General features: G+C 71.9%; 88 protein-coding genes, 1 tRNA gene and 1 pseudogene (2 of these 90 cut by a window edge). 52 read left to right on the top strand and 38 right to left on the bottom strand.

Features of this window, described 5'->3' with window-relative positions; genetic code table 11:
* Positions 1 to 1,536, bottom strand: the 5' portion of a protein-coding gene (locus tag ACFVT2_RS07105; protein ID WP_390013109.1) for a beta-galactosidase. It extends 291 nt beyond the left edge of the window; the window shows 1,536 of its 1,827 coding nt (coding positions 1–1,536); the start codon lies at positions 1,534 to 1,536; its stop codon lies beyond the left edge, outside the window.
* A gap of 228 nt (positions 1,537 to 1,764) precedes the next feature.
* Here ACFVT2_RS07105 and ACFVT2_RS07100 point away from each other — a divergent pair, with 228 nt between their 5' ends.
* The 4 genes from ACFVT2_RS07100 to ACFVT2_RS07085 all read left to right on the top strand — a co-directional run bounded on the left by ACFVT2_RS07100 (position 1,765) and on the right by ACFVT2_RS07085 (position 8,593).
* Positions 1,765 to 2,640, top strand: coding sequence for a helix-turn-helix domain-containing protein (locus ACFVT2_RS07100; protein WP_390013217.1), 876 nt, complete (start codon positions 1,765 to 1,767; stop codon positions 2,638 to 2,640).
* Positions 2,641 to 2,915: 275 nt separating this feature from the next.
* Positions 2,916 to 5,453 (top strand): aminopeptidase N, encoded by a 2,538-nt coding sequence (gene pepN / locus ACFVT2_RS07095; RefSeq protein WP_390013107.1) that lies wholly within the window; start codon positions 2,916 to 2,918, stop codon positions 5,451 to 5,453.
* Between the two features lie 264 nt (positions 5,454 to 5,717).
* Complete coding sequence (locus ACFVT2_RS07090; protein ID WP_390013105.1) at positions 5,718 to 7,160, top strand: pyridoxal phosphate-dependent decarboxylase family protein; 1,443 nt, start codon at positions 5,718 to 5,720, stop codon at positions 7,158 to 7,160.
* Positions 7,157 to 8,593 (top strand): lysine N(6)-hydroxylase/L-ornithine N(5)-oxygenase family protein, encoded by a 1,437-nt coding sequence (locus tag ACFVT2_RS07085; protein ID WP_390013103.1) that lies wholly within the window; start codon positions 7,157 to 7,159, stop codon positions 8,591 to 8,593. Before ACFVT2_RS07090 ends, ACFVT2_RS07085 begins: the two co-directional genes overlap by 4 nt.
* 87 nt (positions 8,594 to 8,680) lie before the next feature.
* On the opposite strand, the gene ACFVT2_RS07080 is transcribed toward ACFVT2_RS07085, so the two are convergent.
* The gene (locus ACFVT2_RS07080; protein ID WP_390013101.1) at positions 8,681 to 10,501 is read right to left on the bottom strand and encodes a bifunctional metallophosphatase/5'-nucleotidase; all 1,821 of its coding nucleotides are present in this window, start codon (positions 10,499 to 10,501) and stop codon (positions 8,681 to 8,683) included.
* Positions 10,502 to 10,713: 212 nt separating this feature from the next.
* Here ACFVT2_RS07080 and ACFVT2_RS07075 point away from each other — a divergent pair, with 212 nt between their 5' ends.
* Positions 10,714 to 11,409: an SIMPL domain-containing protein gene (locus ACFVT2_RS07075; protein ID WP_390013099.1), complete on the top strand. Its 696-nt coding sequence runs from the start codon at positions 10,714 to 10,716 to the stop codon at positions 11,407 to 11,409.
* Between the two features lie 145 nt (positions 11,410 to 11,554).
* Positions 11,555 to 12,991, top strand: a complete 1,437-nt coding sequence (gene pyk, locus ACFVT2_RS07070) for a pyruvate kinase (RefSeq protein WP_390013097.1) — start codon at positions 11,555 to 11,557, stop codon at positions 12,989 to 12,991.
* 50 nt (positions 12,992 to 13,041) lie between these two features.
* Here the strand turns inward: pyk and ACFVT2_RS07065 are convergent, their stop codons facing one another.
* Together ACFVT2_RS07065 and ACFVT2_RS07060 are read right to left on the bottom strand one after the other, a co-directional pair.
* On the bottom strand, positions 13,042 to 13,830 hold the full coding sequence (locus ACFVT2_RS07065; RefSeq protein WP_390013095.1) for a helix-turn-helix domain-containing protein: 789 nt from the start codon (positions 13,828 to 13,830) through the stop codon (positions 13,042 to 13,044).
* Between the two features lie 85 nt (positions 13,831 to 13,915).
* Positions 13,916 to 13,998: transfer RNA gene (locus ACFVT2_RS07060), tRNA-Leu, on the bottom strand.
* Positions 13,999 to 14,088: 90 nt separating this feature from the next.
* On the opposite strand from ACFVT2_RS07060, the gene ACFVT2_RS07055 reads away from it, so the two are divergent.
* Positions 14,089 to 14,778: an ANTAR domain-containing response regulator gene (locus ACFVT2_RS07055; RefSeq protein WP_390013093.1), complete on the top strand. Its 690-nt coding sequence runs from the start codon at positions 14,089 to 14,091 to the stop codon at positions 14,776 to 14,778.
* Positions 14,779 to 14,899: 121 nt separating this feature from the next.
* Here the strand turns inward: ACFVT2_RS07055 and ACFVT2_RS07050 are convergent, their stop codons facing one another.
* From ACFVT2_RS07050 to ACFVT2_RS07020, 7 genes are all read right to left on the bottom strand, one after another.
* The gene (locus tag ACFVT2_RS07050) at positions 14,900 to 15,616 is read right to left on the bottom strand and encodes an ABC transporter ATP-binding protein (RefSeq protein ID WP_390013091.1); all 717 of its coding nucleotides are present in this window, start codon (positions 15,614 to 15,616) and stop codon (positions 14,900 to 14,902) included.
* Positions 15,613 to 16,473: an ABC transporter ATP-binding protein gene (locus ACFVT2_RS07045; protein ID WP_390013089.1), complete on the bottom strand. Its 861-nt coding sequence runs from the start codon at positions 16,471 to 16,473 to the stop codon at positions 15,613 to 15,615. The genes ACFVT2_RS07050 and ACFVT2_RS07045 overlap by 4 nt, the downstream gene beginning before the upstream one ends.
* 5 nt (positions 16,474 to 16,478) lie before the next feature.
* Positions 16,479 to 18,302: a branched-chain amino acid ABC transporter permease gene (locus ACFVT2_RS07040; protein ID WP_390013087.1), complete on the bottom strand. Its 1,824-nt coding sequence runs from the start codon at positions 18,300 to 18,302 to the stop codon at positions 16,479 to 16,481.
* Positions 18,303 to 18,307: 5 nt separating this feature from the next.
* Positions 18,308 to 19,237 (bottom strand): branched-chain amino acid ABC transporter permease, encoded by a 930-nt coding sequence (locus ACFVT2_RS07035; protein ID WP_390013085.1) that lies wholly within the window; start codon positions 19,235 to 19,237, stop codon positions 18,308 to 18,310.
* Positions 19,238 to 19,350: 113 nt separating this feature from the next.
* Positions 19,351 to 20,571 (bottom strand): branched-chain amino acid ABC transporter substrate-binding protein, encoded by a 1,221-nt coding sequence (locus ACFVT2_RS07030; protein WP_390013215.1) that lies wholly within the window; start codon positions 20,569 to 20,571, stop codon positions 19,351 to 19,353.
* A 472-nt stretch (positions 20,572 to 21,043) separates the two neighbouring features.
* Positions 21,044 to 21,517: a PaaI family thioesterase gene (locus ACFVT2_RS07025; RefSeq protein ID WP_390013083.1), complete on the bottom strand. Its 474-nt coding sequence runs from the start codon at positions 21,515 to 21,517 to the stop codon at positions 21,044 to 21,046.
* Positions 21,518 to 21,656: 139 nt separating this feature from the next.
* Entirely contained in the window at positions 21,657 to 23,942 is a 2,286-nt protein-coding gene (locus ACFVT2_RS07020) for an FdhF/YdeP family oxidoreductase (protein WP_390013081.1), read from the bottom strand.
* Positions 23,943 to 24,190: 248 nt separating this feature from the next.
* Between ACFVT2_RS07020 and polA the strand changes: the two genes are divergently transcribed.
* Entirely contained in the window at positions 24,191 to 26,905 is a 2,715-nt protein-coding gene (gene polA, locus ACFVT2_RS07015; protein WP_390013079.1) for a DNA polymerase I, read from the top strand.
* A 58-nt stretch (positions 26,906 to 26,963) separates the two neighbouring features.
* On the opposite strand, the gene ACFVT2_RS07010 is transcribed toward polA, so the two are convergent.
* Positions 26,964 to 27,854: a DUF4184 family protein gene (locus ACFVT2_RS07010; RefSeq protein ID WP_390013077.1), complete on the bottom strand. Its 891-nt coding sequence runs from the start codon at positions 27,852 to 27,854 to the stop codon at positions 26,964 to 26,966.
* A gap of 180 nt (positions 27,855 to 28,034) precedes the next feature.
* Between ACFVT2_RS07010 and ACFVT2_RS07005 the strand changes: the two genes are divergently transcribed.
* From ACFVT2_RS07005 to ACFVT2_RS06995, 3 genes are all read left to right on the top strand, one after another.
* Positions 28,035 to 29,885 (top strand): lytic transglycosylase, encoded by a 1,851-nt coding sequence (locus ACFVT2_RS07005; RefSeq protein WP_390013075.1) that lies wholly within the window; start codon positions 28,035 to 28,037, stop codon positions 29,883 to 29,885.
* Positions 29,886 to 30,044: 159 nt separating this feature from the next.
* Positions 30,045 to 30,179 carry an SPW_0924 family protein gene (locus tag ACFVT2_RS07000; protein WP_390013073.1) on the top strand — a complete coding sequence of 45 codons (135 nt, stop codon included), beginning with the start codon at positions 30,045 to 30,047 and terminating at the stop codon, positions 30,177 to 30,179.
* Between the two features lie 72 nt (positions 30,180 to 30,251).
* Positions 30,252 to 31,247, top strand: coding sequence for a DUF3068 domain-containing protein (locus tag ACFVT2_RS06995; protein ID WP_390013071.1), 996 nt, complete (start codon positions 30,252 to 30,254; stop codon positions 31,245 to 31,247).
* A 144-nt stretch (positions 31,248 to 31,391) separates the two neighbouring features.
* On the opposite strand, the gene hrpB is transcribed toward ACFVT2_RS06995, so the two are convergent.
* A complete protein-coding gene (gene hrpB / locus ACFVT2_RS06990) occupies positions 31,392 to 33,995 on the bottom strand; it encodes an ATP-dependent helicase HrpB (RefSeq protein ID WP_390013069.1) in 2,604 nt (867 codons plus the stop codon).
* 67 nt (positions 33,996 to 34,062) lie between these two features.
* A complete protein-coding gene (locus tag ACFVT2_RS06985) occupies positions 34,063 to 34,896 on the bottom strand; it encodes a class I SAM-dependent methyltransferase (RefSeq protein ID WP_390013067.1) in 834 nt (277 codons plus the stop codon).
* A 374-nt stretch (positions 34,897 to 35,270) separates the two neighbouring features.
* Between ACFVT2_RS06985 and rpsA the strand changes: the two genes are divergently transcribed.
* Positions 35,271 to 36,785 (top strand): 30S ribosomal protein S1, encoded by a 1,515-nt coding sequence (rpsA, locus tag ACFVT2_RS06980; protein WP_390013065.1) that lies wholly within the window; start codon positions 35,271 to 35,273, stop codon positions 36,783 to 36,785.
* A 157-nt stretch (positions 36,786 to 36,942) separates the two neighbouring features.
* On the opposite strand, the pseudogene ACFVT2_RS06975 reads toward rpsA, so the two are convergent.
* Positions 36,943 to 37,942, bottom strand: a pseudogene (locus tag ACFVT2_RS06975) (right-handed parallel beta-helix repeat-containing protein).
* A gap of 453 nt (positions 37,943 to 38,395) precedes the next feature.
* Here ACFVT2_RS06975 and ACFVT2_RS06970 point away from each other — a divergent pair.
* From ACFVT2_RS06970 to ACFVT2_RS06955, 4 genes are all read left to right on the top strand, one after another.
* The gene (locus ACFVT2_RS06970) at positions 38,396 to 39,343 is read left to right on the top strand and encodes a PAC2 family protein (RefSeq protein WP_390013063.1); all 948 of its coding nucleotides are present in this window, start codon (positions 38,396 to 38,398) and stop codon (positions 39,341 to 39,343) included.
* A gap of 281 nt (positions 39,344 to 39,624) precedes the next feature.
* Entirely contained in the window at positions 39,625 to 40,215 is a 591-nt protein-coding gene (gene coaE, locus ACFVT2_RS06965; RefSeq protein WP_390013061.1) for a dephospho-CoA kinase, read from the top strand.
* Between the two features lie 23 nt (positions 40,216 to 40,238).
* Complete coding sequence (locus ACFVT2_RS06960) at positions 40,239 to 40,685, top strand: cupin domain-containing protein (RefSeq protein WP_390013059.1); 447 nt, start codon at positions 40,239 to 40,241, stop codon at positions 40,683 to 40,685.
* A gap of 207 nt (positions 40,686 to 40,892) precedes the next feature.
* Positions 40,893 to 41,303 carry a tetratricopeptide repeat protein gene (locus tag ACFVT2_RS06955; RefSeq protein ID WP_390013057.1) on the top strand — a complete coding sequence of 137 codons (411 nt, stop codon included), beginning with the start codon at positions 40,893 to 40,895 and terminating at the stop codon, positions 41,301 to 41,303.
* A gap of 45 nt (positions 41,304 to 41,348) precedes the next feature.
* On the opposite strand, the gene ACFVT2_RS06950 is transcribed toward ACFVT2_RS06955, so the two are convergent.
* Both ACFVT2_RS06950 and ACFVT2_RS06945 read right to left on the bottom strand, forming a co-directional pair.
* Entirely contained in the window at positions 41,349 to 41,654 is a 306-nt protein-coding gene (locus tag ACFVT2_RS06950) for a DUF6343 family protein (protein ID WP_390013055.1), read from the bottom strand.
* A gap of 162 nt (positions 41,655 to 41,816) precedes the next feature.
* Entirely contained in the window at positions 41,817 to 43,367 is a 1,551-nt protein-coding gene (locus tag ACFVT2_RS06945) for a UvrD-helicase domain-containing protein (protein WP_390013053.1), read from the bottom strand.
* A 649-nt stretch (positions 43,368 to 44,016) separates the two neighbouring features.
* Between ACFVT2_RS06945 and ACFVT2_RS06940 the strand changes: the two genes are divergently transcribed.
* From ACFVT2_RS06940 to ACFVT2_RS06930, 3 genes are read left to right on the top strand one after another with little or no spacing between them, the layout of a single operon-like run.
* Positions 44,017 to 46,935 (top strand): DEAD/DEAH box helicase, encoded by a 2,919-nt coding sequence (locus ACFVT2_RS06940; protein ID WP_390013051.1) that lies wholly within the window; start codon positions 44,017 to 44,019, stop codon positions 46,933 to 46,935.
* Positions 46,932 to 48,611, top strand: coding sequence for an SWIM zinc finger family protein (locus ACFVT2_RS06935; RefSeq protein ID WP_390013049.1), 1,680 nt, complete (start codon positions 46,932 to 46,934; stop codon positions 48,609 to 48,611). The genes ACFVT2_RS06940 and ACFVT2_RS06935 overlap by 4 nt, the downstream gene beginning before the upstream one ends.
* Positions 48,608 to 50,566: a helicase-associated domain-containing protein gene (locus ACFVT2_RS06930; protein ID WP_390013047.1), complete on the top strand. Its 1,959-nt coding sequence runs from the start codon at positions 48,608 to 48,610 to the stop codon at positions 50,564 to 50,566. Before ACFVT2_RS06935 ends, ACFVT2_RS06930 begins: the two co-directional genes overlap by 4 nt.
* A 45-nt stretch (positions 50,567 to 50,611) precedes the next feature.
* Here the strand turns inward: ACFVT2_RS06930 and ACFVT2_RS06925 are convergent, their stop codons facing one another.
* Positions 50,612 to 51,688 carry an RNA ligase (ATP) gene (locus tag ACFVT2_RS06925; RefSeq protein ID WP_390013045.1) on the bottom strand — a complete coding sequence of 359 codons (1,077 nt, stop codon included), beginning with the start codon at positions 51,686 to 51,688 and terminating at the stop codon, positions 50,612 to 50,614.
* Positions 51,689 to 51,961: 273 nt separating this feature from the next.
* Between ACFVT2_RS06925 and ACFVT2_RS06920 the strand changes: the two genes are divergently transcribed.
* Entirely contained in the window at positions 51,962 to 54,193 is a 2,232-nt protein-coding gene (locus tag ACFVT2_RS06920; RefSeq protein WP_390013043.1) for an NB-ARC domain-containing protein, read from the top strand.
* A 110-nt stretch (positions 54,194 to 54,303) separates the two neighbouring features.
* Here ACFVT2_RS06920 and ACFVT2_RS06915 read toward each other — a convergent pair whose 3' ends face one another.
* A complete protein-coding gene (locus ACFVT2_RS06915) occupies positions 54,304 to 56,193 on the bottom strand; it encodes a CDP-glycerol glycerophosphotransferase family protein (protein ID WP_390013041.1) in 1,890 nt (629 codons plus the stop codon).
* A gap of 313 nt (positions 56,194 to 56,506) precedes the next feature.
* Positions 56,507 to 58,135, bottom strand: a complete 1,629-nt coding sequence (locus tag ACFVT2_RS06910) for an FAD-dependent oxidoreductase (RefSeq protein WP_390013039.1) — start codon at positions 58,133 to 58,135, stop codon at positions 56,507 to 56,509.
* A gap of 723 nt (positions 58,136 to 58,858) precedes the next feature.
* Between ACFVT2_RS06910 and ACFVT2_RS06905 the strand changes: the two genes are divergently transcribed.
* The 5 genes from ACFVT2_RS06905 (at position 58,859) to ACFVT2_RS06885 (ending at position 62,753) form a co-directional block, all read left to right on the top strand.
* On the top strand, positions 58,859 to 59,800 hold the full coding sequence (locus ACFVT2_RS06905; RefSeq protein ID WP_390013037.1) for a zinc-binding alcohol dehydrogenase family protein: 942 nt from the start codon (positions 58,859 to 58,861) through the stop codon (positions 59,798 to 59,800).
* 87 nt (positions 59,801 to 59,887) lie between these two features.
* Positions 59,888 to 60,769, top strand: coding sequence for an IclR family transcriptional regulator C-terminal domain-containing protein (locus tag ACFVT2_RS06900; RefSeq protein ID WP_390013035.1), 882 nt, complete (start codon positions 59,888 to 59,890; stop codon positions 60,767 to 60,769).
* Between the two features lie 106 nt (positions 60,770 to 60,875).
* Entirely contained in the window at positions 60,876 to 61,328 is a 453-nt protein-coding gene (locus ACFVT2_RS06895; RefSeq protein WP_390013033.1) for a hypothetical protein, read from the top strand.
* A gap of 41 nt (positions 61,329 to 61,369) precedes the next feature.
* Positions 61,370 to 62,011, top strand: coding sequence for a uridine kinase (locus ACFVT2_RS06890; RefSeq protein ID WP_390013031.1), 642 nt, complete (start codon positions 61,370 to 61,372; stop codon positions 62,009 to 62,011).
* 280 nt (positions 62,012 to 62,291) lie between these two features.
* Entirely contained in the window at positions 62,292 to 62,753 is a 462-nt protein-coding gene (locus tag ACFVT2_RS06885; protein WP_390013029.1) for a type II toxin-antitoxin system PemK/MazF family toxin, read from the top strand.
* 53 nt (positions 62,754 to 62,806) lie between these two features.
* On the opposite strand, the gene ACFVT2_RS06880 is transcribed toward ACFVT2_RS06885, so the two are convergent.
* The 3 genes from ACFVT2_RS06880 to ACFVT2_RS06870 form a co-directional block, all read right to left on the bottom strand.
* Positions 62,807 to 63,349 carry a DUF1697 domain-containing protein gene (locus ACFVT2_RS06880; protein WP_390013027.1) on the bottom strand — a complete coding sequence of 181 codons (543 nt, stop codon included), beginning with the start codon at positions 63,347 to 63,349 and terminating at the stop codon, positions 62,807 to 62,809.
* 120 nt (positions 63,350 to 63,469) lie between these two features.
* Entirely contained in the window at positions 63,470 to 64,069 is a 600-nt protein-coding gene (locus ACFVT2_RS06875) for a methylated-DNA--[protein]-cysteine S-methyltransferase (RefSeq protein ID WP_390013025.1), read from the bottom strand.
* A gap of 88 nt (positions 64,070 to 64,157) precedes the next feature.
* Positions 64,158 to 65,039, bottom strand: a complete 882-nt coding sequence (locus ACFVT2_RS06870; RefSeq protein ID WP_390013023.1) for a glycerophosphodiester phosphodiesterase — start codon at positions 65,037 to 65,039, stop codon at positions 64,158 to 64,160.
* Between the two features lie 498 nt (positions 65,040 to 65,537).
* Between ACFVT2_RS06870 and uvrB the strand changes: the two genes are divergently transcribed.
* From uvrB to ACFVT2_RS06850, 4 genes are all read left to right on the top strand, one after another.
* Positions 65,538 to 67,697 (top strand): excinuclease ABC subunit UvrB, encoded by a 2,160-nt coding sequence (gene uvrB, locus ACFVT2_RS06865; protein ID WP_390013021.1) that lies wholly within the window; start codon positions 65,538 to 65,540, stop codon positions 67,695 to 67,697.
* Between the two features lie 174 nt (positions 67,698 to 67,871).
* Complete coding sequence (locus ACFVT2_RS06860) at positions 67,872 to 68,450, top strand: TerD family protein (RefSeq protein WP_390013019.1); 579 nt, start codon at positions 67,872 to 67,874, stop codon at positions 68,448 to 68,450.
* A gap of 63 nt (positions 68,451 to 68,513) precedes the next feature.
* Complete coding sequence (locus tag ACFVT2_RS06855) at positions 68,514 to 70,523, top strand: TerD family protein (protein ID WP_390013017.1); 2,010 nt, start codon at positions 68,514 to 68,516, stop codon at positions 70,521 to 70,523.
* 161 nt (positions 70,524 to 70,684) lie between these two features.
* On the top strand, positions 70,685 to 71,686 hold the full coding sequence (locus ACFVT2_RS06850) for a TerC family protein (protein ID WP_390013015.1): 1,002 nt from the start codon (positions 70,685 to 70,687) through the stop codon (positions 71,684 to 71,686).
* A gap of 72 nt (positions 71,687 to 71,758) precedes the next feature.
* Here ACFVT2_RS06850 and ACFVT2_RS06845 read toward each other — a convergent pair whose 3' ends face one another.
* The 3 genes from ACFVT2_RS06845 to ACFVT2_RS06835 form a co-directional block, all read right to left on the bottom strand.
* Positions 71,759 to 72,415 (bottom strand): MBL fold metallo-hydrolase, encoded by a 657-nt coding sequence (locus ACFVT2_RS06845; RefSeq protein ID WP_390013013.1) that lies wholly within the window; start codon positions 72,413 to 72,415, stop codon positions 71,759 to 71,761.
* Between the two features lie 10 nt (positions 72,416 to 72,425).
* Positions 72,426 to 73,160: a maleylpyruvate isomerase family mycothiol-dependent enzyme gene (locus ACFVT2_RS06840; protein ID WP_390013011.1), complete on the bottom strand. Its 735-nt coding sequence runs from the start codon at positions 73,158 to 73,160 to the stop codon at positions 72,426 to 72,428.
* Between the two features lie 204 nt (positions 73,161 to 73,364).
* Complete coding sequence (locus ACFVT2_RS06835) at positions 73,365 to 74,918, bottom strand: FAD-dependent monooxygenase (RefSeq protein ID WP_390013009.1); 1,554 nt, start codon at positions 74,916 to 74,918, stop codon at positions 73,365 to 73,367.
* Positions 74,919 to 74,968: 50 nt separating this feature from the next.
* On the opposite strand from ACFVT2_RS06835, the gene ACFVT2_RS06830 reads away from it, so the two are divergent.
* From ACFVT2_RS06830 to ACFVT2_RS06820, 3 genes are all read left to right on the top strand, one after another.
* Entirely contained in the window at positions 74,969 to 75,712 is a 744-nt protein-coding gene (locus tag ACFVT2_RS06830) for a TetR/AcrR family transcriptional regulator (protein ID WP_390013007.1), read from the top strand.
* 273 nt (positions 75,713 to 75,985) lie between these two features.
* Complete coding sequence (uvrA, locus tag ACFVT2_RS06825) at positions 75,986 to 79,087, top strand: excinuclease ABC subunit UvrA (protein WP_390013005.1); 3,102 nt, start codon at positions 75,986 to 75,988, stop codon at positions 79,085 to 79,087.
* A gap of 60 nt (positions 79,088 to 79,147) precedes the next feature.
* Positions 79,148 to 79,369, top strand: a complete 222-nt coding sequence (locus ACFVT2_RS06820) for a hypothetical protein (RefSeq protein WP_390013227.1) — start codon at positions 79,148 to 79,150, stop codon at positions 79,367 to 79,369.
* A gap of 40 nt (positions 79,370 to 79,409) precedes the next feature.
* On the opposite strand, the gene ACFVT2_RS06815 is transcribed toward ACFVT2_RS06820, so the two are convergent.
* The 3 genes from ACFVT2_RS06815 to ACFVT2_RS06805 form a co-directional block, all read right to left on the bottom strand.
* On the bottom strand, positions 79,410 to 80,843 hold the full coding sequence (locus tag ACFVT2_RS06815) for an MFS transporter (RefSeq protein ID WP_390013003.1): 1,434 nt from the start codon (positions 80,841 to 80,843) through the stop codon (positions 79,410 to 79,412).
* A gap of 327 nt (positions 80,844 to 81,170) precedes the next feature.
* Complete coding sequence (locus tag ACFVT2_RS06810; RefSeq protein WP_390013001.1) at positions 81,171 to 82,136, bottom strand: carbohydrate kinase; 966 nt, start codon at positions 82,134 to 82,136, stop codon at positions 81,171 to 81,173.
* Between the two features lie 111 nt (positions 82,137 to 82,247).
* Positions 82,248 to 83,252, bottom strand: coding sequence for a LacI family DNA-binding transcriptional regulator (locus ACFVT2_RS06805; RefSeq protein WP_390012999.1), 1,005 nt, complete (start codon positions 83,250 to 83,252; stop codon positions 82,248 to 82,250).
* Between the two features lie 197 nt (positions 83,253 to 83,449).
* Here ACFVT2_RS06805 and ACFVT2_RS06800 point away from each other — a divergent pair, with 197 nt between their 5' ends.
* The 3 genes from ACFVT2_RS06800 to ACFVT2_RS06790 are packed head-to-tail and all read left to right on the top strand — an operon-like array spanning position 83,450 to position 86,315.
* A complete protein-coding gene (locus tag ACFVT2_RS06800) occupies positions 83,450 to 84,466 on the top strand; it encodes a zinc-dependent alcohol dehydrogenase family protein (RefSeq protein WP_390012997.1) in 1,017 nt (338 codons plus the stop codon).
* Positions 84,467 to 84,471: 5 nt separating this feature from the next.
* On the top strand, positions 84,472 to 85,887 hold the full coding sequence (locus ACFVT2_RS06795) for a sugar porter family MFS transporter (RefSeq protein WP_390012995.1): 1,416 nt from the start codon (positions 84,472 to 84,474) through the stop codon (positions 85,885 to 85,887).
* A 14-nt stretch (positions 85,888 to 85,901) separates the two neighbouring features.
* Positions 85,902 to 86,315 (top strand): Rieske (2Fe-2S) protein, encoded by a 414-nt coding sequence (locus ACFVT2_RS06790; RefSeq protein ID WP_390012993.1) that lies wholly within the window; start codon positions 85,902 to 85,904, stop codon positions 86,313 to 86,315.
* Between the two features lie 13 nt (positions 86,316 to 86,328).
* On the opposite strand, the gene ACFVT2_RS06785 is transcribed toward ACFVT2_RS06790, so the two are convergent.
* Positions 86,329 to 87,267 carry a hypothetical protein gene (locus ACFVT2_RS06785; protein ID WP_390012991.1) on the bottom strand — a complete coding sequence of 313 codons (939 nt, stop codon included), beginning with the start codon at positions 87,265 to 87,267 and terminating at the stop codon, positions 86,329 to 86,331.
* A gap of 261 nt (positions 87,268 to 87,528) precedes the next feature.
* Here ACFVT2_RS06785 and ACFVT2_RS06780 point away from each other — a divergent pair, with 261 nt between their 5' ends.
* From ACFVT2_RS06780 to pgi, 13 genes are all read left to right on the top strand, one after another.
* Entirely contained in the window at positions 87,529 to 88,161 is a 633-nt protein-coding gene (locus ACFVT2_RS06780; RefSeq protein WP_390012989.1) for a papain-like cysteine protease family protein, read from the top strand.
* A 4-nt stretch (positions 88,162 to 88,165) separates the two neighbouring features.
* A complete protein-coding gene (locus ACFVT2_RS06775) occupies positions 88,166 to 89,041 on the top strand; it encodes a hypothetical protein (protein ID WP_390012987.1) in 876 nt (291 codons plus the stop codon).
* Positions 89,042 to 89,169: 128 nt separating this feature from the next.
* Positions 89,170 to 91,257, top strand: coding sequence for an excinuclease ABC subunit UvrC (uvrC, locus tag ACFVT2_RS06770; protein ID WP_390012985.1), 2,088 nt, complete (start codon positions 89,170 to 89,172; stop codon positions 91,255 to 91,257).
* The gene (gene rapZ, locus ACFVT2_RS06765) at positions 91,254 to 92,207 is read left to right on the top strand and encodes an RNase adapter RapZ (RefSeq protein ID WP_390012983.1); all 954 of its coding nucleotides are present in this window, start codon (positions 91,254 to 91,256) and stop codon (positions 92,205 to 92,207) included. The genes uvrC and rapZ overlap by 4 nt, the downstream gene beginning before the upstream one ends.
* On the top strand, positions 92,204 to 93,265 hold the full coding sequence (yvcK, locus tag ACFVT2_RS06760) for a uridine diphosphate-N-acetylglucosamine-binding protein YvcK (RefSeq protein WP_390012981.1): 1,062 nt from the start codon (positions 92,204 to 92,206) through the stop codon (positions 93,263 to 93,265). The genes rapZ and yvcK overlap by 4 nt, the downstream gene beginning before the upstream one ends.
* Positions 93,256 to 94,245, top strand: coding sequence for a DNA-binding protein WhiA (whiA, locus tag ACFVT2_RS06755; protein WP_390012979.1), 990 nt, complete (start codon positions 93,256 to 93,258; stop codon positions 94,243 to 94,245). The genes yvcK and whiA overlap by 10 nt, the downstream gene beginning before the upstream one ends.
* A 252-nt stretch (positions 94,246 to 94,497) precedes the next feature.
* The gene (gap, locus tag ACFVT2_RS06750; RefSeq protein ID WP_390012977.1) at positions 94,498 to 95,502 is read left to right on the top strand and encodes a type I glyceraldehyde-3-phosphate dehydrogenase; all 1,005 of its coding nucleotides are present in this window, start codon (positions 94,498 to 94,500) and stop codon (positions 95,500 to 95,502) included.
* Between the two features lie 111 nt (positions 95,503 to 95,613).
* Positions 95,614 to 96,825 carry a phosphoglycerate kinase gene (locus ACFVT2_RS06745; RefSeq protein WP_390012975.1) on the top strand — a complete coding sequence of 404 codons (1,212 nt, stop codon included), beginning with the start codon at positions 95,614 to 95,616 and terminating at the stop codon, positions 96,823 to 96,825.
* 6 nt (positions 96,826 to 96,831) lie between these two features.
* Positions 96,832 to 97,608, top strand: coding sequence for a triose-phosphate isomerase (tpiA, locus tag ACFVT2_RS06740; RefSeq protein WP_390012974.1), 777 nt, complete (start codon positions 96,832 to 96,834; stop codon positions 97,606 to 97,608).
* Positions 97,609 to 97,749: 141 nt separating this feature from the next.
* On the top strand, positions 97,750 to 97,986 hold the full coding sequence (gene secG / locus ACFVT2_RS06735; RefSeq protein WP_390012972.1) for a preprotein translocase subunit SecG: 237 nt from the start codon (positions 97,750 to 97,752) through the stop codon (positions 97,984 to 97,986).
* Between the two features lie 152 nt (positions 97,987 to 98,138).
* Positions 98,139 to 98,474, top strand: coding sequence for an RNA polymerase-binding protein RbpA (locus ACFVT2_RS06730; RefSeq protein WP_016578660.1), 336 nt, complete (start codon positions 98,139 to 98,141; stop codon positions 98,472 to 98,474).
* A gap of 238 nt (positions 98,475 to 98,712) precedes the next feature.
* Positions 98,713 to 99,987: an MFS transporter gene (locus tag ACFVT2_RS06725; RefSeq protein ID WP_390012970.1), complete on the top strand. Its 1,275-nt coding sequence runs from the start codon at positions 98,713 to 98,715 to the stop codon at positions 99,985 to 99,987.
* Positions 99,988 to 100,044: 57 nt separating this feature from the next.
* Positions 100,045 to 101,697 (top strand): glucose-6-phosphate isomerase, encoded by a 1,653-nt coding sequence (gene pgi, locus ACFVT2_RS06720; protein WP_390013213.1) that lies wholly within the window; start codon positions 100,045 to 100,047, stop codon positions 101,695 to 101,697.
* Between the two features lie 88 nt (positions 101,698 to 101,785).
* Here the strand turns inward: pgi and pgl are convergent, their stop codons facing one another.
* The 5 genes from pgl to tkt are packed head-to-tail and all read right to left on the bottom strand — an operon-like array spanning position 101,786 to position 108,429.
* Complete coding sequence (gene pgl, locus ACFVT2_RS06715; protein WP_390012968.1) at positions 101,786 to 102,592, bottom strand: 6-phosphogluconolactonase; 807 nt, start codon at positions 102,590 to 102,592, stop codon at positions 101,786 to 101,788.
* Positions 102,589 to 103,638: a glucose-6-phosphate dehydrogenase assembly protein OpcA gene (opcA, locus tag ACFVT2_RS06710; RefSeq protein ID WP_390012966.1), complete on the bottom strand. Its 1,050-nt coding sequence runs from the start codon at positions 103,636 to 103,638 to the stop codon at positions 102,589 to 102,591. Before opcA ends, pgl begins: the two co-directional genes overlap by 4 nt.
* Positions 103,635 to 105,167 carry a glucose-6-phosphate dehydrogenase gene (gene zwf / locus ACFVT2_RS06705; RefSeq protein WP_390012964.1) on the bottom strand — a complete coding sequence of 511 codons (1,533 nt, stop codon included), beginning with the start codon at positions 105,165 to 105,167 and terminating at the stop codon, positions 103,635 to 103,637. The genes opcA and zwf overlap by 4 nt, the downstream gene beginning before the upstream one ends.
* A 4-nt stretch (positions 105,168 to 105,171) precedes the next feature.
* Positions 105,172 to 106,290 (bottom strand): transaldolase, encoded by a 1,119-nt coding sequence (gene tal, locus ACFVT2_RS06700; RefSeq protein ID WP_390012962.1) that lies wholly within the window; start codon positions 106,288 to 106,290, stop codon positions 105,172 to 105,174.
* Between the two features lie 36 nt (positions 106,291 to 106,326).
* Positions 106,327 to 108,429 (bottom strand): transketolase, encoded by a 2,103-nt coding sequence (gene tkt, locus ACFVT2_RS06695; RefSeq protein WP_390012960.1) that lies wholly within the window; start codon positions 108,427 to 108,429, stop codon positions 106,327 to 106,329.
* 518 nt (positions 108,430 to 108,947) lie between these two features.
* On the opposite strand from tkt, the gene ACFVT2_RS06690 reads away from it, so the two are divergent.
* From ACFVT2_RS06690 to ACFVT2_RS06680, 3 genes are all read left to right on the top strand, one after another.
* Positions 108,948 to 109,898, top strand: a complete 951-nt coding sequence (locus tag ACFVT2_RS06690) for a heme o synthase (protein ID WP_390012958.1) — start codon at positions 108,948 to 108,950, stop codon at positions 109,896 to 109,898.
* 45 nt (positions 109,899 to 109,943) lie between these two features.
* Complete coding sequence (locus ACFVT2_RS06685; protein ID WP_390012956.1) at positions 109,944 to 110,330, top strand: hypothetical protein; 387 nt, start codon at positions 109,944 to 109,946, stop codon at positions 110,328 to 110,330.
* Positions 110,331 to 110,458: 128 nt separating this feature from the next.
* Complete coding sequence (locus ACFVT2_RS06680) at positions 110,459 to 111,505, top strand: amidohydrolase (RefSeq protein ID WP_390012954.1); 1,047 nt, start codon at positions 110,459 to 110,461, stop codon at positions 111,503 to 111,505.
* On the opposite strand, the gene ACFVT2_RS06675 is transcribed toward ACFVT2_RS06680, so the two are convergent.
* The 3 genes from ACFVT2_RS06675 to ACFVT2_RS06665 all read right to left on the bottom strand — a co-directional run bounded on the left by ACFVT2_RS06675 (position 111,478) and on the right by ACFVT2_RS06665 (position 114,308).
* Complete coding sequence (locus ACFVT2_RS06675) at positions 111,478 to 112,473, bottom strand: heme A synthase (protein WP_390012952.1); 996 nt, start codon at positions 112,471 to 112,473, stop codon at positions 111,478 to 111,480. The two genes, ACFVT2_RS06680 and ACFVT2_RS06675, sit on opposite strands and share 28 nt — an antisense overlap.
* 102 nt (positions 112,474 to 112,575) lie before the next feature.
* Positions 112,576 to 113,349, bottom strand: coding sequence for an ABC transporter permease (locus ACFVT2_RS06670; RefSeq protein ID WP_390012950.1), 774 nt, complete (start codon positions 113,347 to 113,349; stop codon positions 112,576 to 112,578).
* Positions 113,346 to 114,308: an ABC transporter ATP-binding protein gene (locus tag ACFVT2_RS06665; RefSeq protein ID WP_390012948.1), complete on the bottom strand. Its 963-nt coding sequence runs from the start codon at positions 114,306 to 114,308 to the stop codon at positions 113,346 to 113,348. Before ACFVT2_RS06665 ends, ACFVT2_RS06670 begins: the two co-directional genes overlap by 4 nt.
* A 224-nt stretch (positions 114,309 to 114,532) precedes the next feature.
* Here ACFVT2_RS06665 and ACFVT2_RS06660 point away from each other — a divergent pair, with 224 nt between their 5' ends.
* On the top strand, positions 114,533 to 115,343 hold the 5' portion of the coding sequence (locus ACFVT2_RS06660) for a helix-turn-helix transcriptional regulator (protein ID WP_390012946.1). 8 nt of this gene lie beyond the right edge of the window; the window shows 811 of its 819 coding nt (coding positions 1–811); it begins with the start codon at positions 114,533 to 114,535; the stop codon falls past the right edge of the window.

Raw genomic sequence — 115,343 nt, 5'->3', positions numbered from 1 at the left:
CGCACCGAACGCCAGCCCGGCCACCGCCGCGGCCCCCGCCGGCCCCTCCAGCGCATCCAGCCGCAACCCCCGCGCCCGCACCCCGTGCAAGTACTGCCGCTCGTGCAACACCCCACCCGTGATCCCCTTCGCCTCCCCCAACCGCGGGCCGTAGTTGACCCGGCCCAGCGACTCCACCCACAACTCCACCTCCGCCGGCCCCGGCACCGCCCCCAGCACCGCGCCCGCCGTGCCCACCGTGCCTGCCGTATCCGCTTCGGATCCCTCCACCAGCACCGGCCCCCGCACCCCGTCCACCACCGTCACCGCCCGGTCCCGCAACCCCACGACCCGCAGCTCGTACGGCTGCCGCGGCCCCGGCACCGCCACCCGGTACCGGACCAGCCCCCGGTCCACCCCCATCTCCTCGAACGTCGGCGGCACCCCCGCGCACACCTCCGGATCCCCCAACACCTCCAGCACCGCGTCCAACGACAGCCACCCCGACAAAACCACCCCCACCGGCCCCGCCAACACCGGCTCCGGCTCCGGCAGTTCCGGCAACGGCCCCTCCGCGAACTCCGCCAGCACCTCCCGCATCCGCCAGAACTTCTCCGTCGGCCGCCCCTGCTCGTCCACCGGCGCCCCGTAGTCGTACGACGTCACCGTCGGCAGCAACGCCCCGTCCTGCAACGCACCCGCCCGGTTCGCCCCCGCCCAACCACCGAAACTCGTCCCGCCGTGCGCCATGTACACATTCACCGACGCACCGCACTCCAACACCTCGCGCAACGCCGCCGCCGCGTCCGCCGCCCCCCGCGGCTCCACCGCCTGCCCCCAATGCGCGAACCACCCGCACCAGAACTCCATGCACATCAACGGCCCCCGCCCCCGGTGCCGGCGCAGCGCCGCGAACGCCGCCCGCGCCCCCGCCCCGAAATTCACCGTCGCCAACACCCCCGGCACACTCCCACCGGTCAGCATGTGGTCCTCCGCCCCGTCCGACGTACACAGCGGCACGGTCACCCCCACCTCCCGCAACCGCCGCGCCAGATGGCCCAGATACTCCGCATCCGACCCGTACGACCCGTACTCGTTCTCCACCTGCACCAGCACCACCGGCCCACCCCGGTCGCACTGCCGCGCCACCACCTGCGGCAACAGCGCCTCCCACCAGCCGTCCACGGCCCGCAGGAACGCCCCGTCCCGGGTCCGCACCCGCCGCCCCAACGCCCCCGTCAACCACGACGGCAGCCCCCCGTTCTCCCACTCCGCGCAGATGTACGGCCCCGGCCGCACGATCGCCATCAGCCCCGCCGCCCCCACCGCGTCCAGGAACCGCCCCAACGCCCCGACGTCCCGCAGCTCACCCGGACGCGGCTCGTGCCAGTTCCACGGCACATACGTCTCCACGCAGTTCAGGCCCATCGCCCGCAGCATCGCCAGCCGGTGCCCCCACTGCGCCTCGTGCACCCGGAAGTAGTGCAGCGCCCCCGACAACAGCCGCACCGGCCGCCCGTCCGCCTCGAAGTCCCGCTCCCCAACGGCAAACCGCACGTCACGCCTCCCGGCTGGTCGTTCCCCCGCTCGTTCCCCGATCGCCCACACCCTCGCCCTCTGGCGGCCCACCGGTCCATGGACAAAGATCAAGGCTGTTTGGACGGTTCGCCCCGGACGGTGCGTCCCGAACCGTTCGACTCGGACCGGCGGTTCGGACTGCTCGGCGGTTCGACGCTTCGCGGGTGCGACGGAGCGGTGGCGCACGAGGACGGGAGGCCGGCCGGCATGTACCACACCTGGATGCGCTACTTCACCCCGAGCCCGGTCCACCATCGGCTCGGCCTGGTCTGCCTGGGCGTCGGCCTCCAACACGGCACCCTGCCGCCGGTCGGCCCGCGCACCCTCGACCACCACGTCGCCGTCGTCATCAGCGCCGGCCGCGGCTGGTGCACCACCCCCGACGGCCGCCGCCACACCGTCATCGCCCCCGCCCTGCTCTGGCTCCTGCCCGGCGTCCCCCACCACTACGGCGCCGACCCCGACACCGGCTGGGACGAACGCTTCGTCGACTTCACCGGCCCCGCCGCCGACACCTACACCGAACTCGGCTACATCGAGCCCCACCAGCCCCTCGTCCCGCTCGCCGACCCCGGGCCGGCCCGCGCCGCGATCGGCCGCATCGCCCGGGCCGCCCGCCGCGGCAACCCGCTCCTGGAGGTCGAGACCGCCGCCGCCGTCCACGAACTCCTCGTCGCGCTGCGCCGCGCCCGCGCCGACACCGACGCCGACGGCGAACCGGTCCTGGCGGCCCTCGCCCGCGACGCGTTCCTCCCGCTCTCGGTCGCCGAGCACGCCGCCCGGCACGGCATGACCCCCGCCGAACTCCGCACCGCGGTACGCCGCGGGGCGGGCTGCAGCCCCAAGGACTACCTCCTCGGCATCCGCCTCGGCCGCGCCAAGGAACTCCTCGTCGCCACCGAACTCCCCGTCGCCGCCGTCGCCCGCCGCGTCGGCTACGACGACCCCGCCTACTTCAGCCGCCTCTTCACCCGCCGCGTCGGCCTCGCCCCGGCCCGCTTCCGCGACCGCCAGGACCGCTGCGTACCCGGCGGATGGTCGACACAGGTACCGGACCCCGCGGACCCCCCGAGGGTGGACTAGGGCCGGTCGTCACATTCCCGTCGTCGCCCGAAGGGCGGCCTCGCGGCGTCTGGTGCGTGCTCTCGGCGTGCCGGGTGGAAGTCCTTGTACTGGACGTACTGGGGCTTTCGCCCGGTGCGGCGAGAGTGCGTGCCAGGCGTTGCGGGGCAGACGGGAATGTGACGACCGGCCCTAGGGCCGGCCCGGCGGACCATGGCCGGGTCCGCACCACACCCCGGCCCGCCCCGGCGGAATACCCCGCACCACCGGGACCACAACGTGGGAAGCTGCGACGCATGCCCGTATTGCAGCGCCCCGAAGCCGAGGCCCGTGCCCAGTTGCTCGACGTCCACCGGTACGAGATCGCCCTCGATCTCACGCACGGCGACGAGGAGTTCACCTCCCGCACCGTCATCCACTTCGCCGCCCGCGAACCGGGCGACACCTTCGTCGAGATCCGGCCCGCCGCGCTCCACGCCGCCACCCTCGACGGCCGCCCCCTGGACCCCGCCACCCTCGACGACAACCGCCTCCCCCTCACCGGCCTGACAGCCGGCCCCCACGAACTGCGCCTCGACGCCACCATGCGCTACTCCCGCACCGGCGAGGGCATGCACCGCTTCACCGACCCCGCCGACGGCGAGCACTACGTCTACACGCAGCTGTTCATGGACGACGTCCAACGCGTCTTCGGCGCCTTCGACCAGCCCGACCTCAAGGCCGCCTTCGAGCTGGCCGTCACCGCCCCACCGGCCTGGACCGTCCTCGCCAACGGCCGCACCGAACAACTCCCCGACGGCACCTGGCAGGCCGCCGCCACCCCCCGCATCAGCACCTACCTCGTCGCCGTCGCCGCCGGCCCCTGGCACTCCGTCCGCACCGAACACGCCGGCCTCCCCTTCGGCCTCCACTGCCGCCGCTCCCTCGCCCCCCACCTCGACGCCGACACCGAGGAACTCTTCGACCTCACCCGCCGCTGCTACGACCGCTACCACGAGATCTTCGAGGAGCCGTACCCCTTCGACTCCTACGACCAGGCATTCGTCCCCGAATTCAACGCCGGCGCCATGGAGAACCCCGGCCTGGTCACCTTCCGCGACGAATTCGTCTTCCGCTCCGCCGTCACCGACACCGAGCGGCAGACCCGCGGCATGGTCATCGCCCACGAGATGGCCCATATGTGGTTCGGCGACCTCGTCACCCTCCAGTGGTGGGACGACATCTGGCTGAACGAGTCCTTCGCCGAATACATGGGCTACCAGGTCCTGTCCGAGGCCACCCGCTACACCGACACCTGGACCGACTTCGCCATCGCCCGCAAGGGCTGGGGCTACGACGCCGACCAGCGCCCCTCCACCCACCCCGTCGCCCCCAGTCCCGAAGACGTCCCGGACACCGCCTCCGCACTCCTCAACTTCGACGGCATCTCCTACGCCAAGGGCGCCTCCGCCCTGCGCCAACTCGTCGCCTGGATGGGGGAGAAGGACTTCCTCGCCGGCATCAACGACCACTTCGCCCGGCACCGCTTCGGCAACGCCACCCTCGCCGACTTCATCGACTCCCTGGCCCGCGCCACCGACCGCGACGTCCACGCCTGGGCCGAACGCTGGCTGCGCACCACCGGCGTCGACACCCTCACCCCGACCGTCGCCGAGGACCACGACACCTGGCACCTCGACATCGCCCACACCGGCAGCCGCCCGCACCGCATCACCGTCGGCGCCTACGCCCCCGACCCGGACCACCCCGACCGGCTGAGCCTGCGCGACCGCTTCGACGTGGACGTCCCGGCGGACGGCCACCCCACCCGGCACACCTTCCCCCAGGCCGCCCCCGCCCTCGTCGTCCTCAACGACGGCGACCTCACCTACGCCAAGGTCCGCTTCGACGCCGCCTCCTGGGAGACCGCCGCCCGCGCACTGTCCGGGCTGCCCGACCCGCTGACCCGCGCGGTCGTCTGGAACGCCGCCCGCGACCTGGTCCGCGACGGCGAACTCACGCCCACCGCCTACCTGGACGCGGCCCGCGACCACCTCCCGCAGGAGACCGACCTCGCCATCGTCCAGGGCGTCCTGGCCTTCGCCCGCACCCAGATCGCCGACCGCTACCTCCCCCCGGAGGCCCGCCGCGATGCCCTGACCACCCTCACCGCCCTCAGCCGCGACATCCTGCGCCGCACCGAAGGCCCCGGCCACGGCCCCGAAGCCGGACTCCGGCTGACCGCCGTCCGCGCCGCCATCGACAGCGCCACCGGCCCCGAGGGCATCCAGGACTGGCTCGACGCCGGCAGCGTCTCCGGCGGCCCCGCCCTCGACCACGAACTGCGCTGGCGCATCCTCGCCCGGCTCGCCACACTCGGCGCCGCACCCCTCACCGCACTCCGCGACGCCATCGACGCCGAACTCGCCCGCGACCCGAGCGCCACCGGCCAAGAGGGCGCCGCCCGCTGCCGCGCCGCGCTCCCCGACCCGGCCGCCAAACAGGCCGCATGGGACGCCCTGTTCACCGCCGACGCGCAGTCCGAACTCTCCAACTACCTCTTCACCGCCACCGCCACCGGCTTCTGGGCCCCCGAACAGCAGGACCTGCTCCGCCCCTACGCCGCCCGCTACTTCGCCGAGGTCCCCGCCCTCGCCGCCCGCCGCGGAGCCGCCCTCGCCAAGGCCGCCGGCCGATACGCCTTCCCCGCCGTCCTCGTCGAGGAGGACACCCTCCGCCGCGGCGAGAACTGCCTGGCCGAAGGCGACCCGACGCCGGCCCTGCGACGCTCCCTCGACGACCAACTCGACGATCTGCGCCGGGCGTTGCGGGTGCGGACGGCCGCCGTGCGGTAGCGCGCCGGACGCAGCGCACGCGGGTGCCGTCGGGCGGAGGGAGACCGCCGGACGGCACCCGCGCCGCGTCCACGTCACCTTCCCGGCACCTGCTCTTCGACGGGACGCAAGACCGCAGGCAACCGAACACCTGCGGGACATCCATCCCACGAACGGGTGATCCCGGCGCAACGGGTGGATACCCGCCGTACCGGGCCAGTAACTTAGGGCGGCCTAAGACCCGGTGCCCCGTGCATCCAACTCCCGTTGAAGAAGAGCCCCTTGATGCCAGTCGCCCCTGCCGGCACCGCCCTCGCAGGCGGCACCGACGGCCCCCGCGCGCTCCGTCCGCTCCTTGACATCGTCCTCGACGCCCTCACCACCGGCGCCCAGGACCGTTCCGGCCCGCTCCCGCCCGGCGGCCCCTACGCCGTCGCCCGCACCGTACGCGACGCCTGCCTGCCCGTCCTCCCCGAGCAGGGCGCCGGCCCGCACACCGCCCTGCGCACCCTCGTCCACACCCTCGCCGCCGGTGCCGCCGACCCCGCGGACCCGCACTGCGCCGCCCACCTGCACTGCCCGCCGCTGGCCCTGGCCACCGCCGCCGACCTCGCCGCCGGCGCCCTCAACCCCTCGATGGACTCCTGGGACCAGGCCCCCGCCGCCTCCGAACTCGAACTCCTCACCACCCGCGCCCTCGCCGGCCTCGTCTACCCCGCGGCCACCGCACCCGACGCCCTGGTCACCACCGGCGGCACCGAATCCAACCAACTCGCCGTCCTCCTGGCCCGCGAGACAGCTTGTGCGGACACCCGCCCCCCGGACGCCACCGGCCCGCTCCGGATCGTCTGCGGCGCCAACGCCCACCACAGCATCCACCGCGCCGCCTGGCTCCTCGGCCTCCCCGAACCCCTCACCCTCCCCACCCCCGACGGCACCCTCGACCCCGCCACCGTCCACACCTGCCTCGCCGAACTCACCGGACGCACCGGCAGCACCGGAAGCGCCGGCAGGCTCTTGCTCGTCGCCACCGCCGGCACCACCGACGCCGGCGCCATCGACCCCCTCCCGGCCCTCGCCGACCTCGCCGACCAGCACGGCGCCCGCTTCCACATCGACGCCTCCTACGGCGGCCCGCTCCTCTTCAGCGACATCCACCAGCACGCCCTGGCCGGCCTCGCCCGCGCCCACACCGTCACCCTCGACCTGCACAAACTCGGCTGGCAACCGGTCGCCGCCGGCCTCCTCGCCGTCCCCGCCCCGGCCACCCTCACCCCGCTCGCCCACCAAGCCGACTACCTCAACGCCGACGACGACACCGAAGCCGGGCTCCCCGACCTCCTCGGCCGCTCCCTGCGCACCACCCGCCGTCCCGACATCCTCAAGATCGCCGTCACCCTCAAGGCCCTGGGGCGACAGGGCCTCGGCGACCTCGTCGACCGCACCCTGGCCGCCGTCCAGACCTTCGCCGACCTCATCGACGCCCACCCCCGCTACGAACTCCACTCCCGCCCCACCCTCACCACCCTCCTCTTCCGCCCCATCGGCGCCGACGACACCACCCTCGCCGCCATCCGCCGCTCCCTCCTCACCGAAGGCCACGCCGTCCTCGGCCGCGCCACCACCCCCACCGGCCTCTGGCTCAAAGCCACCCTCCTCAACCCCCACACCCAACCCGGAGACCTCACCAACCTCCTCAAACTCGTGGAAGGCCACACCCCGCGATGAACACCCCACCGCACAGCGAGCCCGGCACCGCCACCGACACCCCCGGCCCCGACGACCCCCTCGACCTCGCCGGCATCGGCATCGGCCCCTTCAACCTCTCCCTCGCCGCCCTCGCCCACCCCCTCACCCACCTGCGCACCGCCTTCTACGACCAGCACCCCGCCTTCCACTGGCACCCCGGCCTCCTCATCGACGGCGCCACCCTCCAAGTCCCCTTCCTCGCCGACCTCGTCACCCTCGCCGACCCCGCCAGCCCCTGGACCTTCCTCAACTACCTCAAAACCCACGAACGCCTCTTCCCCTTCTACTTCGCCGAGCGCTTCCACATCCACCGCGCCGAATACGACGCCTACTGCCGCTGGGTCAGCGAAAACCTCCCCTCCCTCCACTTCGGCCACCAGATCGACGCCGTCCGCTGGAACCACGAACGCAGCCTCTTCGAAGTCGACTTCACCCAGCTCGACGCCGACGGCGAAGCCGAAGCCCTCGGCCGCACCTACGCCCGCAACCTCGTCCTCGGCATCGGCACCGCCCCCCACATCCCCATCCCCCTACGCCCCCTCGCCGAGGCCCCCACCGTCCCCGTCATCCACGCCGCCGACTACCTCGACCACCGCGACCGCCTCCTCGCCGCCGACCACCTCACCGTCATCGGCGCCGGCCAATCAGGCGCGGAAGTCTTCCTCGACCAACTCCGCGCCCGCCCCGCCGGCCGCGAGAACCTCCACTGGCTCGCCCGCACCCCGGCCTTCGCGCCCATGGAATACAGCAAACTCGGCCTGGAACACTTCACCCCCGACTACACCCGCTACTTCCACGCCCTCCCCGAACGCGTCCGCGACGAGCTCCTCCCCGCCCAATGGCAGCTCTACAAGGGCATCGACCACGACACCCTCGCCGCCCTCCACGACGAGCTCTACCGCCGCACCCTCGACGGCGGCTGGCCCAGCGCCGTCCTCACCCCCGGCGTCCAGGTGCGCACCGCCGGCCGGGTCGGCACCACCAAGGTCGAACTCCACCTCGAACACGCCCAACAGGGCAGCCGCTCCCGCCTCACCACCGACGCCGTCGTCCTCGCCACCGGCTACCGCGAACGCCGCCTCGACACCCTGCTCGCCGCCCTCGACCCCTACCTCCGCCGCGACGCCTCCGAACGCCCCCGCATCGACGAACACCACCGCCTCGTCCTGGACCCCGCCATCACCGGCTCCCTCTACGTCCAGAACGCCGAACGCCACACCCACGGCGTCGGCACCCCCGACCTCGGCCTCGCCGCCTGGCGCAGCGCCACCATCCTCAACTCCCTCACCGGCAGCCCCGCCTACCCCCTCCCCAACCGCACCGCCTTCACCACCTTCGGCCTCAGCCACCCCCCGACCCGCCGCACCGGCACCGTCCCCCGCCAAGGCTCCACGCTCGTCCCGCGCCACTGAACGCCACCGCCCCTCCCACCCCGCCCGAACCCGGACCGGGGGAGAGGGGCGGCCCGCCGACGCGGCGGCGGCACGTCCCGAGGGGCCCTAGAACACCGGCACCCCGTCCCGCGTCAACTTCCAGTCCACCGAAGCGAACACCGCCGGATCGATCACCCCGCTCGCCTCCACCCACGCGATGATCAGATTCCGGATCTCCTCCGACGTCGACCACACCTGCTCCGCCGACGCCACATGCGGAAAACCACCACCGCCACTCGCCCGGTAGTTGTTCACCGCCAGCACGAACCGCGCCGCATCCGTCAACGGCTTCCCCTCGAACGTCAGCTTCCCGATCCGCTGACCCGCCGGCTTCGCAATATCGATCTCGTACGAGACCCCGCTCACCACGTCATAGTTGTAATCCGGCGTACCGTCCGCATTGGTGACCCGCGCCGGATCCACCGGACCACCCGGCGCCGTCTGCACGTAATACCGCGCCGAGAACTCCAGGTACTCCCGCAGCTGCTTACCCGTCAACACCCGTGCCTCCAACGTGTTGTCGAACGGATACAGCGCCGCCATCGACCGGATCGACACATCCCCCGCCGGCACCTTCGCCGTCCGCGAGAAACACGACGCCTGCGACAACACCGGCAACGCCGCGTGCGCCGACCCGGCAAGCGCCTTACGCACCGCCTCCGCCTGCACGAACGCGATGAAATCCAGAATCGCGGTGTCCTTCACCGGCGCCTCGGCCGCCGACATCTCCGCCTTCGACTTCCCGATCACCCGGTTCACATACGTCACGACCTTGGCGTGCGCCGCCCGCAGCATGTCCGTGATCTGCGGATCCTCCGCCACCGCATTCGAATTGAGCACCTTCGAGCCCACCGACGCCACCGCCCAACGACCCCGACGCCACTCCACCTCCACGTCGAAACACGTCAGCCGCTGCCCCCACTTCAGCGGCTCCGACAGCACCACCTCCCGGCCCGTCGCCTTGTTCACCACCCGCCGCTCCGGGATCTCCACATGCGCATGCCCCACCAGGATCGCGTCGATCCCCGGCACCTTCTCCGCCACCAACGCCGCCGCGTTCTCCACGTACGGCAACTGATCCCCGTACGACGACGTGCCGCTGGCCCCCGAATGCGCCGCCACGATCACCACGTCGGCACCCATCGACCGCAGCTTCGGCACCCATTTCGCGGCCTGTTCCTCCAGCCCAGGGAACGCCAACTTCCCCTGCACGTTCGCCTTGTCCCAGATCGCGATCCCCGGATTCGTCAGCCCCAGCACCGCCACCCGCACATCCCGCCCGCGCGGGGTCCGCAACCGCTTGATCACATACGGTCGGAACGCCGGCCGCAGCGTCTTCGCATCCACCGCGTTCGCACCCAGCAGCGGAAAACGGCAGCTCTCCTCGAACTTCCGCAGCACCGGAATCCCGTAATTGAATTCGTGATTCCCCAGCGCCGCCGCGTCATAGCCGATCGCATTCATCGCCCGCGCCATCGGATGCACCGGACCGTGCGGACCCGTGATCGGATCGACCTTCGCGTAGTAATACGCCAGCTGCGTCCCCTGAATGGTGTCACCCGCATCGATCAGCAGGGTGTTCTTCCGCCCCTTCTCCCGGCGGACGTCATGCACCAGCGTGGAAATCTTCGCCAGCCCCACATCATTGTGGTCCTTGTCGTCGAACTCGGCGTCGGTGGCGTAATCCCAGTTGAAGACGTTCCCGTGCAGATCCGTCGTCCCCATGACCGTGAACGCATAACGGTCCCGCCCCCGGCCCGTGCCACCCCCACCGCGCGTCGGGGCGGCCGGCGCCGCGGCCGCGGTCGGCGCGCCCGCCCCCGTGAGCACCACCCCCGCCCCCGCCACCACGGAACCACCCAGGAACTTCCTCCGGTCGAACGTCATCCCAACTCCCGCAAAGAAGACGGCACATGCCCTGCACCGCACGACGGACCCGGACGTCCGGCCCGGGGCAACGCGCGTAGATTCTGGCGCAGCCACCCCCCGAGCAACACCCCCCACAGGTTGCGATCCGATGACCAACCGCACCCCGCCCCCCTGTGCAACCCTGCAACTCCAGGCCCCCACACCCACCACCAGAAGGGCACCCGCCACCCATGACCGACCCCACCGCCGCCCTCCCCTACGGCACCCCCGACGCCCCCCGCCTCGCCGTCCGCGGCGAAGCCCGCCTCGAAATCGACCCCGAAATCGCCCGCATCACCATCACCGTCAGCGCCCGCGGCACCGACCGCACAACCGCCCTCACCGACCTCACCCGCCGCAACGAACACGCCCTCACCCTCGTCAAGAGCTACGGCGACGCCGTCGAAAAACTGGAGACCAGCAGCTTCACCCTCACCCCGCAACTCGCCGACAAGGGCCGCCACGAACGCGTCCGCGCCTACCACGGTCGCGTCACCCTCACCGCCACCCTCAACGACTTCACCGCCCTCGGCGAACTCACCACCCGCCTCGCCGACCTCGAACTCACCCGCGTCGACGGCCCCTGGTGGGCCCTCCGCCCCGACTCGCCCGCCCACCGCAGCGCCCGCACCCAAGCCGTCCACGAAGCCGTCCAACGCGCCCGTGAATACGCCGAAGCCCTCGGCGCCCACCTCGACGCCGTCCTCGAAATCGCCGACCTCGGCGCCGAAGGCCCACCCCAGCAACAGGGCTACGGTTTCGCGGCCCCCGGAGCCGCCCGCGGCGCCGGACTCGAATCCGCCCCCGCCCTCGACCTCGAACCCCGTCGCCAGACCGTCTACGCCAGCGTCAACGCACGCTTCACCATGACCCGTCCCGCACTGTGAGACCGCGCCGCGCGAAGCCGTAATTCTGCTCATCGGAGCGGCTTCGCGCCCATTCCATTACTTGTCAACAGCCTTTCACCTAGCGGTCGTTGAGCAGTCATGTCTCCACAGCTCCCTACCGCCGGGTAAGTCATAGGGTCGAAACATGCGCCGAGCAAAGATCGTCTGCACACTGGGACCCGCCACCGACTCGTACGAGCAGATCAAAGCCCTCGTCGACGCCGGAATGGACATCGCCCGCTTCAATCTCAGCCACGGCACCTACGCCGATCACGAAGCGCGGTTCGACCGGGTCCGCAAAGCGTCCGAAGAATCCCACCGCAGCGTCGGAATCCTCGCCGACCTTCAAGGCCCGAAGATCCGCCTCGGTCGATTCCGCGAAGGACCCGTACTCCTTGAACGCGACGACACCTTCACCATCACCGTCGAGGACGGCATCGAGGGCGACCGACACCTCTGCGGCACCACCTACCCCGGCCTCGCCGGCGACGTCACCCCCGGCGAACGCATCCTCGTCGACGACGGCAAGGTCACCCTCGAAGTGACCGCCATCGAAGGGCCTCGCGTCCACACCAAGGTCATCGAAGGCGGCATGGTCTCCGACCACAAGGGCCTCAACCTCCCCGGCGTCGCCGTCTCCGTCCCCGCCCTCTCCGCGAAGGACCGGGACGACCTCCGCTGGGCCCTGCGCTACGGCGCCGACATCATCGCCCTCTCCTTCGTCCGCAGCGGCCGCGACATCCAGGACGTCCACCGCATCATGCGCGAGGAGAGCCGCTACCTGCCCGTCATCGCCAAGGTCGAAAAGCCCCAGGCCGTCGACAACATCGACGACATCGTCGCCGCCTTCGACGGCATCATGGTCGCCCGCGGCGACCTCGGCGTCGAAATGCCCCTGGAGACCGTCCCGATCGTCCAGAAGCGCGCCGTCAAACTCGCCAAGCGCAACGCCAAGCCGGTCATCGTCGCCACCCAGATGCTCGACTCGATGATCGACAACTCCCGCCCGACCCGCGCCGAAGCCTCCGACGTCGCCAACGCCATCATCGACGGCACCGACGCCGTGATGCTCTCCGGCGAGACCAGCGTCGGCAAGTACCCCACCGAGACGGTCCGCACCATGAGCCGCATCGTCGAAGCCGCCGAGGAAGACATCCTCGCCAAGGGACTGCCGCCGCTGACCGAACGCAGCAAGCCCCGCACCCAGGGCGGCGCCGTCGCCCGCGCCGCCGCCGAAATGGGCGACTTCCTCGGCGCGAAGTTCCTCGTCGCCTTCACTCAGTCCGGCGACACCGTCCGTCGCCTCTCCCGCTACCGCTCACCCATCCCCCTCCTCGCCTTCACCCCCGACCCCGCGACCCGCTCCCAGCTCAACCTCACCTGGGGCGTGGAGACCTTCCTCGGCCCGACCGTCAACTCCACCGACGAGATGGTCGCCCAGGTCGACGAGCAACTGCTGAAGATCGGCCGCTGCCGCAAGGGCGACGTCGTCATCATCACCGCCGGCTCCCCGCCCGGGGTCCCCGGCTCCACCAACCTCGTCCGCGTCCACCACATCGGCGAGGACGACATCCAGAACTAGCTCCACCCGCACCCGAACCCGCTGGGCCGAGGAACTGACTGCCGTCCCTGTCAGTACTTCGGCCCGATGTGTTGGTCCATGAGAGCAACAGAGTCACGCTTGGCGACGGAGACGCTCTTCGCCGCCCGGGACTGACGGGTGTGCTTCCAGGCGACTTCGACCCTGTCCAGCGCGTCGGTGTAGAGCCGCAATATGTCGGCGGACGTGTTGGTGAAGAAGTACCTCGGGTACTCGTATCGCTTGCGCTCGCCGCCGACCGTCCGCGTCGTCCAGTTGGTGATCCGGCACCCGTCGGAGTGGACGAGCCCCCGGATGAACTGCCAGGGATGGTCGTCAACGATCCCTTGCTGCCACCCTTCGAGGGCGATCGGCCGCTCGTGCTTCTTGCCGGGGCCGTGCTGGGGGAACATGCACCATAAGTGCTTGGAGTAGACCTTCACGTTGTGGCAGCCCTTCTTGCTCACCCGGCATACCGAGTTGTCGGGGAAGACCGCCTGCATCGCGGTCTCGCAGTCGTCCATGAGCCCGGGCCAGTTGTCGTCGCACGTGATCATGAGACTCGGCACGCGGTGCCCCGAGTACTGGATGATGTGGCCGTCGCCGAGGTAGAGCGCCAGGAGGTAGGAGTAGGCCGCTTCGTCGAGCCTGCAGCCGTCGCAGCGAGGGCACCGGGGGTCATGGCGCCCCGGACACTCTCCGTGTTTGGCGCGATCCATATGTCGCCAATAGCCGATGGTGCCGAGAGGGACGCCCAGGGCGCGGGCGACGTCTGCGTTCTTCGCCCCCGCGCGGAGTCGGGCGACTGCCTGCTGGTGTACGTTCGTACCGTGAAATCGCATACCGTCACTGTGCGTGACGGAGCGTGCGGAAGGAATGATTCAGAGGGAATTTCACGAGAAGGTGAAATTCCGCTTGATGTGTGGGTGCCGGGTGCGGGATTCGAACCCGCAAGCCCTTTCGGGCAGATGTGTTTGAGACATCCGTGTATGCCATTCCACCAACCCGGCCGGCGGCACGAGACACCATACCGTGTGAGTAACGATGACCGCCTCTAGGTAGGCTGCAATAGCACCACCTGCCTGGAACGAGGAGTCCCCTTGAGTGCTGCCGAGCCCCAGCAGCCCGTCGCCGATGGCGACCAGTCGCACGTCCCGCCGCTGACCACGCGCGTCGTGATCGCCGAGGACGAGGCGCTCATCCGTCTCGACCTCAAGGAGATGCTGGAGGAGGAGGGCTACTCCGTTGTCGGCGAGGCCGGGGACGGCCAGAAAGCCGTGGAGCTGGCCCGGGAGCACCGCCCCGATCTGGTGATCCTGGACGTGAAGATGCCGATCCTGGACGGCATCTCGGCCGCCGAGAAGATCGCCGAGGAGAGCATCGCGCCGGTCTTGATGCTGACCGCGTTCTCGCAGCGCGAGCTGGTGGAGCGGGCCCGGGACGCGGGCGCCATGGCGTACCTCGTGAAGCCGTTCTCGAAGAGCGATGTCGTGCCGGCGATCGAGATGGCGGTAAGTCGGTTCACCGAGCTGCGGGCGCTGGAGAAGGAGGTCGTCGACCTCACCCAGCGGCTGGAGACGCGGAAGTTGGTGGACCGGGCGAAGAGCATTCTGCAGACGGAGTACGGGCTGTCGGAGCCGGCCGCGTTCCGGTGGATCCAGAAGACGTCGATGGACCGTCGGCTGTCGATGCACCAGGTGGCCGAGGCGGTCATCGAGGACGCGACGGAGCGTCAGCAGCAGAAGGGTCAGGCCAAGGAGCAGTCGAAGGAGCAGGGCAAGGACCAGTAGGTCCGGGGCCGGCGGGGTCGAGAGGCCCGGGCCGGTTCGTCGAGCGCCGGTGGTGCCCGTGTGGGGCGCCGCCGGCGCTTTGGTGTGTGCGGAGCGGCGCCGGCCGGGGGTGCGCGGGGGGTCAGTCCTCGCCGAGGTAGGTCTTGCGGACGGAGGTGTCGTGGAGGAGGTGCGCGCCGGTGCCGGAGAGGGCGATGCGGCCGGTTTCCATGACGTGGCCCTCGTCGGCGAGGGAGAGCGCGGCGTAGGCGTTCTGTTCGACGAGGAGGATGGTGGTGCCCTGGTCGCGGAGGGCGCGGATGGTGTCCGTGATGGTGCGCATCATGATCGGTGAGAGGCCCATGGAGGGTTCGTCGAGCATGAGGAGTTTGGGGCGGGACATCAGGGCGCGGCCCATGGCGAGCATTTGTTGTTCGCCGCCGGAGAGGGTCCCGGAGGGTTGGCGGCGGCGTTCGCCGAGGACCGGGAAGAGGTCGTAGACGCGTTGGATGTCGGCGGTGATGGCGGCGGCGTCCTTGCGGAGGAAGGCGCCGAGTTGGAGGTTCTCGGTGATGGTGAGGCGGGGGAAGAGGCGTCGGCCTTCGGGGGAGTGTGCCAGGCCGCGTTGGACGATCTTGTGGGCGGGGACGCCGTTGAGGGGGTGTCCGTCGAAGGTGATCTTTCCGGCGCGGGGGGTGAGGAGCCCGGAGAGGGTGCGCAGGGTGGTGGTCTTCCCGGCGCCGTTGGTGCCGATGAGGGTGACGACCTGGCCGGCCCGGACGGTGAAGGAGATGCCTTTGACGGCTTCGATCTTGCCGTAGGCGATGTGGAGGTCCTCGACTTCGAGCAGCGGGGTCATGGGGTGTCTCCGGTGGGGTCTCCGGTGGTGTCGGGGGTGGGGGCGGTGTCGTCGGTGGTGCCGAGGTAGGCGGCGATGACGCGTTCGTCGGCCTGGACGGCGTGGGGGGTGCCTTCGGTGAGTTTGCGGCCCTGGACGAGGACGGCGACGCGGTCGCAGAGGCCGAAGACGAAGCGCATGTCGTGCTCGATGACGAGGACGGCGGTGCCGTGGTCGCGGATGGCGTGGACGAGGTCCTGGGTGGCGCGGGTTTCCTGGGGGTTCATGCCGGCGGTGGGTTCGTCGAGGAGGAGAAGTCCGGGTTCGCTGGCGAGGGCGCGGGCGATTTCGAGCTTGCGTTGTTCGCCGTACGGGAGGTTGCGGGCGAGGTGGTCGCGTTTGGCGGCGAGTCCGGTGAAGTCGAGGAGTTCCGTGGCGCGTTGGGTGCTGTGGCGTTCGGCGCGGGTGAAGGCGGGGGTGCGGAGGAGGGCGGACCAGAGTCCTTCTTTGGTGCGGGTGTGGCGTCCTACGAGGACGTTTTCGAGGACGGTCATGTTGGCGAAGAGGCGGATGTTCTGGAAGGTGCGGGCGATGCCGGCTCGGGTGACGAGGTGGGGTTTGGGGGAGAGGCGGGTGCCTCGGTAGGTGACGGTGCCTTGGGTGGGGGTGTAGAGGCCGGTGAGGCAGTTGAAGAAGGTGGTTTTTCCGGCGCCGTTGGGGCCGATGAGGCCGACGATCTCGCCGGTGCGGACGGTGAGGTCGACGCGGTGGACGGCGGTGAGGCCGCCGAAGCGCATGGTGACGTCGGTGGCTTCGAGGAGGGGGCCGGTCGCGGGCGCCGGGGTGCGGGTGGCGGGTGTGGGTGTGGGTGTGGTCATGGGGGTCACGCCTTTGCCTGGGGGGCGCCGAGGGTGCCGGTGGGGTCGGTGAGGCTCCCCCGGGCTCCGGCCGGGGGGACTCCCATGCCGGGGGTGGTGTCGGGTCGGTCCGGGTCGTGGAATTCGAGTTGTTTGCGGCGGTCGGGGACGAGTCCTTCGGGGCGGAGGCGCATGAGGAGGACGAGGGCGATGCCGAAGAGGAGGAGTTGGTAGTCCTGGAGGAAGTCGAGTTTGGCGGGGATGAGGAAGAGGAGGGCGGCGCCGACGAGGGGTCCGCTGAGGGTGCCCATGCCGCCGAGGATGACGGCGGCGAGGAGGAAGGCGGAGTTGGGGGGTTGGGGGCCGGCGAATTGGAATTGTTCGGGGGTGGCGGTGGTTACTACGTGTGCATGGACGGTTCCGGCGAGTCCGGCGAGGGTGGCGCCGAGGGCGAAGGCGAGGAGTCGGAGGCGGAAGCTGTTGATGCCCATGGCGACAGCCGCGGTTTCGTCCTCGCGGATGGCGATCCAGGCGCGGCCGATGCGGGAGGCGGCGGCGCGTCGGAAGACGAGGACGACGAGGGCGGTGACGAGGATCATCAGCAGGTAGTAGTTGCCGTAGGTGGCGAGGGGGAGGCCGAGGATGCGGTGGGGTTCGCCGAAGTTGAAGCCGAGGATCTCCAGGTTGGGGATGTTGGGGATGCCCATGGCGCCGTTGGTGATGTCGGGGCCGGTGGTGCCGTTGAGGTTGAGCATGGCGATGCGGAAGATCTCGCCGAATCCGAGGGTGACGATGGCGAGGTAGTCGCCGCGGAGGCGGAGGGTGGGTGCGCCGATGAGGACGCCGAAGACGAGGGAGGCCGCGGCGCCGGTGAGGAGGGCTGCCCAGAAGGGGAAGTGGAGGCCGAGGGCGGATTCGGGGGAGCCGGAGACGAGGGCGGCGGCGTAGGCGCCGACGCCGAGGAAGGCGACGTAGCCGAGGTCGAGGAGTCCGGCGAGGCCGACGACGACGTTGAGGCCCAGGGCGACGGTGGCGAAGATCAGGATGTTGGCGCCGATGAGGGTGTATTGGTCGGTGTCCTGGGTGAAGGGGAAGGCCGCGGCGGCGAGGAAGGCGGTGCCGAGGGCGGTGCCGCGGTGCCGGTGGGTGAGGGCGGTGAGCCGGGCGAGGAGTCCGGCGCGGTGGAGGGCGGGGACGGCGAGGGCGACGAGGACGAGGTAGCCGATGAAGGGGGCGCCGTCGTCGGTGTCGATGCCGTAGGTGAAGGCGAGCAGGGCGGTGGCGGTGGCGGCGGCGATGGCCAGGTGCTCGGCCCAGGTGGGGAGGGGGCGGGCGGGGGGCCGTAGGGGGCTGGCGGTGAGGGCCGCGGTCAGGCGTTGTCGGGGGTTGGTGGGGGGTGGGTCGGTGGGCTGGTCGGGGGGGAGGGCGAGGGCGCCGAGGAGGGTGATCAGGGCGGTGGCGCCGGCGAGGTAGCCGCCGGGTTCGAGGTTGACCAGGCCGCCGAGGTGGATGGCGATGGCGGTGAGGGTGAAGGCGGTGGCGGCGAAGGTGCCGAGGGCGGCGAGGAGGGCGGGGGTGGTGCGGCCGGCGGGGGTGAGCCAGCGGAGTCCGGGGAGGCCGTGTGCGGAGGCGGTGAACAGGAGGGTGAGGAGGGCGCCGGTGAGGGTGACGAGTTGGAGGCCGGCGGGGGAGCCGTAGTAGGTGAGGTCGCCGGGGAAGTCGCTGGTCCAGGTCCAGGCGAGGCCGGTGGTGGCGGCGGTGGCGAGGGCGCCGGCCGCGGTGGTGAGGCGGGCGGTGCGGGCGGGGAGGGGGAGGAGGCCCGTGGGGGTGGCGGGGGGTGTGGTGGTCATCGGTATCACGCCCGATCCGCGACGCGTTCGCCCAGGAGGCCCTGGGGGCGCAGGAGGAGTACGAGGATGAGGAGGACGAAGGCCCAGACGTCTTTCCAGGCGCCGCCGCCGAATTGCTCCATGCCGGGGAGGTGTTCGACGTAGGCGGTGGCGAGGGCTTCGGCGATGCCGAGGACGATGCCGCCGAGCATGGCGCCGTAGATGTTGCCGATGCCGCCGAGGACGGCCGCGGTGAAGGCTTTGAGGCCCATGATGAAGCCCATGCGGAACTGGACCTCGCCGGTGCGCAGGCCGTAGGCGACGGCGGCGACGCCGGCGAAGGCGGCGCCGAGGGCGAAGGCGAGGACGATGATGCGGTCGGTGTTGATGCCCATGAGGCGGGCGGTGTCGGGGTCTTGGGCGGTGGCCTGCATGGCGCGGCCGGTGCGGGTGCGGGCGACGTAGAGGCCGAGGGCGGTCATGCACAGGGGGGCGGCGATGAGGACGAAGAGGTCGCCGCGCTGGACGGTGGCGCCGAGGATGTTGAGGGCGTGGCCTTTGAACTGCGGGAAGACGCGGGCTTGTTTGCCGTCGGGGTACCACTTCCAGATGGCTTGTTGGAGGGCGATGGACAGGCCGATGGCGGTGATGAGGGGGGCGAGGCGGGGGGCGCCGCGGAGCGGGCGGTAGGCGAAGCGTTCCGCGGCGATGGCGACGAGGACGGACACCGTGACGCCGCCGAGGAGCATGGCGGGCAGGGCGACGGCGAGGGCGGTGCCGGTGGGGAGGGCGAGGTAGACGGTGAGGGCGCCGAATCCGCCGACCATGAAGATCTCGCCGTGGGCGAAGTTGATGAGCTGGACGATGCCGTAGACCATCGTGTACCCGATCGCGATGAGGCCGTACATCGCGCCGAGGATGAGTCCGTTGGCCAGCTGTTGCGGCAGTTCGGTCACCGCAGGGCCTCCGTGGGTGGGAAGGTATGCGTTTCCGTGGTGCCGGGGGCCGCGCCGGGGCGGGGGGTGGGGCCGGGCGCGGCCCGGTGCGTCGGTGGGGCCGGTGCGGCCGGTCAGCTCTTGTCGAACTTCTTGAATTCCGCGCTGAAGCGGGAGACCCAGGCGTTCTTTTCGACCTGGTAGGCGGTGATCATGGTGTTGGTGGTGTCGCCGTATTTGTCGAAGGCGATGTGGCCGGTGACGCCGTCGAAGGTGACGGTGTTCATGGCGGTGGTGACTTTTGTGCGGGCGTCGTCGGGGAGTTTTCCGTTGTTGGCGGTGACGACTTTCTTGACGGCCTGGATGAGGGCCCAGGTGGCGTCGTAGGTGGAGCCGCCGTATGCCTCGTGAGGTTCTTTGAATCCGGCGGCCTGGTAGGCGGCGATGAACTTCTTGGCGGAGGCGAGTTGTTCGACGGGCTTGCCGACCGAGGAGGCGTAGTCGCCCTGGGCCTTCTTGTTGAGTTTGATGTAGTCGGCGCTGTACATGCCGTCGCCGCCCATGAGTGGGGCGGTGACGCCGCCGTCCTTGAGTTGTTGGCTGAGCGGGCCGGCGGCGGGGTATTCGCCGCCGTAGAAGACCATGTCGGGGGTGGCGGCCTTGACCTTGGAGACGATGGCCTTGAAGTCGCGGTCGTCGGGGCTGATGTGTTCGGTGCCGACGACGGTGCCGCCGAGTTTGGCGAGCTGGTCCTTGAAGGAGGAGGCCAGGCCGGTGCCGTAGGTCTTCTGGTCGTCGATGACGTAAGCCTTCTTGGCCTTCATCTTTTCCCAGGCGTACTGGCCGTCGAAGGCGCCCTGTACTTCGTCGGTGGTGGCGGTGCGGAAATAGGTGGGGAATTGGCGGGCGCGTCTGTTCTGTTTCCAGTCTTTGCCCTGGGTGAGGTCGGGGGTGGTGTTGGCGGGGGATATCAGGGTGACGCCGTTTTGCTGGGAGACCTGTTGCATGGACTGGGCGACGCCGGAGTTGAGCGGGCCGACGATGCCGAGGACGCTTTTGTCGCCGGCGAGTTTGGTGGCGTTCTGTTGGCCGACGTTGGGGAGTGCCTTGTCGTCGAGGGGTTCGAGCTTGAAGGTGACGTTCGTGACCTCGCCGGTTTTGTTGGCGGTGTCGACGGCGAGTTGGGCGGAGTTGCGGATGCCCAGGCCCAGGGCGGAGAGTTCGCCGGTGGTCGGGGCGTCGAGTCCGATGACGACGGTGGTTTTCCCGCCGTCGGAGTTGTTGTTGTCGCCGCGGGATCCGCAGGCGGTGAGAGTGAGGGCGCCGGTGGTGAGTGCGGTGGTGATGAGGAGCAAGGAACGGTGACGCACGATCAGTCCTTTCCTTGGCCACGGCCACGGCTGACGCCTGGCCGGTTTGCGCACCGGGCCGTACGGGGCGGTACAGGGCCGTGCTCGTGCGCGCCCGGCGGCGCAGTGACTGGCGGTGAACTCTAGGGCGCCCTTCGGCTGGCCGGAACTGACCCTGTCGAGCTTGTGACGCTCTTGTTATGACCTTCTATGAGCGTTTTGCCGTCACGCTCCTTACCGGGAGACGGACGTGGAGCGGAGGGTGAACTCGCACTTCTGGCTCCGAGTTGGTGGGGCGGCACCGCTGTGACACCCGGCGATCGGAGGCGGTAGCCGGGAGGAGGGTCTTCGGCCGGCCGGCCACACGGCGTGCGCGTTACGCAGCGTTACGGGAAGGCGAACGGCCCCGCCCCGGGGTCCGGGTGCGGGGCCGTGGCGGCCGGTGCCGAGGCGCCGGCCGGCTGGCTGGTATCCGACGTCAGGCGCGGTACATGCCGGGGTCGGCGTCGCGCAGCAGGCAGGTCAGACGGGCGGTGCAGACCCGCTTGCCGTCCTCGTCGGTGATGGTGATCTCGTAGGTGGTGGTGGACCGGCCGCGGTGAACGGGGGTGGCCACGCCGGTGACCAGTCCGGAGCGGACGCCGCGGTGGTGGGTGCAGTTGAGGTCGACGCCGACGGCCGCCTTGGTGGGGCCGCCGTGCAGCATCGCGCCTACGGAGCCGAGGGTCTCGGCCAGGACGGCGGAGGCGCCACCGTGCAGCAGTCCGTAGGGCTGGGTGTTGCCCTCGACGGGCATGGTGCCGACGACGCGTTCGGGGGCCGCCTCGGTGACCTGGACGCTCATCCGCTCGCCCAGGTGCCCGGCGGAGAACAGGGCGGGCAGGTCGACCCCGATGCCGGCCCACTGATCGAGGATCTCCTGCGGGAACGTGGTCGTGCTCTGCTCACCCATGGACTGCTCCGTTTCGCTCGCCCTTGAACGCGCCCTTGATCGTCGCGGATCTGGGCCTGTTCCTATCAGGTCGTGGGGAGGGCGCCCGCTGCGGGGTGCCCGTTGCCGGCCCGTGGTCGCGCACCGCGCGGGCCGGCGGTCAGCTCTCCCGTGCGGCCTCCAGCCGGACGACCACGGACTTCGAGGCCGGGGTGTTGCTGGTGTCGGCGGTGTGGTCCAGCGGTACCAGGACGTTGGTCTCGGGGTAGTAGGCGGCCGCGCAACCACGGGCGGTGGGGTAGTGCACCACCCGGAAGCCGGGGGCGCGCCGTTCGCTGCCGTCGGTCCACTCGCTGATCAGGTCGGCGTAGGCGCCGTCGGCGAAGCCGAGTTGATGGGCGTCGTCGGGGTGGACGAGGACGACGCGGCGGCCGTTCTTGATGCCGCGGTAGCGGTCGTCGAGGCCGTAGATGGTGGTGTTGTACTGGTCGTGGGAGCGCAGCGTCTGGAGGAGCAGCCGCCCTTCGGGGGCGGTGGGGTATTCCACGGGGGCGGCCGTGAAGTTGGCCTTCCCGGTGGCGGTGGGGAAGCTGCGGCTGTCCCGGGGGGCGTGGGGCAGGGCGAAGCCTCCGGGGCGGGCGACCTTGGCGTTGAAGTCCTCGAAGCCGGGGATGACGCGGGCGATCCGGTCGCGGATCGCGGCGTAGTCCGTCTCGAACCGCTCCCAGGGGGTGTTGCTGTCGGAGCCGAGGACGCGGCGGGCGAGGCGGGCGACGATGGCTGGTTCGGACAGGAGTTGGGGGCCGGCGGGCTCCAGGCGGCCGCGGGAGGCGTGCACCATGCCCATGGAGTCCTCGACGGTCACGAACTGGTCGCCGCTCGCCTGGCGGTCGCGTTCGGTGCGGCCCAGGGTCGGCAGGATCAGGGCGCGGGCGCCGGTGACCGCGTGGGAGCGGTTGAGCTTGGTGGAGACGTGCACGGTGAGGCGGGCGCGTCGGACGGCGGCTTCGGTGACGTCGGTGTCGGGTGTGGCGGCGACGAAGTTGCCGCCCATGGCGAAGAAGACCTTGGCCCGGCCGTCGCGCAGGGCGCGGATGGCGCGGACGACGTCGTAGCCGTGCTCGCGGGGCGGGGCGAAGCCGAACTCCTTCTCCAGTGCGTCGAGGAAGGCCGGTGCGGGCCGTTCGAAGATGCCCATGGTGCGGTCGCCCTGGACGTTGCTGTGGCCGCGTACGGGGCAGACGCCGGCTCCGGGGCGGCCGATGTTGCCGCGCAGCAAGAGGAGGTTGACGACCTCCTGGATGGTGGGCACGGAGTGCTTGTGCTGGGTCAGGCCCATCGCCCAGCACACGATGGTGCGCTCGGAGGCGAGGACCATGGCCAGGGCGCGCTCGATCTCGTCGTGGGTGAGTCCGGTGGCGCGCAGGGTGTCGTCGGCGTCCTCGCCGGCGCGGGCCAGGGCCGCGAACTCCTCGAAGCCGTGGGTGTGGTCGCGGATGAAGTCCTCGTCGAGGGCGCCGTCGGTCTGCAGGATGCGGCGGTTGAGGGCGCGGAAGAGGGCCTGGTCGCCGCCGATGCGCACCTGGAGGAAGAGGTCGGTGAGGGCGGTGCCGCCGCCGGCCAGGCCGCGCGGGGTCTGGGGGTTCTTGAACCGCTCCAGGCCGGCTTCGGGCAGCGGGTTGATCGAGATGATCTTGGCGCCGCCGGCCTTGGCCTTCTCCAGGGCGCCGAGCATCCGGGGGTGGTTGGTGCCCGGGTTCTGCCCGGCGACGATGATCAGGTCGGCCTTGTAGAGGTCCTCCAACAGGACGCTGCCCTTGCCGACGCCGAGGGTGCCGGTGAGTGCGGAGCCGGAGGACTCGTGGCACATGTTGGAGCAGTCGGGGAGGTTGTTGGTGCCGAACTCGCGGGCGAAGAGCTGGTAGAGGAAGGCGGCCTCGTTGCTCGTCCGGCCGGAGGTGTAGAAGACGGCCTCGTCGGGGGAGGCGAGGGCGGTGAGCTCTTCGGCGATGAGGTCGAAGGCGCGGTTCCAGGTGACCGGTTCGTAGTGGTCGGCGCCCTCGGGGAGGTACATGGGGTGGGTGAGGCGGCCCTGCTGGCCGAGCCAGTAGCCGCTGCGGGTGGCGAGGTCCTCGATCGAGTGGGCGGCGAAGAAGTCGGGGGTGACCCGCCGCAGGGTGGCTTCCTCGGCGACGGCCTTGGCGCCGTTCTCGCAGAATTCGGCGGCGTGCCGCTTGTCGTCCTCGGGCCAGGCGCAACCGGGGCAGTCGAAGCCGTTCTTCTGGTTGACCCGCAGCAGGGTGAGGGCGGTGCGGCGGACGCCCATCTGCTGCTGGGAGATCTTCAGCGCGTGGGCGATGGCCGGGATGCCGACCGCGGAGTGCTGGGGCGCGCCGACCTCGGGCGCGTCCTGGACGGGGTCCGACGCGGGCGGCTTGCCTGCCATGGCGCTCTCCCTCGGGTCGTGTGCCGGGGTCGGGCCGCCGGGTCGCGGCGGATCGTTGCCGTGCACATCTGCTTCGTGCGCCCTCGATCCTGTCATGGACGGGGAGGGGCGAGTAAGGGGACTGCGGGGCGGTGGGCGCGCCGCGGTGGTGGTCCGTCGGCGGTCCGCCGGCTCGGTGTCTCCCGTCGCGGCGGGGATTGTCAGTGGGGCGTGGCAGGATCGGGGGCGTGGCAGGAAAGGCAGTGAAGATGAGCGAAGCGACCGGCACCGAGGCGGCGGGCGGCCGTCCGCGCCTGCTCCTGATGGACGGGCATTCCATGGCGTACCGGGCGTTCTTCGCCCTGCCCGTGGAGAATTTCACCACCGCGACCGGGCAACCGACCAACGCGATCTACGGCTTCGCGTCGATGCTCGCGAACACCCTGCGTGACGAGGCGCCCACGCACTTCGCGGTGGCGTTCGACGTCTCCCGCAAGACGTGGCGCTCCGAGGAGTTCCCCGAGTACAAGGCGAACCGCTCCAAGACGCCCGACGAGTTCAAGGGCCAGGTCGAGCTGATCGGCGAGCTCCTCGACGCGATGCACGTCAAGCGCTTCGCGGTGGACGGCTTCGAGGCCGACGACGTCATCGCCACCCTGGCCACCCAGGCCACCGCCCAGGGCTTCGAGGTGGCGATCGTCACCGGCGACCGCGACTCCTTCCAGCTGGTCTCCGAGGACGTCACGGTCCTCTACCCCACCAAGGGCGTCTCCGAGCTGACGCGCTTCACCCCCGAGAAGGTCGCCGAGAAGTACGGCCTGACCCCTGCCCAGTACCCGGACTTCGCGGCCCTGCGCGGCGACCCGTCGGACAACCTCCCCGGCATCCCCGGCGTCGGTGAGAAGACCGCCACGAAGTGGATCAACCAGTTCGGTTCGTTCGCCGAGCTGGTGGAGCGCGTCGACGAGGTCAAGGGCAAGGCGGGGCAGAACCTCCGCGACCACCTGGAGTCGGTGCAGCTCAACCGCCGGCTGACCGAGATGGTCCGGGACGTCGAGCTGCCCTGCGGCCCCGCCGAGCTCAGCCGCGCGCCCTACGACCGCGAGGCCCTCAAGGTCTTCCTCAACGCCCTGGAGATCCGCAACCAGGGCCTGCGGGACCGCCTCCTGGCCGTGGACCCGGGCGCCGCCGAGTCCGACGAGACGGTCGAGCCGGCCGCCGGCATCGCGGTGGACGGCACCGTCCTCGGCACCGGCGAGCTCGCCCCGTGGCTGGTCGAGCATGGCACCGGACCGCTGGGCGTGGCCACCGTCGACGTGTGGACGCTGGGCAGCGGCAGCGTCGCCGAGGTGGCGCTGGCCACCGGGCAGGGTCCGGCCGCCTGGTTCGACCCGGCCCAGCTGGACGAGGCCGACGAGCGGGCCTTCGCCGCCTGGAGCGCCGATGCGGCCCGGCCCAAGGTGATGCACAACGCCAAGGGCCTGATGCGGGTCTTCGGCGAGCACGGCTGGCGCATCGACGGCGTCGCCATGGACACCGCACTCGCCGCCTATCTGGTCACGCCCGGCCGCCGCTCCTTCGCGCTGGACGCCCTCTCCATCGAGTACCTGGGCCGCGATCTCGCCCCGGCCGCCGCCGGCGACGGTCAGCTGGCGTTCGGCGCGGACGAGGAGGCCGAGGCGGAGGCCCTGATGGCGCAGGCCCGCACGGTCCTCGACCTCGGGACGGCGTTCGATACGAAGCTGGCCGAGGTCGGCGCCACCGATCTGCTGCGCGACGTCGAGCTGCCCACCAGCGAGCTGCTGGCCCGGATGGAGCGGGCCGGAATCGCCGCCGACCGCGGCTGGCTGGAGCGCATGGAGCAGCAGTTCGCGGGCGCCGTGCAGCAGGCCGTCAAGGAGGCGCACGCCGCGGCCGGCCACGAGTTCAACCTCGGCTCGCCCAAGCAGCTCCAGGAGGTCCTCTTCGGTGAGCTGGGCCTGCCCAAGACCAAGAAGACCAAGACCGGCTACACCACCGACGCAGACGCGCTGGCCTGGCTGGCCGCCCAGACCGACAACGAACTCCCGGTGATCATGCTCCGCCACCGGGAGCAGGCCAAGCTGCGGACCACGGTCGAGGGCCTGATCAAGACCATCGCCGCGGACGGCCGGATCCACACCACCTTCAACCAGACCGTCGCGGCCACCGGCCGGCTGTCCTCCACCGACCCCAATCTGCAGAACATCCCGGTGCGGACGGACGAGGGCCGGGCGATCCGCCGCGGCTTCGTCGTCGGCGCGGGCTTCGAGTCGCTGCTGACCGCCGACTACAGCCAGATCGAACTCCGGGTGATGGCCCACCTCTCCGAGGACGAGGGCCTGATCGAGGCGTTCGCCTCCGGCGAGGACCTGCACACCACCGTCGCCTCCCAGGTCTTCTCGGTCGCCAAGCACGACGTCGACCCGGAGATGCGCCGCAAGATCAAGGCGATGTCGTACGGCCTGGCCTACGGACTCTCCGCGTTCGGCCTCTCCCAGCAGCTGGGCATCCAGCCCGACGAGGCCCGCAAGCTGATGGACAACTTCTTCGAGCGGTTCGGTGGGGTGCGCGACTACCTCCAGCGCGTCGTCGAGGAGGCCCGCGCCACCGGCTACACCGAGACGATCCTGGGCCGCCGCCGCTATCTGCCCGACCTCAACAGCGACAACCGCCAGCGCCGCGAGATGGCCGAGCGGATGGCGCTGAACGCCCCGATCCAGGGCACCGCCGCCGACATCGTCAAGATCGCGATGCTGCGGGTCGACGCCGCGCTGCGCACGGCGGAGCTGACCTCCCGGATGCTGCTCCAGGTCCACGACGAAATCGTGGTCGAGGTGGCCCCCGGCGAGCGCGCCGCGGTCGAGGAAGTGGTCCGGAAGGAGATGGCCGCCGCCGTCGAACTCCGCGCCCCGCTCGATGTCTCGATCGGCTCCGGCAAGGACTGGGAGTCGGCGGCGCACTGACCGCCGCCCGGGGTGCGTACGGTGCTCGCGCCGTACGCACCCCGGCCCGTCCGCCCCGTCAGGTGGCTTCGGCCCCGGCGCCCGCCGGCCGCCCCGGCGCGGTCCCGTCCGCCGCGGCCCCGCTCCGGCGCGCCCGCCGGTCCAGCAGCCGGAAGGCCGCCGCACAGACCAGCAGCCCCGGTACGAGCCCGGCGCCCGCCCCGAAGAGCAGGTCCGGCAGGTAGTCGAACCACCCCACCGTCGCCCCGTGGACGGCGTACGCCCGCAGCGTGCGATACCCGGCGCCGAGCAGCACCCCCAGGACGACCGGGGCGGCGAGCAACAGCCGTAGCCGCACGGGCAGTTCGGGCACCGCCCGCCCGACCCCGCAGGCGCCCGGTGCGGGGCGCTCCCGCAGCGCCGCCCACAGGAACCACCCGGTCCCCGCCAGCGCCAGCGCCGAGGTCCCGTACTGCACGTACATGGCCAGCGGCCGGTCGCCCACCACCGTGTTGAGTACGGGGACCAGTCGGGTGCCCCAGCGGCCGGGATGGGTGAAGGCGTCCCAGACCACGTGGGACGCCGAGCCGAGCACCGCCGACACCACGAACCAGCCGGCCAGCGCGGCCCGTTCGCGGGGCGTCTGCGGCCGCCCCGGCCGCCCCTGGACGAACGCCCCCATCCGCTCCCGCCCGGCCCGCGGCAGCAGCGCCAGCAGCGGCGCGCGCACCAGCAGCCAGCCGCCGACCAACACCGCGGTGAGCAGCACGTCCACCGTCACCACGCCGGCCGGGGCGTGGGTGACCGTGCCGAACGCCATGCCGCCCGGAACCACGGTGTCCGCGTAGTACGTCACATCCGGTGCGAACGAACCGGCGACCAGTGCGGAGGCGACCAAGGGGCCGCGCGCCGCGCCGGTTCGACGGATGAGCGGCAGGACGGCGGCGGCATGGCTCAGGGTGAACGGCATCTGCCCCTCCTTGATCGATTCGGATCATTATGTGGCCGATGCGAGTGGTGGCTGTGCGGCCCGAGTTGTCGTAGTGTCGCCGGAGTTGAGGCGCTGGGGAGCGCCGTACGGCGTCACGCACGACACGCCAGGACCTGCGACAGGTGCGGGCGGTTGGTCGACATGGAGGGGACACCAGGTATGGCAGCCACATTCCGGCGGCGGCTCCAAAGGGGAACGGCCTCGACGGCCGTGGCAGCGGCGGCGCTGGCCGCGCTGACCGCCTCCCAGGCGCCCGGTGCCGCCGAGCGCCCGGTCGCCCGCGCCGACCGCAGCCCCGCACCGCCCGCCGGCACCCCCATCGACGGCGGCTCGCCGTATTACACCGACCTGCCACCCCTCAAGAGCCCCGTCCCACCGAACGGTTCCGGCCATCCCAGCGGCACCGGAAGTCCGACGCACGGCCCGTCCCAGGCAGGTATTCCGGCCACCGTCCTGGCCGCCTACAAGAAGGCCGAGGACCAACTCCGCGCGTCCGACCCCGGTTGCCGGCTGCCCTGGCAACTGCTCGCCGGGATCGGCGAGGTGGAGTCCGGCCACGCCCGGGGCGGCGCGGTCGACGCCGAGGGCACCACCCTGCAACCGATCCTCGGCCCCCAGCTCAACGGCCACGGCTTCGCCCTGATACCCGACACCGACCACGGCCGCTACGACGGCGACACCACGCATGACCGCGCCGTCGGCCCGATGCAGTTCATCCCCTCCACCTGGTCCCAAGGGGGTCCGCACGGCGCGGGCTGGGGCGCCGACGGCAACGGGGACGGCGTCAAGGATCCCAACAACGTCTTCGACGCCGCCCTCGCCGCCGGACGCTACCTCTGCGCCAACGGCCGCGACCTGTCCGTCCAGGCCGACCTGGACCGGGCCGTCCTCGGCTACAACGACTCCGGCGCGTACCTGCAACTGGTGCTGTCCTGGTACGCCTTCTACCGGAACGGCACGTTCGAGGTGCCGGACGGCAAGGGCGTGCTCCCCGTACAGCGCGGCGGCGGCACCGCCGGCACCCCTGGCGGCGCAGGGAAGGACGGCCGGGGCCGCGGCGGCACGAAGGGCACGCCCCCGGCCCCCGGTGGCACAGCCGGCCAGGAGAAGCCCAACGGGCCGGGCTCCCCGGGCGGTTCGCCCGGAGCCGGCGGCTCCACCGGGCCCACCCACGGAGACGGCACCCGTACCCCCACGCCGCCCACGAAGCCGGCCCCCGACCCGAAGCCCACCCCGACCCCCACGCCCACTCCGAAGCCGCCCACGAAGCCCGCCCCGCTCACCGCCCTCGAACCGGCCGGCGACAAGGACGGCAAGGACCTCACCGCCACCGCGGGCACCGACTTCGCCACCGCACCCCGGGTCCGCGCCAAGGACGCCGACGGCAAGCCGGTGGCCGGCGCCGGCGTCCGCTTCACCCTCACCGGCACCACCGGCACCCGCTTCCCCGGCGGTGCCACCGCGGTCACCGTCACCACCGACAAGGACGGCCTGGCCGCCGCCCCCACGCTGCACGCCGGCGACACGGCCGGCCCGTTCACCGTCCGGGCCACCGCCGACGGCCGCACCGTGCCCCCCGTCGACTTCACCGGCACCGTCACCGCCAAGCCCGCACCGAAGGCCGACGCGCTCGCCCGGACCTCCGACAAGGAGCTGACCACGAAGGCCGGCGGCGCTTACGCCGACGACGCCGTCCAGGTCAAGGCGACCTACCAGGGCAAGGCCGCGGCCGGGGTCGCGGTCACCGCCACCCTGATCACCGACGACCCGAAGAAGCCCGTCGAGAACGACCGGGGCCCCTACTTCAAGGACCCCAAGGCCACCGGCGCCGACAAGGACAAGCCGGTCCGCGCCCTCACCGGCCTCACCACCGACGCCGACGGCCTGCTCACCCTCCCGAAGATCTACACCGACACCCACGCGGGCACCTTCCGGCTCCGGCTGACCACCGCCGACGGCGCCGTGCTGACCGTCACCCTCACCGTCACGGCACCGGCCGCCGCCTCCTGACCGCCCGGCCCCCGGCCGCACCTCCACCGCTACCTTCACCGCCGTCCCGCCCGTTCGCCCGGGCGGGACGGCGGTGAAACGTGTTCTCATCTCGGCCGCCCGTTGCTACCGTGCCCCCGCCCTGACGCTGCATCAGTTCAGTTCTCCGGGAGGACGGCCATGCGCGCCCTGATAGCAGCCGCGATCGGCCTGGCCGCGGCGCTCGCCCTCATCTTCACCGTCACCGCGATCGGCGCCCCCAAGGGGCGTACCTCCCCCAAGCCACTGCTGACCACCGTCCCCGCACACCCCTGAGGGAGGGCCGCCACCGCCATGCGCCGAACCCCGCCCGGCACCGGGGCGCACCCGTCGAAGCAGCGGAGAGGGATGCGCCGCACCGCGAGCCTCGTCCTGCTCGGCCTCGCCGCCTTCTTCACCGCACTGTCCCCGTTGATGCGGTGGTACGCCTTCCCCCGCCTCGCCAAGATCCCGCCCAGCCAGTACCAGGACATGGTCCTGGAGGCCCGGCCCGCCACCCTCCTCGACTACGGCACCATGAAGGCCCGGCAGGTCCCCGAGGTCACCATCGTGCAGACCCTCAAGGGCAACGTCGCCGAGGCCGACCGGATCGAGCGCACCACCGGCCGCGACGTCGTGGTCTGGGACGCCCTCTCCTACGTGGCCGGCCCCGACGGCAAGATGGTCTCCGAGATCCCCGAGCGCTACATCTTCGACGCGCACTCCCAGGACCCCGTCCACGCCACCGGCGAGATGGTCGACGGCGACCCCGTCCGCCGGTCCGGCATCGAGTACAAGTGGCCGTTCCTCACCGAGAAGCGCGACTACGCCTACTTCGACCCGCAGACCCGCACCTCCGCCCCCATCCACTACAAGGGGACCCGCACCTACCGCGGCCTGGAGGTCTACTACTTCGAGCAGGCCATCCCGTGGACCAAGGTCCCGCTCCCCAAGAAGATGCCGGTCAAGGGCATCACCCCGGAGGCCGTCGAGAAGATGGGCACCACCCGCTGGTACTCCACCACGCGGATGTTCTGGGTCGACCCGGTCACCGGAGCCCCGGTCAACGGCGAGGAGATCCACAAGGAAGAACTGCGCGGCGGCCAACTGCTGCCCGGCGGCGGCAAGGTCACCGCCTTCGCCGGCCACGTGAAGATGCGCGCCGACTACGTCGACGCCACCGTTTCCCTGGTCAAGTCCCAGCGCACCCTCGTGCTGCTGCTCACCAGCTACCTCCCCTGGGGCTTCCTGGCCCTCGGCGCCGTACTCCTCGCCGTCAGCCTGCACCTCGAAGCCCGCGCCCGACGGCCCCGCCGCGACGCCGCGCCACCGGCGGCCGACGGCGTTGTCAGTGGCGGGCCGTAGCGTGGAGACATGACACCGACGAGCCGACCGCCCAGTCCCCGAACGACCTGCCCCGGAAGGGAGATGACGCGCCAGGACGCCCCCGGAAAGCGGGGCGCGCGGGGTCGTCCGCCCCGCGGCGGGACCGCCCCGCCCGGCGGGCTCTCACCCCCGCCGCAGCCGCGCCGTGGTGTGCCGGGTCGGTTCGGCCGTCGAAGGGTCCTCCGGCCAGGGATGCTTGGGGTAGCGGCCGCGCAACTCCGCGCGGACGGCCCGGTAGCCCTCCCGCCAGAAGGAGGCCAGGTCCGCCGTGACCGCCGCCGGCCGCCCCGCCGGGGAGAGCAGGTGCACCACCACGGGCACCCGCCCGCCAGCCAGCCGCGGCGACTCCCGCAGCCCGAACAACTCCTGCAACTTCACGGCCAGTACGGGCTGCTCACCGTCGTAGTCCACGCGCACCCGGGACCCGCTCGGCACCTCGATCCGCTCCGGCGCCAGCTCCTCGAAGCGCACCGCCTCACCGGTCGCCCACGGCAGCAGCCGGGTCAGTGCCTGCCCCGCGTCCACCCGCGCCAGATCGGCCCGCCGCCGCGCCCGCCCCAGCTCGGGCCCCAACCACTCCTCGACGCGCTCCAGCAGCGCCGCGTCCGACACCTCCGGCCACGGCGCGCCCACCTCCCGGTACAGGAACGCCATCCGCTGCCGCACCGCGATCGCCCCGGCGGTCCACCGCAGCAGCCCGAGCCCCTCCCGCCGCAGACCGTCGACGACCGCGTCCCGCAGCAGTGCGGGATCCGGTGCGGTCAGCGGCCGGGCCGTCAGCTCGATCGCGCCCAGCCGGGTCACCCGCCGGGCCACCACCTCCCCGTCTGCCCACCGCACCTCCTCCCCGGAGGAGTACAGCGCCGCGGCCGCGGCACGGGCGGTCTCCTCGTCGATCACCGCCGCGAGCCGGATCCGCGCGGACGCCGCCGTGACCGGCCGGTCCGCCACCGCGACCGCCAGCCACGCCGCGTCCCGCAGCCGCGACCCGTCCCCGGCCCGGCCCCCGGCCTCCGCCCCGACCAGATCGGCCCCGGTCCCGGACGCCATCAGGTAACTGCCTGCCCCGCGCGCCCGGGCCACCCGCTCCGGAAAGGCCAGCGCCGCGATCAGTCCGGCCACCGCGTCCTCGGAGGCGGGCCCTCCGGTCGCCGACCCCGGCCGCTCGCCGCCCTCCCGCTCGGGTTCCCCGGCCGCCGACGCCAGCCGCCGCGCCTCCTGCCGCCACCGCGCGGCGTAGGCATCGCCGCCCCGGCGCGCGGTGCGCCACGCGGCCGCCAGGTCGTCCCCGTAGGACCGCGGCGGCTCCTCGCTGAGCAGCGCCACCACCTCCGCGGCGCGCCGCACCCCGACCTCCGCCGCGCCGTCCACCAGCGCGCGGGCCAGCCGCGGGTGCAGCCCGAGCCGCGCCATCCGCACGCCCCGCCCGGTGGCCCGGCCCGCCGCGTCCACCGCGCCGATCGCCGCCAGCACCTCCTGGGCCGCGGCCAGCGCCCCGGCCGGCGGCGCGTCGAGCAGCGCCAGCCCGCTCGCGGCCGGATCACCCCAACAGGCCGCCTGGAGGGCGAACGCGGTCAGATCGGCGACCTTGATCTCCGGATCCGGGAAGCGCGGCAGCCGCCCGTCCTCCCCCTCGGCCCAGCAGCGGTAGACCGCACCGGGCCCCTGCCGCCCGGCCCGCCCGGCCCGCTGCCGCCCCGCCGCTCGCGAGGCCCGCACGGTCGCGAGTGCGCTGAGCCCGCGCGCATGGTCCCTCCGCGGCACCCGCGCCAGCCCGCTGTCCACGACGGTCCGCACTCCCGGCACGGTCAGACTGGACTCCGCCACGGAGGTCGCCAGGACGACCCGGCGGGCTCCGTCCCCGCCGGCCAGCACCGCGTCCTGCACCTCGGCCGGCGCCCGCCCGTGCACCTGCAGCACCTCGGCGTCCACCCCGCCCAGCTGCCCCGCGACCCGCGCGATCTCCCCGACCCCGGGCAGGAAACACAACACGTCGCCGGCCCGCTCGCGCAGCGCCCGCCGCACCACGGCGGCGACGTGCGCCAGCAGCGCCGGATCCACCCGCATCCCGTGCGCCGGCGCGACCGGCCGCGCCGGCGGCGCCCACACGACCTCCACCGGGTGCGAGACCCCCGCCGCCTCCACCACGGGAGCCGGCCCCCCGGCGCCGCCCAGCAGACGCGCCCACCCCTCCGCATCCGTCGTCGCGGAGGCGGCGAGCACCTGCAGCTCCGGCCGCAGCGTCGCCCGTACGTCCAGCAGGAAGGCCGCGCAGGTATCGGCGTCCAGATGCCGCTCGTGGCACTCGTCCAGCACCACGACGTCCACCCCGGCCAGCTCCGGATCGCGCTGCAGCCGTTGCAGCAGCACCCCGGTGGTCACCACTTCCACGTCCGTGCGGGGCCCGGCCCGCCGCTCCCCGCGCACCGTGAAGCCGACACGGTCGCCCACCCGCTCGCCGAGCAGCCACGCCATCCGCCGGGCCGCCGCACGGGCCGCGATCCGACGCGGCTCGGCGACCACCACCCGCCGTCGCGGCCCCGCGCCGGTCAGCCCGGCGAGCTCCAGCGGCACGAGAGTCGTCTTGCCGGTACCCGGCGGCGCGCACAGCACTGCGGCACCGACCGTGTCGAGGGCACTGCGCAGCGCGGGGAGCGCGCTGCGGACGGGCAGCTGGGCGAGGGCGGCAGCGGGCGTACCCACGGCCGGGGAAGGGGTGAGGCTCACCGCTCCAGTCTGCCGCCCGGTCCGCCAGCGCCGGCCGCCCGCCCCGGCGCGGGCGGACCGGGGATCGTTACGCCCCGTCCGCCGTGCACACGAAGATCGCCGTCCCCGGGATCAGATGCCCGCGCAGCGGCGACCAGCCACCCCACTCCTGGGTGTTCCAGTCCGGCCACTCCGGTTCGACGAGGTCCACCAGCCGGAAGCCGGCGGCCACCACGTCCCGCACCCGGTCACCCACAGTCCGGTGGTGCTCCACGTACACCGCCCGCCCGTTCTCGTCCTGCTCGACGTACGGCGTGCGGTCGAAGTACGACGCCGCCACCGAAAGGCCCTCCGGCCCGGGCTCGTCGGGGAACGCCCAGCGGATCGGGTGGGTCACCGAGAAGACGAACCGCCCGCCCGGCCGCAGCACCCGCCGGACCTCGCGCAGCACCTGCACCGGATCGGCGACGAACGGCAGCGCCCCGTAGGCGGAGCAGGCCAGGTCGAAGCTGCCATCGCGGAACGGCAGCGCACCCGCGTCCGCCTCCACCAGGTCGACCGGGCCGCCACTGTCGTCGCCGGCGATCCGCAGCGCGTGCTGGAGCTGTCGGTGGGAGAGGTCCAGAGCCACCGGAAGCGCCCCCTGCGCCGCCAGCCAGCGGGAACACTGCGCCGCCCCGGCCCCGATCTCCAGGATCCGCCGCCCCTTCAGCTCCGCGGTCGGCCCCAGTAGTGCGGCATCCGCTTCGTCGAGCCCTTCCGGGCCCCAGACGAACCGGTCGTCCCCGAGGAAGGAACCGTGCTCCCTTTGATAGTCGTCCGCATTGCGGTCCCACCAGCCGCGGCTGGCCCGGCTGCTCTCGGCGTCCGAGGCGGAACGGCGGGTCGCCTCCGGCTCGCTGTCCTTCGCGTATTGGCTCATCGCGCCCGTCGTCGTAGTCTTCGCTGTGCTTGTCGCAGCGGGGGACTGTGAGGCCGAATGGCCTCGCGGAACATCGCGTGCGCCGGTTATGGGGCCTTCTGTCCCGGGTGTGCGCCTTTCGCGCATTGACCCTGTCCGGCTGCCCCCGTATGCTACAAGTTGCGCTGCGGGCCTGCGCGCCTCGGACGGAGCAGGCCGCGCTCGCATCTGTATGAATGTCCCCTCGGTTTTGAGGCGTTTCGGGTTGCTCCGGCTTTTTGCGGGGCGTCCGGAGGATGCGCCTTAGACGCTGTCCGGTCTGATGCAGAGGCGATACGGGCTCTCGGCGTAGCAGTACCTACGACTTCAATGTCCGTACCGGAGCCCTTACCCACATGACGAGCAGCACCGAGACCACCGCCACCACCCCGCAGGTAGCGGTCAACGACATCGGTAACGAGGAAGCCTTCCTCGCCGCGATCGACGAGACGATCAAGTACTTCAACGACGGCGACATCGTCGACGGCGTCATCGTGAAGGTCGACCGGGACGAGGTCCTGCTCGACATCGGTTACAAGACCGAAGGCGTCATCCCGAGCCGCGAGCTCTCGATCAAGCACGACGTCGACCCGAACGAGGTCGTCAAGGTCGGCGACGAGATCGAGGCCCTGGTTCTCCAGAAGGAGGACAAGGAAGGCCGTCTGATCCTGTCCAAGAAGCGCGCTCAGTACGAGCGTGCCTGGGGCACGATCGAGAAGATCAAGGAAGAAGACGGCATCGTCACCGGTACCGTCATCGAGGTCGTCAAGGGTGGTCTCATCCTCGACATCGGCCTCCGTGGCTTCCTGCCGGCCTCCCTCGTCGAGATGCGCCGCGTCCGCGACCTCCAGCCCTACGTGGGCAAGGAGCTCGAGGCCAAGATCATCGAGCTGGACAAGAACCGCAACAACGTGGTCCTGTCCCGCCGTGCCTGGCTCGAGCAGACCCAGTCCGAGGTCCGCCAGACGTTCCTCACGACCCTCCAGAAGGGTCAGGTCCGCTCCGGCGTCGTTTCCTCGATCGTCAACTTCGGTGCCTTCGTGGACCTGGGTGGCGTCGACGGTCTCGTGCACGTCTCCGAGCTGTCCTGGAAGCACATCGACCACCCGTCCGAGGTTGTCGAGGTCGGCCAGGAAGTCACCGTCGAGGTCCTCGACGTGGACATGGACCGCGAGCGTGTCTCCCTGTCGCTGAAGGCGACGCAGGAAGACCCGTGGCAGCAGTTCGCCCGTACGCACCAGATCGGCCAGGTCGTCCCCGGCAAGGTCACGAAGCTGGTTCCGTTCGGTGCGTTCGTCCGCGTGGACGAGGGCATCGAGGGTCTGGTCCACATCTCCGAGCTGGCCGAGCGCCACGTGGAGATCCCGGAGCAGGTCGTCCAGGTCAACGACGAGATCTTCGTCAAGGTCATCGACATCGACCTCGAGCGTCGCCGCATCAGCCTCTCGCTGAAGCAGGCCAACGAGGCCTTCGGTGCCGACCCGTCGACGGTCGAGTTCGACCCGACCCTGTACGGCATGGCCGCGTCGTACGACGACCAGGGCAACTACATCTACCCCGAGGGCTTCGACCCCGAGACCAACGACTGGCTCGAGGGCTACGAGACCCAGCGCGAGGCCTGGGAGACCCAGTACGCCGAGGCGCAGCAGCGCTTCGAGCAGCACCAGGCCCAGGTCATCAAGTCCCGCGAGGCCGACGAGCAGGCTGCGGCCGAGGGTGCTGCCGCTCCGGCGGCCGGCGGCGGCCAGGGCGGCGGCGGCACCGTCTCCGGTGGCTCGTACTCCTCGGAGTCGGCGGACAACTCCGGCGCCCTGGCGTCGGACGAGGCTCTTGCCGCGCTCCGCGAGAAGCTGGCCGGCGGCCAGAGCTGAACGGTTCCACCGTCAGCGCTAGCCGGTTGAGGTAGCTGAAGACGCAAGGCCCGCTCCCTTCGGGGGGCGGGCCTTCGTCGTGTCGTGGGGCGGTTGCCAGTGGACCGGTCGGGGCGTGAGCCGGGGGCGTGCGCCAGGTGGTCCGCCGGGGTGCGCATCAGCCGACCGGGACTCCCGGGTTGGCGGTGCCCCGGCCGCCGGTGACCGTGTTGTCGCCCGCGATGCTGACCGGGCAGCTGTCTGCCTGGTAGTTGGTGATGTTGAAGGCGTAACGGCCCGCGCCGGTGGCCCCGCTGAGATCGGACCGGTTGCCGCGGAAGACCGCGCCAGAGCCCCAGCCCGGCTGCTGGGTGTGGGTCTCGTAACCGTTGTTCGTGGTGTGGACGCCGGTGTTGTTCTCGACGAGAACCTTGTTGCCCTTGATGTCGACCCATGAGTCGTCGAAGTTGGCGCCGGTCAGTCCGCTGCCGTCGAAGTTGTTCCCGATTATCTTGGTGCCGGTCGTCCCCTCCTTGATGTCGACGTTCTCGCCGCCGACGCCCGTGCCGATCGTGTTGTCCAGGATCTGCACGTTGTCGCTCTTGTCGTCCGTGCCGCCCGCGCTGCCCACGTAGAGGCCCTCGCCCATCCCCCTGCCGTCCTTGCCGGTGTCGCGGATGGTGGAGTTCCGGATGATCCCGTCCTTGCTGGACGTGCGGAAGTGCACGCCCTCCATGGTCAGGTCGTGGACGGTGACCGTATCGATCACTACGCCGTTGGCGGCGTCCATCACGATGCCCTTCTGGCCGCCGGTGACGGCGAGGCCCTGCCCGGTCCAGTACGACGCCCCGTCCAGGTGGAGGCCGTAGCCGCCGCTGGCAGTGAGCACGGTCTTGGGCGAGCCGGTGAGGGTGATGCGGGAAGCGGCGTTTCCGGCCGTGGAAGCGGAGAAGTTGCCGCGGTAGGTGCCGTCGGCGAGCTGGATGGTGTCGCCGGGGCGGGCGGCGGCGAGGGCGCTTTTGAGCTCTGTGCCGCGGTCGAGACGTTGACCACGCGGGCGGGGAGGTTGTCGAGGGGGTGGTAGCAGGGGTCGGGGTGGGCGCGCCATGAGCGGTGGTGGCGGTGGTGGCGGCCAGGAGGGCGGCGGCGGAGGGGGTGGTGAGGGGGCCGGTGCGCATTCAACTGCCTTTCCGTATATGAACGTTGGGCGGGGATGTGAATCGCTGGAGCGGTGGTGAAGCTAGAGGTACGGACCAAGGAGCGTCAGGGGATCGCACCGGAGTGGGGTGAGGTGCGGTGAACGGGCCGGCGGTGAGGTTGTGGTAACTGGCCTGGGGGATCTTGGGGTTCATTGATGTGAATGGTTGGAGTTGTGGGAGGGGGAGGGAGGGGGCGTGAGCGGTGGGTGGCGGTTTTGGCTGGGCTGGATGGGTCTCGGGTTGGTGGGGCTTGGGGGAGTGGTGCTGCTGGGCGGGGTGGTTTAGGAGCAGGCCCGGGAGGGGCTGGAGGTGGGGTCGGGTAGGCCGGGCTGGAGTGCTTGGCCGGGAATGCGAGGCCGGGAATGCCGGGCCGGGAATGCCGGGGGCCGTGCGGGACGTTCTTGCCTGTGGACACGAGGAGGAGCGGTCACTGTGTTGGATCCCCAGGGGTTGTACGAATGGGAGCCGAGCGGGCTCGCGGCGGTCGAGGCGATCACTGCCAGGGATTCCGCCGGCCTGGTGCTGCTGTACCACTTCGACGGCTACATCGACGCCGGTGAGACCGGCGATCAGATCGTGGAAAGGCTGTTGGACGGCCTGCCGCATCGGGTCGTGGCCCGCTTCGACCACGACCGGCTGGTGGACTATCGTGCGCGCCGCCCGCTGCTCACCTTCGAACGGCATCGCTGGACCGCGTACGAGATCCCGAGCATTGAATTGCATCTGGTCGAGGACGCCACCGGTGCGCCCTTCCTGCTGCTGTCCGGGCCCGAACCGGACGTGGAGTGGGAGCGGTTCGCGGCGGCGGTCCGGCAGATGGTGGAGCGGCTCGGCGTCCGGCTGTCGGTCAATTTCCATGGCATTCCGATGGGCGTCCCGCACACCCGGCCCGTGGGTCTCACGCCGCACGGCAACCGCACGGACCTGATGCCGGGGCACAGCAGCTTCTTCGACGAGGCCCAGGTGCCCGGCAGCGCCGAGTCCCTCATCGAATTCCGGCTGGCAGAGGCGGGCCACGACGTCCTGGGCGTGGCGGCGCACGTACCGCACTACATCGCCCGGTCCGCGTACCCGGACGCCGCGCTCACCGCTCTGGAGGCGGTGACGGCCGCCACCGGCCTGGTGCTGCCGAACGCCGCGCACGCACTGCGCACGGAGGCGCTGCGGACGCAGGAGGAGATCGAACGGCAGATCTCTGAGGGCGACGAGGAACTGGTCGCCCTGGTCAGCGGTCTTGAGCACCAGTACGACGCAGTGGCCGGGGCGGAGACCCGGGGCAACCTCGTCGCCGAACCGGTGGAACTCCCGTCGGCTGACGAGATCGGCCGCGAATTCGAACGCTTCCTGGCGGAGCGCGAGGCCGAGGGCGGCGGGGCGTGATCTGAGGCGGGGCGATGGGTGGGGGCTTGGAGGGGGCTGCCGGCCGCTAACTGCAGCCCTAGCGAAGCTAGTTAGCGGGCTGTCTGGGGGTTTGGTCACCTCCCGTCCCCTCTCGCCGGTGGGCCGTGCCCCGGACGGTGGGCCCGCTGTGAGACTCCGGGTCGGTGTGGTTGCGGGTCGGTTCGTCTTCGGACGGTGTGGCCCCGAACGGTGTGGCTCCGGTCGTGTTCGGGGCGGCGCCCGGGCGTCGTACCGCTGCACCGGCCGTATAGCGTGGGGTCATGGTGAAGGTGGGGCTGACCGGCGGGATCGGTGCCGGCAAGAGTGAAGTGTCGCGACTGCTGGCGTCGTACGGTGCGGTGATCGTGGACGCGGACAAGATCGCACGCGAGGTCGTCGAGCCGGGGACACCCGGACTCGCGGCGGTGGTCGAGGAATTCGGGGCGGACGTCCTCGCACCGGACGGCACCCTGGACCGGCCGAAGCTGGGCGCGCTGGTCTTCTCCGACCAGGAGAAGCTCAAAGCGCTCAACGCGATCGTGCACCCGCTCGTCGGCGCGCGGTCGGCTGAACTTGAGGGATCGGCCGGATCCGACGCCGTGGTGGTCCACGACGTGCCGCTGCTGACGGAGAACGGCCTGGCGTCGCTCTACGACCTGGTGGTGGTTGTCGACGCGGCACGGCAGACGCAACTGGACCGGCTGGTGCGGCTGCGAGGCATGTCGCAGGACGAGGCGGCACAGCGGATGGCGGCGCAGGCCAGCCGCGAGGAACGGCTGGCCATCGCCGATCTGGTGATCGACAACGATGGTCCGCTGGAGGCGCTGGAGCCCCAGGTCCGCGAGGTGTGGGAGCGCCTGCGGGGCGCCTGAGTTCGGGCGATAGCCTCACCGCCATGACAACCGCCGAGCTTGATCCACAGACCCCTGCCACCGGACCCGGAAGCACCGCCGGGGACACCGGCCCGGCCGCCGACTCCGCCGACGCTGCTCCCGGATCGTTCGTGGTGAACGTCCCCGGACTCGCGGACGCCGATCTGGAGCCGGAGCCGCTCGACCCCGAACAGGTCGTCGCCGGTGACCCGGTGGTGACCGGCAAGGTGCTGTGGGAATCACCGGACGGCCGCCAGATCCGGGGCATCTGGCAGATCACACCGGGTGTGGTGACCGACACCGAGGCGAACGAACTGTTCGTGGTCGTCAGCGGACGCGCCACCATCGAGGTCGAGGGCGGCCAGGTACTGGAGGTGGGGCCGGGCGACGCCTGCGTCCTGCGCGAGGGTGACCGCACGCGATGGACGGTGCACGAGACGTTGCGCAAGGCGTATCACATCAGCCTCTAGCGGCGGTGCATCGGCGTCAGCGTGAGGGGCTGACGTCGGTGCGGGACGCGCCACTGGTAGTTGGGCACCCGGCGGGACGAGACCGCCGGACCGGGAATGCGGCAATGGACCCGCGTGTTGACGACGTCGTTGTCGCACCGCACAGATCGCCGTACGGAGCATGGTCCTTGCTGACCTGCCCGACGACACCCGGAGAGGAGACGGCCCGTGCCCGAGCGCAGTCCCGAGACACACGTCATTGATTACCGTGCCGCGGAGCAACTGCTGTCCGCCCGTGATCCGCGCGGCGCGATCCGACTGCTGGATTCGGTCATCAGCGCGCACCCCGAGAACACCGCAGCGCGACTGTTGCGCGCCCGTGCCTTCTTTCTCTCCGCCCAACTCCGCCCCGCAGAGCTGGAGTTCCAGATCGTGCTGGAGCGCGAACCGGACAATGCCTTCGCCCACTTCGCCCTCGGCCGCACCCTGGAACGCGCCAGCCGTCCCGACGCGGCGCGGCGTCACTTCCGCCTGGCCGCAGCCCTCGAACCGCGCCCGGAATTCCTCGAAGCCGCCCGCTTCGCCCCGGACCGGGGCAACGGGGACCGCGCGGTCGGTCCGGATGACGCCGCCGGGTAACCACCGTCGATGAACGGGGCGTCCGCCGGCGGGTGACGGCAGCGGCTACGGTCTGGAGCCGCGCCGCCGCCCGGCGGTCCCACGTATCTCGTTGTGGCCCCGGTCGGGTTCGTAGGGCGGGATGTTCCTGCCGGGTTGGTAGTGCGGCCCTTGGTGGATATGCCGGATCACCATGGCCAGGTCGGTGGCGGCCACGGCGGCCAGGGCGGCACACGCGGCTGCCCACTGCGGCCGGCCGGCCATCACGAAGGCCACGGTGCCGGCGACGGCCCACAGCAGCCCCCACAGTGCCAACCCGCACCGCATTCGCAGCGGGCTGCGTGCGTGAAGAGGCTCATCACCCGAGCGCATCGCTCTCCATCTCCCACCTCCAGCATCCTCCTGATCGAGACGTCCGTCACGTGCCGTTTGCTCCGTCCTGGCGGACGCTTTTCTCGTTCCGTTCCTCCCTCTCCCATGGGTGATCCTCGTGGTGCGCCTTTCCCGCACGTGCGCTCTCTCGCGTTGCCGGCTTCACGTTGCAGGCTTCCGCAGGGTGGCGGGTGGGTTCATCGGTCGTCGTGGCTTCGGGACGTTGATTCCGGGGCGCGGATCGCCGGCCGGGTGGGTGTTGATCCATGACAGTCCACCGATGTCGAGCTGCGACCGGGCGCGGGTCACCGCGACATAGGCCAAGCGGGCCTCGTCGAGGTCGACCGGGCCGGGCAGCGGCGCGCCGTCCGCGTCGAGCTCGTCGAGATCATCAGGACCGGTGAAGTCGTCCGCGATGCGTACGCTCGACCACTCGCGGCCTTTGGCGCGGTGCGCCGTGGACACCGTGACCTGGGCGGACTCCTCGGGGGAGAGCTGGTCCAAGGCGCGTAGTACGGCGTCTGCGCCATGTTCGTCGAGGAGCTCCACCAGGGGCAGCAGATCGCGTCCGGCCGGGTCGAATTCCGCGTACTCGCGGAGCTCGGACCAGGTTCCGAAGAGCATCAGCTCGGGGTGCGCGGTGCGCCGTCCCGACGCGAGGTCGTGAGCGGCGCGGGCCAGTGCGCTCAGGGTTTCCCCGCCTCCGGCGAGCGCGACCCGCCGGCCTGTCTCCAGCTGGCGTATCACTTCGACCATGGCGCCCACGTTCGTCCGGCAGAGGATCGCCTCGGGCGTGGGGAGGCGGCACAACTCGGTCTCCCGATGGGGCGACCCGGTGAGGCGAATGGGGGCGCTGACGATCGTCAGCCAGCGGTTGGCCTCGGCGGCGAGGGCGGGGCCGAAGCGGAAGGACCGGGAGAGGCTGAGGTGGGTGCCGTCGAAGCCGGTCATCACATCGCGGGCGCCGCGCCAGCCGTAGATGGCCTGCGCGGAATCCCCGACCAGGACCAGCTGCGTGTGATCGCGCTGCGCGGTGAGGACCTGTTCGACGACGGGATTGGTGTCCTGCGCCTCGTCGAGGAGGAGGAAGTCCGCCGGGATGACGGGGGCGCTCAGTGCCCACATCTTGAGGTAGTGGTCGTGCTCGAAGCGGACCACGCCGCGGTCCGGATGCTGCAGATCGGCCCAGGCTTTGCGGGCGTACGGCAGGACGAGGCCGGCGAGTTGAGCGTGCAGCGGCTCGGACTCGGCACCGCGCAGCGGCGGGACGTGATGGTGGGCGATCTCCTTGTCGGCGGACTGGCAGAAGCGGGCGACGGTGCGCAGGACGGTGTAGGAGAGGGCTTTGTGGTTGACCTTGCGCGGGCCGATGCGTAAGTACATGCCGTCTTCGATCCCGAGGGCGGCGCCGGTGCGCCAGCCTGCCTGGCGGGGTGCGTTCAGTCGGGCTTGGTAGTGCCTGCCCACCGCGGTGTACGCGAGGGCGTGGGCGGTTCCGCAGGTCACCTCTGCGGGGAGGGTCCGGGCGGCGTGGCGTGCGACGGCGCGGTTGAACGCGACGTAGCGGCCGGTGCGGTGCTGCCGCCGCGCGGTGTGCGCAAGCATTGCCAGGGTCGTCGTCTTGCCGGTGCCGGCGCCGGCCTGGATCACGAGATGGGCGCCGGTCGGAAAGGCTTCGGCGGTGGCGGTCTGTTCGGGGGTCGGGATGTGCATGGGTGCTCCTCGCCGGGGTCGGAACTGTCGCTCGGGTGTCGTGATTCGCGGTGAGCGGTTCGTTGCAGCAAGTTCCCGCGCCGCGATTCAGTCACTGACTGTAATCGTTTTGGTGTGAGAGTGAGCGAGGTGCGCTCGGCCTGTGGATAACTTCGTCCGGATGCTTTTTCGGGCTGTTCGCGAGGTGCCGCCGGGGTTGGTTTGTGCTGGTCGGACGGGTGTTTCCGGATGGTGGCGGGGGCGCTGCGGCGCGGTGTGCGAGCTCCGCGGGCGGCTGTGCGCGGGCGGATTGTCAGTGGGGTCTGCTTTCCTCGACATCACGCAGAGCCGCGACGGCGGAAGCGGTGCGGAAGGCCGTGACGGATGGCGAGAGCGCGGACGGGAGGGAGGAAGGCGCAGTTACCGAGGAGTGGTCTCGACCGCTTGAGAGCGTCGCGGCCGCCGCAGAACGACGGGGGAGGACGACATGGCGACGACCGTAGACTCGCAGGTCGGGGAAGCAGCAGAACGTAACCGGGCGCGACGGGCCCGGCGGGCGCCGTTACCGGCGTGGATGGACCCGACGGCAGGGGATGGCATGGCGAGGTGGCAGGAGGCGTCGAGAGGGGCGCCCCGGCCGTCGGTCCCCCCTGCCGACAGGGCGCTCAGGATGGCTGAGACGGCTGACGGCGGAGTCGGCGACCTGGCTGCGACCGTCGCGGGGTGTGCCGCGGTCTTCCTGCCCGCCCGTACACCGCGGGCCGGGACGGTCGCCTTCTGGCAGCCGGACGGCGGACCGCTCCCCGACGCTGTGGGCGGGGGCGAGGGGGAGCCGGGTGGCGAGGTTACGCGGCTTGCCGTGGCCCGGCGCCACGGCAACGGGGCGCGGAGCCGTACGGTGCCCGCGTTGGTGCTCACCCTGCCCGAGGCCCTTCCGGTGCTGGTCCGGGCCCGGCGGGCGCCGGACGCCCATCCGGCCGCGGCCTGCTGGGGCGCGGCCACCCTGCACGCCCTGCACCTCGCCGCCCGCGGCAGACTCTTGCCCGGCCTGACCGGCGACGACGCCGACGCCTGGCGGGCCGGCCCGCTCGACCCGGACGACGTCGCCCATCTACGGGCCATCGCCGCCGCCATGCCCGGCGAGGCGTACGCCGTACCGCTCCCCGGCAGCCGACCGCTCCAACTGCCCGATCCCGTCGCTCTGGTGCGGCAGTTCGTGGATGCCGTCGTCGACACCCTTCCGCGTACTCCGGCCGCGGCGCTGGTGGCCGGGGCGCCGTTCGCCGCGACGGCGCCGCAGTACCTTCCGGCCGCCCGGGAGTGGGCGGCCGAGGTCGCAGCCGGCGTCGATGCCGGTGTGCGGCTCTCGCTCCGTCTCGACCTTGCCCCGCACCAGCTCTTCGACACCGCGGGAGAAGGAGAGGGCGCGACGACGGACGGGGGCCTGGAGGGCGAGGCCGGGGGAGGGCCGGCGCCGTACGCCGGTGTCACCGAGGAGCGCCGAGCGGCGGCGGCAGTCCTACAGGTCCACAGCCTCACCGACCCCACTCTGGTGGCTGACGCCCGCCAGCTGTGGGAGGGCGAGGCGCCCGACGCCTTCGGTCCGCGGTCCCACGCCGATACGCTCCTCGCGCTGCGCCGGGTCGCCCGTGTCTGGTCCCCGCTCGACCGCCTCCTGGAGCGCCCCGTACCCGACGTACTCCCGCTCAGCGAGGACGAGTTGTCCGAGCTGCTGGGGGAGGCCGCGCCGCGCCTCGGCGCCGCCGGGATGGCCGTCCACTGGCCCAGGGAGCTGAGCCGCGGCCTGACCACGACGGCGGTGCTGCGCCCCGCGCCGGGGTCGGCGGCGGACGGCTTCGGCTTCTTCGACGCCGGCGAACTGGCGCAGTTCCGCTGGCAGGTGGCCATGGACGGCGTACCGCTCAGTGAGGCGGAGATGGACATCCTTGCCGAGGCGCATCGCCCGGTGGTCCGGCTGCGTGACCAGTGGGTCCTGGTCGACCCCGCACTGGTCCGCAAGGCGCGCAAACGCGAACTGGGCTATGTGGACCCGGCCCGGGCGCTCGCCGCGACGCTCGACGGCACCACGGAGGTGGACGGCGAAGAGGTCGAGGTGGTGCCCCTGGGTGCGCTCGCCGCCCTGCGTGGTCGGCTCACCACCCGGGCACGCCCGCTGCCCCAGCCGCCCGGACTCCGCGCAACCCTGCGCGACTACCAACTGCGCGGTATGGCGTGGCTCGACACCATGGTCTCCATCGGGCTGGGCGGCTGCCTGGCCGACGACATGGGCCTGGGCAAGACCATCACCGTCATCGCGCTCCATCTCCACCGGCGGCCCACCGCCCCCGTCCTCGTCGTCTGCCCCACCTCCCTGCTCGGCAACTGGCAACGCGAGATCGAACGCTTCGCCCCCGGCACGCCCGTGCACCGCTTCCACGGGGCGGGCCGCAGCCTCGACGGTGTGGACAGCGGCTTCGTGCTCACGACCTACGGGACGATGCGCAGCAGCGCCGCCGAACTCGCCGGCCGCACCTGGGCGTGGGTCGTCGCCGACGAGGCGCAGCACGTGAAGAATCCGCGGTCCTCGACGGCCAGGGCGCTGCGCGGCATCAACGCCCCGGCGCGCATCGCCCTCACCGGCACGCCCGTCGAGAACAACCTGTCCGAGCTGTGGGCGCTGCTGGACTGGACGACCCCCGGGCTCCTCGGCTCGCTCAAGACGTTCCGTGCGCTGCACGCCCGGGAAGTCGAGGGCGGCGAGGACCCACGGGCGGCGGAACGGCTGGCCAGACTGGTGCGCCCGTTCATCCTGCGCCGCAAGAAGTCCGACCCGGGGATCGCGCCCGAACTCCCGCCCAAGACCGAGACGGACCACCCGGTTCCGCTCGGACGCGAGCAGGCCGCGTTGTATCAGGCCGTGGTGCGCGAGACCCTCGCGAGGATCGAGGGTGCCGAGGGCATGGCGCGGCGCGGCCTGGTGATGAAGCTGCTCACCGCCCTCAAGCAGATCTGCAACCATCCCGCGCAGTACCTCAAGGAGGCCGCCCCGGGGCTCGCCGCGCGTTCCGGGAAGCTCGAACTGCTCGACGAACTCCTGGCCACCATCCTCGCGGAGGGCGGCGCCACCCTGGTCTTCACGCAGTACGTCGGGATGGCGCGGCTGCTCGAACGCCATCTCGCGGGCCGGGGCATCCCCAGTCAACTCCTGCACGGCGGTACCCCGGTGGCCGAACGGGAGAAGATGGTCGATCACTTCCAGTCGGGCCGGACGCCGGTCTTCCTGCTGTCCTTGAAGGCGGCCGGCACCGGGTTGAACCTCACTCGCGCCGGACATGTCATCCACTACGACCGCTGGTGGAACCCCGCGGTGGAGGAGCAGGCCACCGACCGCGCCTACCGCATCGGTCAGACCCAGCCCGTCCAGGTCCACCGGCTGATCACCGAGGGCACCGTGGAGGACAACATCGCCCAACTCCTCGCCGCCAAAAGGGCCCTCGCCGACGCGGTGCTCTCCGGTGGCGAAAGCACGCTCACCGAGCTGACCGACGCCGAACTCGCCGATCTCGTCTCCTTGAGGAGGGCCGGATGAGCCTCGGACACCGGCGCCGTACCCCCACCTCGGGGCGCGCCGCCGCGGCGGACCGGCTGGTCCGCGCCGACCGTTCGCGTACGTTCCCGCCGCTGCCGGGCCCGGACGCAACGGACGGGGCGCGTGCGGAATCCTGGTGGGGCGATGCGTGGCTGGAAGCGCTGGAGAGCAGTGCCCTCGACGGCGCCCGCCTCGCCCGCGGCCGGGCGTACGCCCGCGACGGCCATGTCGACACGATCAACATCACCCCGGGCCGGGTGATCGCCACCGTACGGGGCAGCCGGCCCCGCCCATACAGCGCCGAGGTGCGCGTCAGGACGCTCACCGAGCAGGAGTGGGACACCCTCCTGAACGATGTCGCCGCCCACCCCGACCGGCTCACCGCGCTGTTGGCCAAGAAGCTGCCCCGTGCGCTGGCCGAGGGGGAGGTGTGTCTCCTCCCAGGGCCGGGAGATTTGGTGCCCCGGTGTTCCTGCCCGGACAGCGGCCGGCCCTGCAAGCACGCCGCCGCGCTCTGCTTCCAGGTGGCCCGGCTGCTCGACGCCGACCCCTTCGTCCTGTTGTTGCTCCGCGGCCGGGGCGAGCGGGAGCTCCTCGACGAGCTCGCGCGCCGCAATGCCGGCCACGGTGCGCGGGAAAGCCGGGGGCGGGCCGTAGCCGTGGCCACCACGGCACCCGGGAGCGGCGGGTCTGCCTCAGCCTCAGTATCCGCGTCCGCGTCCGCGTCCGCCTCGGCCTTGGCGTCCGAGTCCGTCTCCCCTTCGGCATCCGAGTCTTCCGCGGTATCGGAGTCCCTCCCGGTAGCCGGGCCGTCCTCCGCGCCCGGAACCGGTGACGTCTCCGCGTCCGGAACCGGTGACGTCTTCACGCCCGGGACCGGCGCAATCTCCGCGTATGGCGCCAGCGCCAGCTCCGCATCCGCGGACCGTTTCGCACTGCCCGGCTCGGTTCGGCCGCAGCTGGCTGCTGAGCGGGGTGGGGAGACCGTGCCCGCGGCGGTCGCAGCCCGTGGCGTCCTCGCCCGGGAGGCCCTCGCCGACCTGCCCCGGCCGCCGCTTCCGCCACCGGCGGTGGTGCCGCCACGGCCCGGTCAAGCGCAGGCGCTCCCGGACGCCGGCGGGCTGCCGTTCGAGGCCGCCACCCTCGAACTCGTCGCCGCCGACACCGCCGCCCGCGCCCACGCCTATCTGTCCGCCGCCGGGGCCTCGGGCGACATCGGCCCGGCCGGCCCCGGCCCGTTCGCGGCACTGCCCCCGTGGGAGGACACCGTCCGTCTGGCCGCGACCGCCCATCCCACGGCCGGCCTGACCGCCACCACCCGGGCGCTCTACCGCGACGTCGCGGCGGCGACCGGCCGTACCCCCACCGACATCGCACGTTCCGTCGCCGCCTGGCGGCAGGGCGGTCCCGAAGGGCTCGCCCTACTGGGAGACGCCTGGAATCCCCCGGCCGGCGACTTCGACCGGGCCCGCAGCGCCCTGTTGGCCGCCGGCCTACCGGCGCTGCGCCCACACCAGAATCACCTCACCGACGCCGGCCGAGGCATCCAGCTGCGCTTCGGTCGCGACAACCGCTGGTACCCGTACGAATCCGAGCCCGGCACCGATGACTGGTGGCCCACCGGCCCCGCGGACCCGGACCCCGTGGGTGCCCTGACCACTCTGTTGGCACGATGACTAACCTCAACGTCGTGGAAGGTCTCGACGCACTCACCCGCTCCCTCGCGCAGCGCACCCCCGAACAGCTCGCCGCACTCCTCACTCGCCACGCCGAGCCGCTCGCCCGCCGGCCCGCGCCCACCGAACTCCGCGGCCTGGCAAGCGCGTTGTGGTCGTACGAAACCCTCCACCACGTGGTGCTGCACCTCGATCACCCCCGATTGCAGGTGCTCGCCACCACCGCCCGTATCAGCCAGGAGCGGGCCGCCCGGGACGCGGCCGCGCCCGCCGCCCCGGCCCCGGGGGCCGACTACCAGTCCCTGATGGCCCACCGGCTGTCCTTCCCGCAGTTGGCCAGCGAACCGGTTCCGCCCGAGGACGTCCACGCCGCGCTCGGCGTCACCGCTCCCGGAGCCGCCCGGACCGTCGCCGAAGCCGCCCTGGACGCCCTCTGCGCCGACGGCCTCGCCGCAGTCACCGAGGGCGGCGCCGTTGTCGTCCCGCCGCGCATTCCGCAGCTCCTCGCCGCCCACGACCTCGGCCCGTTCGCGCCGCACGCCCCGGTGCCCGGCCCCGAGGGTGCCGCACCCGGCGGCGACCAGGCCGGTGCCGCCACCGTGCCCGCCCCGCGGACCTCGCCGTACGACGAATCCCAGGCCGCCGCGGCGCACCTGGCCAGCACGGTGGAGCGCCTGCTCGCCGCCCTGGCCACCGAGCCCGCCACGCTCCGCAAATCAGGCGGACTGACCGTCCGCGAGCTCAAGCGCCTGGCCAAGGCGGCCGGCACCACGGAAGCGCACACCCGACTCCTGCTCGATCTGACGCTGGCCGCCGGCCTGATCGCGCTGACCCGCAGCCCGTCGGGGATCACGGCGCTGCCCACCCATGCCTACGACGACTGGCTCGGCCGCCCGCCCGGCGCCCGCCTCGCTCCCGTAGTGGCCGCCTGGTACGCCCTCTGGGACGTCCCCACCCACACCCCGTTCGGCGAGACCCCGACCGCCCTGGTCCGCGGCCACGACCGGCACGCCCCCGCCCTCCGGCACGCGCTCCTCGCTGCTCTGGCCGACGTCCCACCGGGCGCGGGCTGGACGCCCCCGCCCCTGCCGCTCCCCGACTCGCCGGCGGACGCGGACGACCTCGGGCCCCTCCGGCGCCTGCTCCGGACGGCGGACTGGCACCGTCCGCTCGCCGTCACCGAGCAGCCGACGGCCGAGGAGCGCGCCGCCCACACCCTCCACGAGGCGGCCTACCTCGGCCTCACCGCCCACGGCACCCTCACTCCCCTCGGGCGGGCCCTGCTCGCCGAGCCTACGAACCTCGACGAGCCGCTCCGCGACTTGCTGCCGCCACCCGTCGAACAGGCCCATTTCCAGGCCGATCTGACCGCCGTCGTGCCCGGCCGCCCGGCTCCCGCCCTTGCCGGACTCCTCGCCTCCGCCGCCGACCGGGAGTCCGAGGGCCACGCCGTGACCTGGCGCTTCACCTCCGGCTCGGTCCGTCGTGCGCTGGACTCCGGCCACACCGCCGACACCCTCCGGGTCGCGCTCACCGCCGCCTCGGCCACCGGTACTGTGCCGCAGCCCCTCGGCTACCTCCTCCAGGACACCGCCCGCGCCCACGGCCGGATGCGGGTCGTGCCCGCCGCCTGCTGCATCCGCTCCGACGACCAGGCCCTGGTCGCCGAACTCGCCGCCCACCACGCGCTGCGCGAACTCGCGTTGCGTGCCATCGCCCCGACCGTTCTGGTCAGCGCCCGCCCGCCGGCCGCCACCCTGGACGTCCTGCGTGCCGCGGGCTACGCCCCCGCCCTGGAGTCCGACACCGGCGCCGCCACCGTCGAACGGCTCCCCAGCCACCGCACCGCGGCCCCCAGCCCCACCCGCGCTCCGCAGGCCACGCTCGCCCTCGCCCAGCGCCTCCTGGGGCACCAAGCGGAGTCCCAGGAGAGCGCCACGAGCGGAGGCAACTGATCCGTTCCACACTGCCAGGGCGGCGCGGAACGGGGCGCCGTCTGGCTACTCGTACTCCGTGCCGCCCTTACGGGTCAGGTAAGCGCCGCTGACCACCTTGGCGATGGCCCGTCCGCCCAGCTCCGGGCTGTAGCGGTCGGCCAGTGGACGGATCACCACCCCCTCCCGGAGGTGCACCGCCCGCCCGGACAGCGTCTCGCCGCCCTCGGCCAGCGCCATCACCTGCCGCGCCTCGTACGGGCCGCTGAACAGCGTCGGCACCACGGGAAGCCGCCCGGCCAACACCCTCGTCAGCTCCTGCGGATCCAGCCACCGCACCTCGCCGCCGGTCTCCACCGCGACGTCGAAGACCGCGTAGCCGGGTACTCCGCGTCGGCTGTCCGCGCCGTACCCGAGGTCCTGCACCCCGTCGCCGTACACCTCGCCGTAGATCCCGACCCGCGACGCCCCCAACTCCCCGGCCAGCTCAGCGGCGACCTGCGGGAGGCCGTGCCCGCGCACCGCCCGCCAGTACAGGTTCCCGGGATCCTCGACGAGCGCCAGCCGCTGCGCGCCCAGTCCCTTGGACGTCACCTGCACCCGCCCCTCGCCGGCGTGGTAGGTCAGGCAGCAGGCGGTGCCGTGCACCTTCTCGGTGATCGCCACCGGCTCGCCCTCGGGGAACGCCGCCGGGTACCGCTTCAGGTTCTCGACGTCGATCCACGGCAGCAGGTCGGGTGCCGGCTCGACCTCCCCGCTCATCGAAATCGGCACCGGGGGAACCCACTTCACGATCCCGAGTTCCGCCGCGAAATCCGTCCCGTCCTTGTGTGCCGAGGCCAGATCGACCCCGGTCAGCGCCCGCGGACGGCAGACGATGCCCTGCGACAACTCGCCGCGCAGCCGGATCGCCTTGACCTGATTGGCGGCCGCGCCGGCCAGCTTGCCCGTCAGGCCCAGCTCGGCTACCAGCTCCTCCGGGAGGACCGACTGCTCCGGTATGTAGACGGCGAAGTCACCTGTCCGATAGGCGCCCTTGGCGACCACCGCCCGATACAGGCCCACCTGCGCGAGTTCCAGCGCATCGGCGTTGGGATGCTCATGGATCGTCAGTTCCTCGACCGTGACGCGCAGCGTCGACACACCGTCCCCCGTTTCTTGTTGCTGTTGCTGTTGCTGTTGCGGACGCCGGTGCCGGCTCCGTGTTGAGGTGCTCTGTGTCGGCGATGCCGGCCGGTGTCCAGCCACCACTGTGATCGAGTCGATGTCGACCGGCGAACGAATTTCGTCGCTTCCGACCGGTTGTGACTGTGTGGCGGAACGGACGGTGGCCATCCGGCCGACCGCCGCGCCGCGTTGTCAGTGGCGTCAAGTAGCGTTTTTGGTGGACGGAATCGACCGACGGGGGGAGCCGGCGTGAGGGACAACGGGTCGGACGCCGAGCGCGTCCGGAACGAATTCAGCGGAACGGCGCACGGGCTGGTGATCCAGACCGGGGTGATCGAGGGCGATGTGCGGTTCGAGCTGCCGCGACCGGAGCTGCCGGTGCCACGGCAGGTGCCGGCCGGGTCGGCGCAGTTCGTCAACCGCGAGCCGGTGCTGGCGGAGATCGACGGATGGGTGGGGGACGGCGGAGGTCTCGCGGTGCTCAGCGGTCTGCCGGGGGTGGGCAAGAGCGCGACCGTACGGAGATGGGCGCAGGAGGAGCGCGGCCGGTTCCCCGGCGGCGAGTTCTATATCGACTTCGCCGAGCTGCGGGCGCAGGCCGGCGGCGACGTGTCCGCCGGGGTGAGCCGCTGCCTGCGGGCACTCGGCGTCGAGGACCGCTATCTGCCCGACACCCTGGGCGAGTTGACCGGAATGCTGCGCAGCCTGACGGCGGACAAACGGGTGCTGATGGTGCTCGACGACGTGACCGAGCCGGCGCAGGTGCGGGCCCTGGTCCCGGGCGCCCCCGGCAGCGTCGTCCTCGCGACCAGCCAATCGATGCTCGGGGAATTGCTCGACGACGGCGCCCGCCTGATGCCGCTGGAGCCGCTGTCCGCGGAGCACGGGCTGCAACTGCTCCGCCGGTTGTGTGGGGAGGAGCGGATCGCCGAGGGAGGCGAGGGCACGGCCGAGCGGATCGTGGCGAGCTGCGGCGGGCTGCCGGTGGCCCTGCACGTCGCCGCCGCGCGATTGGTGATGCATCCGCGTTTGCCGGTCGCCGCACTGGCCGATGAATTGGCCGACGACCGGCGCCGGCTGGATGCCCTGCGTCGGGGAGGGGAGCGCACGGTGTCCGCTGTCTTCGGAGTGGCCTACGCGGGACTGCCCGCGCCGGCCGCCCGGCTCTACCGGCTGCTGGGCCTGCACCCCGGCCGCCACTGGGACGCCGGATCGGCCGCCGCGGCAGCCGGGACGACCATCGCCCACGCCGCCGAGCAACTCGACGTCCTGGAGACCGCGAGCCTGGTCGCGGTGACCCCCGACGGGCGTTACGAGTTCCACGACCTGGTACGGCTGCACGCCCGTGAGCAGGCCGCCCAGGAGGACGACGAGGCCGAGCGCACGGCAGCCGTGGCCCGGATCGTCGATCACCTGCTCACCCGCGCCGCCCAGGCCGATCTCGCCGTCATGGGCCGCCGGATGCGCATCGGGTCGTACACCGACCGGTTGGGCGAGTCGGATCGGGCCACCGCCTTCGCCGGCCGGCAGGAGGCGCTGGACTGGCTCGACGCCTGGCGCGGCGAGCTGCTGTCCGCCCAGCAGACCGCCGCCGATCACGGATGGCACCGGCGGGTGTGGGAGCTCGCCGAGGCGCTGACCGCGCTCTTCCTCAACCGGAGATATCTCAACGATTGGGTCAGAAGCGGGGACTTGGGCGCCCGGCACGCCGCCGCGGACGGCAACCCCGCCGCCGAGGCCCGGCTGCGCACACTGCTGTCCCGCCCGCTGATGGACCGCGACGAGCTGCGCCGCGCCCGCCGGGAACTGGAGACCGCCGTCGCCCGGGCCGACGAGTCCGGCCACACCCTGCTGCGTGCCTCCGTCCGCGAGTTCCAGGGCCGCTACTGGGACCGCTGTGATCCGGCCCGCGCCGTGACGACCTACGAGGAGGCGATGGTCTTCTACCGCGCCGCGGGCGACGAGCGCGGTATCGCCATCGGCCGCTACTTCATGGGCTGTGCTCAGCATGCCGTCGGCCGTACCGAGGCGGCCCGGGCCACCCTGGAAGACGCCTACGACGGGTTCATGGCCATCGACGACCGGAGGATGGGCGCCCGCGCGCTGGCCGCCATCGGGGGCGTACTCCGCGACCTCGGGCAGAGGGCGGAGGCCGTGGCCGCCCTGGAGGAAGCCGTGACCATGCTGCGCGAGCGCGGCGCCGCTCACTACGAGGCGCAGGTGTGCGAGACGCTGGCGGAACTGGCCGAGGAACGCGGCGACCACGAGCGGTGGCGGCTCCATCTGACGCGGGCCCTGGAGATATACGAGGCGGGCGGCGGCCCGCGAGCCGTGGAGCTGCGCCGCAGACTGACGGGCGCCGCGAACGGTCCGAATGACGCGAACGGTTCTAAGTGCGCCGACGGTTCTCAAGGTGCGGATGGTGCGGATGGTTTGAATGGCGTGGACGGTGCGGACGGTGCGGCGACCGGGGGAGCGTAGGCAGTGCGTGCCCGGGTGGGGCTGGTGCGGTCCCACCCGGCAGCGGACCGTCGCGGGGTGCCGGGGTGCCGGGGCACTCGGGGGCGCGGCGGTCCCCGTGAGCGGACCCGTCAGCCCGTGGGGCGCGGCCGACTTGCCCGTCGGGTGAGGCGGAGCACCGCGTCCTCGCTACGGTCGCCCAGCGCGAGGGTGACGAAGCCCGCCGGCGGGCGTCGGGCGCGCAGGCAGGCGTAGACGACGGCGGCCAGGACGGTGGCGTCGCACTTCGGGCCGGTGGTGGACACCTCGACCGTCCGGCCGTCGCGCAGACCGACCCGGCAGCCGCGCCCGGTGACGGCCGCGGCGGCGAGCAGACAGCCGGGATAGCGGGTGAGGGTGTCCTCGATCCACCGATCGGCAGCCACGGCGGTGTCGGCCGGGGCCCGGCGAACCAGGACGGACGCGCTCTCCGGCCACCGCCGGTCCCACTCGTCGTCGGCGCAGGACAGATGACGGAACGGGCCGTCGGGGACATCGCCCCGTGTCATGGGCGAGACGGACGAGTTGGGGGAGACGGATGAGGAGGCGGCCACGGCCGCAGGGGTGCGCTCGACGGATATCCGGGGGCAGCCGGTCTCCTCGGAACCCCCTGAGCCACTAGATCCCCCGGAGCCACTGGGCCCCCTGGTGTCGCCAGGGCTCCTGGAGTCACCAGAGCTCCAGGAATCGCTGGGGCTCCAGGAGTAGCCGGAGTTCCAGGAGTCACCAGGGTCCTCGGAGAGGGAGGTGTGGACGTAACAGGCCGTGGTGGGTTCCGGGCGGTCCTGCGGGACGGGTGGCTCCGGGGCCCGGCGCGGAGGTGGCGAGCCGTCCGCTGGCTCGGGGAGGCTCAGTAGGTCGTAGACGGCGGTGCGCAGGAGTTCCAGGGCGCGGCCGGGGGCGGCGAAGGCGCTCTCGCCGACCTTCCGGAGTCGTTCCAGGGTGTCGTCGCCGGGCGCTCGCCCCAGGCCGAGCGCCCGCTCGATCTGCGGCCGCAGAGGTGCGTCGGGTCGCAGTCGCGGGGCGATCCGGCCCAGCTCCGCCATGGGGGTTCCGGTGACCGCCTCGTCGTCGCCGAACGCGCCTAGTAGCAGGGGTGTGCCGAGTGCCGCGCCGTAGAAGGTGACCGAGCCGTGGTCACCGATCAGCAGGTCGGCGGCGAGCAGGGTGGCCTGCCAGCCTGCGGTCGGCGGAATGGTCAGCAGCCCGGCGTCATGGGCGGAGTCGAGGTGCGAGCGGAGGGCGTAACTACCGTGGGCAGAGCTGATGTTGGGGTGGGTGACCAGGCAAACGGCGTAGTCGTCCAGGGGGAGTTCGGCGAGCAGACGGGCCGGCAGCGCGGGGTCACGGCCCAGGACCGAGTGGTCGCGCCAGGTCGAGCTGAGCATGACCAGTCGTCGCCCGCCGGCGATGCCGAGTGCCGTGCGGTACGTGGTGCGCAGGGCCCGCCCGTTGAGGAGCGCGTCATAGCAGGGATCGCCGACGAGCAGGGTGCGGCCGGCGGTGGCGGGATGGGCGGCGGCGAGTTGGGCCGCTTGGTCCGGGTGGGAGATCGCGAGCCAGGCGCGGCCGCTGTGCAGCAGCGCGTCCGGGACGACGCCGGCCAGCCGGTCGCGGTCGCTGCGGGAGTCGGGGACGACCTTGTGGAAGCCGACGCCGTGCGGCAGTACCAGCACCGGGCAGGTGTGGTGCGCGGTGGTGAGATCGGCGTTCTCGGTCGCCGTGATGATCAGGTCGGGGCTGATCCGGGCGAACTGGCGCCAGGGCAGCACCCGGGCGCCGACCGAGCGGAGCAGGGCGTGCACGCCGTCGTTGAACGCCGAGGTGGGGTCGAAGGCGAAGACCAGATGGACCCGCGGGTCATCGCGCAGGACCGGGCGCAGGACGTCGAGGACCCGGACGGTCGAGGTGACGGTGCGGGCGACGGCGACGACCAACCGCGCGCCGGGGAAGGTCTGCCAGCGCTCGGGATCGTCACCCACGGGCACCCGCAGCGGCGGCAGCAGCCCATGGGTGGGGTCAGCCGCGTCCCCGGACGCGCACCCCTCGATGCCGCCCGCTCCGTCCCCGCCCCATCCCCGGTTCGCGGTTCGCGGTTCGCGGTTCGCGGTTCGCGGTTCGCGGTTCGCGGTTCGCGGTTCGCGGTTCGCGGGCAGAGTGCTTTTAGCGCGCATCACCCTTCTCCGCAACCCCCTGGTGGTGACAATCGTCGGCGGCCTGCCACCGGCGATCGGACGTGTCCCTGGGGCCCACCGTAGTTCAGGGCCGGCGCCGCACCGGGGCCAGGGCCGGGCCTCAGACGTCGTCGGGCTTGCGCCGGCCGCCGTTGAGCCGCCGTAACCGCAGCGCCGCGGGGCCGAAGCCGAGGGGGCGGGGCAGTCGGCGGGGCGCCCGCTCGGGGCCGGGAGTGCTCGGCGTGGTCGGGGGCGGTGCCGTGGTCAATGCGGCGGTGGCCGAGGGGCCGCACAGGGACGGCAGCGCGGACGGCTCGTCCGGTGCGTCGGGGCCCGGTGACCGCACCGCGGACGCCGCCGCGGCGGGTGCTGGTTGCGGGGCCAACGCCTGCGGCAGACAGGCCGCGGGGACGGCGGGCGTGACCACATCGACGTAGGCGCGGCAGACCGGGGGCAGGTCGGCGACCGGGGCGAGCACGCCGCTCACGGTGCCACGTACGAAGCGGGTGGCCAGCGACGGCCGGGCCGCGCCCGGGCGTGAGGGCCGTGGAAGCTCCTCGCCGGTGGCCAGCGCCCACGGTGCCTCGACGAGACCGCCGACGGTGCGCTGCACCCGGCGGGCCAGTGCGGGGTCGTCCAGGCCGTACCGCCGCAGTGCCTCGCGGAGCGCGGCGGCGCCGTGGGCGGCGAGGGACAGTCCCTGGCCGCAGTCCGGGTTGACCGAGGCCACCGCGCCGCCGAGGGCGAGGAACCCGGTGGGCCAGCTGGGCAGTTGCTCGTAGCGGTGGCGGTGGCTGGAGGTGTCACGGGTCAGCCGCACCTCGCTCAGCGGCTCGGCATCGGCGATGAGGTCACCGATGACCGTGTGGATCCGACGGGCGAACGGCACGAAGTGATCGGCGCGTTGGGACGGCCGCTCGGCGCCGCGGCCGCCACCGGTGAGGGTCACGAGCCAGCGCCCGCCCTCGATCGGGACCAGCGTCGCCGTCCGGGCGGCCGGGAGCAGGGAGCCGGATGTCGGGGCGCCGCCGGCCAGGCCGCGGTCCGAACGGGCGGTGAGCACCGGGCAGTTCTCGTGTCCGGCCGGGACGCGGAAGATGCGGGTGGCGCAGACGATGCCGGAGTCCCGGACGTCCTCCGGGGCGGCGGGCAGGCCCAGCCCCGACAGCCGGTCCGGGGTGGTGGAGGAGCGGCCGGTGGCGTCGACCACGAGGTCGGCGTCCAGGCGGTACGTTTCACCGCTGGTGGTGCCCCTGACCCACACTCCGGTGACGTGCTCGGCGGTGCCGGTCAACCGCTCCGCCTCCGTGCCGTCGAGGACCGTCACCCCGGGGAGCGCCGGCACCTGCTCGCGGATGACTCTGTCGAGCAGATCGCGGGAGCAGGCGAACACGTGCCGGGTGCGGGCCCGGCGGACCGGCCGGCCGGGCAGCAGCGGACCGGCGGGTTCCGACGGCACCGAGAGCCGGCGGGCGCCCTCCGCCAGCCACCGTTCGACCGTGCCGGGCAGCAGGCCCTCGACGACCCGGGCGCCGTCCGCCGCCAGCAGATGGGCGTGCCGGGGCTGCGGAAGGTCGGTGGGCAGCGCAGGGGTCCGCGGCAGCCGCTCCCGCTTGACCACGATGACATCGGCGTACGCGGACAGCGCCGCGGCGGCGACCATGCCCGTGAAACCGCCGCCGAGCACCACGGCGAGATACGGGTGCGTGAACTGGAGGCCGGCGCTGCTCGTTCTGCTCGACGCGTTCATGGGCGGTCCCTTTCTCGGCGGTGGCGCGCGAACCCCCGGCGCGGCCCGGCCGCGACCAGAAAGGGCGGGGCGGTGTACGGCCGGGAATGGCGGCGCGCGGCGGCGATGACGGCGTCGGTGGCGGCGGTGACCCGCGCCGTCAGCGACGGCAGGGAAGCAGACGCGGTTCGCAGGATGCGCAGAGGTGCCGGCGGAAGAGGCAGAGCCCGTTGTAGGTCCCGGCAGGCCGGCGCGAACGCCGGCCTGCCGCCCCCCGATTTCCCCATCATGATTCCCCCTCAGGCCGTGCCCGCCCTGCCGCAGCTCGGACCCCGCCCTCCGCCACTCCCCGCCCGGGCTACCGGGCGGGACGGGCCGGCACTGCTGCCTCGCACGCCGTGCTCTGCCCCTGGGGACGCGGCCGTCGCCTCTGGTCAACGGCGGACACACGTCCGGATCGTAGGCGGCGTCGATCACTTCTGGTAGCCGGCGGCGAGTGAGGGATGTGTGGGAGCCACCCGCCCTGTACCGCCGGGTAGATCTACAGGAAAAGGGCGCAATGGGTGGTAATCGCGCCGGAGTTTTCTCGCGACACGAGAAAGTCTTCAGGAATCGCGGGCGCGGGGGAGAGCGCCGTTCCAGGAACGTCCGGAGGGTTGGCGCGAAATGATCGGGGGGCGGCGGGCCGGACGGTGCCGTGCCTACCCTGTGCGGGCACCGCACCGGAGAACCTGAGGGAGAGTCGTGCGCGCGATCGTGATGCGAGAGTTCGGCGGCCCGGACGTGCTCCGGCTGGAGGACGCCCCCGAGCCGGCGCCCCGCGCCGGGCACGCACTCGCCGAGGTGACCCTGGCCGGTGTCAACTACGCCGATGTGCACGTCCGTGGGGACAGCTACCTCGCCCCGGTCGAACTGCCCTACATACCCGGCAACGAAGTCGTGGGCACCATCGAGGGCCGCCGGGTCGTGGGACTCACCCGCGGCGGCGGATACGCGGAACGCACACTGCTGCACCGCCGCGTCACCTGGGACGTCCCCGACGCCGTCAGCGACGAGCAGGCGGTCGCGCTGGCCCTCCAGGGCAACAGCGCCTGGCATCTGCTGTTCACCGCGCTGCGCCTCACCAAGGGCGAGACCGTCGTCGTCCCGGCCGCGGCGGGCGGGGTCGGCACACTGGCCGTCCAGCTCGCCGCCCGGGCCGGCGCGAAGGTCATCGGTCTCGCCGGGTCGGCCGCCAAGCGCCAACTGGCCCTGGACCTGGGCGCGCACGCGGTCGTCGACTCCACGGCCGAGGACCTCACGGAGCGCATCCTGGACGCGGCCGGCGGCCCGGTCGAGGCGGCGCTGGAGATGACCGGTGGTGCCACCTTCGCCCGGACCCTGGCCGCCGTCGCACCGCGCGGCCGCCTCGCCGTCTACGGCTTCGCCGGCGGCGAGTTGGCGAACGTGTCCACCCGCGAACTGATGGAGCGCTCCCTCACCGTCTCGGGCTTCTGGCTGCCCCAGCTCTACGGGGACCGCACCGCGCTGCCGACGTCCATACGGGCGCTGTTCGACGCCGTCGCCGACGGCTCCCTCACGACACTGACCGGCACCACCTACGCGCTCGGGGAGGCGGCGCAGGCGCACCATGACCTCGCCGCCCGCACCCCGACCGGGAAACTCGCCCTCGACGTCACCCGGTAACGCCGGAGGCATCGGGGGCGGGGCGCCCCGCACCGCACACGCCGTTCGCCTTCGGGCGCGGACCACTGTCAGGGAGGAGAGCACACGATGGGCCATCGCACCGCAGCGTCGCAGTCCACGGTTCCGGAGGCCGTGCAGCACACCGGCCAGGCCCGCAGGAGCACGGCCTCCGCCGGCTCCCGGACGTCCGGATCCGGCCATGCCGAGCGGGTCTTCCTCGTCCAGACGGCCTTCGCCGAACTCGGCGGATCCGCCCACGGACCCGGTGAGATCGCGGAGTTCACCGGCCTGGACGACTCCGTCGTCTACCGCATCCTGCAATCCGGCATCTACCAGCGGATCTTCGAACGGGTGGACCGGGGCCTCTACCGCCTGCGGACCTCGGCCGCCCAACTCGCCTTCACCGCGCTCGACCACCGCCTCGACGGTGCGCAGACGGTCCTGAGCGACCTGCGCGAGGCGACCGAAAACGGGCTGGTGTTCCTGTACATGGTGGCGCCGTTCTCCGGCGCGCAGCGGCAGTGCGTCGACATGGCCGTCGGCGACTCCGACCTCGCCGAACTCGGCATGACACCGCGGGACGTGCTGTCCGTGACCCGCTCCCTGCGCACCGGTGCCTCCGGGCGCACCATCCTCGCCTACCTCCCGGAGGTCCTCCAACAGCGCGTACTGGCCGAACCCGTCCCCGAACAGGCCGGCCCCGGCGTCTACCGGGACAACGACGCGCTGCTGGCCTCCCTGGCGGAGGTCCGCGACCTCGGCTACGCGCTGGGCTACGAGGAGTGCATGGCCGGCTGGAACTCCTGTGCCGCGCCGATCATGTGGGACGGGTCCATCATGGGCGCGGTGCTGCTGCTCAAGCAGAAGACCGTGATGCCGGAGGCCCCCGACAGCGTCGTCGAGGCGACGAAGGAGGCGGCGGCCGTACTCAGCCGCTACGGAGCGGCCCGGCCGGCCATGGACTCCTGAACCCGGAGCGCAGCGGCACTCGGCCGCGCGGCTGTTCATGAGGCGGCCCGCCTCTCTACCGTGGCACCAGGCGCGACACGACGCGCACGACACACAAGGGGGTCCGATGGAAGCGGAACTGGTGGCGCTCGCGACGGCGGGGGCGACGACGCTGGTGCAGCAGATGGCGACCGAGGGCTGGGCCGCGGTCCGCCGGCGGATGGCGTCCCTGCTCGCCCGGCGCCGCGGCGCGGAGGAGGAGGCGGCGGTCGAACGCGAGCTGGACCAGGCGCGCACCGACGTCGTCATCGCCCGGGAGGACGGCGACGAGGAGGTGGCCCAGGGGGTGGAAGTGGTCTGGAAGGCCCGGCTGCGGCGGCTGCTCGCCGAGGACCCGGCCGCGGCGGCCGAACTGCGCCAACTGCTCGACGAGGTGGCGCCCCAGCAGCAGGCCCAGGGCACCGTGCGGGACATCCACAACAACATCAGTGGTGGTTCGCACGGGATGGTGATGCAGGTCGGCTTGATCTCCGGCGACGTCCAGGGCGGCTTCCCGTCCAGCGGACCGCAATCCCGCTGACCCCGGGCGCCCGGCACCCGCCGCCGGGGCACAATGGCCGGGTGCGGCTCGAAGCGATCACCTGGGAACGGCTCACCGACGCGCTCGCCGCGCGCATCGACCGGCTGGCGGCGCACGACGGGAGCCCCAGGCTGCGGGTAGCGGTCGACGGGGCTCCCGCTGCCGCTCCCGGCGACCTCGCCGGGCGGCTCGCCGAGGCGCTGCGGCTCCGGGGGCGGGCGGTGCACAAGGCCGGCACCTACGGCTTTCTGCGGCCCGCCTCGTTGCGGCTGGAGTACGGCCGAGAGGACCCGGACGCCTACTACGACGAGTGGTTCGACCGGCGGGCCCTGTGGCGCGAGGTGTTCCAGCCGCTGGAGCCCGGCGGCACCGGGCGGGTGCTCCCGGACCTGTGGGACCCGGTGGCGGACCGGGCGACGCGCAGCGGCTACGTGGAACTGCCGCCCGGCGGCGTGCTGTTGCTGCACGGCCCGCTGCTGCTCGGACAGTGGTTTCCGTTCGACCTCTCCGTGCACCTGAAGCTCTCCCCGGGCGCGCTCACCCGCCGTACCCCGCCGGACCAGCGCTGGACGCTGCCGGCGTTTGCCCGATACGAGTCCGAGACCCGGCCCGAGGAGGCGGCGGACGTCGTCGTACGGGCCGACGATCCCCACCGGCCGGCCTGGAGCGGAGCCGCCGACTGAGCGGACGGGCCGCCGCGCCCACGACCGGCGGACGGGCCGCCCGGGGCGGGCCGCGACCACGGTCTCCCGCGCGGGAGCCTCGGATAACTCGTGGGCCCCGCCGCCTTCTTGCGGCAGTTCCCGATGCGTCGTGATCTCGAACATGGTGCCCCCCCGCGAGGCGGTCCCGGCGACCGCCCCCGCTGTGAAAACCGTACGGCCGACCACTGACAATCGACCGCGGACGGCCTAACGCGGGCCGCCCATCAGCGTGTTCACCGCGGCCGGTAGCGTGCGGGGGATGACGACCTCGTTCAACGCAGCAGACCCGCACCCGCCCCTGCCCGGCAGCCAAGGACCCGCCGCGACCGTGGAGATCCCGCCGCGCGCCGTCGGAACCGTGACGATGTCCTACGCCCCCGACCCGGACGGCGACCCCGACCCCGGCGAGATCGTCTGGACCTGGGTCCCGTTTGAGGAGAACGACGGCCGCGGCAAGGACCGGCCGGTGCTGGTCGTGGCCCGGGAGGCGGCCGGGACGCTGCTGGCCGTGCAACTGTCGAGCAAGCGCCACAACGACGACCGGGACTGGGTGGCGCTCGGGGCGGGCCCCTGGGACCGCTCGGGGCGCGACTCCTGGGTGGCCGCGGACCGGGTCCTGCGGGTCCACGCGAACGGAATGCGACGCGAGGCGTGCGCGCTCGACCGGGGCCGCTTCAACCTCGTCGCCAACCGGCTGCGGGAGCTCCACGGCTGGCGCTGACGCCCGCACCGCGCCCGGAGCGGCGGCCGGGCCAGGGTGCACCCGGCGGGAGATCAGGCGTCGGCCAGCGCCAGGAGCTTGGTGACGGTGTTCCAGTTGCGCGCGGTGGCCGTCACGCCGAGCCGGGCCCGGCCGACCGCCTCGGCGAGCTTGGAGCGCCCGATGCCCTGCGGGCACCACAGATACAGCTCGCGGCCGATCAGCCGGAACCGGTCCGGCGCGTACGCGGCCTGGTCGAGCGCGTCCAGCCGGGCCGGGTCGGCGGGCACCTCCGACAGGAACGTCACGTGCAGGGTCCTGGGCTCCGGCACGGCCAGCGGGAACGGGTTCCCGGCGACCGTGGCGGCCAGCTCGTCCCTGGTCCGCACGACCACCGGCACCGTCAGGCCCAGGTCGGTCGCGATCCGCTCCTCGATCCGCCGGGCCGTCTCCGCCGGCGGCGTCCCCGGGTCGGCGAAGACGATGTTGCCCGTCTGCAGCAGGACGGAGACCTCCTCGAACCCCAGGGAGCGGGCCAGCTCCAGCTGGCGGGCCTTGGGGAAGGAGTTGTGGCCTCCGACGTTGATACCGCGGAGCAGGGCGATCTGACGGGACATGCGCGGCCCTTCGTGGACGGTGCCGGCCGGCGGGACGGATCCCGGCGGCGGGGACAGGGAGCGGACGGGAAGCACCCGGGGAACGGACGGGAAGTACTCGGGGGAGCGGCCGGGCGGCGCTCAGAACAGGGGAGCGGGGAGCACGCCCTCCAGGGCCAGCAGCAGCCGCTTGGTCTCCAGACCGCCGCCGAAGCCGCCGATCCCGCCGTCGCTGGCCACGACCCGGTGGCAGGGGACGACCACCGGGAGCGGATTGGAGCCCATCGCCGCACCCACCGCCCGGGCCGCGCCCGGCTCCCCGACCCGGTCGGCCAGGTCCTGATAGCCGACCACGCTGCCGTACGGGACACCGGTGGCCAGCGCGTGCAGCACCCGGGCGTTGAAGCCGCCGGACAGCGACCAGTCCAGCGGGACCGTGAAGGTCCGCAGCTCACCGGAGAAGTAGCGGGCGAGCTCGGCGGTGGCGGTCGCCAGATGAGGTATCTCCGGGAGCGGTGGCCCGCCGAAGGTGTCCTCCAGCCGGGTCAGTGCCCGCCGGGTCACCCGCTCGCCGGCGTGGAAGGCGACCTGGACCAGGCCCTCCCGCGTCGCCGCGAGCAGCAGCGGGCCGATCGGGGTCCCGATGCGCGTCCAGGCCCAGTCGTGGTGGGCCGGGCGGACCGCCTCCGGGGCGGTGTCCGGCGCCGCGGCGGGTCCTGGACCGTGCTCTGCGTTCGTCACGTGCCCCAGGGTAGGACCGGCCACTGACAACGCGGCGGGGAACGGACCCGACGGCCGCCGCCGGCCCGTTCCCCGCCGCGCCGGGCGGTCAGTGGCCCGCGTCGGCCAGCGCCTTGCGCACCACGTCGGGCTTGTTGCTGATGACCCCGTCGACCCCCAGGCCGGCGGAGCCGACCGCGGCCTTGGCGTCGTCGACGGTCCAGGTGTAGAGCTCCAGCCGCCGGTGGTGCGGGCCTCGCAGCGCGTGCACGGCGTTCACGTACGCCTGGGTGACGGCGGTGTGGGGCGGATTGATCTGGTCGCAGTACGCGGCGTACTTGGGCAGGTCGGCCACCGGGGGGTTGCCGAGGAAGCCCGTTTTGACCGCCGGGTTCAGGCGGTGGACCTTCTTGATCGCGTCGGCGTTGAAGCTCTGGACGATCAGGCGGCGCTTGAGGTGCTCGCTGTCCAGCCAGCCGTCATGGCGCAGCTCCCGGAGGGCCTGCCGCTCGATCCCGGGGTAGAGCTCCGGGTTCTTCAGCTCCATCAGCAGCCGCTGGCCGTTGTGCTCGACCTCGTCCAGGTAGTCCTCAAGGGTCGGCACCCGCTCCCCCTTGAACTTCGCGCCGAACCAGCTGCCCGCGTCGAGTTTCTCGATCTCCCGGAGCGTGAGGTCGCCGACGTTCCACGGGGAGCGGTCCGGGAAGACCTTCTTGACGTTGGTCGTTCTCGCCAGCGAGGTGTCGTGCAGGACGACCAGCTCTCCGTCCTTGGTGCGCTGGACGTCGTTCTCGACCCAGGGGATCCCGAGCCGGTGCGCCGCATCGACCGAGGCGAGCGTGTTTTCGGGGGCGTACGCCGCGGCGCCGCGGTGGCCGACCACCACGGGGGCGCGCCCGTGGGCCGCGGCCTGGGCGCCGCTGGCGGGGAGGACGAGCGCGGACAGACCCAGGAGCGCACCGGCGAGGGCGGCGACGGGGCGAATACGCATACGGACTCCTCGTGACGTCGTGGTAGTGAGCTGACGTGAAGTGAGGTGAACGGGGGGGACGGACAGGCGGAGGATCGCAGCCGGGCCGGAGGGGGAGGCGGACATGCGGTGGCCGGGTGCTGAACGAAGAATGGCCGGTTTTCCGTGCGGAGCGTCGCAGTTGCAGGATGCCCGGAATGGCCGTGCAGCAGACATACGTCCCGACGTCGTCCAACTTGCCGGAGCCGCGGCATCCGCGCATCTCGGCCGACGATGAGTCACCCCTCGGGCAGTTGACCGTTTTTGTCGCCCGTGCCCAGGGCATACCGTTCCGGCCAGCCGCGACGCGCCTGGTCCGGGGCCGGCTCCCCGATCCGACCGCCGTGCTCGTGCCGGCGGAGCGCCCACGGCTTGGCCGGAGCCGGACCGCTCGTCCCACCACTCCGGCGGCCCTCGGAAAACCGCAGGTCAGATCCGATGCGGCACCGATTGTCAGTGGCGGGTCGTACGGTGGATCCCATGCGGCCCGTTTCAAAGATCGAACGCACGGTGGCGCCCTTCGAGGTCGTCAGCTCCTACCAGCCCAGTGGCGACCAGCCGGCGGCCATCGCCGAGCTGGACCGACGCATCCGCGGTGGTGAGAAGGACGTCGTCCTGCTGGGCGCGACCGGTACCGGCAAGTCGGCGACCACCGCGTGGATGATCGAGAAGCTCCAGCGCCCGACGCTGGTGATGGCGCCCAACAAAACCCTCGCGGCGCAGCTCGCCAACGAATTCCGCGAGCTGCTGCCCAACAATGCCGTCGAGTACTTCGTCTCGTACTACGACTACTACCAGCCCGAGGCGTACGTCCCGCAGTCCGATACGTACATCGAGAAGGACTCCTCCATCAACGAGGAGGTCGAACGGCTGCGCCACTCCGCGACGAACTCCCTCCTCACCCGGCGGGACGTCATCGTCGTCGCCTCGGTGTCCTGCATCTACGGCCTGGGTACGCCCCAGGAGTACGTCGACCGGATGGTGCCACTCAGGGTCGGTGACGAGATCGACCGGGACCAGCTGCTGCGCCGCTTCGTCGAGATTCAGTACGCCCGCAACGACGTGGCGTTCACCCGGGGCACCTTCCGGGTCCGCGGCGACACCATCGAGATCTTCCCGGTCTACGAGGAGCTGGCCGTCCGGATCGAGATGTTCGGCGACGAGATCGAGGCGCTGTCCACCCTGCACCCGCTCACCGGCGAGGTGATCAGCGACGACCAGCAGCTGTACGTCTTCCCCGCCAGCCACTACGTCGCCGGCCCCGAGCGCATGGAGAAGGCCATCGCCGGGATCGAGGCCGAATTGGTGGACCGGCTCGCCACCCTGGAGAAGCAGAGCAAGCTGCTGGAGGCCCAGCGGCTGCGGATGCGCACCACCTACGACATCGAGATGATGCGGCAGATCGGCTCCTGCTCGGGCATCGAGAACTACTCGATGCACCTGGACGGCCGCGAGCCGGGCACGGCGCCCAACACCCTCCTCGACTACTTCCCGGAAGACTTCCTGCTGGTCATCGACGAGTCGCACGTCACCGTCCCGCAGATCGGCGCGATGTACGAGGGCGACGCCTCCCGCAAGCGCACCCTCGTCGACCACGGCTTCCGGCTCCCCTCCGCGCTGGACAACCGGCCGCTGAAGTGGGAGGAGTTCCTGGGGCGGGTCGGCCAGACCGTCTACCTCTCCGCGACGCCCGGCCCGTACGAGCTGTCCCGCGGCGACGGCTTCGTGGAGCAGATCATCCGGCCGACCGGTCTGATCGACCCGGAGGTGGTGGTCAAGCCCACCGACGGGCAGATCGACGACCTGGTGCACGAGATCCGCAAGCGCACCGAGAAGGACGAGCGCGTCCTGGTCACCACCCTCACCAAGAAGATGGCCGAGGACCTCACCGACTACTTCCTGGAGCTCGGCATCCAGGTCCGCTACCTGCACAGCGACGTGGACACCCTGCGGCGCGTGGAGCTGCTGCGCGAGCTGCGGTCGGGTGAGTTCGACGTGCTCGTCGGCATCAACCTCCTCCGGGAGGGCCTGGACCTGCCGGAGGTCTCCCTGGTGGCGATCCTGGACGCCGACAAGGAGGGCTTCCTGCGCTCCGGCACCTCGCTGATCCAGACCATCGGCCGGGCGGCTCGTAACGTCTCCGGCCAGGTGCACATGTACGCCGACAAGATCACCGCGGCGATGGAGAAGGCCATCGAGGAGACCAATCGCCGCCGGGAGAAGCAGCTCGCGTACAACAAGAAGAACGGCATCGACCCACAGCCGCTCCGCAAGAAGATCGGTGACATCGTCGCCACCCTCGCCCGCGAGGAACTCGACACCCAGGAGCTGCTGGGCTCCGGCTACGGCAAGGCCGGTGGCGACAAGGACGGCAAGGCCAAGGCGCCGGTCCCGGCGCTCGGCGGGAAGGCCGGTAAAGCCGGCAAGGCGGGCAAGGCCGCCAAGGGCAAGGGCGGCAAGGGCGGCGAGGTCCTGACGGATCGTCCCGCGGCCGAACTCGCCGAGACGATCGAAGAGCTGACGGAGCGGATGCGGGCGGCCGCCGCGGAGTTGCAGTTCGAGGTGGCCGCCCGGCTCCGGGACGAGGTCGGCGAGCTGAAGAAGGAGCTGCGGCAGATGAAGGAGGCCGGACTGAAGTAGCGGCCGGGTCCGCGGCCCACCCACCGGGGCGACGGCGGTCGGGCCGCGGACCTGACCGGGCGTGTTGCAGAACCGCCACAGGCGGCGGGCCCGCCGCGCCCCCGTCCGCTCACGTGCGTAGGGTCGGCAGGGGCCGCTGAACGGGCGGACGGGACGGCGAGGAGGGGACGGCGCGTGTCGGTCAACTTGTCCAAGGGGCAGGACATCAGCCTGCGGAAGTCCGACGGGGCGACGCCGACCGCGGTTCGGATGGGCCTGGGGTGGCGGTCGGCGCCGCGCCGCGGCCTGTTCGGGCGCCGCACCCAGGAGATCGACCTGGATGCCTCGGCGCTGCTCTTCGCCGACGGCACCCCTGCCGACGTGGTCTACTTCCAGCGCCTCACCAGCGACGACGGCGCGGTCCGGCACACCGGCGACAACCGCATCGGCGGGGCCGGCCAGGGGGGTGACGACGAGGCGATCCTGGTCGACCTGGAGCGGGTGCCGGTCCATGTCGACCAGATCGTGTTCACCGTCAACTCCTTCACCGGCCAGACCTTCGCCGAGGTCCAGGACGCGTTCTGCCGACTGGTGGACGAGACCACCGGCCAGGAGCTGGCGCGCTACACCCTCACCGGCGGCGGCGACCACACCGCGCAGGTCATGTGCAAGGTGCACCGTTCGGGCGACGGCTGGCAGTTGACCGCCATCGGCGAGCCCACCGTCGGCCGTACCTTCGAGGACCTGGTGCCGGCGATCCGGCCGTACCTGTAGGCACCGCGGCACCGACGCGCGACCGGTCGACACACCACCGGCACGACACACAAGGGGACGACGATGACGGCGGAGCTGGTCCGGGGGCAGAACCACCCACTGGACGGCACCCGTGTGGAGATCCGGATCGCGGCCGGCGGGCCCGTTCTGGTCGCGGTCGCGCTCGGCGACGAGCAGGGCCGGCTGCCGGGCACCGAGGCGGTGGTCCATCCGGGCGTACCCCACCGGCCCGGCGTCGAGGTTCCCTCCGGGGCGGCCGCCGAGCAGCGCATCGCGGCCGATCTCGACGCGCTGCCCGCCGCGGTGCACCGGGTGAGCGTGCTGCTGGCGCTGCCGGGCGGGCCCGGCGCTCCGGGCGGCTTCGGCCCCGCCGCCGCGCCCTCGATCGCCGTGACGCGCGTCGACGGCACCCCGCTTGTCGCCTACCCCCTCACCGGCCTGGGCCCCGAGTCCGCGTTGGTCGCCGTCGAGCTCTACCGCCGGCAGGGCGCCTGGCGGATCCGCGCCGTGGGCCAGGGGTACGCCGGCGGACTGGCGGAGCTGCTGCGCGATCAGGGGCTGCCGCGGGCCGCGGAGCTGGCCGCGGAGATCGAAGCGGCGGCCGGCCACGACCCGGCCCCGATGGTCGCGGCGCCCGACCCGGCGGCGGTGCGCCCCCCTGAGCGACCGGCGGCCGGGACCACCGCCGGCACCCCTGGCACCCCGGCGGCGGAGCCCGCTCCCCAGCCCTCCGGCGGCCGGGTCGACTACCGTCACCCCCGGCGGCCCACCGCCCCCGCACCGCCCCCCGCGGCCGCCTCGGCCCCGTCCACCCCGCCCGCACCCCTGGTGCCCACCGGGCCGGCCGAGGCCCCCGGCGACCCGGCGGGTCCGATCGCCCCGGTCGCCGGCGACGCCAACGGCTGGAGCATGGAGGAGCGGCTCTACAACCAGGTCCGTGGCATGTTCGAGGACCTGGCCCGGTCGGTCGCCGCGTACCGCAGCGCCGCCGGTTTCGCCGCCTCCCGCCTGGAGCGGGAGCTCGACGCGGCGCTCGCCGACCCCGGCGCCCGCCTGGGGGGCGCTGCCGAGGCCGCCCGCGCCGCCGCCCGGGACCGGCACGCCGACCTGGTCGACCGGGCCCGTGTGGTCCTCGACCGCGACCTCGCCCAGCTGGCCGCCGAGTCGGAGGTGGTGGAGCCCGCGCTGCCGCTCGCCCTCGCCCGTTGGGACCATCCGGTGTGGCACGGCTACGAGGTCCCACGGCAGCACCCGATGGCGGTGCGGTTGGGCGATCTGCACCTCCCGGAGGCCCCCGGCCTGCGCATCCCGCTGCTCGTCCGGCTCCCGCTGGAGCGCGGACTGTGGATCGACAGCGGTCCCGGACCGTATCCGCGCCCCGGGCACGACCCCGAGCGGGAGTACGGCCGCCGGGAGTTGGGCAGCGCGCTCACCGACGCGGCGCCCGACGAGGCCGCGCTGGCGCGGCTGGCCCTGGAGACCGCCGTCGCGGTCGCCGCCCGGCTGCTGGCCGCCCATCCGCCCGGTGCGTTCGCGGTCCAGGTCATCGACCCCGCCGGCGCGGCCGCAGCGGCGCTCGCCCCGCTGCGGGAGAGCGGCGTGCTGCCCGCGTCCCCGCCCGCCGGCGCCCGGGGCGTGGCCGCGGTGCTGGAGGCGCTGACCCGGCGGGTCGACCTCCTCCAGATGGCGGTGCGGCACCGCGCGACGGAGGCCCTGCCGCCGGAGCTGGATCCCGCCGAGCAGCTGCTGATCGTCCATGACTTCCCGCACGGCTTCGACGACCGGGCCCTGAACCAACTGCGCTATCTGGCCGACGAGGGCCCCGCGGTCGGGGTCCACCTGATGCTGGTCGCCGACCGGGACCGGGCGCGGGAGTACGGGCCGGTCCTGGATCCGCTCTGGCGCGCCCTGCTGCGGATCACCCCGGTTCCCGACGCCCACCTCGCCGATCCGTGGGTCGGGCACGCCTGGACGTACGAGCCGTCCCTCGCGCCCCGGCGCAGCGAGGTGATCCGCCGGGTCCTGGACCGGGTCGCCGATGCCCGTCCGGCCGTGGACCCTGAGCGGGGCTGACCCCGGACGGTCGCGTTAGCCCTTCAGTAAACCTCCCCTCACCTGCGCTTTTGCCTTTTCCTTTGCCATTCCATGAACTTCCTTTACTCTTCTTTGGAGGGGTGCAGGAATCCCCGGCAGCGACGACGCTGTGTGTGCCGTACGACCATGCCGGAGGAGCAGTGGACGTTTCCCTGACCCTGTGGGTGCTGACCATCCTTGGTCTGGGTGCCCTGATCGCCGTCGACTTCTTCATCGGCGGACGCAAGCCCCACGAGGTGTCCCTCAAGGAAGCCGGTATCTGGACCGGCGTATGGATGGGGCTGGCCGTGCTGTTCGGGCTCGGCCTGCTGGCCTTCGGCGGGGGCGCGCCGGCCGGTGAGTTCTTCGCGGGCTTCATCACCGAGAAGTCGCTGAGCGTCGACAACCTCTTCGTCTTCGTCCTGATCATGGGCAAGTTCGCGGTCCCGGCCATCTACCAGCAGCGGGTGCTGATGGTCGGGGTGCTCATCGCGCTGGTGCTGCGGGCCGGGTTCATCGGCGCGGGCGCGGCGATCATCGCCAACTTCTCCTGGGTGTTCTACCTCTTCGGCGCGTTCCTCGTCTGGACCGCCTGGAAGCTGATCCAGGAGGCGCGGGCCGGGCAGGAGGACGAGGAGTTCGAGGAGAACCGCTTCCTGAAGGCGGTCGAGCGCCGTTTCCCGTCCACCGACCGGTACCACGGCACCAAGCTCTTCATCGTCGAGAACGGCCGACGGCTGATGACCCCGATGCTGATCGTCATGCTGGCGATCGGCACCACCGACGTCCTCTTCGCCCTGGACTCGATCCCGGCGATCTTCGGCCTGACCCAGGACCCGTACATCGTCTTCACCGCCAACGCCTTCGCCCTGATGGGGCTGCGGCAGCTGTACTTCCTGATCGGCGGACTGCTCAAGAAGCTGGTCCACCTCTCCTACGGCCTGTCGGTGATCCTCGGGTTCATCGGCGTGAAGTTGGTGCTGCACGCCCTGCACGAGTCCGGGGTGGCCGTCCCGGAGATCAGCATTCCGGTTTCGCTGGGCGTGATCTGCGCGGTGCTGGCCATCACGACGGTGACCAGCCTGCGGGCCTCGCGGCGCCTGGCGGCGGCCGAGGAGCCCGCGGAGGCGGCCGCCGGGGCCGGGACGCGCACCCGCGGTTGAGCGCCGTGGGGAACGGCGCGGGCCCGGCGGGCGGAGGTCCGCCCGCCGGGCCCGGAGCCGGGCTTCCGGCCGTTACCAGCCGCGCTCCCGCCACTCGGCGAGGTGCGGCCGCTCGGCGCCGAGCGTGGTGTCGGCGCCGTGCCCCGGATAGACCCAGGTCTCGTCCGGCAGCCGGTCGAAGAGCTTGCTCTGCACGTCGTCCACCAGGCTGGCGAACCGTTCGGCGCTGCCCCAGGTGTTGCCGACCCCGCCGGGGAAGAGGCAGTCCCCGGTGAAGACGTGCGGGTGGCCGTGCGGATCGTCGTAGACCAGCGCGATGCTGCCCGGGGTGTGCCCGGCCAGATGGCGCGCGGTCAGCTGGACGCGGCCGACGGTGATCGTGTCGCCGTCCTCGACCGGCACGTCCGTGGGCACGGGGATGCCCTCGGCGTCGTAGCGGCCCGCGTACGTCCGCGCGCCGGTGGCGTCGACGACCTCACGCAGTGCGCCCCAGTGGTCGCCGTGCTGGTGCGTGGTGACCACGGACGCCAGACCGCTGTCACCGACCAGGGTGAGGAGCGTGTGCGGATCGGCGGCCGCGTCGATCAGCAACTGCTCGTCGGTCGCACGACACCGCAGCACGTACGCGTTGTTGTCCATGGGACCGACCGCGACCTTCGAGATCATCAGGTCGGTCAGCTCGTGTACGTCGGCCGGTCCGCCGACCTTCACTGCTCCGCTGTAGGTCATGGCATCAACTCTAGAGCGGCGGGATGGCCGGCAGCGCCGCGCCGTGGGTGTCCAGCCGTCCGCCGTCCGCGCGCCCGGTCAGCCAGCCGACCAGGTCCTTCGGCGAGCCGCTGACCACCACGGGGGCGGCTGACGCACCGTCGGCGGAACGCCCGGTGTGCCACTGGCGGCCGTCGTCGCCGTGCAGCTCCAACGCGGGCAGGTCCGGGTGCCCGGCGAACTTGATCCCGGTGAGGAAGTCCAACTCGCTGTCCACGAAGGCCGGCGACAGCTGCTCGACGGTGTACCCGACGCCCAGGTCGACATGGTGCAGTTCGACCTCGGCCAGCCGGCGCAGCGCGAGCCGGTCGGCCCGCTCGATGACGCCGTTGCGCATCTCGACCTCGTACGTCCGGCGGTCCGCCGGCAGGGCCTGCGCCGCCGCTCCGAAGCGGGCCGCGCTCTCCTGGAGGTCCTCCAGGTGGACCGCCAGCGGACGGTCGGCGTCCCGCTCGATGTCGCCGTCACGGGCCGCGGTACTGGCGTACATCGGTGTACGGACGCCGGTCCGCGCCCAGGTCAGGAGATTGACCAGGGCATCGGCGTTGCGGGCCAGATGAGCCAGGACGTGGCCCCGGGTCCAACCGGGCAGCAGCGACGGCTCGCCGACCGCGGCGTCGTCGAGCTTGCCCAGGGAGACCAGCAGTCGGTCGGTCGACTCGTGGACGGCGGCCGCATCGCGCGGGAAATCAGGAGGGATGGTCATGGCCCGACGCTAGCGCCGGCCGGGCGGGTCCGGGAGCCGTACGGCGGCATTCGGTGGGCCTTCGGGGTGGTGCCGGTCGCGCGGGTGGTGTGCGCGGGCGCGGCAGGGGCGGACGGGTTCGCCGCCTCTGCCACGCCGTCCGCCCGGCCCGCGCCCCCGGGGCCTGCCCGGTGGATCAGGACCGGACAGGCACTAGGACGGGCCCTAGGCGGCCGGTACTACGGCGGGCGCCCCGAACCACTGGCCCAGCGCCGCGTCCAACTCCTCGTAGGCGCCGGGGGCGTCGGCCGCCCAGGCGGTGCAGCCGTCCGGGCGGAGCAGGAGGCCGGACAGGTCGGGCCGGTCCGGGCAGGTCACCGTCAGGGTCCGCACCCGGTCGCCGTAGCCGGCCGCGCGCTCGCGCAGCGCCGGATCGTCGGCGAGGTCGAGCAACAGGCCCCGGCCGCCGTGGAGATGGTCCGCGAGCCGGTGGCCGTCGGACAGCTCCAGGTCGGGGGCGCTACGGCCGGTCAGCGGGTGCGAACCGGGCAGGTCGTAGCGCTGCCAGACGCCGGAGATCTTCTTGACGAAGAACGTGGTGGCGTCGGGCGTCCCGGACAGTTCGTTGATCACCTGGCGCAGCGCTCCGGCGTGCGACTCCGGCCGCATCAGGGCCACTTGGGCCCGGGTCCAGTCCAGCACCCACGCGCCGATGGGGTGCCGCTCGGTGGTGTAGCTGTCGAGCAGGCCCTCCGGGGCCCAACCGTGCACCGTGGCGGCCAGCTTCCAGCCGAGGTTCATCGCGTCGCCGATCCCGAGGTTGAGCCCCTGGCCGCCGAACGGCGAGTGCACATGGGCCGCGTCCCCGGCCAGCAGCACCCGGCCGTGGCGGTACGAGGACGCCTGCCGGGCGTTGTCGGTGAAGCGGGTCGCCGAGACCACCTTGGTGACCGTTACGTCCGGGACGCCGGAGACCCGTCGCAGCGCGGTCTGCAACTCCTCGGCGGTGATCGGGGCTTCGCGGTCCGCGGGCGGTCCGTCGAACTCCACGGTGAGGATCCGGCCGGGCATCGGCCCGTGGACGTACGTCCCGGTGGCGGTCCAGTTCCAGCCGGCGCCCAGGTCGTCGGCGCCGGTCATCTCCACCATGGCCTGGTGGCCGGTGATCGACGGGGCGGTCCCGGGGAACGGGATGCCGGCGAGCCGGCGCACCGTGCTGCGGCCGCCGTCGCAGCCCACCAGCCAGCCGGCGCGCAGCGACCCGTGCGAGGTGTGGACGTGCACGCCCTCGTCATCGGCGTCGAAGCCGGTGAGGGTCACCCCGCGGCGCAGGGTCACGCCCAGTTCGACGGCGCGTTCGGCGAGGATCCGCTCCAGGGCCTCCTGGGGGACCAGGCCGACCTCGCCGGCCGGGCCGCGGCCGGCGAAGTCCGGATCCGACTCGTCGAGCAGGTCGCCGCGGAGCATGATGCCCGCGAAGTGCCCAGCGAACCGCGGCGCCGGCACCGTGACCGAGGCGCCGGTCGCCTGCCGTTGCCGATTGAACGAGCCGAACTGCGCCAGGCTGGCGTTCTGCACCTCCCTCAGCGGTGGCAACAGCCCGCGCCGATAGAAGGCCTCCGCGCTGGGGGTGTTGATGGCCCCCGCCTTGATCGTGGTGTCCACCTCGGTCAGTCGCTCCAGGACGACGACCGGGACATCCGCCAGTGCCAATTCGCAGGCGAGCATCAGCCCCACCGGGCCGCCCCCTGCCACCACTACGTCTGCGTCGCGCTTCATGAGGCATGAGTGTAGTCACTAAAAATTTGTTTCCGCTACAATTTTTTTCGATGGAGGGAGAGACGGTGGCGGAGAAGAAGTCCACGGGACAGCGGGGGCGGACCGCGGAGCGGCAGGCGGTCGGGGGTGTCGACGACGACGCGCACCTGAGCCTGCGCGAGCGCAAGAAGCGCCTCACCCGGCAGCGGATCTCCGGGGAGGCGACGCTGCTGTTCCTTGAGCGCGGCTTCGACAACGTGGCCGTCGCCGAGGTCGCCCGCGCCGCCGAGGTGTCCACGATGACGGTCTTCAACTACTTCCCGCGCAAGGAGGATCTCTTCCTCGACCGGATCCCCGAGGCCGTCGAGCTGATCGTCGGCGCGGTGCGGGAGCGCGGCGCCGACGAGACGCCGCTCGCCGCGCTGCGCCGGCTGGCGCTGGACCTGCTGGCGCAGCGGCATGCGTTGGGCGGGCCGGGGGAGGGGTTCGAGCACTTCTTCCGCACCGTTCTCCAGGCGCCTTCGCTGCGAGCGCGGGCGCGCGAGGCGGTCGAGGAGATCGAGGCCGCACTGGCCGGGGCGCTCGCCGAGGCGGCCGGCGGCGATCCCGCGCGGCCCGATCGGGATGCCCGGCTGGCGGCGGCGCTGATCATCGCGGGCTGGCGGGCGCTCTACGTGGAGGCCGTCGTCCGGCAGTTGGAGGGTGATCCCGTGGACGAGGTGGCCGTTGACCACGAAGCAGTGATCCGGCACACGTTCGACGTGCTGACGCGGGCGCTGCCGGACGGCGGGCCGAGCGGGTCCGATCGGGTCTGATCGCGGGGGTGCTGTCCCACCGGACGGCGTAACGGCTGGTCATCGCGGTGGGAAGGTTGTGGGGCCGCCACACGTTTGGGTGAAGAGGGCTTGCGAGGCCCGTAAATCGAATGCACGTGCTATAGGCTCGTGTGTGGCATCCCAACGACACTGCCGCGACGGCCCCCATACCCTTGGTCGGGGGCCCGCTCCGCTCCGCCGCCTCTGCTCGCTCACCGCGCGGTGGACGCAGCCCGTGGCTTCCGCCCCTCTCCAAGAAAGGTGCCGACCGGCGTGGCCGACCGTCTCATCGTCCGTGGCGCTCGCGAGCACAATCTCCGCAACGTCTCGCTCGACCTCCCCCGCGACTCCCTCATCGTCTTCACGGGGCTCTCCGGGTCGGGCAAGTCCTCGCTCGCCTTCGACACGATCTTCGCCGAGGGGCAGCGGCGCTATGTCGAGTCGCTCTCCTCATACGCCCGGCAGTTCCTCGGGCAGATGGACAAGCCCGATGTGGACTTCATCGAGGGCCTGTCCCCCGCGGTCTCGATCGACCAGAAGTCGACCTCGCGCAACCCGCGCTCGACGGTCGGCACGATCACCGAGGTCTACGACTACCTCCGGCTGCTCTTCGCCCGGATCGGCAAACCGCACTGCCCGGAGTGCGGGCGGCCGATCGCCCGGCAGTCGCCCCAGGCCATCGTCGACAAGGTCCTGGAGCTCCCCGAGGGCAGCCGCTTCCAGGTGCTCTCGCCGCTGGTGCGCGAGCGCAAGGGCGAGTTCGTCGACCTCTTCTCCGACCTCCAGACCAAGGGCTACAGCCGCGCCCGGGTCGACGGGGAGACCATCCAGCTCACCGAACCGCCGACGCTGAAGAAGCAGGAGAAGCACACCATCGAGGTGGTCATCGACCGCCTCACGGTCAAGGAGAGCGCCAAGCGCCGGCTGACCGACTCCGTCGAGACCGCCCTCGGGCTCTCCGGCGGCATGGTCATCCTCGACTTCGTCGACCTCGACGCCGACGACCCGCAGCGCGAGCGGATGTACTCCGAGCACCTCTACTGCGCCCACGACGACCTCTCCTTCGAGGAGCTGGAGCCCCGCTCCTTCTCCTTCAACTCGCCCTTCGGCGCCTGCCCGGACTGCACCGGTATCGGCACCCGCATGGAGGTCGACCCGGAGCTGATCATCCCGGACGAGGAGCGCTCCCTCGACGAGGGCGCCATCCACCCCTGGTCCGGCGGCCACACCAAGGACTACTTCGGCCGCCTGGTCGGCGCGCTCGCCGACGCCCTCGGCTTCCGTACGGACATCCCCTGGGCCGGACTGCCGCAGCGCGCCAAGAAGGCCCTGCTCCACGGCCACAAGACCCAGATCGAGGTCCGCTACCGCAACCGCTACGGCCGCCAGCGGGCGTACACCACCGCCTTCGAGGGCGCGGTGCCGTTCGTCAAGCGGCGGCACAGCGAGGCGGAGAGCGACAGCAGCCGGGAGCGCTTCGAGGGCTACATGCGCGAGGTGCCCTGCCCGACCTGTGAGGGCACCCGGCTCAAGCCGATCGTGCTCGCCGTCACGGTCCAGGAGAAGTCGATCGCCGAGGTCGCGGCCATGTCGATCAGCGACTGCGCCGACTTCCTGCGCACGATGACGCTCAACGCCCGCGAGAAGACCATCGCCGAGCGGGTCCTCAAGGAGGTCAACGAACGGCTGAAGTTCCTGGTCGACGTCGGCCTGGACTACCTCTCGCTGAACCGCGCGGCCGGCACCCTCTCCGGCGGCGAGGCCCAGCGCATCCGCCTCGCCACCCAGATCGGCTCCGGCCTGGTGGGCGTGCTCTACGTCCTCGACGAGCCGTCGATCGGCCTGCACCAGCGCGACAACCACCGGCTGATCGAGACCCTGGTGCGGCTGCGCGACATGGGCAACACCCTGATCGTGGTGGAGCACGACGAGGACACCATCAAGGTCGCGGACTGGGTCGTCGACATCGGCCCGGGCGCCGGCGAACACGGCGGCAAGGTCGTCCACAGCGGCCCGATGAAGCAGCTGCTGGCCAACAAGGACTCGATCACCGGCCAGTACCTCGCCGGCAAGAAGGCCATCGCGACGCCGGACGTCCGCCGCGCCACCGACCCGTCCCGGCAGCTGACGGTCCACGGCGCGAAGGAGAACAACCTCCGCGACATCGACGTCTCCTTCCCGCTCGGGGTGCTCTCCGCCGTCACCGGCGTCTCCGGCTCCGGCAAGTCGACGCTGGTCAACGACATCCTCTACACCCACCTCGCCCGTGAGCTGAACGGCGCCAAGTCGGTCCCCGGCCGGCACACCCGGGTCGCCGGCGACGACCTCGTCGACAAGGTGGTGCACGTCGACCAGTCGCCGATCGGCCGGACCCCGCGCTCCAACCCGGCCACCTACACCGGCGTCTTCGACCACGTCCGCAAGCTCTTCGCGGAGACGATGGAGGCCAAGGTCCGCGGCTATCTGCCCGGCCGCTTCTCCTTCAACGTCAAGGGCGGTCGCTGCGAGAACTGCTCCGGCGACGGCACCATCAAGATCGAGATGAACTTCCTGCCGGACGTGTACGTGCCGTGCGAGGTCTGCCACGGTGCGCGCTACAACCGCGAGACGCTGGAGGTCCACTACAAGGGCAAGTCCATCGCCGAGGTGCTGGACATGCCGATCGAGGAGGCGCTGAGCTTCTTCGAGGCGGTGCCGACCATCGCCCGCCACCTCAAGACGCTCAACGAGGTCGGCCTCGGCTACGTCCGGCTCGGCCAGTCCGCGCCGACCCTCTCCGGCGGTGAGGCGCAGCGGGTCAAGCTGGCCAGCGAGCTCCAGAAGCGCTCCACCGGCAGCACCGTCTACGTCCTCGACGAGCCCACCACCGGTCTGCACTTCGAGGACATCAGCAAGCTCATCAAGGTGCTGTCCGGCCTGGTCGACAAGGGCAACACGGTGATCGTCATCGAGCACAACCTCGATGTGATCAAGACCGCGGACTGGGTCATCGACATGGGCCCCGAGGGCGGCAACGGCGGCGGCCTGGTCGTCGCCGAGGGCACCCCGGAGCAGGTCGCGGCGGTCCCGGCCAGCCACACCGGCAAGTTCCTGCGGGACATCCTCGGCGACCGGGTCAGCGATGCGGCCCTGGTCAACGGCGCGCCCCGGAAGCCGGCCGCCCGGAAGACCGTGGCGAAGAAGGCGGTGGCGAAGAAGGCGGTGGCCGCCGACGCGGTCGGGAAGACGACGGTGACCGCCTCGACCGCGGCGAAGAAGACCGCAGCCAAGAAGAGCACCGCCGCCTCCACCGCCAAGAAGGCCCCGGCGAAGAAGGCCGCCGCCAAGACGACGGCGGCCAAGAAGACGACGACGCGGGCCCGTCGGACCTCCTGACACCGCACCGCCGTACGGAACAGCGGGGGCGGAGCCTCTTCCCGGGGCTCCGCCCCCGCTGTGCTACTCCGGGCCGAGCCGGGCCGGGCCAAACCCAGGCCCCCGGCCTGTCACGGCCTCGGGGACGTCGCCCGCCTCTCCCCGCTCAAGCCCGCCAACCTCAACTGCCTGGGCCGCCGCACCTTTTGCGCCGCGGCCCCGGTCGGCGGGGGCCTGCGGCCCCTGCGCGACCCGGCCACGGCTGGCCTGGAGGAAGACGACGAGGAGGAGCCGAAAGCCTGATCAGCGTGCGGATCGCGGTGCTTTCGCCCCCCCCGTGTCCTCATCGGCCATGTCCAGCCGTCTGCTTGCCCTCGGTCTCGCGCACCTGGACCGGCTTAGCCAGGTGGTCGGCGCGTAACGCGGTCAAGATCCCGAGGGCGCAGACCGCCGCGAAGCCCAGCAGGAGGTAGCGCGCGGAGGTAAGCGTCGCAGGCCCACCCAGGTTGACCAGGAAGCCGGCGAGGGCCGCACCGAACGCCGTCGACATCGTCAGTACCGTCGCGATCGCCGCTGCGGCCTTCTCTCCCTCCTCCTTGTCCGGCGTGCTGGCCATCGCGGCAACGGACAAGTGGGGCATGGCCAGGCCGATCCCGGTGCCGGCGAGGAGAAGGAGGGGCAGCCACGCGATGACCAGAAGCGGTGGTGCGTCGCGGTGCTGCAACAGAGCGAGCGCGGCGAGCCCAGCCGCGAGGAGACCGGGGCCGGCCACCCGCAGCCGTCGAACCGTCCGCTGCCGGCGCGCTGAGGAGCTGACGACTTGGCTCGCCGACCAGCCGAGCGACAGCGCCGCTCCGAAGAACCCGGCCGCGGCCGGCGGCAGCCCGCCCAGACGCTGCCCGAACAACGGCAGGAACGTCTCGACGGCAACGCCGGCCGCGAGGAAGGCGATGGTCAGGTAGACCCACCGCACAGCGGAACCAGCCTGGTAGGTCGCGCGGGGCAGGACCCGGATCCGGCTGCGCTTCTCCCGCACCGCGAAGACGATGACCAACGCCAGTGCCAGCGCGATGAACACCGCCATCAGGGCCTCGTTCGTCAGAACGCCGGCGACGCTCACGGCGCCTGCGGACCCGATCACCAGCACCAACGAGCCCAGCGGCACGGGAACCGCCTCCTCCTCGGTCCTGCCGCTCCTTGGCAGCACGCGAGGCACGAACGCCGCCATCACCGCGGAGACGGCAGCCAACACGACGAACGCCAGCCGCCAGGCCCCGAACTGGGCGAAGAGTCCGCCCAGAGCCGGACCGATGAAGTTGCCCAGACCGAACATGGCAGAGATCAAGGCGCTGCCCCGTACCCACAGATGGCGCGGCAGCGCCGAGTTGATCAGTGCGAACCCCAGGCCGGTCAACAAGCCCGCCCCGAGCCCCTGCGCGCCGCGACCGACCAGCAGCACAGGCATCGTCGGACTGGCCGCGCATACGACCGACCCGACGGCGAAGAGACCAAAGCCGATCAGGTAGGAGTCGATACTGCCGCGCCGGGCGAGAGTTCGGCTCACGAGCATGGTCGCGACAACCTGGGCGGTCAGGAAGACGGTCATGTTCCATGCGTAGAGGCGTTCACCGCCGATGTCAGCGACCGCCGTGGGCAGCAGGCTGGCGGTGAGGTAGATGTTCACGGCTCCGACGAGCACGCCCCCGGCCAGCACCAGGGCGGTGCCGAGATGGCTGCCTAATTCCCGCCAGGTCCCGACGCTCTGATGATCGTCCACTTCCGAACCTCTCCATGAGTCGTGCGCTTTTGGGCATCATGGCGGGGCGGAAGGACCCGGTAATCCGGCAAAACGGACGTGACCTGCGTCACATCTTGAGTGCATCGGATTCGAGTGCGCCACGCCAAGGCCGCACTGGACCCGAGTGGCTGTGCGTCGCAGGCGGCGCACAGCGCGCACGGCGATTCTCGTGAATGGCCGGACGCGAGAGTTCTGTCAACGGCCCGAATCCGATCGCGTTTCCAAGAACATCGTTTGGCGCTGACGGCTGTTCCGTTGTTCCCCGAGGCCGGGTCGGGCCGGCAGTCCGGCAGTCCGGTAGGCCCCTCAGGCCGTCAGTTCCGTGGCGTACGGCGGCTCCGCGCCCGCTCGGGAGCAGGTGACGGCCGCCGCCCGGGCGGCGAAGCGGAGGATGTCCTCCCAGTCGCCGTCGGTGAGCGCCCCGACCGCCGCGTACGACAGCGCGCCATGGACGTCCAACCGGTGCAGCAGCGCCGCGTTGACGGTGTCGCCCGCGCCGATGGTGTCGACGACGGTGACCCGCTCGCCGGGCACCGCCAGCTCACCGCCGCCCCGCGTCACCACCGTCAGCCCGTCGCCGCCGTGGGTGAGCACGATCGCCGCCGGCCCGGCGGCCAGCCACTCCCGGGCCGCCGCGAGGACCGTCGCCCGGTCGGCCCTCGGCTGCCCGACGCCCGTCCCGGCCAGCCACAGCGCGTCCTCCTCGGACAGCTTCAGCAGCGCCAGGTCCGGCAGCCAGGAGCGGAATCGCGCCCGGTAGGCGTCCGGGTCGGGGATCAGCCCGGGGCGGATGTTGGGGTCGAGCGCGGTGAACACCCCGCGTCGAGCCTCCCGGCGCAGCAGCGCCTCGTACGCCCCGGCGCCCGGCTCCAGTACCAGCGAGCAGGTGCCCAGGGAGAGCGCCCGCACCGCCTCGGGCAGCGCCGGGGGCAGTGTGAAGAGCCGGTCGGCGGTGCCCTCCACGTAGAAGCCGTAGCCGGCCGAGCCGTCCGGGCTGATGTCCGCCACCGCCAGGGTCGTCGGCTCCGGGCCGCGCTGCACCAGTGAGGTGTCCACCCCGCCGTCGCGCAGACCGCGCAGCAGCGACGCACCGAAGGTGTCGGTCGAGACCCGGGAACAGAACGCGGTGGGTGCGCCCAGCCGCCCGAGCGCCACCGCGGTGTTGTAGGGCCCGCCGCCGCGCCGCGGCAGCAGCGCCGGCAACGGGCCGTCCGGGGACGGCTGCTGACTGGGGACGAGGTCGATCAGTGCCTCGCCGGCGACGACGATCACGGGGGCGGGTCCTTTCCTACGGAGGCCGGGGCCGGCCGGGGTGTGGCGGTGCGGGCCCGTCCGGGCCCCGGGACCGTCCGACGGGCGGGGTGCCCGGCCGCCGGACGGCCGCTAAGCGGTCTCGGGACAGCCGCACGAGGTGCGGTGCACGAAGGTGCAGGGGAGCCGGACGGTGCGGGGCGGGCGGCCCGGATCGTCCAGCCGCTCCAGCAGCAGCCGGACCGCCGCGGCGCCCAGTTCCTTGCTGGGCTGGGCGATCGCGGTCAGCCGTGGGGTGAAGAGGTCCGCCCAGGAGAAGTCGTCGAAGCAGGCCAGGGCGATGTCCCGGGGCACCTCCAGGCCCAGGCCGCGCAGGGCCTGGAGCGCGCCGATGGTCATCGCGTTGTTGGCGGTGATGATCGCGGTGGGCGGATCCGGCGCGGCGAGCAGGTGGCGGGTGGCGTCCTGGGCGCCCTCGGCCTCGGAGTTGCCGCCGGCCAACAGCTCCGGGGCGAAGGGGAGTTCGCGGGCGCGCAGCCCCGCGCGGTAGCCCTCGACCCGTTCGGTGGTGGTGCTGAGCCCGGGCAGGCCCGCCACCAGGCCGATCCGGGTGTGCCCCAGGTCGGCAAGGTGCTCGACGAGTTGGCGGACCGGCCCGGTGCTCTCCGCGCAGACCTGGTCGAAGCCGTCGCCGACCAGCCGGTCGAGGAAGACCGTGGGCACCCGACGCTGCATCACATATTTGGTCATCTCGGCTGGTTCCGCGGACGGCGCGACGATCATGCCGTCCACCCGCCGCTCGTGCAGCAGTTGGACGACCTTGCGCTCGTGCCGGGGATCGTCGTGCGGGTCGGCGATCAGCAGGCTGTATCCGGCCTCCAGAGCGCCGGCCTCGACGCCCTGGAGGATCTCGGTGAAGTACGGGTTGCTGATCGCCGAGACCGCCAGGCCGATGGAGCGGGTGCGGGAGGTGACCAGGGAGCGGGCGAGGGTGTTGTGGGTGTAGCCGAGCTCCTCGATGGCGGCCAGCACCGCGGCCCGGGTGTCCGGGCGCACGGGGCGGGTGTCGTTCACCACGTGCGAGACCGTGGCGACGGAGACGCCCGCGCGCCGTGCCACATCCACCATCGTCGTCATCCGGCTCTTTCCTCCCCGATGCCCCGGCGCACCGTGCTCCGGCTCCCGGCGGACGGCCTCCGTGCCCGTCCGCCGCAGTCCATCACAGTACGTCCGCACAGGACCAAACGTAAACGCTTGCGTAAGCGTTTACGTCCTGGTGGTTCTTCTGTAGTGTCCCCGCCATCGAACCCGCACGACGTCGTGAGGAGGCGCCGATGCGCGCTCTCGTGGTCACCGCACCGGGCCCCCGGGGCACCACCGCTGTCACCGAACTCCCCGATCCCCGCCCGGAGCCCGACGAGGTGGTCGTGCGCGTCACCTCCTGCGGGCTGTGTGGCACCGACATGCACATCCTCGGCGGTGAACTGCCGGTGGTCGGCTACCCGCTGGTCCCCGGGCACGAACTGACCGGCGAGATCGTCGCGGTGGGCGGGGCGGTGCGGGACCGGGCGGTCGGCGAGCGGGTCGCGGTCGACCCCAACATGCCGTGCGGTGCCTGCCATTACTGCCGGATCGGCCGCGCCAACCTCTGCGAGGACTACACCGCGATCGGCGTCACCAGGGCCGGCGGCTTCGCCGAACTGGTCGCCGTGCCGGCCCGCTGCGCCTACGTCCTGCCGTCGCACCTCTCGGAGGCCGCCGCCGGACTCGTCGAGCCGCTGTCCTGTGCGGTGCACGGACTCAACCGGCTGCCGCGCCGCCCCGGTGAGCACTACCTGATCTACGGGGCGGGCACCATGGGCCTGCTGATGGCCGCGCTGGTGCGGACCGCGGGGGCCGCCTCGGTCTCCGTCGTGGACCTCAACGAGGAGCGGCTGGCGTTCGCCCGGTCCTTCGGCGTGGACGCGGCGGTGACGCACGCCGACACCCTCGACCGGGCGCCCGGCTTCGAGGTGGTGATCGACGCGACCGGGGTGGTCGCGGCCATCGAGGACGGTCTGGGCCGGGTGCGCCGCGGCGGGACGTTCCTCCAGTTCGGCGTCGCCGACCCGGCCCGCGCGGCGTCGTTCTCGCCGTACCGCGTCTACAGCCAGGAGATCGACATCATCGGCTCGATGGCGGTGCACAACAGCTTCCAGCCGGCCATCGACCTGCTCGCCGCCGGCCTCGGCGGAGTCCCCGTCGATTCACTGGTCTCCGACGTCTACGGCCTGGACGACTTCGACGAGGCGGTGGCCCGCTTCCGGGCCGGCACCGGTCGCAAGATCCACATCGCCCCGCAGAAGGGCTGAGCGTCGTGCCCGCATCCGTCAAGAACGCCATGATCTGGGTCTTCGGCGCCCTCGGGGGCATCCTCTGGGGCTACGACACCGGCGTCATCTCCGGCGCCATGCTCTTCCTCAAGCGCGATATCGCGCTCACCCCGCTCCTGGAGGGCCTGGTCGTCTCCGGCCTCCTCGTAGGCGCGATGCTCGGCGCCGGTCTCTCCGGGCGGCTCTCCGACTCGTGGGGGCGCCGCCGGTTGATCCTGGCCGCCTCCGGGATCTTCATCCTCGGCACCCTCGGCGCGGCCTGTGCGCCCGGAGCCGTCCCGCTGATCGCGTTCCGCTTCGTGATCGGCGTGGGCGTCGGTATCGCCTCCGTGGTCGTCCCGCTCTACCTCACCGAACTCGCGCCCAAGCACCTGCGGGGCGGGCTGACCTCGCTGATGCAACTGCTGGTGACCGTCGGCATCTTCGTCGCCTACGTCACCGACTACCTGCTCTCCGACTCCGGGGCCTGGCGCTGGATGATCGGCCTGGGCGTGGTCCCGGCCGCGGTGCTGGCGCTGGGCATCATCACCCAGCCGGAGAGCCCGCGCTGGCTGGTGGGCAAGGGCCGGGGCGCGGAGGCCCGGGCGGTGCTGACCCGGCTGCGCGGGGACGCCGCGGCGGCGGGGGAGGAGCTGGCCGAGATCGAGCGGGCCGAGCGCGCCGAACGGGAGGCGAGCGAGCCGCTGAGCCTGCGGCGACTGCTGTCGCCGCAGCTGCGGCCGGCCTTCACGGTCGGGATGCTGCTGGTGCTCTTCCAGAACTTCGTCGGGATCAACACGATCATCTACTACGCGCCGACCCTGCTCACCGACATCGGCTTCGGCTCGGGCGGCGCCATCCTGGCCAACGTCGGCATCGGCCTGCTCAACATGCTGATGACGCTGCCGGCGATGCGGCTGATCGACCGCAGGGGCCGCAAGCCGCTGCTGCGGACCGGGGCGCTGGGCATGTGCGCGGCGATGGTGGTGCTGGCCGTCACCAACCTCTCCGGGCTCGGCTACGGCGCGCTGCTGTCCACCCTCACCCTGCTCGGGATCGCGCTCTACATCGCCTCGTTCGCGGTCTCCTGGGGGCCGGTGCAGTGGGTGATGCTGCCGGAGCTGTTCCCGATGCGGATCCGGGCCGCCGGGGTGAGCCTGTGCGTGCTCTTCAACTGGCTGTTCAACATGATCGTGGCGCTGCTCTTCCCCTCCCTGCTGCACGCCTGGGGTGCCGGGGTCAACTTCTGCTTCTTCGCCGGGACGACGCTGCTGGCGTTCGTCTTCGTCCAGCGGCTGCTGCCGGAGACCAAGGGCCGCAGCCTGGAGGAGATCGAGGCGGAGCTGCTGCGGGGCGGGGAGGACCGCCCTCCGCGCGAGCGGACCGCCCCGGTATCGTCAGGGGCCGACGCCGCCCACTGACCTGGAGGTACCCCATGAGTGCGTTCCCGGACCGTCGGACCGTGCTGCGCGGGACCGCGCTCGCCGGCATCGCCTGCTTCGGCGCCGCGGCCTGCGCCGCGGGGGAGCAGGGCTCGGGCGCCCGGCCGTCCTCGGACGCGCCGGTGGAGCTGGGTCCGGCCGCGGAGGTGCCGGTCGGCGGCGCCAAGCTCTACGCCGCGCAGCGGCTACTGGTCTCGCAGCCCACCAAGGGCGAGTTCAAGTGCTTCAGCAGCGTGTGCACGCACATGGGCGGGACCCTGAACAAGATCGAGAAGGGGCAGGCCGTCTGCCCGCTGCACGGCAGCCACTTCGAGGTGGCCACCGGCAAGGTCGCCCAGGGGCCGGCGTCCAGCCCCCTGGAGGAGGTCCCGGTCAAGGTCAAGGGCGGCAAGCTGATGGCGGGCTGAGCCGCCGCCCGGCTCACCCCCAGTCCCAGGCGATCCCCAGGATCCCCTGCCGCACCCCTTGCTCCACCACGTGCACCGCGTGGTGCTGCCCGCTCAGCGTCAGCTCCTGCTGGCCGGTGCGCGGGGCGCCGGCCGACGCCTGGGTGAAGCGGCGGCAGCGCACCGGGAGCGCCACCTCGTCGAACCGCACCTGGAGGACGTACTGTCCGCCGGCGAAGCTGAACCCGCGCACGTACTCGGCACTGGGGCCGCCGCTGCCGTCCTCGAAGGCGTAGCCGAAGACGTGGGTGTCGCCGGCCCGCAGGCGGGTGTCGAAGAGCAGCTCGGCGACGACCACGCCGTTCGCCGCGTCCCCGCGCACCCGTCCCAGCCGGCAGTTCTCCGTGGCCCGGACCCGTACCCGGGACGGGTCGCAGCCGGCGTCGCCCCGGTGGATGGCGACATAGCGGTCCACCCCGTCCCGGTGGGCGCGCACCACCTGGAGCGACTCCCGTTCGCTCAGTTCGCGCCGCGGCCCGATCCGCACCCACTCGTGGTGGCCGACCGTGTGCAGCCCGCCGTCCACCGGGGTCTCCAGCTCGGCGAAGAGCTGCTGGAGGCAGTCGGCCGGGGCGACCAGGGAGCGGTAGGAACGGGCCGGCGGCCGCTCGGTCTCCGGGCGGGTTCCGCCCTCCGGCACCAGGAGCCGGTGCAGCGACCGGTCGGGCAGTCCGAGGACGTCCTCCAGGGCGCGGACCGCGCGCAGGGACTCGGGGCGCTGCGGGCGTCGGGCCCCCTGCTGCCAGTAGCTCAGGCTGGTGACCCCGATGGTGATGCCGCGCTGGGCGAGTTTGTGCTGGACGCGGGTGAGTGCCAGTCCGCGTGCGGTGAGTGCGCTGCGCAGGGCGAGGTGGAACGGGCCGGTCCGCAAGAGCTGTGCCAACTCGCCGGAAACTGGAAGGTTTTGCGTCATATTGGGAGCGTTCTGTGCCATTGCCTCAATCCTCCGGCGCGCGACGTGAACATTCACAACCGGGACGCACGGCGCGCGCTCTCCCTGCCTCGTCACTGCAGGACGCCGGGCGTCGGCCGTTCACTTCCGGGCCCGTTCGTCCACACCCCCATGTCACCTCGCATTGAAGCGTGTTGACCTGCCTGCGACAACACCTGATGCTCCTCAACAGCATCCGGATGCGCTCCTCTCCCCCCTCACCCGTTGACCGGGAGGAACGCCATGTCCCAACCCCTTCACGCCCGCCGTCGGCGCGGTAGATGGCTGTCGGCAGCCGTGCTCACCGCGGTGGCGCTGACCGCGCTCCCGGGGACCGCCAGTGCCGCCCCACCGGCCGCCGGCGAAGCCCCGCAGACCGTCAGTGCCGCCCCACAGGCCGCCAACCGCCTGGACATCACGATGCAGGCACAGGAGAACACCAACTGGTGCTGGGCCGCTTCGGGCAACACCATCGCGACCTGGTACGGCAGGAAGTACAGCCAGAACCAGTTCTGCAACGCCGCCTTCAACCGCCAGCAGGGCTCCACCTGCCCCAACAACCAGGCCACGCTGGGCAATGTGCAGAATGCACTCGACTGGATGGGGATCAATTCTGGCTCATATGTGACCGGTTGGCTCCGCTACAGCACGGTCCAGAGCGAGATCAACGCCAAGCGTCCCATCGAGTCCCGCATCCAGTGGTCGTCCGGCGGCGGCCACATGCACGTCATCTACGGCTACGACGCCTCCCGGAACTGGGTGTACTGGGGCGACCCCTGGGCCACCAACAACCGTTACAACTGGGGCGACTTCGACAACTACGTGAACGGCAGCTCCTTCTCTTGGACGCACTCCCTCTACCGGATAGGGGCCTGAGGTCATGACGAAGCGCACCGTCGCCCGCGCCGCCGCCACGGGCACGCTCGCCGCCGCCTTCCTCGGCCTGGCCCCGCTCACCGCGTCGGCCGCCGACGTGCCCGTGCCGCAGGCCCCGCCGCGCACCGCCGTCAGCGCCGCCCGTGACGTGGCCACCTCCGCCGCGACCGCGGACACCCTGGCCCGCTTCTTCGCCGCCGCACCGGCCAAGGACGGCGCCCGGGCCGAGGGCGGAGCAGGTCTCGCCGCCCCGCCCTCGACCGCCCCGCGCATCGAGGGCGCCACCGTGCCCGTCTACGTCCTGTCGCCCGACTTCGTCCGCGGCAAGGCCGGGACCCCCGTCGCCCGGGTGGAGTTCATGGCCAGCAAGGCGGTCGCCGCCGACGGCCGCACGGCCTCCGTGTGGACCGCCCGGAAGGGCTCCGCCTGGAAGGTCGTCAACATCGCCAGCGGCGACGACGAGACCCGCTACACCGCGGCCGCGCAGGGTGCCGGAACGGTTTTCCACGAGCCGCAGATCGACGCCTGGTACGTCCAGCGCGGCGACCGCATCGAGCCCCTGGACGCCGCGGCCCGCAAGGCCGTGGGCGCACACGGCACCACCGTCGCCGCCTACCGGAAGCGGGTCACCGAGGCGTACGGCGACAAGCTCCCCGGCTCCGCGTACGACAAGCGCGGCGAGGCCGGCGGCTTTGGCCCCGACGAGGCACCGGCCGCCGACACCGGCCGCGCGCCGCAGCCGCTCGCGGCCTCCGCGGTGGACACCGGGGATCCGACGAACGGCGCGGTGACCGCCGCCTCGACCGTGGCGGGCGGCGCCGCCCTGCTCGCCCTGGGCCTGTCGGCAGCGGCGGCGGTGCGGCGGCGACGCAGCCGCTGACCGGACACCGCACCACGGCACCACCGCACCACCGGAGTCCGTCCCTCCGCCCCGTCCACCGGGTATCGGAGGGGCGGGCTCCGCCGCTACGGCCCTGATTGTCGGTGGCGGTCAGTAGGGTGGTGGGCATGGCAGACCCCAGCAGCTATCGACCCAAGCCGGGACAGATCCCCGACTCGCCGGGGGTCTATAAATTCCGCGACGAGCACGGCCGGGTCATCTACGTGGGCAAGGCCAAGAGCCTGCGCCAGCGCCTGGCCAACTACTTCCAGGACCTGGCCGGCCTCCATCCGCGCACCCGCACGATGGTCACCACCGCCGCCTCGGTGGAGTGGACCGTCGTCTCCACCGAGGTCGAGGCGCTCCAACTCGAATACAGCTGGATCAAGGAGTTCGACCCGCGGTTCAACGTCAAGTACCGCGACGACAAGAGCTATCCGTACCTCGCGGTGACCCTGGGCGAGGAGTTCCCCCGCGTCCAGGTGATGCGCGGCGCCAAGAAGAAGGGCGTCCGCTACTTCGGCCCGTACGCCCACGCCTGGGCCATCCGCGAGACCGTCGACCTGCTGCTGCGGGTCTTCCCCGTGCGGACCTGCTCCGCCGGCGTCTTCAAGCGCTCCGCCCAGATCGGCCGCCCCTGCCTGCTCGGCTACATCGGCAAGTGCTCGGCCCCCTGCGTCGGCCGGATCTCCCCCGAGGAGCACCGCGAACTCGCCGAGGAGTTCTGCGACTTCATGACGGGCCGCACCGGCGCCCACATCCGCCGCCTGGAGCGCGGGATGCAGGAGGCGGCCGAGGAGATGGAGTACGAGCGCGCCGCCCGCCTGCGGGACGACATAGGCGCGCTCAAGCGGGCCATGGAGAAGAGCGCGGTGGTGCTCGCCGACGCCACCGACGCCGACCTGATCGCCGTCGCCGAGGACGAACTCGAAGCCGCCGTCCAGATCTTCCACGTCCGCGGCGGCCGGGTGCGCGGCCAGCGCGGCTGGGTCACCGACAAGGTCGAGGCGGTCACCACCGGCGATCTGGTCGAGCACGCCCTCCAGCAGCTCTACGGCGACGAGCAGGGCGACGCGGTGCCCAAGGAGGTCCTGGTGCCGGCGCTCCCGGAGCCGGTCGAGCCGGTCGCCCAGTGGCTCACCCAGCGCCGCGGCTCCCAGGTCTCGCTGCGTATCCCGCAGCGCGGCGACAAGAAGGACCTGATGGCCACGGTCGCGCGCAACGCCCAGCAGGCGCTGGCCCTGCACAAGACCAAGCGCGCCTCCGACCTGACCACCCGCTCCCGCGCCCTGGAAGAGATCGCCCAGGCCCTCGACCTGGACACGGTCCCGCTGCGCATCGAGTGCTTCGACATCTCGCACCTCCAGGGCGAGGACGTCGTCGCCTCGATGGTGGTGTTCGAGGACGGGCTCGCCCGGAAGAGCGAATACCGGCGCTTCCAGATCAGGAGCTTCGTCGGCCAGGACGATGTGCGTTCCATGCACGAGGTCATCGGGCGCCGCTTCCGGCGCTACCTCCAGGAGAAGCAGAAGTCCGGGGAATGGATCGAGGAGCCGACCGCCGAGGACCCCGCCGGGACCGCCGCCGTGGACCCGGCTGCGGACCCGGCTGCGGAACCGGCGGTCGATGCCGATTCCGCCGACCACCTCACCGACGAGGACGGCCGCCCCAAGCGGTTCGCCTACCCGCCCCAGCTCGTGGTCGTCGACGGCGGCGCCCCCCAGGTGGCGGCCGCCCGCCGGGCCATGGACGAGCTGGGCATCGACGACGTCGCGGTCTGCGGCCTGGCCAAGCGCCTGGAAGAGGTCTGGCTGCCCGGCGAGGACGACCCGGTGGTGCTGCCGCGCAGCAGCGAGGGGCTCTACCTCCTCCAGCGGGTCCGCGACGAGGCGCACCGCTTCGCGATCACCTACCAGCGCAACAAGCGCGGCAAGCGGCTGAAGTCCTCCCCACTGGACACCGTCCCCGGGCTCGGCGAGAGCCGCCGGCAGGCGCTCCTCAAACACTTCGGCTCGCTGAAGAAGCTGCGGGCCGCCACGGTCGAGGAGATCTGCCAGGTCCCGGGCGTCGGCCGGAAGACCGCCGAGACGGTCGCCGCGGCGCTGGCCACCGCGGCCCCGCCCGCCCCCGCGGTGAATACCGCCACAGGAGAGATCATTGAGGATGACGGGGCCCCACCGGCCGCGTTGTCAGCAGAACGGGGGCAGGACCGATGAGCACACCGCACGAGACGCAGGAACCCGAGAGAGACGGTGCACAGGTGAGTACGGGCACGATGCGCGAAGCCGACCAAGGCGAGAGCGCCGCGATCCCCGAGCTGGTGATCATCTCCGGCATGTCCGGCGCCGGCCGCAGCACGGCGGCGAAGTGCCTGGAGGACCTCGGCTGGTTCGTCGTCGACAACATCCCGCCCGAGCTGATCCCGCCGATGGTCGAACTGGGCGCCCGCTCGCAGGGCAACGTCGCCAGGATCGCCGTGGTCGTCGACGTCCGCGGCCGTCGCTTCTTCGCCAACCTCAAGGAGTCGCTGGCCACCCTCGACGCACAGAACGTCAAGCGCCGCATCGTCTTCCTGGAGTCCTCCGACGAGGCCCTGGTGCGCCGCTTCGAGTCCGTCCGCCGCCCGCACCCCCTCCAGGGCGACGGCCGGATCGTCGACGGCATCGCCGCCGAGCGCGACCTGCTGCGCGAGCTGCGCGGCGACGCCGACCTGGTCATCGACACCTCCAGCCTCAACGTCCACGAACTCCGCGCCAAGCTCGACGCCCAGTTCGCCGGCGAGGAGGTCCCCGAGCTGCGCGCCACGGTCATGTCCTTCGGCTTCAAGTACGGCCTGCCGGTCGACGCCGACATGGTCGTCGACTGCCGCTTCATCCCCAACCCGCACTGGGTCCCCGAGCTGCGCCCCTTCACGGGCCTGAACGAAGAGGTCTCCCAGTACGTCTTCAACCAGCCCGGTTCCAAGGAGTTCCTGGACGGCTACACCGAGCTGCTGCGCCTGGTCGCGGCCGGCTACCGCCGCGAGGGCAAGCGCTACGTGACCATCGCCGTCGGCTGCACCGGCGGTAAGCACCGCAGCGTCGCGATGTCCGAGAAGCTGGCCCGCCGACTGATCTCCGAGGGCGTGGAGACGGTCGTCGTGCACCGGGACATGGGGCGCGAATGACCCCCCGCGCGCCACGGCTGCGCCGGGTCCGCCGCTTCGTCCCCAGCGCCCGCATGGCGAAGGGCGCCACCCCCAAGGTGGTGGCGCTCGGCGGCGGCATGGGCCTGTCCGCCTCGCTCGCCGCGCTGCGCCGCATCACCCGGGACCTGACCGCCGTGGTCACCGTCGCCGACGACGGCGGCTCCAGCGGCCGGCTCCGCGACGAGCTGGGTGTGCTGCCCCCCGGCGACCTGCGCAAGGCGCTGGCCGCGCTGTGCGGTGACGACGACTGGGGCCAGACCTGGGCCCGGGTGATCCAGCACCGCTTCCACAGCGAGGGCGAGCTGCACGACCACGCGGTGGGCAATCTGCTGATCGTCGCGCTGTGGGAGCAGCTCGGCGACCATGTCCAGGCGCTCGACCTGGTCGGCAAGCTGCTCGGCGCGCACGGCCGGGTGCTGCCCATGTCGGCGGTGCCGCTGGAGCTCCAGGCCCAGGTCAAGGGGTTGGACCAGGATCACCCGGACGAGATCGGCACGGTCCGCGGCCAGGCCACCGTCGCCCTGACCCGCGGCGAGGTGCAGTCCGTCCACGTCGTCCCCGAGGACCCGCCGGCCGTCCCGGAGGCGGTCGCCGCGGTCCGCGACGCGGACTGGGTGGTGCTGGGCCCCGGTTCGTGGTTCTCCTCGGTCATCCCGCACCTTCTCGTGCCCGAGTTGCGCGAGGCACTGGAGGAGACCCAGGCGCGAAAGGTGCTCTCGCTCAACCTCGCACCCCAACCCGGAGAAACCGAGGGCTTCTCCCCGCAGCGTCATTTGGAGGTTTTGGCCCGACACGCCCCTAAACTCGCCTTCGACGTGGTGCTGGCCGACGAGGCCGCGGTGCCCGACATCGATGGTCTGACGGTTGCCGCCAAGCAGCTGGTGGGCAGCGAGGTCGAGCTGGCCGCGGTCGCTGCACGCGGAGAGGACACCCGGTCAGGTGCCGGGGGAGCCCCCGACCGGCACGATCCGGAACTGCTGGCAGCCGCGTACGACCGTATTTTTCGGATGCATGGAAGGATCGGCCCATGGCGATGACGGCTGCGGTGAAGGATGAGATCTCCCGGCTCCCCGTCACCCGGACCTGCTGCCGGAAGTCGGAGGTCTCGTCGATCCTGCGGTTCGCGGGTGGTCTGCACCTGGTCAGTGGCCGCATTGTGATCGAGGCGGAGCTCGACACGGGCATCGCCGCCCGCCGGCTCCGCAAGGACATCCTGGAGATCTTCGGCCACTCCTCCGACCTGGTGGTGATGGCCCCCGGCGGACTGCGGCGCGGCAGCCGCTACGTGGTCCGCGTGGTGGCCGGCGGCGATCAGCTGGCCCGGCAGACCGGCCTGGTCGACGGCCGCGGCCGTCCCATCCGCGGCCTGCCTCCACAGGTGGTCTCCGGCGCGACCTGCGACGCCGAGGCCGCCTGGCGCGGTGCCTTCCTCGCCCACGGCTCGCTGACCGAGCCCGGCCGCTCGTCCTCCCTGGAGGTCACCTGCCCCGGCCCCGAGGCCGCCCTCGCCCTGGTCGGCGCGGCCCGCCGGCTCGGCATCGGCGCCAAGGCCCGCGAGGTGCGCAGCGTGGACCGCGTCGTCGTCCGGGACGGTGATGCCATCGGCGCACTGCTGACGCGGCTCGGTGCCCATGAGTCGGTGCTGGCGTGGGAGGAGCGGCGGATGCGCCGCGAGGTCCGGGCCACCGCCAACCGCCTCGCCAACTTCGACGACGCCAACCTCCGCCGCTCGGCGCGGGCCGCGGTCGCCGCCGGCGCCAGGGTCCAGCGCGCCCTGGAGATCCTCGGCGAGGAGGTGCCGGAACACCTCGCCGCCGCCGGCCGGCTGCGGATGGAACACAAGCAGGCGTCCCTGGAGGAGTTGGGGGCGCTGGCCGATCCGCCGCTGACCAAGGACGCGGTCGCCGGGCGGATCCGGCGGCTGCTCGCGATGGCCGACAAGCGGGCCCAGGACCTGGGCATCCCGGGCACCGAATCCAACCTCAGCGAGGAACTCGCGGACGGCATGGTCAGCTGACCCGGAGCGCCCCTCGTTCACCCGCGCCCCCGACACCCGCACCGGGTGTCGGGGGCGCGTGCGTGCGGACGCCGTGAGGGGGTGCGCACGGGTAGGCGTCAGAGGGGCTCGAAGCCGCTCACCTGAGCATCTTTGGGCGCCGATGTCAATGTCACGTACGTCTCGTTCAGGAGGTAGGGTCGGAGGCGGTCGGGGACAGTCCATACACCTCGCCGGTATCCAAAACCGGCGTACCAACGAGGAGATCGGTTCGTGACGATCCGCGTAGGCATCAACGGATTCGGCCGCATTGGTCGCAACTACTTCCGCGCGCTCCTGGAGCAAGGTGCGGACATCGAGATCGTCGGTGTCAACGACCTGACCGACAATGCCACCCTGGTCCACCTGCTGAAGTACGACACCATCCTGGGTCGTCTGAAGCAGGACGTCAGCCACACCGACGACTCCATCACGGTCGGCAACCAGACCTTCAAGACGATGGCCGAGCGCGACCCCGCCAACCTCCCCTGGGGCGAACTGGGTGCCGACATCGTCATCGAGTCGACCGGCATCTTCACCAAGCGCGAGGACGCCGCGAAGCACCTCGCCGCCGGCGCCAAGAAGGTCCTGATCTCCGCGCCCGCCAAGGGCGAGGACATCACCATCGTGATGGGCGTCAACAACGACAAGTACGACGCGGCCAACCACCACGTCATCTCCAACGCGTCCTGCACCACCAACTGTGTGGCGCCGATGGCCAAGGTTCTCGACGAGAACTTCGGCATCGTCAAGGGCATGATGACCACGGTCCACGCGTACACCAACGACCAGCGCATCCTGGACTTCCCGCACAGCGACCTGCGTCGCGCCCGGGCCGCCGCGGAGAACATCATCCCGACCTCGACGGGTGCGGCCAAGGCCACCGCCCTGGTCCTCCCGCAGCTCAAGGGCAAGCTGGACGGCATCGCCATGCGCGTCCCGGTCCCCACCGGCTCGGTCACCGACCTGGTCCTGGAACTCGACCGCGAGGTCAGCAAGGACGAGATCAACGCCGCCTTCCAGAAGGCCGCCGAGGGTCAGCTCAAGGGCATCCTGGAGTACACCGAGGACCCGATCGTCTCCTCGGACATCGTCAACTGGCCGGCCTCCTGCACCTTCGACTCCTCCCTTACGATGGCGCAGGGCAACCAGGTCAAGATCGTCGGCTGGTACGACAACGAGTGGGGCTACTCCAACCGTCTGGTGGACCTCACCGTCTTCGTCGGTGGCCAGCTCTGATCACTGCCTGACGTCACCCAAGGCACCGGAATGTGTGGACGGGGCTCGTAGGACGCGGTAACGCGTCGTACGGGCCCCGTCCCATGACGGACTACAACGGAGTCACTTCATATGAAGACGATCGACGACCTCGCCACGGAAGGCGTCGCAGGCAAGCGGGTCTTCGTCCGCGCCGATCTCAACGTTCCGCTGGACGGCACCACCATCACCGACGACGGCCGGATCCGCGCCGTCGCCCCGACGATCGCCAAGCTGGCCGGGCTCGGCGCCAAGGTGATCGTCGCCTCCCACCTGGGCCGTCCCAAGGGCGCCCCGGACCCCGCCTTCTCGCTGGCCGCCGCGGCCGAGCGGCTCGGTGAAATCCTCGGTCAGAACGTGGCGTTCGCCACCGACACGGTCGGCGACTCCGCCCGCGCCGTGACCGTGGACCTGGCCGACGGTCAGGTGGCCGTCCTGGAGAACCTCCGCTTCAACGCGGGCGAGACCAGCAAGGACGACGCCGAGCGCGGCGCCTTCGCCGACCAGCTCGCCGAGCTCGCCGACCTGTACGTCGGCGACGGCTTCGGCGCCGTGCACCGTAAGCACGCCTCGGTCTTCGACCTGCCCAAGCGGCTCCCGCACGCCGCCGGCGACCTGATCGCCACCGAGGTCGGCGTCCTGAAGAAGCTCACCGACGACGTCCAGCGCCCCTACGTAGTGGTGCTCGGCGGCGCCAAGGTCTCCGACAAGCTCGCCGTCATCGACAACCTGCTCAAGAAGGCCGACCGCATCCTGGTCGGCGGCGGCATGGCGTACACCTTCCTGGCGGCCAAGGGCCACGAGGTCGGGATCTCGCTGCTCCAGAAGGACCAGATCCCGGTCTGCCTGGAGTACCTGGCGGAGGCGGAGAAGCGCGGCGTGGAGTTCGTGCTCCCCGTCGACGTGCTGGTTTCGGCCGACTTCCCGGACCTGAAGACCAAGGCCCCGGCCACCTTCGACGTCGTCGCCTCGGACGCCATCCCGGCCGACAAGGAGGGCCTGGACATCGGCCCGAAGACCCGCGAGCTCTACGCCGCGAAGCTCGCCGACGCGGGCACCGTCTTCTGGAACGGCCCGATGGGCGTCTTCGAGCACCCCGACTACGCGAACGGCACCAAGGCCGTGGCGCAGGGGCTGCTGGACTCGGCCGCCTTCACCGTCGTCGGCGGCGGTGACTCGGCCGCCGCGGTGCGCCTGCTCGGCTTCGACGAGAATGCTTTCGGCCACATTTCGACCGGCGGCGGCGCCAGCCTCGAATACCTCGAAGGCAAGACGCTCCCCGGCCTCGCCGCTCTGGAGGACTGAACAACCGTGAGTGACCGCACCCCGCTGATGGCGGGCAACTGGAAGATGAACCTCAACCACCTTGAGGCCATCGCCCACGTCCAGAAGCTCGCCTTTGCCCTCAACGACAAGGACTTCGACGCCGTGGAGGTCGCGGTCCTGCCGCCCTTCACCGATCTGCGCTCGGTGCAGACCCTCGTCGACGGCGACAAGCTCAAGTTCAAGTACGGCGCCCAGGACCTGTCGGCGTACGACTCCGGTGCCTACACCGGTGAGATCTCCGGCGCCATGCTGGCCAAGCTCAAGTGCACCTACGTGGCCGTCGGCCACAGCGAGCGCCGCCAGTACCACGGCGAGGACGAGGAGATCTGCAACGCCAAGGTCAAGGCCGCGTTCAAGCACGGCCTGACCCCGATCCTGTGCGTCGGCGAGGGCCTGGACGTCCGCAAGGCCGGCAACCAGGTCGCGCACACCCTCGCCCAGGTCGACGGCGGCCTGAAGGACGTCCCGGCCGCGCAGGCCGAGACGATCGTGATCGCCTACGAGCCGGTGTGGGCCATCGGCACCGGCGAGGTCGCCACGCCCGAGGACGCGCAGGAGGTCTGCGGCGCCATCCGCGGCCGCCTCGCCGAGCTCTACAGCCAGGAGCTGGCCGACAAGGTCCGCATCCAGTACGGCGGCTCGGTCAAGTCCGGCAACGTCGCGGCGATCATGGGGCAGCCGGATGTCGACGGCGCCCTGATCGGCGGCGCGGCGTTGGACGCGGACGAGTTCGTGAAGATCGTCCGCTTCCGCGATCAGTAGCAGCTATGACGACGGGCCCGGCCCGTCGTACCCTGTCGGGGCCGGGTCCGGTGTCGTGCGCACCGCCCGGCCCCGCACCGTCCGGCCCCGCCGGGCGGTCGGTACGTTCCGTCCGACAGTCCTCAGAGAGTTGGTCCAGCCGTGGTCATCGGGTTCTCGATCGCCCTCATCATCTTCAGCGTGTTGCTGATGATGTTGGTGCTCATGCACAAGGGGAAGGGCGGCGGTCTGTCCGACATGTTCGGCGGCGGTATGCAGTCCTCGGTCGGCGGCTCCTCGGTCGCCGAGCGCAACCTCGACCGCATCACCATCGTGATCGCTCTGCTCTGGTTCGCCTGCATCGTGGTGCTGGGCGTCATGGTCAAGCTCGGCAGCTGACATACCGTCTAGGGCGCGGCCTATCATGAAGGCAGCGTCCCGGGACGGTAACTCGTGTCACTGGACGCGCGTTGGGCCTTTCGTAGACTGGGGCGCCCGCAGCGCAGTCGCTGTGAGAGGCACGCGGCACCATTACGCAGGGAGTTACGACCGTGGCAAGTGGCAACGCGATCCGAGGAAGTCGGGTCGGGGCGGGGCCGATGGGGGAGGCGGAGCGTGGCGAGTCCGCGCCGCGCATCCGCATCTCCTTCTGGTGCTCCAACGGGCACGAGACGCAGCCCAGCTTCGCCGGCGATGCCCAGGTGCCGGACACCTGGGACTGCCCGCGCTGTGGTTTCCCGGCCGGCAAGGACCGGGACAGCCCGCCGGACCCGCCGCGTACCGAGCCGTACAAGACGCACCTCGCCTACGTCCGGGAGCGCCGCAGCGACGCCGATGGTGAGGCGATCCTGGCCGAGGCGCTCGCCAAACTCCGCGGCGAGATCTGACGGAACCGCACCACACGTTCACACAGTTCACCACGACCGGCCCGGCCGGAGGGACACCGCGTCCCTCTCGCCGGGCCGGCCGCGTTTCCGGGTCCCGGCACGTAGTGCCGGGCGGGGCCGGTGGCATCTGAGGCGTGGGATGGGGAGGTTGCCCTAGGCCCGTTGTCAGTGCTCGACCGTACGGTTTGGGGAGGTGGATCCCGCTCGGGGATCCCCGGGGCGCGGTACGGGGGCGGGCATGGCGGGGACGGGAGCGGGCGGTGCGGCGGGAGTTGCCGGGTTCGCCTGGGGCGGTGGGTTCGGGCGGTTGTGGAGCGCCGCCGTCGTCTCCCGCTTCGGTGACGCGCTGCGGGGCACCGCCCTCCCGCTGCTCGCCCATGCGGTGACCACCGATCCGCTGCTGATCGCGCTGGTCACCGCCTGCGGGTTCGCGCCCTGGCTGGTCTTCGGGCTGCTCGGTGGCGCGGTCGCCGACCGGGTCGACCAGCGTCGGGCGATGTGGGCGGTCGATCTGCTGCGCGGGCTGCTGATGGGCGGTTTCGCGGTGGCCGTGGCGGCGGGTGCGGCCGGTATCGGGTTGCTGCTGGCGCTGGCCTTCGCGCTCACCACTCTCCAGACGCTCTTCGACAACGCCGCTACCGCCCTGCTGCCGGCGGTGGTGCCCAGGGAGGCGCTGACCACCGCCAACGCCCGCCTGATGACCGGGCAGGAGGTCGTCGGCCGGTTCGTCGGGGGACCGGTGGCGCCGGTGTTGATCGGGGTGAGCGTCGCGCTGCCCTTCGTGGCCGACGCGGTGACGTATCTGATCGCCGCCGCTCTGGTGGCGTCCCTGCGCACCGGTGCACCGCCCCGGCCGCCGGCCCCCTCCGGGCGCACCCTGCGGCGGGAAATCGCGCAGGGCGTACGGGCGTTGTGGGGCGATCGGGTGCTGCGGGGGTGCTGCCTCTCGGTGGCGTTGGGCAACGTCGGCATCGGTGCGCTGATCGCCGAGCTGGTCGTGATCGTCAAGGACTGGCTGGGCGCAGGCGACTTCGGCTACGTCGCGGTGACCACGGGATACGGCGCCGGCACGGTGCTCGGCGGGCTGCTGGTCGGCCGGGTCGTCGCCGCGGTCGGCGGCCAGCTCCGCACCCTGCTGTGGGCCGGTGTGGTGCAGACCGCGGTGCTGGTGGTGTTCGGCACGGTGCGCGCGCTGTGGCCCGCGGCCCTGGCGCTGGGCCTGTTCGGCTTCGCCGGCACGGTGTGGAACGTCCTGGAGACCACGGTGGTGCAGCAGCGCGCCCCGGAGGCGATGCTGGGCCGGATCAGCTCCGCGTTCCGCACGGTCTCGATCGCCGGGACCCCGGTGGGCGCGCTGCTGGGCGGCGGGGCCGCGGTGGTCTGCGGGCCCAACTCCCCGGCGCTGGTGGCCGCCGCGCTGCTGGGGGTGGGCGCCGTGGTGCTGATACCGGTTGTTCGGGGCGGCGACAGCACCTCGTCCGACAGGGGACAGATACCTCATACCGCGCCCTGATCAATTAGGTTGGAGGACGGCGGGGCCGCTACGAGACGAAGAAGGCTGATGTCCGAAATGAACGCAGAAGGCCGCGGCAGGCTCGACCAGATGCCTGAGTGGACCGCGTTGAGCAAGCACCGCGAGCAGATGGGGGAGGTGCACCTGCGCGAGCTGTTCGACAAGGACCCCGGTCGTGCCGAGCGCCTGACCCTCCAAGTCGGCGATCTGCACCTGGACTACTCCAAGCACCTGGTCACCGACGAGACCCTGCGGCTGCTCCGCGAACTGGCCGCGGCGACCGGCGTGGCCGAGCTGCGGGACGCGATGTTCCGCGGCGAGAAGATCAACATCACCGAGCACCGCTCCGTGCTGCACACCGCGTTGCGCGCGCCCGGCTCGGCGGTCATGGCCACCGACGGGGAGAACGTCGTCCCCGCGGTGCAGCACGTCCTGACGAGGATGGGTACCTTCGCCGACCGGGTCCGCTCCGGGAACTGGAAGGGCCACACCGGCCGGCGCATCAAAACGGTCGTCAACATCGGTATCGGCGGCTCGGATCTGGGCCCCGCGATGGCGTACGAGGCGCTGCGCGCCTACACCCACCGGGACATGCAGTTCCGCTTCGTCTCCAACGTCGACGGCGCCGACCTGCACGAGGCGGTCCGTGATCTGGACCCGGCCGAGACGCTGTTCATCATCGCCTCGAAGACCTTCACCACCATCGAGACGATCACCAACGCCACCTCCGCCCGCGACTGGCTGCTGGCCGGCCTCGGCGCCGGAGAGGAAGCGGTCGCCAAGCACTTCGTGGCGCTGTCGACCAACGCCGAGAAGGTCGCCGGCTTCGGCATCGACACCGACAACATGTTCGAGTTCTGGGACTGGGTCGGCGGCCGCTATTCGTACGACTCCGCCATCGGTCTGTCGCTGATGGTCGCGATCGGTCCGGAGCGGTTCCGCGAGATGCTGGCCGGCTTCCACCTCGTCGACGAGCACTTCCGGACCGCCCCGCCGGAGGAGAACGTCCCGCTGCTGCTGGGCCTGCTGGGGATCTGGTACGGCAACTTCTGGGACGCCCAGTCGCACGCCGTGCTGCCCTACAGCCACTACCTCTCCAAGTTCACCGCCTACCTCCAGCAGTTGGACATGGAGTCCAACGGCAAGTCCGTGGACCGCCAGGGCCGGCCGGTGGACTGGCAGACCGGCCCGGTGGTCTGGGGCACCCCCGGCACCAACGGCCAGCACGCCTACTACCAACTGCTCCACCAGGGCACGAAGACGATCCCGGCCGACCTGCTCGGCTTCGCCCAGCCGGTCGAGGACCTCCAGCCGCACCTGGTGGCCCAGCACGACCTGTTGATGGCCAACCTCTTCGCGCAGGGCCAGGCGCTGGCGTTCGGCAAGACCTCGGACGAGGTGCGGGCCGAGGGTGTCGCCGAGGAACTGGTGCCGCACCGCACCTTCCAGGGCAACCACCCCACCACCACGATCCTGGCGTCGGAGCTCAGCCCGTCGGTGCTGGGCCAGTTGATCGCGCTCTACGAGCACAAGGTGTTCGTCCAGGGCGCGGTGTGGAACATCAACTCCTTCGACCAGTGGGGCGTCGAGCTGGGCAAGGTCCTGGCCAAGCGCGTCGAACCGGCGCTCACCGAGGGCGCCGACGTGCCGGGACTGGACGCCTCCACGGCCGGCCTGGTCGCCAAGTACCGTGAGCTGCGCGGGCGTTGAGGCAGTACGCCGACGGCCCCACACCCGCGGGGGTGTGGGGCCGTCGGCGTGTGCGCGACGCTCCGGTGGGCCCGGTGCGCCGCCCGGCTCAGGAGGACGCCGGGGGGTAGAGGGCGCGGGGCAGTTGGGCGGCGGCCGCCTCGTCCAACAGCCACAGCGTCCGGCTGCGGCCGCGTGCCCCGGCCGCCGGGGCCTGCACCTCACCGGCACCGGACAGGGCGATGGCCGCGGCGTTGGCCTTGTCCTCGCCGGCCGCAAGCAGCCACACCTCCCGTGCCGCGCGGATCGCGGGCAGGGTCAGCGTGACCCGGGTGGGCGGCGGCTTGGGGGCGCCGTGCACCCCGACCACGGCCCGCTCCCGCTCGTACACCGCGGGGAGTTCGGGGAAGAGCGAGGCGACGTGGGTGTCCGGGCCGACGCCCAGCAGCAGCACGTCGAAGGACGGCACCGCGCCGCCCGCGTCGGTAGCCGCTGATCGGTAGTGCTCCGGGCTCGCGGCGGCGGCGAGTTCGGCCGCGTACGCCTCCGCTGCGGCGTCCGCGTCATGTCCGTACGGGCCGTCCGAGGGCGCCATCGGGTGCACCCGGGCCGGGTCCAACGGGACGCTGTCCAGCAGCACCTCGCGGGCCTGGGTGTAGTTGCGCTCCGGGTCGCCGTCCGGCAGGAACCGCTCGTCGCCCCACCACAGGTCCAGCCGGGACCAGTCGACCGCGTCCCGGGCGGGCGCCTCGGCCAGGGCCGCGAGCAGCCCGTTGCCGTTGCGCCCGCCGGTGAGCACGACGGAGGCGGTGCCGCGGGCCGACTGGGCATCGACGATCTTGGTGATCAGTCGGGCCGCGGCGGCCTTCGCCATCAGCTCCTTGTCGCGGTGGACGACGACCTGCGGTGTGCTCACTTGGCGGCCGCCTTCTTGGCGGGCGCCTTCTTCGCAGCCGGCTTGGCCGGGGCGCTGTCCGCGTCCGCGGCCTTGCCGGTGGCCGGGTCCGCCGCGGCCGGTGCCGCCGGCTGCCCGCCCGGCTCGCCGATCCGCTCCACGCCGTACTTCAGCGCGGCGGCGTAGATGTCGTCCGGGTCGAGCCGGCGCAGCTCCTCGGCGAGCAGCTCGGAGGTCTCCCGCCGCTTGAGCGCCACCGCGCGGTCCGGCTGGCCGCGCATGGAGAGGGTGGCCAGGGAGCCGTCCGGGCGGTCCAGGACAATCGTTCCGCCACTGGACTCCAGCCGTACCGCGGTGAGCCCGGGGCCGGCCGAGACGGTGCGCTCGACCGGTACGTCCAGCCTGCTGGCGAGCCACATGGCGAGCAGTTCGCAGCTCGGGTTGAACTCCTCGCCCTCGACCACGGCCGAGGTGACCGTGCACGGCGACTGGTCGAGCGCCGCCGCCAGCATCGAACGCCAGGGCGTGATCCGGGTCCAGGACAGATCCGTGTCACCCGGGGTGTACGTGTCGGCGCGTGCGGAGAGGTCCCGGACGGGCTCCTCGGAGGCGTAGGCGTCGGTGACCCTGCGCTGCGCCAGCGCGCCGAGCGGGTCCTTGGCCGGGTCCAGCGGGGCGTTGACCGCCCACCAGACCACGACCGGGGCGTCCGGCAGCAGCAGCGGCAGCACCACGGACTGGGCGTGGTCGATCGCCTCGCCGTACAGCCGCAGCACCACCGTCTCGCCGGTGCCGGCGTCCGTGCCGACCCGCACCTCGGCGTCCAGGCGGGCCTTGGCGCGGTCGCGCGGCGACCGGCTGACCCGCTTGATCACGACGAGGGTGCGCGAGGGGTGCTCGCGGGAGGCGTCGTTGGCGGCCCTCAGGGCGTCGTAGGCGTTCTCCTCGTCGGTGACGATGACGAGGGTGAGCACCATGCCGATGGCCGGGGTGCCGACGGCGCGGCGGCCCTGGACCAGTGCCTTGTTGATCTTGCTGGCTGTGGTTTCCGTCAGATCGATCTTCATGGCCGACGCCAGCTCCGTCCGTCTCGTGCGAGCATTTCGTCCGCCTCGACGGGGCCCCAGGTGCCCGACGGGTACTGCGCGGGCTTGCCGTGCTTGTCCCAGTACGTCTCGATCGGGTCGAGGATCTTCCAGGAGAGCTCGACCTCCTCCAGGCGCGGGAAGAGGTTGGCGTCGCCGAGCAGCACATCGAGGATCAGCCGCTCGTACGCCTCGGGGCTGGACTCCGTGAAGGACTCGCCGTACGCGAAGTCCATCGACACATCGCGCACCTCCATCGAGGTGCCGGGCACCTTGGAGCCGAACCGCACGGTCACGCCCTCGTCCGGCTGCACCCGGATGACCAGGGCGTTCTGCCCCAGCTCCTCGGTGGCGGTGTGGTCGAACGGGGAGTGCGGGGCGCGCTGGAAGACCACCGCGATCTCGGTGACCCGGCGGCCCAGGCGCTTGCCGGTCCGGAGGTAGAAGGGGACGCCCGCCCAGCGGCGGTTGTCGATCCCCAGCTTGATCGCGGCGTAGGTGTCGGTCTTCGACCTGGGGTCGATACCGTCCTCCTCGACGTAGCCGACGACCTTCTCGCCGCCCTGCCAGCCGGCCGTGTACTGCGCCCGGACGGTCTCCTTGCCGAGGTCCTTGGGCAGCCGGACGGCGCCCAGCACCTTGGTCTTCTCCGCGACCAGCGCGTCCGCCTCGAAGGAGGCGGGCTCCTCCATGGCGGTCAGCGCGAGCAGCTGGAGAAGGTGGTTCTGGATGACGTCACGGGCGGCGCCGATGCCGTCGTAGTAGCCGGCCCGGCCGCCGATGCCGATGTCCTCGGCCATCGTGATCTGCACGTGGTCGACGTAGCTGCGGTTCCACAGCGGCTCGAACATGGTGTTGGCGAACCGCAGCGCCAGGATGTTCTGGACCGTCTCCTTGCCCAGGTAGTGGTCGATCCGGAAGACCTCGTTGGGCGGGAAGACCTCGTGGACGATCCGGTTCAGCTCCTGAGCGCTCTCCAGGTCGTGGCCGAAGGGCTTCTCGATCACCGCGCGGCGCCAGGAGTCCGCCTTCTGATCGGCCAGCCCGTGCTTCTTGAGCTGCTGGACGACCTTGGGGAAGAACTTCGGCGGCACCGAGAGGTAGAAGGCGAAGTTGCCGCCCGTCCCCTGCGCCTTGTCGAGCTCGTTGATGGTGTCCTTGAGCGTCTCGAAGGCTTCGTCGTCGTCGAAGTTGCCCTGGACGAAGCGGCAGCCCTGGACCAGCTGCTGCCAGACCTCCTCGCGGAACGGCGTACGGGAGTGCTGCTTGACGGCCTCGTACACCTCCTGTGCGAAGTCCTCGTCCTCCCACTCGCGACGGGCGAAGCCGATCAGCGAGAAGCCCGGCGGCAGCAGACCTCGGTTCGCGAGGTCGTAGACGGCGGGCATCAGCTTTTTGCGCGACAAATCGCCCGTGACGCCGAAAATGACCAGGCCCGACGGCCCCGCGATGCGCGGGAGCCGTCGGTCCGCGGCGTCACGGAGCGGGTTCGCTCCATGAACAGCGGTCAAGGGATCAGCCCTCCGAAGGAGCGAGGCGCGCAAGCTCCGCCTCGGTCGACTTGAGCAGGTCGTTCCAGGACGCCTCGAACTTCTCCACGCCCTCGTCCTCCAGGAGCTGCACGACGTCGTCGTACGAGATCCCGAGCGCGGCGAGCGCGTCGAGGTCGGCCTGGGCGGCGGCGTAGGTGCCGCGCACCGTGTCGCCGGTGATCTGGCCGTGGTCGGCGGTGGCCTGCAGGGTGGCCTCCGGCATGGTGTTGACCGTGCCCGGGGCGACCAGCTCGTCCACGTACAGGGTGTCCTTGTACGCGGGGTCCTTCACGCCGGTCGAGGCCCACAGCGGACGCTGCTTGTTGGCGCCCGACTTGTCGAGGGCGGCCCAGCGCTCGGAGGAGAAGACCTCCTCGTACGCCTGGTACGCCAGCCGGGCGTTGGCCAGCGCGGCCTTGCCCTTGAGCGCCTTGGCCCCGTCGGTGCCGAGCTGCTCCAGGCGCTTGTCGATCTCGCTGTCCACGCGGGACACGAAGAACGACGCCACCGAACGGATCTTGGACAGGTCCAGGCCCGCGGCCTTGGCCTTCTCCAGGCCCGCGAGGTAGGCGTCCATCACCTCGCGGTAGCGCTCCAGCGAGAAGATCAGGGTGACGTTGACGCTGATGCCCAGGCCGATCACCTCGGTGATGGCCGGCAGGCCCGCCTTGGTGGCCGGGATCTTGATCAGCGTGTTCGGGCGGTCCACCAGCCACGCCAGCTGCTTGGCCTCGGCGATGGTCGGCGCGGTGTGGTGCGCCAGCCGCGGGTCCACCTCGATGGAGACCCGGCCGTCCTGACCGCCGGTGGCGTCGAAGACCGGGCGCAGCACGTCGGCGGCGTCCCGGACGTCGGCCGTGGTGATCATGCGGATGGCCTCGTCCACGGTGACCTTGCGGGTCGCCAGGTCAGCCAGCTGCTGGCTGTAGCCGTCGCCCGAGGAGATCGCCTTCTGGAAGATCGACGGGTTGGTGGTGACGCCGACGACGTGCTGCTGGTCGATCAGCTCGGCCAGGTTGCCGGACGTGATGCGCTTGCGCGACAGGTCGTCCAGCCAGATCGCCACGCCCTCGTCGGAGAGGCGCTTGAGTGCGTCTGTCATGGGTTTAAGCATCTCCTACTTGTCGTATTACGGGCGTCAGCGCGCGGCGGCGGCCAGCGATTCCCGCGCGGCGGTGGCCACCGCTTCGGGGGTGAAGCCGAACTCGCGGAAGAGGAGCTTGGCGTCGGCCGAGGCACCGAAGTGCTCCAGGGACACGATCCGCCCGGCGTCCCCGACGTAGCGGTACCAGGTCAGGCCGATGCCGGCCTCCACGGCCACCCGGGCCTTGACGGACGGCGGCAGCACGCTGTCGCGGTACTCCTGGTCCTGCTCCTCGAACCACTCCACCGACGGCATCGACACCACGCGGGTCGGCACGCCCTCGGCCTGGAGCTGCTCGCGGGCCCCGACGGCCAGCTGAAGCTCGGAACCGGTGGCGATCAGCACGACCTGCGGCGCGGCGCTCCGGCCGTCGGCCGTTTCGGCCTCGAAGCGGACGTAACCGCCCTTGACGGTGTCCTCGTTGGCCTCGTACGTCGGCACGCCCTGACGCGTCAGCGCCAGACCGTGCGGGGCGCCCACGCCGAACTCCTTCGTCCAGCGGCGCTGGATCTCGCGCCAGGCGATGGCGGTCTCGTTGGCGTCGGCCGGGCGCACGACGTTCAGGCCCGGGATGGCGCGCAGGGAGGCCAGGTGCTCGACCGGCTGGTGGGTCGGACCGTCCTCACCCAGGCCGATGGAGTCGTGCGTCCACACGTACGTCACCGGCAGGTGCATCAGCGCGGACAGCCGGACGGCGTTGCGCATGTAGTCGGAGAACACCAGGAAGGTGCCGCCGTAGACACGGGTGTTGCCGTGCAGCGTGATGCCGTTCATCTCCGCGGCCATGGAGTGCTCGCGGATGCCGAAGTGGATGGTCCGGCCGTACGGGTCGGCGCCCGGCAGCGGGTTGCCCTCCGGCAGGAACGACGAGGTCTTGTCGATCGTCGTGTTGTTCGACCCGGCGAGGTCGGCGGAGCCGCCCCACAGTTCGGGGATGACCGCACCCAGCGCCTGGAGCACCTTGCCGGACGCGGCACGGGTGGCGACGGACTTGCCGGTCTCGAACGACGGGACGTGGTCCTCCCAGCCCTGGGGCAGTTCGCCCGCGGCGATCCGGTCGAACTCGGTGGCGCGCTCGGGGTTGGCGGTACGCCAGGCGGCGAACGACTTCTCCCACTCGGCGCGGGCCTCGCGGCCGCGGTCCAGGACACCGCGGGTGTGCGCCAGGACCTCGTCGGCGACCTCGAAGGACTTCTCCGGGTCGAAGCCCAGCACGCGCTTGGTGGCGGCGATCTCCTCGTCGCCCAGCGCCGAGCCGTGCGCGGCCTCGGTGTTCTGGGCGTTCGGGGCCGGCCAGGCGATGATCGAGCGGGCCGCGATGAACGACGGGCGCCCGGTCTCCGCCTTGGCGGCCTCAAGGGCCCTGGCCAGACCGGCCGGGTCCAGGTCGCCGTTGGGCAGCTGCTCGACGCGCTGGACGTGCCAGCCGTACGCCTCGTAGCGCTTGAGGGTGTCCTCGGAGACCGCGGTCTCGGTGTCGCCCTCGATGGAGATGTGGTTGTCGTCCCACAGCATGACGAGGTTGCCGAGCTTCTGGTGGCCGGCCATGGAGGACGCCTCGGCGGCGATGCCCTCCTGGAGGCAGCCGTCACCGGCGACGACGTACACCATGTGGTCGAAGGGGGAGGTGCCCTGCGCCGCATCGGGGTCGAACAGACCGCGCTCGTAGCGGGACGCCATCGCCATGCCCACGGCGTTGGCGACGCCCTGGCCCAGCGGGCCGGTGGTGGTCTCCACGCCGGTGGTGTGGCCGTACTCCGGGTGACCCGGGGTCTTCGAGCCCCAGGTGCGGAAGCTCTTCAGGTCGTCCAGCTCCAGGCCGTAGCCGGCCAGGAAGAGCTGGATGTAGAGGGTCAGGCTGGAGTGGCCTGCGGAGAGGACGAACCGGTCCCGGCCGGTCCAGTCCGCGTTGGCGGGGTCGTGCCGCATCAGCTTCTGGAAGAGAACATAGGCGGCGGGCGCCAGGCTCATGGCCGTACCCGGATGGCCGTTACCGACCTTCTGCACGGAATCCATGGCCAGGACGCGGACGGTGTCCACCGCCCGCTGGTCCAGTTCGGTCCACTCGAAATCTGTGGTGGTCGGCTTGGTGCTCACCCTGAGTCAGGGCTCCTCTCCACATGTCGAATGCGGACGTCATGTCCGCCAGGCGGTGTCGAGCCTACCCCCGTAAATGCGCCCGCCTTTTCGACGCTCAGTCGGTGATTTCCACGCTCAGTCGGTGCTCAGTCGGCGGTCGGGGCGCTCACTCGACAGATGGCTGTCGGGGAACAATTGTCGCTTAGGGCAACGAAGTAGATGCTTGGGGTATTCCCGGCGCCGGGGTCGCGCCATAGGACCAGACTGCCGGGCACCGGGCGCCTCCGCCTCTTGAACGCCGGGCGAACGCCCCGGGAAAGCTCCGGACAAACCGTCACGGGGTCCGCCGGGCATGCCGCCACCACCGCCCCGCGGCCGGGCGCCCAACACGACCCCACCCCCGCGAGAGCCGCCGTATGGCCAACGTCTAAAGTGGCGTGGTAAGCGCAAGCCTTTACCGGGTGTTCACCGCCGGCGGAGCTTGCTGGCCTTATCTCCGCGGCCCAGGCCGCTGACGTTAACTTCCAGGGGTGTGCGTGACGGCCGTCGAAACCCGTCCTGCGGGGGGGCTCTCTCAAGTCCCCGGGAGTCCCGGTAACCGGCCGTTCGGGGCCCGGCTCAAGGCGTTCATCGCGCTGACCAAGCCACGGGTCATCGAGCTGCTGCTGATGACCACGGTGCCGGTGATGTTCCTGGCGGCCGGTGGTGTGCCGGACCTGTGGTTGGTGCTGGCGACCTGCATCGGCGGTTACCTCTCCGCCGGCGGTGCCGCCGCGTACAACATGTACCTCGACCGCGACATCGACGCGATGATGGACCGCACCTCCCAGCGGCCGCTGGTGACGGGCATGGTCTCGCCGCGCGAATGCCTGGTCTTCGCCACCGCCCTCGCGGTCGGCTCCACCGCGTGGTTCTGGTTCCTCGTCAACCCACTGTCGGCGATGCTGTCCCTCGGGGCGCTGCTCTTCTACGTCGTCGTCTACACGATGATCCTCAAGCGGCGCACCTCGCAGAACATCGTCTGGGGCGGCATCGCGGGCTGCATGCCGGTCTTCATCGGCTGGTCCTCGGTGGCCAACACGGTCTCCTGGGCGTCCGTCGTCCTCTTCCTCGTCATCTTCTTCTGGACGCCGCCGCATTACTGGCCGCTGTCGATGAAGGTCACGGAGGACTACAAGCGGGTCGGCGTGCCGATGCTGCCGGCCGTCGCGGGCAACAAGGTCGTCGCCCGGCACATCGTCCTCTACAGCTGGGTGATGGTCGCGGTCTCGCTGCTGCTCCAGCCGCTGGGCTACACCGGCTGGTTCTACACCGCCGTCGCGGTCGCCTGCGGCGCCTTCTGGCTCCGTGAGGCGCACGCCCTCCAGGCCCGCGCCAAGGCCGGCATCACCGGGCCCAAGCTCAAGGAGATGCGGCTGTTCCACTGGTCCATCACCTATGTGTCGCTGCTGTTCGTCGCCGTCGCCGTGGACCCGTTCCTGCGCTAGGAGGTGTGGGGGATCACCCCCACAAAAACGGTACTCGCGAGTAGCATGCTGACCATGGCAGACACCCAGCAGGCGGACGAGCAGGCGGCGGGCGGCACGGCCACCGCGACCCCGGCGCAGAAGCGGGCCGACAAGCAGGCGGCCCGACTCGCCAAGCAGATCCGGGCCTTCGCGAGCACCCACGGCGGCAGCGCCGAGGGGCAGCTCGCCCACATCGGCCGCGGTCGCACCCGGATCGCCCTGGTCGGTGCCAACGGCGAGTGGGGCAACCTGGTCGCGGACAGCTACGGCGCCGCCGAGCGGGCCGTCGAGCAGGCCGGTATCACCCTCCAGAGCGACTTCGACGGCGAGTTGGCCGCCAAGGTCCGCACCGGCCCGTACGAGTGGTCCCGGATGGCCGGCATTCAGGTGGGCGGTCCGGCCAACCCGTAGGCCCGAACTCCCGCCCCGGTGCCGTGCGCCGGGGCGCATCGCCCGCTACCTCACCACCGGCTCGCCCGTTAAGCTCACAGGCGCGGTGGACCGGCCACGCCCATCGGGCTGATGGCGAGGAGGGGCGGATGGACACACTCCCCCCGCTCATCGACCAGCACAGCCACGGCGCCGTCCACGGCGAATTGGGCCTCGGCTCCTTCGAGGCGCAGCTGGCCGCCGCGGCCCGTGCCCAGGGCCCGGCCCCCGCCGGCACCAGTCACTTCGACACCCGGACCGGTCTCGCGATACGCCGCTGGTGCCCCCCGTTGCTGGGTCTGGAGCCGCACTGCGCGCCGGTGCGCTATCTGGCCCGCCGGCGCGAGGTGGGCGCCTTCCTCGCCGGCCGGATGCTGCTCCGCGGGGCCGGCATCGGCACGTTCCTGGTGGAGGCCGGCACCCCCGGCGGCTTGACCTCGGCCGCCGAACTCGCCGCCGCCGCCGAGGCCCGCGCCCATGAGGTCGTCCGGCTGGAACCGCTCGCCGAGCAGGTCGCCGACACCTCCGGCAGCGTCGACTCCTTCCTCGGTTACACCGCCGAGGCCCTCTACTCCGCCGCCCAGCACGCCACCGCCTTCGCCTCCGGCGCCGTGTACTGCGAGGGGCGGGCCCCGGGGGCGGGTGAGGTGCGACGGGCCGCGGACCGCTGGTTGCGCGGCCGCCGCCCAGGGGAGCCGCTGGGGGAACCCGCGCTCGTCCGGCACCTGCTGTGGAGCGCGATGGCGACCGGGCTCCCGGTGCAGCTGCACTGCCCCGACCCGCAGCCGCTGACCGCCTTCCTACGGGCCACCGCCGGGCTCGGCTCCGACCTCGTGCTGCTGCCCGAGGCCCCGCACCACCGGCGGGCCGCGCAGCTCGCCGGGGTGCACGCCCACGTGTACGCGGACACCGGACCGTTCCCCGAGGAGACGCTGGGCCAGGCGCCGTTCGGCAAGCTGCTGTTCTCCTCGGGGGCGCGCGGGCTGCCCGAGCTCTACGTCACCGCGGCCCGGCTCTTCGCCCGGGCCATGGCGCGGGTGGTCGGGGAGTGGACCGCCGAGGGGCTGTGCGCCGCCGCGGACGGGCGGCGGATCACCGAGCTGATCGGCTCGGGGACCGCGCGCCGGGTCTACCGGCTGGCGGCGGAGGCGAGCTGAGCGTCCGTCGCCTCGTCGGCGACCGCCGGGCGCGGGTCGTCCTCCTGGAGCGGACCGCGGTCGCGCAGCGACAGACAGACCCGCAGCACGGCGATCCACACCAGGGTCGAGCCCAGCATGTGGAGTCCGACGACGATTTCCGGCAGGCCGGCGAAGTACTGGACGTAGCCGATGACGCCCTGGAGGGCGATGCAGCCGAGGAGTTCCAGCGCCGCCCGGCGCGCGGCGGCCGGGGCCTTGACCGCGCGCAGGGCGAACCACAGGGCGACGCTCAGACCGACCACGATGTAGACGAAGTCGACGTGCAGCTGGGTGATTTCCTGCCAGTTCAGCGGGATGCGGTGGACCTTGTGCGCGTCGCCCGCGTGCGGGCCGGTGCCGGTGACGACCGTGCCGATGACGGTGAGCGCGCCGGTCGCCGCCACCAGGAGCCAGGAAAGCTGCCGGACCGGCCGGGCAACGACGTCGCGCGGCTCCTCGTCGCCCTCCTTGGCGCGCTGCCAGCTGAGCACGGCGACCGTGAGCAGGGCGCTGGTGAGCAGGAAGTGCGCGGCGACGAGGTACGGGTTCAGGCCGGTCAGCACGACGATGCCGCCCCAGACCGCGTTGCCCATCACGATCCAGAACTGCGCCCAGCCGAGCCGGGTGAGCGAGCGGCGGCGCGGGGCGCGGGCCCGTGCGGCCACGATGAACAGCCCGATGACCGCACACAGGACGTAGGTCAGCATGCGGTTGCCGAACTCGATGAGGCCGTTGATGCCCATCGCGGCGGTCGGGGTGAGGCTGTCCGGCGTGCACTTGGGCCAGGTCGAGCAGCCCAGACCGGACTCGGTCAGCCGGACCGCGCCGCCGGTCACGACGATGACCACGGCCATCACGACGGTGGCGAGCGCCGCCCGCCGGACGAAGCGCGCGGAGGGCTGCCAGTGGCGGGCGATCAGCTCAAGGGGATTCAGCGTGTTCGGCACGGGAGTCATCGTAGGTGGAGGCTTGTGCGTGTTTTCACGAGGGGTGCGAAACGGGCGTGCGGGCCTGGTCGGGGGCATGGTGCGCCCCGACGCGCGCCCCGGCTACTCCCAGCGGAAGAACTTCGCCGCCGCGCCCAGGCCCAGGACGGCCCAGACGGCCAGGATCCCCAGGTCGGCCAGGGGCAGGCCGGCGCCGTGCTGGAGGACCTCCCGCAGACCGTCCGAGAGCGCGGAGATCGGCAGGAACTGGAGCACCTGCTGGGCCGCGGCCGGGAACTTGTCCATCGGGACGATCACCCCGCCGCCGACGAGCAGCAGCAGGAAGACCAGGTTGGCGGCGGCCAGCGTGGCCTCGGCCTTGAGGGTGCCGGCCATCAGCAGCCCCAGACCGGAGAACGCGGCGGTGCCCAGCAGGAGCAGCAGGACCACGGAGAGGGGGTTGCCGTGCGGGGACCAGCCCAGCGCGAGGGCGACCGCGGTCAGCAGGGCGACCTGGAGCACCTCGGTGACCAGCACCGCGCAGGTCTTCGCGGTCATCAGCCCCCAGCGCGGCAGCGGCGAGGCGGCCAGCCGCTTGAGCACGCCGTAGCGCCGTTCGAAGCCGGTGGCGATGGCCTGCCCGGTGAACGCCGTGGACAGCACGGCGAGCCCCAGGACGCCCGGTGCGAGGAAGTCCACCGGCTTGCCGGCGCCGGTGTCGATGACGCGGACGGCGGAGAACAGCACCAGCAGCAGCGTCGGGATGATCACGGTCAGCAGCAGCTGCTCGCCGTTGCGCAGCAGCATCCTGGTCTCCAGGGCGGCCTGGGCGCGGATCATCCGGGGCAGCGGTGCGGCGCCGGGCCGGGGGGCGAACGTACCGGTCGCGGTGGTCATGCGCGCAGCTCCTTGCCGGTCAGCTTCAGGAAGACGTCTTCCAGGGTGTGGCGTTCGACGGCTATCGCGTCGGGCATCACGCCGTTCTGGGCGCACCACGAGGTCACGGTGGCCAGCAGTTGCGGATCGATCCGGCCCTGGACGCGGTAGGTGCCGGCGGTCAGTTCGGCGGCGGCGCTGTCGGCCGGCAGCGCCTTGAGGAGCGAGGCGACGTCCAGGCCGGGGCGGCCGGTGAAGCGCAGGCTGTTCTCGGCGCCGCCCTTGCACAGCTGCTCCGGGCTGCCCTGGGTGACGACCCGGCCGCCGTCGATGATCGCCACGTCATCGGCCAGCTGCTCGGCCTCGTCCATGAAGTGGGTGGTCAGCACCACGCTGACGCCGTCGGCGCGCAGTTCCCGGACGAGCTCCCAGGTGGCGCGCCGGGCCTGCGGGTCGAGACCGGCCGTCGGCTCGTCGAGGAACACCAGCTCTGGGCGGCCGACCACGGCCATCGCCAGGGCCAGTCGCTGCTGCTGGCCGCCGGACAGCCGCCGGTAGGACGTGCGCCCGCAGCTGTCCAGGCCCAGCCGGTCCATCAGCTGGTCCACGTCGAGGGGGTGGGCGTGCAGGGTGGCGGTGTGCCGCAGCATCTCCTCGGCCCGGGCGCCCGCGTAGACCCCACCCGACTGGAGCATCACGCCGATCCGCGGTCGCAGGGCGGCGGCGTCGGCGATCGGGTCCAGTCCCAGGACGCGGACCCGACCGGCATCCGGGCGCCGGTAGCCTTCGCAGGTCTCGACGGTGGTGGTCTTCCCGGCGCCGTTGGGGCCGAGGACGGCGGTCACGGTGCCGCGTGCGACGGTGAGGTCGAGACCGTCCACGGCGGTCTTGGTCCCGTACCGCTTGACCAGGCCGACGACCTCGACGGCAGGCTCACGGCCGGGGGAGCGGGGGGCGTCCCCTGGGGAGGTGCTGGGCATGCCGGGCAGTCTACGGAGCGGGACGGGGCGCCGGGAGCTGGGGCCGGGACCTGTCCGGGAGCGGTGCGGGGACGGCCTGGGGAGGTGCCCTCCGGAAGGGGAGGCGCCGGTTCCGGAGCGTGACGGGTGGCGTCGTAATTAGGTAACCCTAAGTGACGGAGGCCACCGGTCCGCAATGCGATACAGGCTTGAATCGCTTTGAGGAATTACGCAACAATGGCGTTGTGAAAAACGTGAGCGAGGATCGGGAGAGGCCCGCGGCCCGGCAGACCGCCGGTCCGGATTCCTCCGCGCCCGCGCACGACGAGCAGCGCGGCACCCGCAACCGCGTCGCCCGCTCCATCCTCGACCACGGCCCGTCCACCGCGGCCGAGCTGGCCCTCCGCCTGGAGCTGACCCAGGCCGCGGTCCGCCGTCATCTGGACGCGCTGGTCGCCGAGGGTGTCGTGGAGCCCCGCGAGAAGCGGGTCTACGGCGCTCGCGGCCGCGGCCGTCCGGCCAAGGCGTTCGCCCTCACCGAGTGCGGTCGGGACGCCTTCGACCAGGCGTACGACGGCCTCGCCGCCGATGCGATGCGCTGGATCGCGCAGAGCGCGGGCGGCGGCGCCAAGGGCGAGGCGGCGGTCGCCGCGTTCGCCCGGGCCCGGCTCGCCGCGCAGGCCGAGGGGTACCGCGAGGCGGTCGAGACGGCCGAGCCGGAGGCCCGCACCCAGGCCCTTGCGAAGGCGTTGACCGCGGACGGGTACGCTGCTACGGCGCGCAGCGCGCCCAATCCACAGCTCGGTGAACAGCTCTGCCAGCACCACTGCCCGGTCGTCCACGTCGCCGAGCAGTACCCGCAGCTGTGCGAGGCGGAGACCGAGGTCTTCTCCCGATTGCTCGGGACCCACGTACAGCGCCTTGCCACCATCGCCCACGGCGACGGGGTGTGCACGACCTTCGTCCCGAAGGCCGGCGCCGGCAAGGCAGCTCACCGCACCGGTGAGCGCCCCACCAAGACCACCACAGCATCTGCTAGCACGGCCGGGAGGAACC

The organism is Streptomyces sp. NPDC058000 (assembly GCF_042886435.1).
Classification (GTDB): domain Bacteria; phylum Actinomycetota; class Actinomycetes; order Streptomycetales; family Streptomycetaceae; genus Streptomyces.
This window is presented reverse-complemented; position numbering and strand designations above follow the sequence as displayed.

Bases quoted from the DNA above. Each gene is read 5' to 3' on its own strand.
- ACFVT2_RS06775 (WP_390012987.1), top strand. From the start codon at position 88,166: ATGACGAAGCGCACCGTCGCCCGCGCCGCCGCCACGGGCACGCTCGCC.
- ACFVT2_RS07005 (WP_390013075.1), top strand. From the start codon at position 28,035: ATGGCAGCCACATTCCGGCGGCGGCTCCAAAGGGGAACGGCCTCGACG.
- ACFVT2_RS06830 (WP_390013007.1), top strand. From the start codon at position 74,969: ATGGAGGGAGAGACGGTGGCGGAGAAGAAGTCCACGGGACAGCGGGGG.
- uvrC (WP_390012985.1), top strand. From the start codon at position 89,170: ATGGCAGACCCCAGCAGCTATCGACCCAAGCCGGGACAGATCCCCGAC.
- yvcK (WP_390012981.1), top strand. From the start codon at position 92,204: ATGACCCCCCGCGCGCCACGGCTGCGCCGGGTCCGCCGCTTCGTCCCC.
- ACFVT2_RS06910 (WP_390013039.1), bottom strand. From the start codon at position 58,135: ATGAACGCGTCGAGCAGAACGAGCAGCGCCGGCCTCCAGTTCACGCAC.
- ACFVT2_RS06800 (WP_390012997.1), top strand. From the start codon at position 83,450: ATGCGCGCTCTCGTGGTCACCGCACCGGGCCCCCGGGGCACCACCGCT.
- ACFVT2_RS06935 (WP_390013049.1), top strand. From the start codon at position 46,932: ATGAGCCTCGGACACCGGCGCCGTACCCCCACCTCGGGGCGCGCCGCC.
- ACFVT2_RS07090 (WP_390013105.1), top strand. From the start codon at position 5,718: ATGCCAGTCGCCCCTGCCGGCACCGCCCTCGCAGGCGGCACCGACGGC.
- coaE (WP_390013061.1), top strand. From the start codon at position 39,625: ATGGTGAAGGTGGGGCTGACCGGCGGGATCGGTGCCGGCAAGAGTGAA.
- pgi (WP_390013213.1), top strand. From the start codon at position 100,045: ATGAACGCAGAAGGCCGCGGCAGGCTCGACCAGATGCCTGAGTGGACC.
- ACFVT2_RS06785 (WP_390012991.1), bottom strand. From the start codon at position 87,267: ATGACGCAAAACCTTCCAGTTTCCGGCGAGTTGGCACAGCTCTTGCGG.
- ACFVT2_RS06670 (WP_390012950.1), bottom strand. From the start codon at position 113,349: ATGACCACCGCGACCGGTACGTTCGCCCCCCGGCCCGGCGCCGCACCG.
- ACFVT2_RS07040 (WP_390013087.1), bottom strand. From the start codon at position 18,302: ATGACCACCACACCCCCCGCCACCCCCACGGGCCTCCTCCCCCTCCCC.
- ACFVT2_RS06835 (WP_390013009.1), bottom strand. From the start codon at position 74,918: ATGAAGCGCGACGCAGACGTAGTGGTGGCAGGGGGCGGCCCGGTGGGG.
- ACFVT2_RS06780 (WP_390012989.1), top strand. From the start codon at position 87,529: ATGTCCCAACCCCTTCACGCCCGCCGTCGGCGCGGTAGATGGCTGTCG.
- whiA (WP_390012979.1), top strand. From the start codon at position 93,256: ATGGCGATGACGGCTGCGGTGAAGGATGAGATCTCCCGGCTCCCCGTC.
- ACFVT2_RS07010 (WP_390013077.1), bottom strand. From the start codon at position 27,854: ATGCCGTTCACCCTGAGCCATGCCGCCGCCGTCCTGCCGCTCATCCGT.
- ACFVT2_RS07025 (WP_390013083.1), bottom strand. From the start codon at position 21,517: ATGGGTGAGCAGAGCACGACCACGTTCCCGCAGGAGATCCTCGATCAG.
- ACFVT2_RS06880 (WP_390013027.1), bottom strand. From the start codon at position 63,349: ATGTCCCGTCAGATCGCCCTGCTCCGCGGTATCAACGTCGGAGGCCAC.
- ACFVT2_RS07085 (WP_390013103.1), top strand. From the start codon at position 7,157: ATGAACACCCCACCGCACAGCGAGCCCGGCACCGCCACCGACACCCCC.
- ACFVT2_RS06805 (WP_390012999.1), bottom strand. From the start codon at position 83,252: ATGACGACGATGGTGGATGTGGCACGGCGCGCGGGCGTCTCCGTCGCC.
- pyk (WP_390013097.1), top strand. From the start codon at position 11,555: ATGCGCCGAGCAAAGATCGTCTGCACACTGGGACCCGCCACCGACTCG.
- ACFVT2_RS06870 (WP_390013023.1), bottom strand. From the start codon at position 65,039: ATGCGTATTCGCCCCGTCGCCGCCCTCGCCGGTGCGCTCCTGGGTCTG.
- rpsA (WP_390013065.1), top strand. From the start codon at position 35,271: ATGACGAGCAGCACCGAGACCACCGCCACCACCCCGCAGGTAGCGGTC.
- ACFVT2_RS06845 (WP_390013013.1), bottom strand. From the start codon at position 72,415: ATGACCTACAGCGGAGCAGTGAAGGTCGGCGGACCGGCCGACGTACAC.
- pepN (WP_390013107.1), top strand. From the start codon at position 2,916: ATGCCCGTATTGCAGCGCCCCGAAGCCGAGGCCCGTGCCCAGTTGCTC.
- ACFVT2_RS07075 (WP_390013099.1), top strand. From the start codon at position 10,714: ATGACCGACCCCACCGCCGCCCTCCCCTACGGCACCCCCGACGCCCCC.
- ACFVT2_RS06855 (WP_390013017.1), top strand. From the start codon at position 68,514: ATGACGGCGGAGCTGGTCCGGGGGCAGAACCACCCACTGGACGGCACC.
- ACFVT2_RS06790 (WP_390012993.1), top strand. From the start codon at position 85,902: ATGAGTGCGTTCCCGGACCGTCGGACCGTGCTGCGCGGGACCGCGCTC.
- rapZ (WP_390012983.1), top strand. From the start codon at position 91,254: ATGAGCACACCGCACGAGACGCAGGAACCCGAGAGAGACGGTGCACAG.
- ACFVT2_RS07050 (WP_390013091.1), bottom strand. From the start codon at position 15,616: ATGACCCCGCTGCTCGAAGTCGAGGACCTCCACATCGCCTACGGCAAG.
- ACFVT2_RS06930 (WP_390013047.1), top strand. From the start codon at position 48,608: ATGACTAACCTCAACGTCGTGGAAGGTCTCGACGCACTCACCCGCTCC.
- ACFVT2_RS07045 (WP_390013089.1), bottom strand. From the start codon at position 16,473: ATGACCACACCCACACCCACACCCGCCACCCGCACCCCGGCGCCCGCG.
- ACFVT2_RS06725 (WP_390012970.1), top strand. From the start codon at position 98,713: ATGGCGGGGACGGGAGCGGGCGGTGCGGCGGGAGTTGCCGGGTTCGCC.
- ACFVT2_RS06940 (WP_390013051.1), top strand. From the start codon at position 44,017: ATGGCTGAGACGGCTGACGGCGGAGTCGGCGACCTGGCTGCGACCGTC.
- tal (WP_390012962.1), bottom strand. From the start codon at position 106,290: ATGACAGACGCACTCAAGCGCCTCTCCGACGAGGGCGTGGCGATCTGG.
- ACFVT2_RS06840 (WP_390013011.1), bottom strand. From the start codon at position 73,160: ATGACCATCCCTCCTGATTTCCCGCGCGATGCGGCCGCCGTCCACGAG.
- uvrB (WP_390013021.1), top strand. From the start codon at position 65,538: ATGCGGCCCGTTTCAAAGATCGAACGCACGGTGGCGCCCTTCGAGGTC.
- ACFVT2_RS06885 (WP_390013029.1), top strand. From the start codon at position 62,292: ATGACGACCTCGTTCAACGCAGCAGACCCGCACCCGCCCCTGCCCGGC.
- ACFVT2_RS06665 (WP_390012948.1), bottom strand. From the start codon at position 114,308: ATGCCCAGCACCTCCCCAGGGGACGCCCCCCGCTCCCCCGGCCGTGAG.
- ACFVT2_RS07080 (WP_390013101.1), bottom strand. From the start codon at position 10,501: ATGACGTTCGACCGGAGGAAGTTCCTGGGTGGTTCCGTGGTGGCGGGG.
- ACFVT2_RS07000 (WP_390013073.1), top strand. From the start codon at position 30,045: ATGCGCGCCCTGATAGCAGCCGCGATCGGCCTGGCCGCGGCGCTCGCC.
- ACFVT2_RS07020 (WP_390013081.1), bottom strand. From the start codon at position 23,942: ATGGCAGGCAAGCCGCCCGCGTCGGACCCCGTCCAGGACGCGCCCGAG.
- opcA (WP_390012966.1), bottom strand. From the start codon at position 103,638: ATGAAGATCGATCTGACGGAAACCACAGCCAGCAAGATCAACAAGGCA.
- polA (WP_390013079.1), top strand. From the start codon at position 24,191: ATGAGCGAAGCGACCGGCACCGAGGCGGCGGGCGGCCGTCCGCGCCTG.
- ACFVT2_RS06745 (WP_390012975.1), top strand. From the start codon at position 95,614: ATGAAGACGATCGACGACCTCGCCACGGAAGGCGTCGCAGGCAAGCGG.
- ACFVT2_RS06985 (WP_390013067.1), bottom strand. From the start codon at position 34,896: ATGAGCCAATACGCGAAGGACAGCGAGCCGGAGGCGACCCGCCGTTCC.
- ACFVT2_RS06995 (WP_390013071.1), top strand. From the start codon at position 30,252: ATGCGCCGCACCGCGAGCCTCGTCCTGCTCGGCCTCGCCGCCTTCTTC.
- ACFVT2_RS07100 (WP_390013217.1), top strand. From the start codon at position 1,765: ATGTACCACACCTGGATGCGCTACTTCACCCCGAGCCCGGTCCACCAT.
- ACFVT2_RS06960 (WP_390013059.1), top strand. From the start codon at position 40,239: ATGACAACCGCCGAGCTTGATCCACAGACCCCTGCCACCGGACCCGGA.
- ACFVT2_RS06685 (WP_390012956.1), top strand. From the start codon at position 109,944: ATGCTGACCATGGCAGACACCCAGCAGGCGGACGAGCAGGCGGCGGGC.
- ACFVT2_RS06950 (WP_390013055.1), bottom strand. From the start codon at position 41,654: ATGCGCTCGGGTGATGAGCCTCTTCACGCACGCAGCCCGCTGCGAATG.
- ACFVT2_RS07065 (WP_390013095.1), bottom strand. From the start codon at position 13,830: ATGCGATTTCACGGTACGAACGTACACCAGCAGGCAGTCGCCCGACTC.
- ACFVT2_RS06900 (WP_390013035.1), top strand. From the start codon at position 59,888: ATGGGCCATCGCACCGCAGCGTCGCAGTCCACGGTTCCGGAGGCCGTG.
- ACFVT2_RS06895 (WP_390013033.1), top strand. From the start codon at position 60,876: ATGGAAGCGGAACTGGTGGCGCTCGCGACGGCGGGGGCGACGACGCTG.
- ACFVT2_RS06680 (WP_390012954.1), top strand. From the start codon at position 110,459: ATGGACACACTCCCCCCGCTCATCGACCAGCACAGCCACGGCGCCGTC.
- ACFVT2_RS06945 (WP_390013053.1), bottom strand. From the start codon at position 43,367: ATGCACATCCCGACCCCCGAACAGACCGCCACCGCCGAAGCCTTTCCG.